The 115343-nt window shown below is 46.3% G+C and carries 106 protein-coding genes, 2 pseudogenes and 1 other annotated feature (2 of these 109 only partly in view); of the genes and pseudogenes, 16 read left to right on the plus strand and 92 right to left on the minus strand.

Annotated elements, in window-relative coordinates; genetic code table 11:
- The 5 genes in view from ACFORK_RS23605 to ACFORK_RS23625 are tightly spaced (at most 27 nt apart) and all read right to left on the minus strand, a layout consistent with a single transcriptional unit that may run on beyond the window.
- Nucleotides 1–1144, minus strand: partial view of an ABC transporter permease gene (locus ACFORK_RS23605; protein ID WP_379203675.1) — the 5' portion only. It extends 5 nt beyond the left edge of the window; 1144 of the gene's 1149 nt are visible here — the first part of the coding sequence; the start codon lies at nt 1142–1144; the stop codon falls past the left edge of the window.
- Nucleotides 1137–1907 carry an ABC transporter ATP-binding protein gene (locus tag ACFORK_RS23610; RefSeq protein WP_379203677.1) on the minus strand — a complete coding sequence of 257 codons (771 nt, stop codon included), beginning with the start codon at nt 1905–1907 and terminating at the stop codon, nt 1137–1139. The genes ACFORK_RS23605 and ACFORK_RS23610 overlap by 8 nt, the downstream gene beginning before the upstream one ends.
- A 9-nt stretch (nt 1908–1916) precedes the next feature.
- The gene (locus ACFORK_RS23615; protein WP_379203679.1) at nt 1917–2720 is read right to left on the minus strand and encodes an efflux RND transporter periplasmic adaptor subunit; all 804 of its coding nucleotides are present in this window, start codon (nt 2718–2720) and stop codon (nt 1917–1919) included.
- On the minus strand, nt 2704–5478 hold the full coding sequence (locus ACFORK_RS23620; protein WP_379203681.1) for a PEP/pyruvate-binding domain-containing protein: 2775 nt from the start codon (nt 5476–5478) through the stop codon (nt 2704–2706). The genes ACFORK_RS23615 and ACFORK_RS23620 overlap by 17 nt, the downstream gene beginning before the upstream one ends.
- A 27-nt stretch (nt 5479–5505) precedes the next feature.
- Nucleotides 5506–6048 (minus strand): TetR/AcrR family transcriptional regulator, encoded by a 543-nt coding sequence (locus ACFORK_RS23625; RefSeq protein WP_379203683.1) that lies wholly within the window; start codon nt 6046–6048, stop codon nt 5506–5508.
- Nucleotides 6049–6292: 244 nt separating this feature from the next.
- Here ACFORK_RS23625 and ACFORK_RS23630 point away from each other — a divergent pair, with 244 nt between their 5' ends.
- The gene (locus ACFORK_RS23630) at nt 6293–7291 is read left to right on the plus strand and encodes a beta-ketoacyl-ACP synthase III (protein WP_379203685.1); all 999 of its coding nucleotides are present in this window, start codon (nt 6293–6295) and stop codon (nt 7289–7291) included.
- Nucleotides 7292–7533: 242 nt separating this feature from the next.
- On the opposite strand, the gene ACFORK_RS23635 is transcribed toward ACFORK_RS23630, so the two are convergent.
- The 9 genes from ACFORK_RS23635 to ACFORK_RS23675 form a co-directional block, all read right to left on the minus strand.
- The gene (locus ACFORK_RS23635; protein ID WP_379203687.1) at nt 7534–8040 is read right to left on the minus strand and encodes a hypothetical protein; all 507 of its coding nucleotides are present in this window, start codon (nt 8038–8040) and stop codon (nt 7534–7536) included.
- 134 nt (nt 8041–8174) lie between these two features.
- On the minus strand, nt 8175–9038 hold the full coding sequence (locus ACFORK_RS23640) for an ergot alkaloid biosynthesis protein (protein WP_379203689.1): 864 nt from the start codon (nt 9036–9038) through the stop codon (nt 8175–8177).
- Between the two features lie 55 nt (nt 9039–9093).
- A complete protein-coding gene (locus ACFORK_RS23645; RefSeq protein ID WP_379203690.1) occupies nt 9094–9492 on the minus strand; it encodes a nuclear transport factor 2 family protein in 399 nt (132 codons plus the stop codon).
- A 130-nt stretch (nt 9493–9622) separates the two neighbouring features.
- Nucleotides 9623–10204: a TetR/AcrR family transcriptional regulator gene (locus ACFORK_RS23650; RefSeq protein ID WP_379203692.1), complete on the minus strand. Its 582-nt coding sequence runs from the start codon at nt 10202–10204 to the stop codon at nt 9623–9625.
- A gap of 123 nt (nt 10205–10327) precedes the next feature.
- Entirely contained in the window at nt 10328–11359 is a 1032-nt protein-coding gene (locus ACFORK_RS23655; protein ID WP_379203693.1) for an NAD(P)/FAD-dependent oxidoreductase, read from the minus strand.
- The gene (locus ACFORK_RS23660; RefSeq protein ID WP_379203696.1) at nt 11359–12336 is read right to left on the minus strand and encodes an ABC transporter substrate-binding protein; all 978 of its coding nucleotides are present in this window, start codon (nt 12334–12336) and stop codon (nt 11359–11361) included. Before ACFORK_RS23660 ends, ACFORK_RS23655 begins: the two co-directional genes overlap by 1 nt.
- A 114-nt stretch (nt 12337–12450) precedes the next feature.
- Nucleotides 12451–14082: a helix-turn-helix domain-containing protein gene (locus tag ACFORK_RS23665; RefSeq protein ID WP_379203698.1), complete on the minus strand. Its 1632-nt coding sequence runs from the start codon at nt 14080–14082 to the stop codon at nt 12451–12453.
- Nucleotides 14083–14280: 198 nt separating this feature from the next.
- The gene (locus ACFORK_RS23670) at nt 14281–14694 is read right to left on the minus strand and encodes a VOC family protein (protein ID WP_379203700.1); all 414 of its coding nucleotides are present in this window, start codon (nt 14692–14694) and stop codon (nt 14281–14283) included.
- Between the two features lie 97 nt (nt 14695–14791).
- Complete coding sequence (locus ACFORK_RS23675) at nt 14792–15721, minus strand: ketopantoate reductase family protein (protein WP_379203971.1); 930 nt, start codon at nt 15719–15721, stop codon at nt 14792–14794.
- A gap of 423 nt (nt 15722–16144) precedes the next feature.
- Between ACFORK_RS23675 and ACFORK_RS23680 the strand changes: the two genes are divergently transcribed.
- On the plus strand, nt 16145–17389 hold the full coding sequence (locus ACFORK_RS23680) for an MDR family MFS transporter (protein WP_379203702.1): 1245 nt from the start codon (nt 16145–16147) through the stop codon (nt 17387–17389).
- A gap of 286 nt (nt 17390–17675) precedes the next feature.
- On the opposite strand, the gene ACFORK_RS23685 is transcribed toward ACFORK_RS23680, so the two are convergent.
- Both ACFORK_RS23685 and ACFORK_RS23690 read right to left on the minus strand, forming a co-directional pair.
- Entirely contained in the window at nt 17676–17846 is a 171-nt protein-coding gene (locus ACFORK_RS23685) for a hypothetical protein (RefSeq protein WP_379203704.1), read from the minus strand.
- 63 nt (nt 17847–17909) lie between these two features.
- Nucleotides 17910–19736, minus strand: a complete 1827-nt coding sequence (locus ACFORK_RS23690) for an ABC transporter substrate-binding protein (protein ID WP_379203706.1) — start codon at nt 19734–19736, stop codon at nt 17910–17912.
- A 136-nt stretch (nt 19737–19872) separates the two neighbouring features.
- Between ACFORK_RS23690 and ACFORK_RS23695 the strand changes: the two genes are divergently transcribed.
- The gene (locus tag ACFORK_RS23695; RefSeq protein WP_379203708.1) at nt 19873–21117 is read left to right on the plus strand and encodes an MDR family MFS transporter; all 1245 of its coding nucleotides are present in this window, start codon (nt 19873–19875) and stop codon (nt 21115–21117) included.
- 158 nt (nt 21118–21275) lie between these two features.
- Here ACFORK_RS23695 and ACFORK_RS23700 read toward each other — a convergent pair whose 3' ends face one another.
- Entirely contained in the window at nt 21276–22235 is a 960-nt protein-coding gene (locus tag ACFORK_RS23700; RefSeq protein WP_379203710.1) for a helix-turn-helix transcriptional regulator, read from the minus strand.
- Nucleotides 22236–22329: 94 nt separating this feature from the next.
- Here ACFORK_RS23700 and ACFORK_RS23705 point away from each other — a divergent pair, with 94 nt between their 5' ends.
- Complete coding sequence (locus ACFORK_RS23705) at nt 22330–23286, plus strand: Gfo/Idh/MocA family protein (RefSeq protein ID WP_379203712.1); 957 nt, start codon at nt 22330–22332, stop codon at nt 23284–23286.
- An 831-nt stretch (nt 23287–24117) separates the two neighbouring features.
- Here ACFORK_RS23705 and ACFORK_RS23710 read toward each other — a convergent pair.
- Entirely contained in the window at nt 24118–24663 is a 546-nt protein-coding gene (locus tag ACFORK_RS23710) for a GNAT family N-acetyltransferase (RefSeq protein WP_379203714.1), read from the minus strand.
- A 129-nt stretch (nt 24664–24792) separates the two neighbouring features.
- Between ACFORK_RS23710 and xerS the strand changes: the two genes are divergently transcribed.
- Nucleotides 24793–25875, plus strand: coding sequence for a tyrosine recombinase XerS (gene xerS, locus ACFORK_RS23715; RefSeq protein ID WP_379203716.1), 1083 nt, complete (start codon nt 24793–24795; stop codon nt 25873–25875).
- A gap of 144 nt (nt 25876–26019) precedes the next feature.
- Here the strand turns inward: xerS and ACFORK_RS23720 are convergent, their stop codons facing one another.
- The 12 genes from ACFORK_RS23720 to ACFORK_RS23775 form a co-directional block, all read right to left on the minus strand.
- The gene (locus ACFORK_RS23720; protein WP_379203718.1) at nt 26020–26178 is read right to left on the minus strand and encodes a hypothetical protein; all 159 of its coding nucleotides are present in this window, start codon (nt 26176–26178) and stop codon (nt 26020–26022) included.
- A gap of 90 nt (nt 26179–26268) precedes the next feature.
- Nucleotides 26269–26499, minus strand: coding sequence for a hypothetical protein (locus ACFORK_RS23725; protein WP_379203720.1), 231 nt, complete (start codon nt 26497–26499; stop codon nt 26269–26271).
- Nucleotides 26500–26589: 90 nt separating this feature from the next.
- Nucleotides 26590–27021, minus strand: a complete 432-nt coding sequence (locus tag ACFORK_RS23730; RefSeq protein ID WP_379203722.1) for an NUDIX hydrolase — start codon at nt 27019–27021, stop codon at nt 26590–26592.
- A 196-nt stretch (nt 27022–27217) separates the two neighbouring features.
- Nucleotides 27218–27961 (minus strand): DUF4247 domain-containing protein, encoded by a 744-nt coding sequence (locus ACFORK_RS23735; protein WP_379203724.1) that lies wholly within the window; start codon nt 27959–27961, stop codon nt 27218–27220.
- Nucleotides 27962–27973: 12 nt separating this feature from the next.
- Nucleotides 27974–28480: a DUF4178 domain-containing protein gene (locus ACFORK_RS23740; RefSeq protein ID WP_379203726.1), complete on the minus strand. Its 507-nt coding sequence runs from the start codon at nt 28478–28480 to the stop codon at nt 27974–27976.
- A 16-nt stretch (nt 28481–28496) separates the two neighbouring features.
- Nucleotides 28497–28901 (minus strand): DUF350 domain-containing protein, encoded by a 405-nt coding sequence (locus ACFORK_RS23745; protein ID WP_379203728.1) that lies wholly within the window; start codon nt 28899–28901, stop codon nt 28497–28499.
- A 126-nt stretch (nt 28902–29027) separates the two neighbouring features.
- Nucleotides 29028–29696: a PspA/IM30 family protein gene (locus ACFORK_RS23750; protein ID WP_379203730.1), complete on the minus strand. Its 669-nt coding sequence runs from the start codon at nt 29694–29696 to the stop codon at nt 29028–29030.
- 69 nt (nt 29697–29765) lie between these two features.
- Nucleotides 29766–30104: a prenylated flavin chaperone LpdD gene (gene lpdD, locus ACFORK_RS23755; protein ID WP_379203732.1), complete on the minus strand. Its 339-nt coding sequence runs from the start codon at nt 30102–30104 to the stop codon at nt 29766–29768.
- Nucleotides 30105–30276: 172 nt separating this feature from the next.
- Nucleotides 30277–30906, minus strand: coding sequence for a hypothetical protein (locus ACFORK_RS23760; protein WP_379203734.1), 630 nt, complete (start codon nt 30904–30906; stop codon nt 30277–30279).
- A gap of 90 nt (nt 30907–30996) precedes the next feature.
- Nucleotides 30997–31929: a dihydroorotate dehydrogenase gene (locus ACFORK_RS23765; protein WP_379203736.1), complete on the minus strand. Its 933-nt coding sequence runs from the start codon at nt 31927–31929 to the stop codon at nt 30997–30999.
- Nucleotides 31922–32626 (minus strand): dihydroorotate dehydrogenase electron transfer subunit, encoded by a 705-nt coding sequence (locus ACFORK_RS23770; RefSeq protein WP_379203738.1) that lies wholly within the window; start codon nt 32624–32626, stop codon nt 31922–31924. Before ACFORK_RS23770 ends, ACFORK_RS23765 begins: the two co-directional genes overlap by 8 nt.
- A gap of 338 nt (nt 32627–32964) precedes the next feature.
- Entirely contained in the window at nt 32965–33999 is a 1035-nt protein-coding gene (locus ACFORK_RS23775; RefSeq protein WP_379203739.1) for an NADH:flavin oxidoreductase/NADH oxidase, read from the minus strand.
- 192 nt (nt 34000–34191) lie between these two features.
- On the opposite strand from ACFORK_RS23775, the gene ACFORK_RS23780 reads away from it, so the two are divergent.
- On the plus strand, nt 34192–35079 hold the full coding sequence (locus ACFORK_RS23780; RefSeq protein WP_379203740.1) for a polysaccharide deacetylase family protein: 888 nt from the start codon (nt 34192–34194) through the stop codon (nt 35077–35079).
- 67 nt (nt 35080–35146) lie between these two features.
- On the opposite strand, the gene ACFORK_RS23785 is transcribed toward ACFORK_RS23780, so the two are convergent.
- Nucleotides 35147–35809, minus strand: coding sequence for a 3D domain-containing protein (locus ACFORK_RS23785; RefSeq protein WP_379203742.1), 663 nt, complete (start codon nt 35807–35809; stop codon nt 35147–35149).
- A 444-nt stretch (nt 35810–36253) separates the two neighbouring features.
- Between ACFORK_RS23785 and ppk1 the strand changes: the two genes are divergently transcribed.
- Nucleotides 36254–38371, plus strand: a complete 2118-nt coding sequence (gene ppk1 / locus ACFORK_RS23790) for a polyphosphate kinase 1 (protein WP_379203973.1) — start codon at nt 36254–36256, stop codon at nt 38369–38371.
- On the opposite strand, the gene ACFORK_RS23795 is transcribed toward ppk1, so the two are convergent.
- From ACFORK_RS23795 to ACFORK_RS23810, 4 genes are all read right to left on the minus strand, one after another.
- The gene (locus ACFORK_RS23795; RefSeq protein WP_379203744.1) at nt 38319–39848 is read right to left on the minus strand and encodes a Ppx/GppA phosphatase family protein; all 1530 of its coding nucleotides are present in this window, start codon (nt 39846–39848) and stop codon (nt 38319–38321) included. The genes ppk1 and ACFORK_RS23795 overlap by 53 nt on opposite strands.
- Nucleotides 39849–39967: 119 nt before the next feature.
- Nucleotides 39968–40690, minus strand: a complete 723-nt coding sequence (locus tag ACFORK_RS23800; RefSeq protein ID WP_379203746.1) for an amino acid ABC transporter ATP-binding protein — start codon at nt 40688–40690, stop codon at nt 39968–39970.
- Nucleotides 40677–41336 (minus strand): amino acid ABC transporter permease, encoded by a 660-nt coding sequence (locus tag ACFORK_RS23805; RefSeq protein ID WP_066361493.1) that lies wholly within the window; start codon nt 41334–41336, stop codon nt 40677–40679. The genes ACFORK_RS23800 and ACFORK_RS23805 overlap by 14 nt, the downstream gene beginning before the upstream one ends.
- Nucleotides 41337–41440: 104 nt before the next feature.
- The gene (locus ACFORK_RS23810; RefSeq protein ID WP_379203748.1) at nt 41441–42256 is read right to left on the minus strand and encodes a transporter substrate-binding domain-containing protein; all 816 of its coding nucleotides are present in this window, start codon (nt 42254–42256) and stop codon (nt 41441–41443) included.
- A gap of 301 nt (nt 42257–42557) precedes the next feature.
- Between ACFORK_RS23810 and ACFORK_RS23815 the strand changes: the two genes are divergently transcribed.
- On the plus strand, nt 42558–44306 hold the full coding sequence (locus ACFORK_RS23815) for an alpha-glycosidase (protein WP_379203750.1): 1749 nt from the start codon (nt 42558–42560) through the stop codon (nt 44304–44306).
- Nucleotides 44307–44359: 53 nt separating this feature from the next.
- On the opposite strand, the gene ilvD is transcribed toward ACFORK_RS23815, so the two are convergent.
- From ilvD to glgB, 4 genes and pseudogenes are all read right to left on the minus strand, one after another.
- Nucleotides 44360–46054, minus strand: a complete 1695-nt coding sequence (gene ilvD, locus ACFORK_RS23820; RefSeq protein ID WP_379203752.1) for a dihydroxy-acid dehydratase — start codon at nt 46052–46054, stop codon at nt 44360–44362.
- Between the two features lie 29 nt (nt 46055–46083).
- Nucleotides 46084–46170 (minus strand): annotated as a pseudogene (locus ACFORK_RS23825) (GntR family transcriptional regulator); the annotation flags it as partial.
- Nucleotides 46171–46323: 153 nt separating this feature from the next.
- Nucleotides 46324–47748, minus strand: a complete 1425-nt coding sequence (glgA, locus tag ACFORK_RS23830; RefSeq protein WP_379203754.1) for a glycogen synthase GlgA — start codon at nt 47746–47748, stop codon at nt 46324–46326.
- A gap of 37 nt (nt 47749–47785) precedes the next feature.
- Complete coding sequence (glgB, locus tag ACFORK_RS23835) at nt 47786–49726, minus strand: 1,4-alpha-glucan branching protein GlgB (protein ID WP_379203756.1); 1941 nt, start codon at nt 49724–49726, stop codon at nt 47786–47788.
- Between the two features lie 216 nt (nt 49727–49942).
- Here glgB and ACFORK_RS23840 point away from each other — a divergent pair, with 216 nt between their 5' ends.
- Nucleotides 49943–51169, plus strand: a complete 1227-nt coding sequence (locus tag ACFORK_RS23840; RefSeq protein WP_379203758.1) for a glucose-1-phosphate adenylyltransferase — start codon at nt 49943–49945, stop codon at nt 51167–51169.
- A 652-nt stretch (nt 51170–51821) separates the two neighbouring features.
- Here the strand turns inward: ACFORK_RS23840 and ACFORK_RS23845 are convergent.
- The 6 genes from ACFORK_RS23845 to ACFORK_RS23870 form a co-directional block, all read right to left on the minus strand.
- The gene (locus tag ACFORK_RS23845; RefSeq protein ID WP_379203760.1) at nt 51822–52910 is read right to left on the minus strand and encodes a GNAT family N-acetyltransferase; all 1089 of its coding nucleotides are present in this window, start codon (nt 52908–52910) and stop codon (nt 51822–51824) included.
- A gap of 48 nt (nt 52911–52958) precedes the next feature.
- A complete protein-coding gene (locus tag ACFORK_RS23850; RefSeq protein WP_379203762.1) occupies nt 52959–54365 on the minus strand; it encodes a sensor histidine kinase in 1407 nt (468 codons plus the stop codon).
- Complete coding sequence (locus ACFORK_RS23855; protein ID WP_379203764.1) at nt 54362–55060, minus strand: response regulator transcription factor; 699 nt, start codon at nt 55058–55060, stop codon at nt 54362–54364. The genes ACFORK_RS23850 and ACFORK_RS23855 overlap by 4 nt, the downstream gene beginning before the upstream one ends.
- Nucleotides 55053–56345: a hypothetical protein gene (locus ACFORK_RS23860; protein WP_379203766.1), complete on the minus strand. Its 1293-nt coding sequence runs from the start codon at nt 56343–56345 to the stop codon at nt 55053–55055. The genes ACFORK_RS23855 and ACFORK_RS23860 overlap by 8 nt, the downstream gene beginning before the upstream one ends.
- Before the next feature lie 15 nt (nt 56346–56360).
- Nucleotides 56361–57086: a phosphonate ABC transporter ATP-binding protein gene (locus tag ACFORK_RS23865; protein ID WP_379203769.1), complete on the minus strand. Its 726-nt coding sequence runs from the start codon at nt 57084–57086 to the stop codon at nt 56361–56363.
- A gap of 87 nt (nt 57087–57173) precedes the next feature.
- Nucleotides 57174–58352, minus strand: a complete 1179-nt coding sequence (locus ACFORK_RS23870; RefSeq protein ID WP_379203771.1) for an MFS transporter — start codon at nt 58350–58352, stop codon at nt 57174–57176.
- Nucleotides 58353–58508: 156 nt separating this feature from the next.
- On the opposite strand from ACFORK_RS23870, the gene ACFORK_RS23875 reads away from it, so the two are divergent.
- The 3 genes from ACFORK_RS23875 (at nt 58509) to ACFORK_RS23885 (ending at nt 61146) form a co-directional block, all read left to right on the plus strand.
- On the plus strand, nt 58509–59426 hold the full coding sequence (locus tag ACFORK_RS23875) for an ArsR/SmtB family transcription factor (protein ID WP_379203773.1): 918 nt from the start codon (nt 58509–58511) through the stop codon (nt 59424–59426).
- A gap of 59 nt (nt 59427–59485) precedes the next feature.
- Nucleotides 59486–60241: an HAD family hydrolase gene (locus ACFORK_RS23880; RefSeq protein ID WP_379203775.1), complete on the plus strand. Its 756-nt coding sequence runs from the start codon at nt 59486–59488 to the stop codon at nt 60239–60241.
- A gap of 188 nt (nt 60242–60429) precedes the next feature.
- Nucleotides 60430–61146 (plus strand): DsbA family protein, encoded by a 717-nt coding sequence (locus ACFORK_RS23885; RefSeq protein ID WP_379203777.1) that lies wholly within the window; start codon nt 60430–60432, stop codon nt 61144–61146.
- A 257-nt stretch (nt 61147–61403) separates the two neighbouring features.
- Here ACFORK_RS23885 and ACFORK_RS23890 read toward each other — a convergent pair whose 3' ends face one another.
- Nucleotides 61404–62039: an RNA ligase family protein gene (locus ACFORK_RS23890; RefSeq protein ID WP_379203779.1), complete on the minus strand. Its 636-nt coding sequence runs from the start codon at nt 62037–62039 to the stop codon at nt 61404–61406.
- Nucleotides 62040–62053: 14 nt separating this feature from the next.
- Nucleotides 62054–63013: an AAA family ATPase gene (locus ACFORK_RS23895; protein ID WP_379203781.1), complete on the minus strand. Its 960-nt coding sequence runs from the start codon at nt 63011–63013 to the stop codon at nt 62054–62056.
- 208 nt (nt 63014–63221) lie between these two features.
- Here ACFORK_RS23895 and ACFORK_RS23900 point away from each other — a divergent pair, with 208 nt between their 5' ends.
- Nucleotides 63222–63725, plus strand: coding sequence for a DUF3231 family protein (locus ACFORK_RS23900; protein ID WP_379203783.1), 504 nt, complete (start codon nt 63222–63224; stop codon nt 63723–63725).
- A gap of 462 nt (nt 63726–64187) precedes the next feature.
- Here the strand turns inward: ACFORK_RS23900 and ACFORK_RS23905 are convergent, their stop codons facing one another.
- The 28 genes and pseudogenes from ACFORK_RS23905 to ACFORK_RS24040 form a co-directional block, all read right to left on the minus strand.
- On the minus strand, nt 64188–65276 hold the full coding sequence (locus tag ACFORK_RS23905) for an ankyrin repeat domain-containing protein (protein ID WP_379203785.1): 1089 nt from the start codon (nt 65274–65276) through the stop codon (nt 64188–64190).
- A 24-nt stretch (nt 65277–65300) separates the two neighbouring features.
- On the minus strand, nt 65301–66038 hold the full coding sequence (locus tag ACFORK_RS23910) for a hypothetical protein (RefSeq protein WP_379203787.1): 738 nt from the start codon (nt 66036–66038) through the stop codon (nt 65301–65303).
- Between the two features lie 19 nt (nt 66039–66057).
- Nucleotides 66058–66321: a hypothetical protein gene (locus ACFORK_RS23915; protein ID WP_379203789.1), complete on the minus strand. Its 264-nt coding sequence runs from the start codon at nt 66319–66321 to the stop codon at nt 66058–66060.
- Between the two features lie 300 nt (nt 66322–66621).
- Nucleotides 66622–67830, minus strand: a complete 1209-nt coding sequence (locus ACFORK_RS23920) for a hypothetical protein (protein ID WP_379203791.1) — start codon at nt 67828–67830, stop codon at nt 66622–66624.
- A gap of 16 nt (nt 67831–67846) precedes the next feature.
- Nucleotides 67847–68872, minus strand: coding sequence for a hypothetical protein (locus ACFORK_RS23925; RefSeq protein WP_379203793.1), 1026 nt, complete (start codon nt 68870–68872; stop codon nt 67847–67849).
- A gap of 38 nt (nt 68873–68910) precedes the next feature.
- Entirely contained in the window at nt 68911–69525 is a 615-nt protein-coding gene (locus tag ACFORK_RS23930) for a hypothetical protein (RefSeq protein WP_379203795.1), read from the minus strand.
- Nucleotides 69526–69589: 64 nt separating this feature from the next.
- Nucleotides 69590–69925, minus strand: coding sequence for an SMI1/KNR4 family protein (locus tag ACFORK_RS23935; protein WP_379203797.1), 336 nt, complete (start codon nt 69923–69925; stop codon nt 69590–69592).
- Nucleotides 69926–70056: 131 nt separating this feature from the next.
- A complete protein-coding gene (locus ACFORK_RS23940; protein ID WP_379203800.1) occupies nt 70057–70269 on the minus strand; it encodes a hypothetical protein in 213 nt (70 codons plus the stop codon).
- A 52-nt stretch (nt 70270–70321) separates the two neighbouring features.
- Nucleotides 70322–70888, minus strand: a complete 567-nt coding sequence (locus tag ACFORK_RS23945; RefSeq protein WP_379203802.1) for a hypothetical protein — start codon at nt 70886–70888, stop codon at nt 70322–70324.
- Nucleotides 70889–70969: 81 nt separating this feature from the next.
- Nucleotides 70970–71536, minus strand: coding sequence for a hypothetical protein (locus ACFORK_RS23950; protein WP_379203804.1), 567 nt, complete (start codon nt 71534–71536; stop codon nt 70970–70972).
- Between the two features lie 258 nt (nt 71537–71794).
- A pseudogene (locus ACFORK_RS23955) lies at nt 71795–72505 on the minus strand (HAD family hydrolase); the annotation flags it as partial.
- Between the two features lie 612 nt (nt 72506–73117).
- Nucleotides 73118–73522, minus strand: a complete 405-nt coding sequence (locus tag ACFORK_RS23960) for a VOC family protein (protein WP_379203806.1) — start codon at nt 73520–73522, stop codon at nt 73118–73120.
- Between the two features lie 110 nt (nt 73523–73632).
- Nucleotides 73633–74580, minus strand: a complete 948-nt coding sequence (locus ACFORK_RS23965; RefSeq protein WP_379203808.1) for a helix-turn-helix transcriptional regulator — start codon at nt 74578–74580, stop codon at nt 73633–73635.
- A gap of 162 nt (nt 74581–74742) precedes the next feature.
- Complete coding sequence (locus ACFORK_RS23970) at nt 74743–75708, minus strand: MBL fold metallo-hydrolase (RefSeq protein ID WP_379203810.1); 966 nt, start codon at nt 75706–75708, stop codon at nt 74743–74745.
- Between the two features lie 126 nt (nt 75709–75834).
- On the minus strand, nt 75835–76830 hold the full coding sequence (locus ACFORK_RS23975; RefSeq protein WP_379203812.1) for a sensor histidine kinase: 996 nt from the start codon (nt 76828–76830) through the stop codon (nt 75835–75837).
- Nucleotides 76827–77498: a response regulator transcription factor gene (locus ACFORK_RS23980; protein WP_379203975.1), complete on the minus strand. Its 672-nt coding sequence runs from the start codon at nt 77496–77498 to the stop codon at nt 76827–76829. Before ACFORK_RS23980 ends, ACFORK_RS23975 begins: the two co-directional genes overlap by 4 nt.
- 25 nt (nt 77499–77523) lie before the next feature.
- Entirely contained in the window at nt 77524–78510 is a 987-nt protein-coding gene (locus ACFORK_RS23985; RefSeq protein WP_379203814.1) for an alpha/beta fold hydrolase, read from the minus strand.
- A gap of 456 nt (nt 78511–78966) precedes the next feature.
- On the minus strand, nt 78967–79992 hold the full coding sequence (locus ACFORK_RS23990) for a polysaccharide pyruvyl transferase family protein (RefSeq protein WP_379203816.1): 1026 nt from the start codon (nt 79990–79992) through the stop codon (nt 78967–78969).
- A gap of 383 nt (nt 79993–80375) precedes the next feature.
- Nucleotides 80376–81545 (minus strand): glycosyltransferase family 8 protein, encoded by a 1170-nt coding sequence (locus ACFORK_RS23995; RefSeq protein ID WP_379203818.1) that lies wholly within the window; start codon nt 81543–81545, stop codon nt 80376–80378.
- Nucleotides 81546–81665: 120 nt separating this feature from the next.
- A complete protein-coding gene (locus ACFORK_RS24000; protein WP_379203820.1) occupies nt 81666–82703 on the minus strand; it encodes a sugar phosphate nucleotidyltransferase in 1038 nt (345 codons plus the stop codon).
- 368 nt (nt 82704–83071) lie between these two features.
- Nucleotides 83072–83491 carry a hypothetical protein gene (locus tag ACFORK_RS24005; RefSeq protein WP_379203822.1) on the minus strand — a complete coding sequence of 140 codons (420 nt, stop codon included), beginning with the start codon at nt 83489–83491 and terminating at the stop codon, nt 83072–83074.
- 37 nt (nt 83492–83528) lie between these two features.
- The gene (locus ACFORK_RS24010; RefSeq protein WP_379203824.1) at nt 83529–83876 is read right to left on the minus strand and encodes a DUF4260 domain-containing protein; all 348 of its coding nucleotides are present in this window, start codon (nt 83874–83876) and stop codon (nt 83529–83531) included.
- A 4-nt stretch (nt 83877–83880) separates the two neighbouring features.
- A complete protein-coding gene (locus tag ACFORK_RS24015; protein WP_379203826.1) occupies nt 83881–84501 on the minus strand; it encodes a TetR/AcrR family transcriptional regulator in 621 nt (206 codons plus the stop codon).
- Nucleotides 84502–84699: 198 nt separating this feature from the next.
- A complete protein-coding gene (locus ACFORK_RS24020) occupies nt 84700–86982 on the minus strand; it encodes a type IA DNA topoisomerase (RefSeq protein WP_379203828.1) in 2283 nt (760 codons plus the stop codon).
- An 86-nt stretch (nt 86983–87068) separates the two neighbouring features.
- Nucleotides 87069–87851, minus strand: coding sequence for a glutamate racemase (gene murI, locus ACFORK_RS24025; protein ID WP_379203830.1), 783 nt, complete (start codon nt 87849–87851; stop codon nt 87069–87071).
- 225 nt (nt 87852–88076) lie between these two features.
- Nucleotides 88077–89159, minus strand: a complete 1083-nt coding sequence (locus tag ACFORK_RS24030) for a Gfo/Idh/MocA family protein (RefSeq protein ID WP_379203832.1) — start codon at nt 89157–89159, stop codon at nt 88077–88079.
- 2 nt (nt 89160–89161) lie between these two features.
- Entirely contained in the window at nt 89162–90094 is a 933-nt protein-coding gene (locus ACFORK_RS24035; RefSeq protein ID WP_379203834.1) for a helix-turn-helix domain-containing protein, read from the minus strand.
- A gap of 22 nt (nt 90095–90116) precedes the next feature.
- Nucleotides 90117–91121, minus strand: a complete 1005-nt coding sequence (locus ACFORK_RS24040; RefSeq protein WP_379203837.1) for a Gfo/Idh/MocA family protein — start codon at nt 91119–91121, stop codon at nt 90117–90119.
- Nucleotides 91122–91328: 207 nt separating this feature from the next.
- Between ACFORK_RS24040 and ACFORK_RS24045 the strand changes: the two genes are divergently transcribed.
- The gene (locus tag ACFORK_RS24045) at nt 91329–93047 is read left to right on the plus strand and encodes an alpha-keto acid decarboxylase family protein (RefSeq protein ID WP_379203839.1); all 1719 of its coding nucleotides are present in this window, start codon (nt 91329–91331) and stop codon (nt 93045–93047) included.
- Between the two features lie 149 nt (nt 93048–93196).
- Here ACFORK_RS24045 and ACFORK_RS24050 read toward each other — a convergent pair whose 3' ends face one another.
- From ACFORK_RS24050 to ACFORK_RS24090, 9 genes are all read right to left on the minus strand, one after another.
- Nucleotides 93197–93784, minus strand: a complete 588-nt coding sequence (locus ACFORK_RS24050; RefSeq protein WP_379203841.1) for a GNAT family N-acetyltransferase — start codon at nt 93782–93784, stop codon at nt 93197–93199.
- 162 nt (nt 93785–93946) lie between these two features.
- Nucleotides 93947–96124, minus strand: coding sequence for a serine hydrolase domain-containing protein (locus tag ACFORK_RS24055; protein WP_379203844.1), 2178 nt, complete (start codon nt 96122–96124; stop codon nt 93947–93949).
- Between the two features lie 21 nt (nt 96125–96145).
- A complete protein-coding gene (locus ACFORK_RS24060) occupies nt 96146–97222 on the minus strand; it encodes a DUF5808 domain-containing protein (RefSeq protein WP_379203846.1) in 1077 nt (358 codons plus the stop codon).
- The gene (locus ACFORK_RS24065) at nt 97219–97620 is read right to left on the minus strand and encodes a GntR family transcriptional regulator (protein ID WP_379203848.1); all 402 of its coding nucleotides are present in this window, start codon (nt 97618–97620) and stop codon (nt 97219–97221) included. Before ACFORK_RS24065 ends, ACFORK_RS24060 begins: the two co-directional genes overlap by 4 nt.
- A gap of 562 nt (nt 97621–98182) precedes the next feature.
- Nucleotides 98183–98704, minus strand: coding sequence for a hypothetical protein (locus ACFORK_RS24070; RefSeq protein ID WP_379203850.1), 522 nt, complete (start codon nt 98702–98704; stop codon nt 98183–98185).
- Nucleotides 98705–98783: 79 nt separating this feature from the next.
- Nucleotides 98784–99335 (minus strand): hypothetical protein, encoded by a 552-nt coding sequence (locus tag ACFORK_RS24075; protein WP_379203852.1) that lies wholly within the window; start codon nt 99333–99335, stop codon nt 98784–98786.
- A gap of 131 nt (nt 99336–99466) precedes the next feature.
- Nucleotides 99467–101644 (minus strand): serine hydrolase domain-containing protein, encoded by a 2178-nt coding sequence (locus ACFORK_RS24080; RefSeq protein WP_379203854.1) that lies wholly within the window; start codon nt 101642–101644, stop codon nt 99467–99469.
- A 512-nt stretch (nt 101645–102156) separates the two neighbouring features.
- Nucleotides 102157–102681: a hypothetical protein gene (locus tag ACFORK_RS24085; protein WP_379203856.1), complete on the minus strand. Its 525-nt coding sequence runs from the start codon at nt 102679–102681 to the stop codon at nt 102157–102159.
- A gap of 82 nt (nt 102682–102763) precedes the next feature.
- On the minus strand, nt 102764–103246 hold the full coding sequence (locus ACFORK_RS24090) for a DUF5412 family protein (RefSeq protein WP_379203858.1): 483 nt from the start codon (nt 103244–103246) through the stop codon (nt 102764–102766).
- 92 nt (nt 103247–103338) lie between these two features.
- Here ACFORK_RS24090 and ACFORK_RS24095 point away from each other — a divergent pair, with 92 nt between their 5' ends.
- The gene (locus tag ACFORK_RS24095; protein ID WP_379203860.1) at nt 103339–104397 is read left to right on the plus strand and encodes a hypothetical protein; all 1059 of its coding nucleotides are present in this window, start codon (nt 103339–103341) and stop codon (nt 104395–104397) included.
- Between the two features lie 414 nt (nt 104398–104811).
- Here ACFORK_RS24095 and ACFORK_RS24105 read toward each other — a convergent pair whose 3' ends face one another.
- The 6 genes from ACFORK_RS24105 to ACFORK_RS24130 form a co-directional block, all read right to left on the minus strand.
- Nucleotides 104812–105618 (minus strand): class I SAM-dependent methyltransferase, encoded by an 807-nt coding sequence (locus tag ACFORK_RS24105; RefSeq protein ID WP_379203862.1) that lies wholly within the window; start codon nt 105616–105618, stop codon nt 104812–104814.
- A gap of 57 nt (nt 105619–105675) precedes the next feature.
- Nucleotides 105676–105902 (minus strand) — a binding site (T-box leader).
- A 96-nt stretch (nt 105903–105998) separates the two neighbouring features.
- A complete protein-coding gene (locus ACFORK_RS24110) occupies nt 105999–107714 on the minus strand; it encodes a proline--tRNA ligase (protein WP_379203864.1) in 1716 nt (571 codons plus the stop codon).
- A 531-nt stretch (nt 107715–108245) separates the two neighbouring features.
- Nucleotides 108246–109733, minus strand: coding sequence for a glutamate synthase subunit beta (locus tag ACFORK_RS24115; protein ID WP_379203866.1), 1488 nt, complete (start codon nt 109731–109733; stop codon nt 108246–108248).
- Nucleotides 109734–109956: 223 nt separating this feature from the next.
- Nucleotides 109957–110454 (minus strand): dihydrofolate reductase, encoded by a 498-nt coding sequence (locus ACFORK_RS24120; RefSeq protein ID WP_379203868.1) that lies wholly within the window; start codon nt 110452–110454, stop codon nt 109957–109959.
- Nucleotides 110455–110478: 24 nt separating this feature from the next.
- Nucleotides 110479–111273 (minus strand): thymidylate synthase, encoded by a 795-nt coding sequence (thyA, locus tag ACFORK_RS24125; protein ID WP_379203870.1) that lies wholly within the window; start codon nt 111271–111273, stop codon nt 110479–110481.
- Nucleotides 111274–111769: 496 nt separating this feature from the next.
- A complete protein-coding gene (locus ACFORK_RS24130; protein ID WP_379203873.1) occupies nt 111770–112744 on the minus strand; it encodes a S66 family peptidase in 975 nt (324 codons plus the stop codon).
- A 221-nt stretch (nt 112745–112965) separates the two neighbouring features.
- Here ACFORK_RS24130 and ACFORK_RS24135 point away from each other — a divergent pair, with 221 nt between their 5' ends.
- Complete coding sequence (locus ACFORK_RS24135; protein WP_379203875.1) at nt 112966–113265, plus strand: pentapeptide repeat-containing protein; 300 nt, start codon at nt 112966–112968, stop codon at nt 113263–113265.
- Between the two features lie 75 nt (nt 113266–113340).
- Here the strand turns inward: ACFORK_RS24135 and lpdA are convergent, their stop codons facing one another.
- Complete coding sequence (gene lpdA, locus ACFORK_RS24140; protein ID WP_379203877.1) at nt 113341–114753, minus strand: dihydrolipoyl dehydrogenase; 1413 nt, start codon at nt 114751–114753, stop codon at nt 113341–113343.
- Nucleotides 114754–114757: 4 nt separating this feature from the next.
- Nucleotides 114758–115343 carry the 3' portion of a dihydrolipoamide acetyltransferase family protein gene (locus ACFORK_RS24145; RefSeq protein WP_379203879.1) on the minus strand. Its footprint extends 725 nt past the window's final position, so only the last 586 of its 1311 coding nucleotides appear in the window; the start codon falls outside the window, past its right edge; the stop codon is at nt 114758–114760.

A 115343-nucleotide genomic window follows, 5' to 3' on the forward strand; every position in this document is an offset into this window, starting at 1 on the left:
CCAATGTTTTTTTAAATCTCATGCAAGCTATAGATAGCATTGCCAAAGTGAAAATACATAAGACGGTTACCTGCGTAATTAAAAACTCAATCCCGACTCCCTTTACCATTACGCCTCGGGTTATTTCAATAAAGTAAGTCAGAGGGATTAAATAGCTTAATGCATCAATAACTATGGGCATCGCTTCCCTTGGAAAAATAAAACCAGATAACAAGACACTAGGCAGCAATATTAATGAGGTGTAGTTCATTGCCTGCACTTGAGTTTTAGCGATTGTTGAAATAAGAATGCCTATAGATAATGTACATAGCACAAAAAGAAAACCCAACCCTAGAAATAGTGGCAAACTACCAGCAATGTGTACTCCAAACAGTAAGACACAAATGATTAGGGAAAATAAAAACCCAATATAACCGATTACAATATAAGGTATTAATTTACCAAAAATCAGCTCGCTCGCTTTTACAGGAGTTACTAATAATTGCTCGATTGTCCCCTTCTCCCGTTCTCGGACAAGTGTGAATGCCGACAGCATAATGGTGATATTCTGTACAATCAGAGCGATTAATCCTGGAATACTGAATACGGAGTTTTCCATCGTAGGATTATATTTAATATCAGTAGCTAATACTAGTGAAGTAGATCCAGAGCTTTCTCCAATACCAAGAAGGTTCATACGTTTCCCGGTTAGGTCTGTGATGTACTTTTTCCAGACAAGAGATGCACTATTTAAAGAAGTACCAGCGACTGTTGGATCTGTTCCATCAACCAGGAATTTCACCTTGGCAGCCTCTCCTAACTGTAACGCCCTCTGAAAATTAGGAGGAATCACTATTCCAGACCGTACTTTACCAGCATCAAGTAAATCAGACAACTCAGACATTGAAGCCACATCTTTAGCGACAGTAAATGATCCTGAATTAGAGAAGAGACTAACCAACTCACGACTCTCTTGTGTTTTACTCTGATCAAAAATAGCTAGAGCAATATGATCGACATTATTTTGTACCGAGTAACCGAACAACACAATCCAAACAATGGGGATGACAATAGGAACCTTTATACTGACTGGATCTCTTATAATCTGAAAAAACTCTTTCTTCACAATGGACCACAATCTTTGGAAGCTGAAGCGATTACGCATTATAGCCTCCTACCCCTGGAGAACTTTCCCTCTTGTTCATTCTGTCCACATAGCGAACAAATACATCCTCTATTCCCTTAACACGTTCCTGTTCTAACAGATGTACGGGAGACACAACATCACCAATAATTTTCCCGTTATAGATGAAACCTATTAAATCACAGCGTTCTGCTTCATCCATATAATGAGTAGTGATCAAAAATGAAGTCCCCTGATCCGCGAGTTCCCGAATGATTCCCCAGAACTCTCTACGGGAGATAGGGTCAACACCGGCAGTTGGTTCATCCAGTATCATTAGCTGTGGACGATGAATCATTGCACACCCTAGTGCCAGGCGCTGCTTCCATCCTCCTGAAAGATGTCCTGCAATCTGCTTTTCTCTTCCTTCAAGTTTGGCCATGCTTAGCAGTTCTCTTTTCCGAGCTTCACGGGCAGACTTGTTCAGTCCATAGATCCCGGCATAAAAATCCAGGTTCTTCTCCACACTTAGATCTTCGTACAAACTAAACTTCTGTGACATATACCCTAAATTCTGACGAACAAAATCAATATTGGTTTTTACATCTTTTCCGAGAACACGTAAGTTTCCAGCAGTAGGGAGCAGAACACCACACAGCATACGAATTGTAGTTGACTTCCCAGATCCATTGGGACCCAGAAAGCCAAAGATTTTGTTCTTTGGAACTGAAAAGCTAATGTTATCCACCGCAGCGTAATTCCCGAAATGTTTGCTTAAACCTTCCACTTCAATGGCGTATTCCATAACTTCCTCCTATTCCAAAGGAATAACTGCATCCACAGTCATTCCAGGTTTCAAATCTAGTTCCTTATCGATCTGCACTATGAATTTGAAAGATGAATTATCGTTGTTAATTGAATTTTTGGCATTTTCAGATGAAAAGTCAGCTTCTCCCGCTATGAATGTAATAGTCCCTTGTAGTTTATCGTCACTTCGTCCTGTAATTTCTAGATCCACTTTTTGATTCAGTTGAATGCGATCCAGATATGACTGTGGAATATAGAAGCTTACTTTTCTTTCCTCGGGATTTGTTAAGGTAGCAACTGCTGTTCCAACACTAATTATATCTCCGATTTGAACGAATCTATTTGTATATACGCCTGTTACGGTTGCAATAATCTTATGTTTCCTAAGCAATAGATTAGCTTGTTCTAATTGAGCACTTGCAGCATCGACGTCTGCGGTTAGTTGTGCAATAACACTTTCGGACCCCACACTTTCATTTTGGGCTTCTTTTAATTTCTCTTTTTTGCCTCGAACAATGGCTTCCTGTTGTTTTACTATTAACTGCTGCATAGAAGAATCGAGCACCAACAACGCTTCTCCCTTTTGTATCGAGTCACCTTCTTTTTTTAACACCTCGGTAACTGTTCCACTAACTTCACTTCTAACCGTATAATTATCCCCCTCGACATTACCACTTAATCTAAGTTTGGTTTCAGTAGAGCAGCCGGATATTAGCAATGTACAGAAAATGAGGGTTGCTGTAATAATACTTTTTGCTAACAGAGCATTCGGTCCAGAAGTATTTATCATTTTCCTATCTCCCATCATCATTATCTCTACCTCCAGCATCATTATCGGATAGCACTTCTATTTTTCCGCTCATCCCGTCCATTCTTATCGTCTGCCCTGTTTGCAATCGACTAGTTGCATTTATCGCTCCTACAATTGCTGGGATACCATATTCACGTGCAACAACAGAACCATGGGTCATCATCCCACCGACCTCCATTATTAATCCCCCTGCAATAAGGAATAGCGGTGTCCACGCGGGATCTGTTGCAGGACATACCAGTATATCCCCAGGTGTTAGGCGAACTTCTTTAGGGTCGTGCATCACACACACCCTTCCCTCCACTATACCGGGTGAGACGGGATTGCCGGATAACGTCTGTGATACCGCTCCACTTCCAAGTTGCTCATCGTAAAAAGCGGTCCCATCACTAAGCAATACACGCGGAATCCGTTTCCGCCGGGTCTCTTGCAGAAATTTTTCTTTTCGATCCTCAATCACTTTTCTCCAGTTATTTATAGCTTCGAATTGCCCATCTTCACTTACGACCAATTGCTCCACTTCATCAATATGCAAATAAAAAATATCTTCTGCGGCTGCAAGCAGATCTTTCTGGGTCAGTTCTGTTCCAATATGCATTAAATTAATGCGCATCTTATCCAAAAAACAAATAATTGCAAACTTCGGTGTTTCACGCAATCCCCCTAATAAGCGCAGTCGCCTCGCAGATATCAGGGCCAATCGTCTTTTCAGACTGCCGCGTAAACCTTTTTTGAATGATGACTCTAATTCACGCTCTGCTTCTGCGGCTCTAGTCACACCCATTTGATAGAGTTCAACAGGAGAAGACTGCCCATCTTTGATCTCTAAATAACTTTTTAATACATGAAATATATGCGTTGGGTCCTCTGACCATCTTTTTCGTCCAATATCAATTTCTGCAATTCCCCGCATCCCATATTTCTGGAAAAAATCCACCAGGAGCCCCTGTACTTTAAGCGGCAGTCGATTCTTCAAGTACTGATTGGAAAGCTCTGAATCAGTCAAGAGACGGATACATTCGTAACTTTCTTGATCCTCCTTCACAGCTAATGCAATCTTCCATAATTGAAAATCCATTTCAGAAGTAATGTTATGGGGAAGACTTCGCGTAAGATCCAATGAAAGTTGCAATCCTTGGGGTAGAGTCGAAGTAAGTTTAAGTAGCACTTGCATTGGAAGATGGCCGGACAAAGTCCCTGGCAGCAGGTATCGAAATAAAAGCTTAGGTAGAACTGCTGAATACTGTTTGATTTGCCGTAATAGTACGATTGACGTATCTTGATTTTGTCTGGCAATATTGGCTAATGCTAAATCAATAGATTTTTGCAATTTATCAGGAGCTCTTTGGGGAAACATTAAATTCCTAGCTGTTCCTGCCCACATTTGCCCTAGTTTCCACAGAAAAGATGGCTTCTTTAGAAGCTTTATTGCTTGCGAGGAAGAATTGAACCGCGGGTCTCCTTCTCCAGTAATCCTATTTAAAATATGATGAATTGTCGGATCTAAGGAAGACATAATCGTTAAGATAACTGTATGCCCCAAAGTGTCACGTACTAGTGGAGTAATATTTACATAGAAACGTTCTGCTGCTGTATAAAAAGCACGCTGTTTAAAAGTAAGCTCTTTAAATCCTAAATATCTTGATATATCTCCGATGATGCCTGATAAAATACTTTGCCCCATTGGAGTAAAGGGCGTCATGACCCCTTGCCAAGAAGCAAAAGAGAACCAAATCTGGAGCGACTTCTCCTCCTCTTTCGAGTATTGCTTATGGTAGGTTTGTGGTATTGGGAACAAAGAAGTTATTGAACGAGACTGAACGATATAAAAGTTACCTCGATCATCTAGAGCCCACTCTACATCTTGAGGATGCTCGAAGTACTCTTGAATCCGCTCCCCCAGCGACACTAATTCCATGATTTCAGAATCGTTAAGCGCTGGCTCAGATGAACCCGCTACTTTTTCGACCTCTTCAGTGCCTCCTTCTGGTTTACCACGAATTATTAATCCTTTCTTGCCCAAATACGTTGATATAATTTCTCTAGAGGACACGTCTATTACAAAATGATCCGGGTCTACTTGTCCTGAAACTAAAGACTCTCCCAAGCCCCATGTAGCATCGATCACAATTTCAGTTCTTTTTCCCGTCAATGGATTTGCAGTAAAGAACACTCCTGAAGCTTTGCTTGGAATCATTTGTTGTACAACTACTGCTAAAGCCTGGTCCTCATGGACAACAGCATTGCGGTTGCGATAGTCTATCGCTCTTGCTGTCCATAAACTGCTCCAACATTGAACAATATTCGAAAGCAGAGAATCGATCCCGGTCACATGTAAAAAGGTATCTTGTTGGCCGGCAAAGGACATATGCGGAAGGTCTTCAGATGTCGCAGAAGATCGCACTGCAACCGGACACGAATCTCCACTATCCGTTTGGTGATTTAGCTGCTGATAAGCCTGCTCGACTTCTTTAATGATTTCAACAGGTATCTTTCCTGCATCAAAAAAGGCTCTGATCTCCGCTTCCGAAGACTGTGTGTTGAAAAAAAGCTCATCTTCATTTTCAGTTAATGTATCTACGATTTTCTGAGCCAACTCATTACTCTTCACAAAATGCCAATAGGCATCCGTTGTAATGCAAAAGCCTGGGGGAACCTGAAAATCCCCTTTAATCAAATGTCCAAGGTTGGCAGCTTTTCCGCCGACCAGACTTAACGTCTCTTCATCAATCACATTTAAAAATTTAATATATTTCAAAAAATGCTCACCGCTTTCCGCGCTAAATCACTTAATAATTCCATTGAAAAAAATGTCAAGTATTCCTGCTGTACTATACGTTTGTTTCTCGCCAAGGCCGACTAATTGAATGGAAGCATATGTACCTTGTATAAGATTTAGCAGAACTATCGCAGCCTCTTGTGAGTTTATTGGTCTAAATGTACCCTCTTCTATTCCCTGATCAATAGCTTGAGATAGAAGTGATAGGTAGCGTTCATAGATTGGAAGTAACTCCAGCTTGCTTTTATTCCAAAGTTCTGGTAATTCCTTTCGTACCAACTGTATTACTGAAGAAGACTCATACAAGAAGGCAATAGTTATTTCAGCACTGGCTGTTAGTCTCGCTCTAGGTTCGGTTATTTCGCTTATTGATTGTGCAACATTATGAAATTGAGAGATAGTTAGTGTCAGCAACTGTTGCACAATAGCTTCTTTATCAGGAAAGTAGTGATAAATTGTCGCTTTTGCCAATCCGGAATGTTCAGCAATCTCCCTAATCGAAGTCCCTTTATAGCCCTTTGTTTTAAAAAGCATATTTGAAACTTCCAATATTCTAGCAAAAGAATTATCTATGAGTTCTCACTCCTTAGTTAGGCTTGTAGCCGACCGTCCGATCGGTCGGGACGATTTATAGTTATTTTATTTCCATTTTATGCTATTGTCAATAACCAAAAAAAGTAATTTAATGTTTTTTTAATATATATTTACAATTAATTTATTCTGTGTTAAATTTAATCCAATTTACACCATGTATTTACATATTATTCTATTAATTATTATGAGGAGGTAAAAAATGAACAGTAGAAAAATCAAAATCATGGGGACAGGCAAATATTTACCTAAAAGAAAAGTACTTTCAGAAGAGATCGATCGTAAATTAGGTTTGCCTGAAGGTTGGACAGAGCAAAAGTCAGGCGTAGCCTATCGTCATTATGTAGAAACCGAATCCACATCGGAAATGGGTGCAAATGCCGCCAGAGAAGCGATTAAGGATGCCGGTTTGGCACTGGAGGATATCGACTGCATCGTATCAGCAAGCGGTACTTATGAACAACCTATCCCTTGCACAGCTGCACTCATCAAAATTAAACTCGACATGGGAAATTCCAATATTCCCTGCTTCGACATTAATTCAACATGCTTAAGCTTCGTAACTGCACTGGACGTAGTTTCATTTCTAGTACATGAGAGGAAATATAAAAATGTGCTGATTGTATCCAGTGAAATTGCATCGCCAGGATTAAACTGGAAACAAAAAGAAAGCTGCATTCTCTTTGGCGATGGAGCAGCAGCAGCTATCATAAGTCGAAGCGAAGAGCATGAATCTTCTGAACTCTTAACCTCATTAACTGAAACCTATGTAGAGGGCGCCTCTTATACCGAGATTCGCGGTGGAGGAACCCGTATTCCTTCAACAGAATATAATGGAGATAATTTGGATGATTATTTATTTAATATGAATGGTCGAGCCGTCTTTAAACTTTCCTCCAAAGTCATTCATAATTTCATGAAGCGGCTTTTCGATCAGACGTCTATCAGCAAGCAAGACATACATATGGTTATACCACACCAAGCTAGTGGTTTGGCCATGAGGATCATGAGACAGAAACTAAATTATAAAGAAGAGAAATTTATGAATATCATTTCCACACACGGCAATGTAATTGCAGCCTCCATCCCTATGGCCCTGCATGAGTGCATCAAACAAAAACGAGTCCAAAGAGGAGAAAGATTATTGCTGATGGGTACTTCTGCTGGCCTTTCTCTTGGGGCCGTGGTTTTGGTCTATTAGTCGTTCATTTAGCCGAAATTCCCCTCATTTTTGCACCTACACTTGCCCTTCTTCTTAATATTTAATCGATTTAAACTAAAACAGCGTATAATTTGTGTTATACGCTGTTTTTTTAGGGTGTTTTTTACCCTCTATTAGACTGGCCAGCCTGATGATTTCCTGAGACATTTTGCAAAAAAAGTCCCTGTTCTTCTAAAGAGAACGGGACGATGACCTGCAACTGAATCTGGCCAAGAACCTACTTAGTCAATGGTTATGATCCTCCATATTCCATCTTTGCCTTTCTCAAAATAGAACGTATATTGTACGTCGGGTGAAAACCCTTCTTCTATTTTAAGACGTTCGCCTACAACGGGTATCAAAACCCGATTGTTTTCATCCATAGCTTTATATATCCCAGTAAATCTTACCGGATAATTCAACAAATAATCATGAGCTGTTCCAATGTTTGGAGCAAGCGCAGCGTGAAATTGATCCACATCATTTGAAACAAGAGCAGATATTGCTGTTTTGAGTGTTGTTAGCATGTCATCCTGAATCAGAGGGTCTTTAATTTCATTCCATTTGATCTCATCCAGGGAATGCACCGCAGAGGCTGATGGAGTTACTTGTGGTTTTGCGGTTTCTGAAACTGTCGGTCTTGTTGTTTCGGTGGATGTACCTATCGCTTCCCGCTTATCACAACCAGCAAGCATGCTCATACTTCCGCAGAGGATCAGTAAAGCGATGATATAAGCAGATTTAATCATTTTTTGAATAACACATCCCTTCTCTTACAATAAACGAATATTATATAGGGAAAAGTTGCACTTAATATGCAATTATTGGTTTTCCCCTCAGATTTCCAAGGTTAACAATACAGTAAAAAAAGAAAGCCGCAGAATTAGCGACTTTCTTTTTTCCAAACGTTGGCATGTGCTTTGGCAAACTCCTTAAATGACATAGGTGCTCGGCCAGTTACCTTTAATACTGTATCGGTGATAATATCTTCCGACCCTTCCTCACGAATTCTGTGGTCAAGTTCAGTCATGAACTCCGCATACTCCTCTCCTAGCCCTAACGCTAACCATCCACGGGTGAGTTCATGATCTGCGATAGATGTATGTTTTATTAGTCTTCCCGTTACATAGCTTATGATTTGACTGACCTCATCATGTGAGAGTGAATCCGGTCCGGTAATGATGTGCTCTGTATTATGGGCATGATCATCCACAAGTGCTCTTACCGCAACTTCGGCGATGTCTTCCGCAGTAACAAATCCAATCTTCCCTTGGCCTGCAGCGCTGATAATCCGATCTTCACGGGATATGGTCGCTGGGTGCTGACCTTCAGTAAAATTTTGCATGAAGTAGGATGGTCTGAGTACTGTCCACTCCGGGGCTTGCTTCTTCAGCAATCGATGAACTGGGCCAAAGACTGGACCGTTCTCTGAGACGGATGCGCTGCTAAGCAGCACAAAACGTTTTACACCCTTTTCCAATGCCAGCTCGATAAATGGTTTCATGACTTTAATAGGTTCAGGATCGCCTACTGGCGCCACCAGATAAACGCGTTCAATCTCCTTTAATGCCGGGAGAAATGTGGAATTATCGTACCAGTCGAAGTGGACTTCACTTGTAGAATCTGTAATTGCCTGAGCGTTCCGAAGAGTAGTTATATAGGAATATCCTCGTTGTTCTAGCCTCTCTGCGATTCTCGTTCCTGTCTTCCCTCTTCCGCCTGTAATGAGTATTTTGGGATGATTCATCTTAAAGTACATCTCCTTGTTATTTGTTAGTCCAAGCATCTAAACATTCATAGTTTCAAAATAAAAGCGTCGGATTCCAGTAATCCTTAAAATGCGTTATCTTCCCGTCCCTTGTGTGTATAACTGAAATATACTTCTGGTAGTACGATTTTTCAGTTCCTAGGACCTCTCCTTGGCACGTATACTCGGCAACAATTCGATCGTCAGAGACGATTAGTTCAGGTTTTGAAAAAGAGTGTATATTCAGCAGCTTGAACAGCTCATTAACGTAATTGCGAATCTCTTCAATACCGGCAAGCCTTTGTGTATAGCCCTCCGGAGCGTAAGGAAACTCGAAGATAGCATCTTCGCTAAAAAGGCTAAACCAGCTCTCAAAATCCCGTGCTACTAAATGGTTTTGAAATGCCTGTACAATTTCCGTTGCCTGCATCTCATTTGAATTTCTGTGTGTCATCTATGTTCCTCCTGTTTTTTCATGACCATTCAGTCCAGAATGATCAAAAAAATAACGTGATTAATAATTTTCCAGACTATTCAGTCTGGAATTGATAAAAATAATAATGAAGCAATCTATGGCTCCATTATTATTCTAATACAGATAAGCTGATCTTAACGTAATCATCCATTACAGCGGGATCATTCGTCATTTTTGCCAGCTGGGTTAGGGAATGTCTTGCATAATTTAAGTAACGTGCCAAGGCCCGTAGATCCCGGTCGCTTGCTATTTCTCCATTCCTTTGGCCGCGAAGCAGGGTCTCGTAGAAGACTTCCTCCAGCGTATTCAAATCTTGGGATAGAAAGTCTTGGATTTCCTGATCATGCGGCATCTGATCAATGGCTGAAAAGATGATAAAACATTCCTTTTGCCGGTCCGGATCTTTTAAAACCGCCGCTACTTCATGAAATACATTGGTTATGCCCTGCTTTGCCGATTCGGAGGTCGTTAAATACCGTATTGCCGCGTTGCTCTTCTCCGTAACATAATGCTTCAAAGCAAGGATAAACAAGTCCCTTTTCGTACCGTAGGTATCATATAAGCTTTGCCTGGCAATTCCCAGTCCTTTTAACAGCAGAGGTAGGGAAGTTCCTTCGTATCCGTAATGTCCAAAGACCTCCATAGCTTTATGCAGCACTTCTGTCGTATCGAATTCTTTGTTTCTGCCCATTTCATCCTCCTTTGATCCTTATCTTATCCATTCTAGATCAATCAGTCAAGAAAAACCGGAAGCAAATATAAAAAACCACAGCAAGCCATGAGAATTCTCTCATAATCTTGCTGTGCATTCTTCTTATTGGTTTTGCAAAATCTCTTTGTTCTTATCAAAAAAACGAGCATTATGAGACGAGACACCGGCCATATCGGTAGCCGTAGGCTCCAGATACATCTTTGCGCTATTCACAGCCAGAACGGCGTCATTAAATGCGCCGGCAATTAACCGGACTTTGCTGCCATAGGTGATAAAATCACCGGCACCGAAGATCCCTGGGAGACTGGTACGCATACGCGGGTCGACGGAAACGCCGTAGTCTTCTTTTTCCAATCCCCATGTCAAGAGTTGTCCAAAGTCACGGTCAAAACCATGACTCACGATCACTTCATCGACTTCAATCTGCTCAATGTCACCGGTCTCGGAATGCTCCAACGCAACTTGCCTAATCCGGTCCCCCTCCCCGTATAAGCGAGAGATGCTGTACGGTGTCATCACCTTAGCCGAAGCTCTCATCTCGGCAACCGGAAGTTCGTGTGCTGTAAACTGATCCCGTCTATGGACAACGGTAACCTGCTTGGTCCATTTGGCAATCTCATTCGCCCAATCTACCGCAGAGTCGCCGCCGCCGGAGATGAGCACCCGTTTATTCTTAAATCTCGAAAGATCTGTAACCAGATAGTGCAGATTCGTCAGTTCATAACGGTTCGCACCTTCCACATCCAGCTTCTGCACTTGAGTCATGCCGCGGCCTGCACAGAGTAGAATGGTACGTGTATAATGACGTTCCCCTGTTTTCGCTGTTAATACGAAGACTTGGTCCTCGCGACGTTCCATATGGGCAATTTCCTGACCAAAGATAATCGTTGGATCAAAGGTTCTCGCCTGTCTCTCCAATGAATCAATCAACTGTTCACACAGAATTGGATCAACACCACCAACATCCCATACCAGCTTCTCCGGGTAGGTCCGCATGAATCCCCCTAATTCGTGCTTGGCTTCGATGATTTTGGTGCGCATTGCTCTCATCCCACTATAGAAAGCTGCATACATCCCTGCGGGACCGCCGCCGATAATCGTAATGTCATAGATATCTTGCTCTTGTATACTCATTAAGGCACCAACTTTTCTACAATATAGTCAATAAGCATGCCAGTTCCGATTGGACCCTTGGCTTGAATATAATCGTTGGTACGTAATGGGAATACATGATTATTTTTAACAGCGCTCAGGCCTTTCCACAGCGGGTTGTCTTCTAATTCTCCTAAGGATTGTGTGCTATCAAAGTCCACCATACTTCTTGTTTCCAAGAAAACATAATCCGGTTTGATAGCTGGTAAAATTTCTAAGGAAAACTGTGTAAACCATACGTCCGAATCCTTAGTAACTTCAGGGCTGGTCAGCCCAAGCGTCTGATAAAAGAATCTACTAACATCGTCATCCGCTTTTGGACCCAAGTAGCGGTATCGGGTAGGTTCTACTCGAAGTACAAGTACGGTTTTGTCACCAATCGCTTGCTGAATTTTATCTTTAGCCTCGCTCGCCTTCTGATCTAGGGCAGTTAACACCTTGTCTGCTTCAGTTTCTTTATGGAAAAGCACGGACAGCTCTTTCATCGCGTCATGTACGCCAACACCAGCCTTTAGAGCGACTGTCGGTGCTATTTTGGATAACTCATCATATACCTTGGCTTCCACGCCTTCACCTGCGGTAACAATCATATCCGGCGATAAGCTCAGCAATTGCTCGAAATTGTATTCATATTGTGCTTGCGATATTGTTTTAACCCCATGCTTCTCCAAATAAGGGGTTCTGTAATCAGGTTCAATCTCTGGAACTACCACTGCATACTGCGGGGGAATCCCCATCTCAATTAAATCCTCTGCATAGCTTGAACTCGTGACAAGAATGTTTTTCGGGTCGGTCGGAATCGTTACATCACCAAAAATATCACTTACAACCCTTGTTTCACTATGACTTGCAGGTGCTTCTTCAGACACCTCTTCCTTCTTACTGGATTCATTGGAACACGCAGCTAAAACAACAACCAAAAGCGCTGTTCCAAGAAACTTAGACAATCGTCCTGCCATTATGTACTCGCCCCTTTTTTATTGATAATAATTATCATTATCAAAGATTATCAAATAAAAAGCCATCCTTCCATAGCGAATGGTGCGAATTCAAATGGATTATTGTGCTACACTCTATTCATGCCCCATTAAGCTGCTAACCACTTGATCAATGATAATGGACTGGCCAATGACTCCACACCCATCCACCCACAGGCTTGTATCAATGTAGAATACGCGATTGTTTTTTACCGCTCTCAAATCCTTCCACTGCTTACTTTCCCTTAGTTTCTCCATATTTTCTTCCGCATTAAAATACTCCATCCTGCGTTTCTCTACGAATAAATATGCCGGATCGGCTGCAGACAATTGATCCATTGTACAAGGGTTAAACCATGCCTCCCCTGCCTTTAGAGACTCGGGAAGCGCTAGCTCCAATCTCTGATACAGTAGCTGTGATACTCCGCTGGAGGTGCCGCCCAAATATCGATATCCGAACGGTTCTACTCGCAAGACCATTACTGTGGCCCCTGATTCAATGATTGATCTTAATTGTTGTCGTGCTGCATTCACTTCATTGTTCATTTGAACCTGGAGCGTGTTCGCTTCTTCTTGTTTATGAAACCAAGCACCAAATTGTTGGAGCAGGATCTCTACATCATTAGTCAGACCCGTTATGATTGGAGCGACCCCGCGCAATTTCTTCTTGATATCTTCGGTTATGAAATGCCCCATAATAATCTCAGGCCGCTCTTGTTGAATAAATTCAATATTAGTCTCATACTGGGGAACTTCCAGCAGTTTAATCCCATGACTTTCAAACAGCTCCCGTTGATGCTGAGGCAGTAATAAAGGTGTTACCATTACAGCTTGGGGAATGATCCCCAATGAGACGAGCAACTCGGCGCATAGTGCAGAGATCGATAATACCTGCCGCTCCCCTAAATGCTGCACATAATTTCTTGGTGACATGCCTGCAAATTGTTTGAAACGACGGCTGAAATAATGCACATCTTCAAACCCTACTTTTTTGGCAATTTCTTGAGAACTGGCTGAAGTAAGTAGTAACTCTTCCTGGGCACGATGGATTCTGTAATTTGCCAGGTAGTCTAGAGGAGGCTTGCCACACATTTCACCGAATTTGCGAGAATAATGCCACTGACTGACACCCGCAATCTGTGCCAGCTCTTCACGAGTGATCGTCTCATGATAATGCTCCTGCATATAAGCAATTGAACGCATTATGCCTTCTTCTGTCGTAGGCTGATCACTCGCTGGTTTATGATATAAATTTTTCAATAATCCATATAAAAGAAACTGATGCTCAACAAGCTGCTCGGAAATCCCCATAGACTGTAATGTATTTAAAGAATCACTTATGCTCGTTAAAAAACCGCCAGTCAGTTGCACAACCTGGTATGTACTACCTAGCGGTACTTTCCAATCTGTTTTCACTACCGTTCCTTCTGCTTTGAGAATGGAGTACGTATGAAATTGGATATGCCAACCTGCTAAATCCAGATTTCCACCTTCTAATACCTCAACGAAAGAGTTCTCTTCGATGGCAATTAATTGACCAAACGTTACATGAACAATCTGTCCGTTAATATTCCAAATCGCTTGGCCATCTGTGATCACGATTAATGTATGGGAGGTACAATAATTGACTTCGCCAGCAGTCATCCATTTATCGGATAGCAATGTGGTCGTCTCCCATTGAGCGATCCATGGTCTTACATACGGTTCCTGCTGTTCTGTCCAGCTCAAGATGTCTTAGCCTCCTTTTATCCTCTATAGCTCCATAACGCGCCCAATTGTCCACATTACAGTGCAGAGACTTTCATTCTACACGAAATTGCTATGAGACAGAAGTGAGAGCTGGACGCAAAAAACACCCCCAAATGCTATTCATTGGAGGTGTTCACTATTTCAATGATTCAGAGAAGCTCAACAAACCTCTTGCTCTTACTGCGGATGCGGAAGACTTAATTGCCAAGATACCCCGAAACGGTCAGCGGTCCAACCAAATTTTTGACTGAATGGGTATGCGCCTAATGGCATGAGGATTTGTCCTTGCTCCGACAGCTCTGCAAAGATCCGGTCAATCTCTTCTTCGGATTCGCAGGTGACGAACAGGGATATCGCAGGTGTGAACGTAAAGGCATGCTTGACATGGCTATCGATACACATATAGACTTGACCGTTCAACGAAAAAGTAGCCTGGACCACACTTCCTTCAGGACCGGCCTCATTGGGTCCATATCGCTTGATACTGATGATTTCAGAATTTTCAAACAAAGAAATATAGAAATTCATCGCTTCTTCGGCCTGTCCTTCGAACATTAAGAACGTGGCAATTTTCTGTGAAGCTTGTCCCATATATAATCAACTCCTGTATTTTAAATTATATGCGCCTCATTTTAACTTAGTTAGAAAGGAATCGCTACAACGCTCAGCTCCATTACCATCCTTATTCCTACTCCGCTGGAGGAAAAACAACTCTCTCATATACCTTTAACCGGGCATATACCGTTTGCAGGATAGGGTAATCGCCTTTATCCGAAGCGGCTAACGCAAGTAGAAAACCATGCAGATGATCGGCTTCGATCGGCAGCTGCTTCTGCATGTCCCGTTGCATAGATGACATCATTGATGGCTGTAAGGACACCATGGTTTGCAAGGTGGTAGCCTCCAGATCTGAATCCACCGGCATTCCGGCACGACGGGCAAGGGTGACAATTTCCTTGAGCAACCGAGAGTATATCTCCATGGCTTCAGGCGTGTGAAGTATCGGCCCAACCGGAGACTCCATGAAAGTAGTAATGCCGCTAAAGCTTGCGATAAATACATATTTCTGCCAAATTACACGCTGAATATCCTCTGAAAGAACGACCGTGAACCCCGCCTGATCCAGGTGGCTGAACAATTGTTGTGACCGCTCAGATCCCCCGCCTGACAATTCTCCAAATACAATACGATGAAACGGACTGGTCTGAATAATTGTTCCTTCATCATCTAGCGTAGATTCAATATAACACAGTCCGCCAAGCACTTTCTCCGGGCCAAAATGGTTGGCTAACGTGCCAAAATGGTCGTAGCCGTTAAGGAGCGGAAGAATTAATGTATGCTCTCCCACATAAGGGGCGATATCTGTCAGCAGTCCCGGCAGATGGTAGGCTTTAACCGACAGGAGGATACAATCAAATGGCTCCGCTTGGTCACCATATGTAATCGTGCGGATAGGGGTATGGAAATCTCCATGCACACTTTTAACCTTCAGCCCGTGATCCGCCAATTGACGCTGTTTGGACGGGCGAACTAGAAAAGTAACGTCTTCTCCTTTTTGAACAAGACGACCACCGAAGTAACCGCCAACTGCACCTGCACCTACAACCAGAAAACGCATATTTGCCATAAATGTTCAAATCCTCTCTATAACCTTATTGGGATAAATAAAAAGACCTCTTAGCAAATCTGCTAAAAGGATCCGACAGGCAAAAAAAGAGTCAAGTTTTGACCGTTCTTTTGTCTCGGTCCTTGCGGATCAGAGCAAAATCCAACGAGTTCACCTCCATGGCTTACGTGTAAAGCTATTCAATTCATGCAATCACGAAGGAGCACCATTCGACCCGGTCGATACAGCCTCCTTCGTGAGTATAACAGAACAGGTATACCTTGCCTATCTTTTTCACGATACGTCAGTTTCTTGAAACTAAAAGGTGAAGAGAACGGATGATTTCTTACACTTTTACTTCCCCCTTTTTCAGATAGAATTATACCTAAGATAAAGATAAAAAATAGAAAATCAGAACGGATTAGGAGTATTTCAATGAAACAACACTTGAAGCACATTCACCCGCTTGCCTGGACGATTATTATTGGTACTCTATTTGGACGTCTGGTGACCTCCATGAGTATTCCATTTCTCTCGATTTACCTAACTCAAGTCCTTGGCGCCACCCCAACCCAGACAGGGGTCACGGTTGCTGTCAGTTCATTGGCAGGCGTTCTAGTTAGCTTCTATGGTGGTTATATCTCCGATATCATCGGCCGTAAGCTTGTCATGCTGATCTCCGTATTCGGATGGGCGGCTGTGTTCTTCGGCTTCTCTGAGGCACGATATTTATGGGTCTTTTTCCTTGTGAATACACTCAATGGATTATGCCGGGCCGTGTTCGAGCCTACTTCACGAGCGCTATTGTCAGATATTACGCCTGCGGATCATAAGCTGCTGGTCTTTAACCTGAGATATGCCGCCATCAACCTTGGGGTTGTCTTCGGGCCCATTATTGGTTTGCAGTTAGGTGCTGCTGAGTCGACCTTCCCATTCCTGATCGCGGGATTCGTCTATATTGTCTATGGTTTGGTATTGTTCCTGCAATTTTACGTTCACCGTGCGAGCATGCCAGCCCGCTCTCATGCCACAGCTCCGCGTCTTCGGGAGGCGCTATCAACCACAGGCCGGGACCGCGTTTTTCTGCCAGTGTTGATTGGAACCACCTTCTGTATACTGGGCTATGGCCATTTTGATTCTACCTTGGCGCAATATTTGGCAATGAATACGCATTTTGCAAACGGGAGACAGCTCTTCACCTACATGTTATCCCTTAATGCAATCACTGTGTTAATTGTGCAATATCCCATTGTCCGAACTGCACGGAAATTTCAACCACTGATGCCTTTGATTCTGGGAAATGCCTGTATTGTCGCGAGCTTGCTTCTTTTTGGCATCAATAGCAGTGTCTTTCTCTTGATGTTCAGTGTCGTGCTATTTACGGTAGGAGAAGTATTGCTGTTCACGATGATGGATATGCTGATCGACAGGATTGCCAAACCTGAATTTAAAGGGACTTACTTCGGCACGATCGGCTTTAACAACATGGGGAATGTATTAGCTCCCGTGCTGGGTGGCATTATGCTGGATCGATTCGGTGCGCTTAACGGCCCCGCCGTCTTTGTCCCACTCGCTCTGATCAGCGCGCTAGCTTTCCCCTTCCTGTTCACAGCTCATAAAAGATTGACTGCCCGTGAAAAAGCTGCTGATAAAGCGGGAGAGGCCATGAATATAGCTTAATTGTATATTCAATAAAACGGACAAGACCCGGTAAAGAGATGAGTTCTCTTCGCCGGGTCTTTATTTTAGCGCATGTGTGTGCGAGAACGGAAAGCAAACTATAATTCTAAGAGCGATTATTACCAGTGGATCAATTGGCGAAGTTAATGCTTGTACGACTCAATGGAAGAGTAAAGTTAACATAATATTATTTCCGTAAACTTGGGTGTGTACTTCCTGAACATTGTAGCGATGCGCTCGCTGACAAACTTTCTCATATCTAAAGGGTCGACGATTTCAGCATAGCTCATGAGCTTAAGTGCTGTGTTACAAGCCGGCCCATAATCGTACATTGACTGTAAAGCAGCTGCTGTTCTCCCTCTTCTACCACGCTTGTGATCTCCAGATTCCCGAGCGCTTGAACATACTGTAGCTCTACATTGAGCCTAACTATATAGTACTCTGCTACTTTCCGCACCTGCGATGAGCCCCCCGCTGCTGTGTTTCTTGAGAGGGTCTTTAAAATCAGGTTTAAGAGGCTTTATACACTCATCCGGCGATTACTATGCGGAGTTGGAACAACACCCTGGAACGGAGATTTGATCCATAATTTCGAGAGATCCAGAAAACCAAAGGTGCTGGTGTGTAATCCATATAAACTTTGATCGAACAGCGCTCTCTTATTAAGATGGCATCCGTAAAGCACCCAGGCATTGTCACGCAAAATACTCTCTGCTTGATTCAGCAGCCTGGCCCTATCAGCTTCGTTCTGCTGCGCAAAATCCTCCAAGCTTCGGTCGATAACATCACACTGGCTCTTGAGCAGGAGGATACGCAAGTAATTGGACTCATTTTTAAAGTAGGTAATCATTCCCCACTGCCAATCCTCTTCCAGGATTTCTTCACCCAATATCAGATCCGCATGCTGCAAAACCTCTTGGGCGTTATGTTTCTTAAGCGGGTGAAACTTAAGCGTTATTCCCACCTCGGCACAACGCCGCTGCAGCCACTGCGCTTCTTCAACTTCTTCTTTTTTAGACATAAAAGCAGCAGTAATTGCTTCACCGCCATATCCGCAAGCTTGCAGCAGCTCTTTAATCTGCTCTGTTGAATCTGCTGTATTCTCCCAGTTCCTCTCTTTGCTATTCCAAGGCAACAAGCTGTCTGCCGGGGTCAATCGACTGCCTCCAAGCTCCTTGATCATAGCTGTCCGGTTATAAATCAGACGCAGGGCCTGCCGAAACTTAAGCTTGTGATGTATGCCTTCCTTATGGAAATTGAACAGAATATAGCGGCAGCCGAGCGCCGGATAATCAATTCGGTTATTGTTATCATTACGAGCATCATGTGCCTTCAGCAGCTGATCTGGCAACTCATATTGTCGTTCTGGCGCAACGTCATGGAGCACAAACCAGATTTCTACCCGGTCGAGCAACGCACGCAAACCGTAGTATTGGTCAAATGCCTCCAGCACAAGAACATTCTCATTCAGTTCCTTGACCCGGTAGGGTCCGGTACCGACAAACTCTGTGCTGAACTCCACGTCATAGGGCACAATGCTCATATGAATATTGCTGAACAAATGCAAGATAAACAAATTCGGCCGATTCAGATGAAAATGGACACAATGTTCGCCTTTCGTCTCGGCACTAATAATATCGCGAAAAAACCAAAGTGTCGGGCTATGCAAATTTCGCAAACGGTCTAGCGATCCAATCACATCTTTGGCGGTCATGACCCTTCCATGATGAAAACGGACCCCTTTACGAAGATAAAACACCCAATGGGTGTGATCCTCGCTGCTCTCCCACATATGAGCCAAACCCGGCAAAAAGCAATCGTTAACAGTGTCATAGATCACGAGTGTGCTACAAATTTGGCTGAGCAAATAGCATTCAAACGCAGAGTAGACAAAGGCAGGGTCCAGCTTATCCAAAGCTCGATTGCGAACCATCCGCAGCACATCCTGTCCCGAAGTAGACTCAGGCTCACTTTGAAAGCCAAGGTGTTTGTTAAGCTCATCCAGCAGACGTATCTTGAGCGGTTCATTTCCGGTGGCATTACCTAGCACCAAGGTCGCTTCTTTTATTTTCCCCTTACCTAGCAATTCCTGAAAGCTATTCTCCAGTATCTCCTCTTTACTCTGCAGGAAGGTAAGCTGGGACATATTCCCTCTCCCTCTACCCGGCTGCCACTGAATTAATCCCTTCTCTTCGAGCTTGCGCAGGATGAATTTCACATTACGGGAGGTGCAGCAGAGGATCTCGCTAAGTTCTTCAATACTTACAGGAAGCGGTTCATGTAGCCGAAAAGCAGGATTTAAAGATTCTGCCATACACAAATAATGCGATGTAGTCTGGTTATACATAAGGCCCCCCCTTTTTTCAAAAAGGTGAAAAGATGAAGGAATATATTACACTTTTACTTCCCCCTTTAATCATTACAATTATAATTAAACATTTATGAAAGATACAGAAAATTTACAGCGAATTAGGAGAACAGCTATGAAACAGCATTTGCAGCAGATTCATCCCTTGGCCTGGACCATCATTGTAGGTACAATGTTCGGTCGTTTAGTCACTTCCATGAGTATTCCCTTTCTGTCTATTTATCTAGTCCAAGTGCTCGGAGCCTCTCCAACGCAGACTGGCATTACGGTTGCCGTCAGCTCGCTTGCAGGGATTCTGATCAGCTTCTACGGCGGCTACATTTCTGATAAAATCGGCCGGAAGGTCATCATGCTGATTTCCGTCTTTAGCTGGGCCGGCGTCTTTTTTGGCTTCGCGGCAGCTAAAGAATTATGGGTCTTCTTTCTCGTTAATATGCTTAACGGAATCTGTCGCGCAGTCTTTGAACCCAGCTCTCGCGCACTGTTATCAGACGTTACTCCGGCTAAACACAAACTACTTGTTTTTAATCTGAGATACGCTGCGATCAATCTGGGGGTTGTATTCGGACCGATTATCGGGCTGCAGCTCGGCTCGGTACAATCCAAGTTTCCTTTTATCATTGCCGGGATCGTCTATATTATCTATGGACTGGTCATCTTCCTTCAGTTCACTTTGCATCGCTCCGCTCTGCCCGTTCACACCGATGTCACGACACCACGTCTCCGGGAAGCCTTAACCACTACAGGGAAGGATGGCGTGTTCGTGCCGGTACTCATTGGTACGATCTTTTGTATCATGGCTTATGGACTTTTTGATTCCACGCTAGCGCAATATCTAACCATGAACACGCACTTTTCTAATGGCAAGCAGTTGTTCTCATATATGCTATCGCTGAACGCAGTGACCGTATTGGTTATGCAATATCCTGTTGTGCGGATCGCCCGCAGATTCTCACCCCTAGTCCCGTTGATCTTAGGGAATGCTCTTCTTGCGTGCAGTATGATGCTCTTCGGCTTAGCTGGAGGCATTGGCTTAATGAGCTTTAGTGTTGTGTTATATACAATCGGTGAAGTACTGCTCGCCTCGATGATGGATATGCTGATCGACCGGATCGCTAAACCTGAATTGAAAGGCACCTACTTTGGCGTTATCGGGTTTAACAACTTGGGGAACGTAATAGCCCCGATTATAGGTGGTCTTCTGTTGGATGAGTTCGGCATGCAGAACGGACCTGCCGTCTTTCTCCCGCTGGGATTAATCATAGCTCTCGGTATCCCCTTCCTGCTCATCGCCAAGAAAAAGCTTGCTGCCAGAGAGCGAGAGACTGTGCAAGCGAGGGAGCGCATGGATATAGCTTAATTACATCTTCAATAAAACTGACAAGACCCGGTGAAGAGATTAGATCTCTTGGCCGGGTTTTTATTTTAGCGCATATAGGAGATTTTAAAGTGAAATGTAATTCAAAGAACGATTAATGCTTGCGGGATAATTGGTTAACATAATATTATTTCCGTAAACTAACTTATGTACTTCCGGGACATTGTGAAGATTCGTTCTTTGACAAACTCCCTAAGAACTACAGGCTCGACGATTTCAGCATAGCCCATAAGCTTCATTGCTGTGTTACAAGCCGACTCATAGTCGTACATATTCACGGTAAGCAGCTGTTGTTCCCCCTTTTCTACCACGTTTATGATCTCCAGATTCCCGAGCGCTTGAACATACTGTAGATCTACTTTGAGTATAACTTCATACTGCTCCGCTACCTTCCGCGCCTGCTTGAAATTCTGCTGCTGCGAGTGCCAATGTTCTTCCAGCGAAAAGTCTCCTGGAATCGTGTATGGATCTTCCAAAAGCTTAACCGCCACAACACGCTCGCATTTGAAGGTACGTATTTCCCTTGCCTTTAGACAATAGGCGACCAAGTACCAGTCACCGAGCTTAACCACTAGCCCATATGGATGCACAAGACGAATACTCTCGCTACCATCTATTTTGCGGTACTGAATCTCTATAGCTCTTGTCCGCCAGACGGCCAATCTCAAGGCTTCCAGACAAGGAATGATTGCACGCGCTATCCACCATGGCGTATCGTCGAAATAAAACCGTTGTTTAGCCTTTGTGACATCCTCCTGGTAAGCGGGTGGCAGTGTCTTTTCCAATTTCAAAAGAGCACTCTTCAGCTTCAATCCCGATTCACTCCCCGCTGCTGTGTGGATACCCATTCCCGTCAAATATAAATGGACTACATCCTCCCCGTGCAGCTGCTTGAGCTGAAGCGTATAGCCTTCCATTAGCGAAATACCGCCATTAGGACCTGGCGTAGATAGAATTGGAATACCTGACTCCGCCAGTACATCCACATCTCGATAGATCGAGCGCACGGACGTCTCTAGCGCAGCGGCTAGTTCACTGGCCTTCATTTTGCCCCGAGACTCCATCAATAACAACATTGCGATCAACCTGTGCAGTCTCAATTGAGATTCTCCTCAGCCATATTTAATTCTTGCCAATCTGTTGTCAACAATTGAAGTATATCATAGAGACTATACAAGGAAGGAAGTAATAACAATGAAAATTGGAATTTTGGGCACCGGATTCGGAGCATATCACACTCAGTTATGGCAAAAGTCAGGACTCGCGGAAAGCATCATTGTATTTGGAAGAAACGAAGGTAAACTACAGCATTTGCAAAGTGAATACAAGGTGGATGTCACAACCCGCATCGATGACATTCTGCAAGATCCAGAGGTTTCGCTGATCGATATTTGCCTCCCCACTACACTTCACCGTGAATACACGATTCAGGCTCTGAAGCATGGAAAGCATGTCTTCTGCGAAACACCGCTGTGTCTGACAGAGGAGGATCTACTGGCGATGCAGCAGGCCGAACAGACCTACGGACGTCGTGTATTTGTGAACCAGTTTATTAAATTTGATCCCCCTTACACCTATCTGCATAACGTAATCTCGGGGCAAAAATATGGCAAGCTCCTCTCTCTTACCCTTAAAAGAGAAACACCTCCCTTGTGGGGGGATCTCGGACTGAAACTCATCGCGACGAATCTGATGATCCATGAGTTGGATTTTATTAGTGGAATCCGGGGTCCGCACAATCCGGCTATGGTTTGGGGGACAAACGCTGAGAAGCAAGGTCAGGCTTTGGTACGAGTAACCTTACAGCACCCTGAAGGATTGACTGAGGTGATGGCGTCTTCACAAATGCCGGAGAAGTATCCTTTTATGGTTGGATATGAGGCTTATTTTGAACACGGTAAGCTTGTATATAATGAGAACGATTATGGCACAGGCCCTGCCGAGTGCACGTTGTTGGAATATACATCACAAGGCCGGCAGCAAATTCACCTTGAAGGAGCCGATCCGTATGAGAAAAGCATTGAACATGTGGCCCATGCCCTTCAGCATGGAACAGATTCTTGTCTCTCGATTGCTCACGCCGCTGTGTCGCTTGAAACGGCCTTTACAATCAGGCAGACACTTATGAAACATGAAAACTTAGAGTTCTAAGTAAAGTGAGAGGGGTGAGGGTTACCTTTTTCCATGGTTTTGTTGATAGATATGATTAGCGTGTGTATTTGCGTTGTATGAGATAGATGTAGAGGGTTGTTTTGGTTTTCTATTGTGAATTTTTCATATGTTGAAATTACAGAATTTTGGGTTTCTTTTTGCTAATTGCTTTGATTCGGTGGTTGGTTCATTTTGTTGCTTTGTTCATTTTGTTGTTTATTTTTTTGATAGTTGGTTAGTTGCCCATTTGCTCATTTGCCAGATCACTGCCCTTAATTGTTCATGTTACTGACAAAAGCAAACTATAAGTTTACCTAATTATTATTATGTTAACTATATTTTCGTCTCCTTCTCTTTCCACCAAAAAAGCATCGTTTACCCCAAGAGGTAATCGATGCTTTTAAAGGGCTGCTCATGTAGATACACAAGTTTAGGGCATCAGAATACCCAAGCTTTCACTTGATCGCCTGTGCTGCTAAAGCTGCTGTGCCACCGTTTTCCTTCGTGTAGCGTTTCTTTTTCCAAAGTTCTCCAAAGTCTACTCAGTGTTTAAATAGCGGCATTTTTGTACCTTATATTGATGATTTTAGCGTGAAAAAGGGAATTAAGAGCATTATTGCACCTTATTTCCCTACATATCCCTAAAAAGGCGACATCCCCAAAGAATTAACATACAAAAGTGCCCTTAATCGATGTTCCCCCTTCGTTGCCGCCGAATTAAGGTACAAAAATGCACTTATTTGCGTATCCACGCGGATGGAAGCAAACCGGTGCTGAGCCAGAGTGTCCTTCCCCTGCCGTTCCAAAGATAGAACAGAGGTTTTCGAGGCACTATTTTATAGTATTGATATTTAATGTGCTGAAATATTGGCTGGGATTACCTTCTCTCGGATTAAACCGCTCCTGAAAAGCCCCATTAGTATAACTGCCGATCACCCGGTGCCAAAAATTGCGGGCTGGAATGTTGGCACGGACCTGTGACACCTTCCAGTCACCCGGGAACATGTCGAAAAGCTTGTGCGCAGCCCAGGTGCCAACACCGGTGCGGCGGTATTTTTTCATTACAAAAAATTCGGTCATATAGAACTGCCCTTCCGTGCTACGCAGCAGCCTGTCCACCAACGCAAAGCCAGCTGTCGCACCGTTCACCGTCATCAGGTAGGCAAATTTGTTATTCCCGCTGTTCCAATAGGCTTCGAGCCCCGGATATGTCGGAAAAAGCCCGTCGCGATTCACATCAATCTCCAGATACTGCGTGAAATCATACAGGTAGAGCTGCATCAGATTGCTGATCACTTGTTTACGTTCCTTGGGAACCAGCTCAATTCCAAGTTCCATGAGGTTCACCCCTGCAAGTCGCTTTTTATAACTCATCATATAACTTTGTCTCTTCAGGAGCAAGGCGCGTCCACCTGCAAGCATCCTACATTTGGGGTCAAGCCTCACAAAACATGATAAGATAAGGAGACAGTACCTGATGGAATACATACAAGAAGGTGATTATTGATGAGCATTCAAAAGACCAACGATCGCAAGCATCTGGACCTGAAGCTGCCGCTCATGCCCTGGTTTGTGCAGCAGTTTATCGATTATAAACGGCCTGACCTTTCTCCCTCCACGCTGCTGGAGTATATCCGGGATTATGAGTCATTTTTCAATTGGCTGCGTGCGGAGGGTCTGTCCGTTGCAGAGAGTAACGCCGGAATAACGCTGCTGGAGCTGGAGACGCTGCATATGGACAGCATTATCGGCTATCGGCTGCATCTCACAACCCGTGCGGAGAGTACGAACAGTAAAGTCACCGTCTCCCGCAAGCTGTCCTCTCTTCGCTCCCTGTTTCATTATCTGAGCCAAATTGCGGAAGATGAGGATTTCTACCCCCTGCTCAAGCGCAATATTATGGCCAAGGTGGAGATCAAACGCATTCACAAGCCAAAGGATACAGCCGCCAAATTGAAGGGTAAAATTCTAGAGGAAGAAGAGTTACTAGAGTTCGTAGGCTACATTTATGAGGGATATGGGCGCGATGTCGAGGGCAACAAACAGGCCTATTATTCTTTTCAAATCAATCGGGAACGGGATGCTTGCATCGCCAGTCTGATTCTCAACTCCGGTCTGCGTGTATCAGAGGTCGTTAATCTCAACGTGGACGATCTGGATCTGAACAATAAAATGCTGTATGTATACCGCAAGGGGCACAATGATGAAACCTTTAAAACCCCAGTCTATTTCCGGGAACAAGCCAAGGATGATCTCACACAGTATCTGAGTCTGCGAAGTTCACGCTACAAAACTCCCAAGAAAGAAAAAGCACTCTTCATCGCTCTCCCCAACGGCAGTCAGGAGGGCAAACGAATGACCAAGCGGGCTATGCAGGAGATGATCATCAAATACGCTAAGCGGTTCGGCAAGCCTTATTTGACAGTTCACAAGCTGCGCCATTCTTTTGCAACCGACTATTATTTGCAGAATGATATCTATAAGACCAAGGAACAGCTTGGACACGCCTCTACGGAGACGACAGAGGTCTATGCCCATCTGACTGATAAAACGATGTCTGAAGCGATTGAGCGGCGTCTGGAATCCTAGCTTGACTACATCGGCGGCTCTGCCCTGTCTGCATTCTGGGTTGGGGCCGCTGCTTTTGCGACGAGGTGTTAAAGACGGATCGATATATGAGTGTGTGGATATTTTCGTGTTTACTATTGTGAATTTTTCATATATTGTAATTTGCTAAACAGAGAGTAAAAGAGGAACTTTATCTTTTGCTTTTGCTGTTGTTGGTGGTTGTGAGCTGCTTGTTGTTGTTATTGGTGTTGGTGTTGGTGTTGGTGTTGGTGTTGGTGTTGGTGTTGTTCTTGGTTCGTTGTTCTTGGTTGACCGTTCATTCATTTCTCTATTAAAAAGAAAACGGATACCCTCTTCCGAAGAAGATTTGTATCCGCTCTTATAAAAATTTATTTTTAATCGTTAAACTATATGTTACAGATTTCTAGTGTATTTCGTAGCCCGTTTGAGACGTTCTATCTCCTGATCGGATAGCTTCTCCTTGCCAAGCAAATGATTATATACTTGTTTTGTCGTAAACTCAGGCGTGGCATTGGCTTTCTTGTCTGTGAGGTCTGAATCCCAGATCGAACCGATAGTCGCACCTTTTAGCATTGTTTTACCAATATCTTTTAAAGAGGTGATCGTCTGTTTCTCATCCTTCATCGTGATTCCCTCCTGTGAAATTATTGCCTTGCTACTTTAGTATTACGACTGTTATGTAAAAAAGGTACATCAAAACGCTGGTAAAATCAACTAATTCCACCCGTAACTAGAGAACCAGCGGTCTTCCTTACGGTCTTTCAGCGCTTGTCCGATAAAAGGGATGAGGTTGTCAGGAAGGTCATCCATGGGGAACCAGCACATATGATCGCATTTATTCGGCTCGGCATTGCGGATCTCTCCCGTCCAGCGCTCTGTGATGAAGAAAAAATCAACCCGCTCGTTAGCAGCTTTGATGTGCATAACACCAGTCATCTCCAGATCATCCGGTTGAATCACAACACCGCATTCTTCTCTAACTTCCCGAATAGCTGCCATCTTCACTTCTTCGCCTCCGTCCAGCTTTCCTCCCGGGGGCCCATACTTGCCATCCTCATGTCCGGTGTTACAACGGCGCATCAAGAGTATTTGCTGATCCTTAATCAGGAACATATGAGCTACACTTACCAGTTGGAAATGACTCATCCGTTAATCCTCCAATGTGTACAGTAAAGTGGGAAAAATAGAACATATGTTCTCTAATCCAGAATACCACACTTTTTGATTGGTTAACATTCATTTTTCAAGACGATATCTTGTCTTCTAACATCCTTTTTCAACCTCGTCTCATAAAAAAAGCAGAGCCGCTCTTACTGACGCGTCTCTGCTTGAAGCTTGGGTGTCACCTACCCCTTCGGCCGATTTTACCGGTACCAAAGCGGGTTTTGGGCTTGCTAATTTTGGGCTTCGGCGCATTGAAAAAGTCGGACCCGCTCTTCTTACGGGTAATGCTGCCTTTGCTTGTACCGCTATCACTCTTGCTGCTTCCTCCGCCCACACTGCCCGGATCGGTGACACTCTTGCTGCTACCCCTACGGGTGATTTGTCCCTTCCGTTCTACGGTGACCGGTGGCGCAATTTTTTTATCCTGTTCGGTCGGCTTGTGATACGTTCCTTGCTTGGGTTTATATTCATCCTTGCTTCCATAACCCCGGTAAGAGCCATATCCGCCCCCCGAACCGAACAAATCGCCGATTAGCCTGGCCGCAAGATAAGTCTCCAGAAAGCTTGAGTTATAGTTGCTACGCACATACTCTTCTGAATCGACTTCGACCAGCGTATCCTCCGGCTTTTTCGGGTCTTGTTGCAAATGGTACCACTGTTTGCCGTAGACCAAGAACATATGTTCCGAATTAGCAGATGAGATCTGATCCGGCTTCTTCTGTGACGCCAGTTCATCCGCTACTTCCTCTACCGATTGGCCACTTGCCCTGTAGACATAGGAGGTGGAATGGCCTTCCTTGTTCACGGATTCCAGCGGATAGTTCTCCTTGAGGTCGGGAGCACTGCCGCATGCGGCAAGCAGGGAAGCCAGTAGCCCCAGTACCATAACTAAGGATAACAAGCGTGCTAACTGTCTTTTCATGGGCACCCTCTCCTATGAAGCCCGGATTACCCTTACATCGCCCGGGATCACTTTCTCACCTTCATACAGCATAAACCGTCCGTTCTGCCATTCTATGCGTAGCAGACGGAAGTCATCGGACTGGTACTGCCACACATGCTGCTCTCCCCCATTCATGAATGGGGTCTGCCCCGCCACCGCTACATGACCTTCGTATTCTTCCTCCAGGAAGAACTCATGGTCATCCAATTCCAGCGTCGTTGGCACTTCTGCAGGATTATCCAGCCGTCCGTCAATCGGTTTATACAACCCATATTGTAGCTGCTCCCGCTCCTCAATATGCAGATAGGCGATTTCACTGCCATCGCGCAGTGTCAGCACAACTGCATTCCGCCCTCGGTTATGGGTCCTCCCAGTGACCTGATACGTAACCAGCGAGACTTCGCAGATATCCCCGGGTGCAAGACTAAGCATGCTCTTGGGTACTGCCGGAGGCTCCGGCTTGGAGAATAAATTGCCTATGCGTTTCCAGATACTCAACCTCCATCATTCCTTCCTACAAAAAAGCTGAAATAATTAAAGCCCCGACGATATGCAGCGAACCCGAAAGCAAACCATAGCCAATCTTCCCCTGCTGCGTCCCATGATCCAGATCCAGCTTGCCCCAAACGGCAAACAACAGGCGCACAGTCCGCTCAAGCAGCAACAACAGCGCAAAGGAAACCACCGATACAAGCAGCGCTTCTCCGAGCCGGTTTGAGGTAGAAATGGAGGTCGATAATATGTATGCCTGGGTCAGCAACTTCAGTACGAGCCGTGTCGTGACAGCCATATTGCCCGCTTTCAGTTCCTCAATATCGTTATAACGGGTAAAAAGTGAATCCACGTACATCAGCACGAACAGCAAAATAACACTACATACCGTCCATACCACCATGGATACCAGTATATGGAGATCCATTGACTTCAGCCCCCGCTTCATCAATTTTTATACCCTGTACTTGCATAGATAAAAGCGAAGGAGAAACGATCGCGCTGTCTCCCCTTCGCCTATTGATATTAAGCCGTTACTCCGGCTTTACCGTTCTTACTTCTTGTCGTATTGCTTAAGTAGTGCAGCCAGTTCGTCTTCCACAGCCTGGTCCTTGTGAAGCTTCTCGAATTCGTCATCCAGCGATTTGCTGCCGGAGCTCATTTCGTTGCTGGCTTCCGCCTGTGCTTCCGCTTGAAGCATCTTCTCTTCCATCCGTTTGAGGCCTGCGGAGGCCGAGTCGGTATTGAATCCGCTCATCGCTTTGTTGATTTCAGTTTGTGCTTTAGCAGCGTTATAACGCGCTACCAGCGTCTCACGCTTGTTCTTCATTTGGACAAGCTGCTTGCGCATCTCTTCCAGCTTGCCGCGCAGGTTGTCTGCGGAGGCTTTATTCTGATCAAAGCTAGCTTTGTACTCCACCAGTTTGGCTTCTGCTGCTTTCTTCTCTTCAAGTGCACGGCGGGCAAGATCAACGTTCCCGGCTTGAGCAGCGGCGTGAGCCTGTTGGTTACGCTTGTCGACGAGTGCTTCTTGCTCTTCGTAAAGCTGTTTGAATTTCTTCTCAATGGCGATTTGAGCAGCTACTGCTTTCTCAGCATCCTCCAAATCTTCGGTCATGTCGCGGATGTATTGATCCGTCATCTTGATCGGGTCTTCAGCCTTATCGATAATCGCATTAATATTGGACATTGTGAGATCGCGCAATCTTTTAAAAATAGACATTATTCATTCCTCCAAAAGAAAGTTTAAAAAACTGTTTGTTATCTCTTACGCAAAGATGCCGCCGCCGTTTCAACTTTGTTGCAATAAATATTGTTCAACTTTGGCATTAACAATTTCCACAACCTGCTGAATACCTTCCTTGGTCAGATCATCATAATGAATGCCCATGACTACCGTCACTGATCTTTGCAGTGCGGTTGCTATCCTATGAGCAATTCCCTCACTCAAAGTGTGTTCTTTGTGATGAGGAACAGCCGAGGTCAGCACTTCAACTTGATCTCCGATCAGAAAAGCTGTACTGGCTGCACCGATATGACTTACACCACCGGTAATTAGCAGCAGCAGATCACGGCCAACCTCCAGCGCGGTCAGTTCAATATCGCCCGGATGAATGTTCTCGTCAGCCAATTTCATAGCCTCCTCTTATAATAACCGAATCATCAAGAAATAACTTCCTTCCCACCTGCTACAGCGGCAAGGTGAAACCTTTGTTACGTACTTTACTATATCATGGAATCGTCTGTCTCTGGTAGAACACAAGCAGCCTTACTAATAAATCATGCTTCGTTAAGAAGGATTGTTACCAGTCCGTCAATATTTTTTCAACGATTTCAAAATTTTCCTGAAGGCTTACACTTCCGTCCACTTCAATAACATGCCGATGCAGTTCTGCAGCTTCTCTGTATACATATCGTGCGAATGAAGCATCCCTATCCATCCAGTTGTCAAAAGCCATTACGGGATTGTCCGTCTGTCTCAAAACGTCGTGAATCCACGGCCGTTGGCTATAGTGCTCTCTTTGAAAAGACTCAGAAGGCACAATCCATAACGCTCGATGATGACTATGACTCCTCAAGTAGGGATCGACAAGGCACGGTAATAGCTGGTTACCTTCCACAATAATAGGCCGATCTGCACGCTTTGCAGCAAGGTCTTCGATTACAAAAAGGAAGTCCTCCATAAAGAACTGGATGTAATGTCTGAGCTTTTCCTGAGGATCAGTGTGACAGAAGGCTTCATTGAAATCCATCACCGCGCTCTTATGCATGGCCGGATGATGTTGTGGGGATATCAGTTTCAGATGGACTTCGGAATGGAAATCGCAGGCATAAAGATCCAGCCCATATTTCTCCGCATACTTTGCAGCGATCGTGCTTTTCCCGGAGCAGGCGGAGCCGCCGATCCAATAAATAGTCTGGTTCAGATTCATGTTCATATCCCCACCGCTTTCTTTATCCGGCTCAAACAGGACTGAATTTGGAGAACAGCCCCCGCAGAAAACGGGGGCTGCACCTATATTTTATATAATTCCGCGAATTTCGTCCAAAGAACTGATCTTTTCTTCTTCCATAAACTTCCGCAATTCGTCTACCAATGTGCTGCCGGCCCGCAGGTTCATGAAATTGTAAGTACCCACCTGAACCACCGTTGCACCAGCCATAATAAATTCAATTATATCGGTGGCTGAGGTGATTCCGCCCATGCCCATGACCGGAATGTTCACGCTCTTGGCCACTTGATGCACCATCCGCAGGGCGATAGGCTTAATAGCCGGACCGGATAATCCGGCGTACAGGTTGTTAAACACACTGCTACGCTTACGGACATCAATTTTCATCCCGGAAATCGTATTGATGAGCGAGATTGCGTCCGCTCCTTCCGCCTCGCACATTTGTGCCATCACGGCGATATCTTCCGCCTGGGGCGACAGCTTCACCGCGAGCGGAAGCTGTGTGGCCCGCCGCACGGCTCTGACCACTTCTTGCGCGGCCGGTGTTTTGATGCCAAAAGCGATCCCGCCCTCCTTAACGTTCGGACAAGAGATGTTCAGCTCGATCATGTCTACAGCCGTTGTTCCTGCGCGCTGACGGGCATCTGCGTCCTGCTGGATCAGTTCCGCACCGCGCACATAATCCTCAAGCGTCCCCCCACCCAGATTGACGATACGGACCGTATCAAGGTTCTCCCAATAAGGACATTCCTTGGCGAGGAATGCTTCAACTCCGGGATTCTCCAGTCCAACACTGTTGAGCATACCGGAAGCTGTCTCGTATACGCGAATCCCAGGGTTACCCGCCTTGGGATTCAGTGTCAGGCCTTTGCCGGAGATTCCTCCGAGTGCGGATACATCATATAGCTTGCCATATTCATGTCCAAAGCCAAAGGTGCCGGAGGCCATAACAAGCGGATTCTTGAAATGTACATTGCCAATCTTAGCGCTCAGATTAATCATGGAAAATCACCTCTTCCGCCAGAAAAACAGGCCCATCGGCGCAGGGTTTGCGCTGTCCGTCACGACAGGACACGCTGCAGACCAGGCAGGCGCCAATGCCACAGGCCATCCGGTTCTCCAGCGACAGATACACCCGGGTACTGCTTCCAGCTTCGACAGCAGCCTGGCCTTTCTGCTGAGCTGCTTTGAGCATGGGATGTGGTCCACATACGAAGATATGGTCATACGCAGTAAAATCAACACTGTCGAGAATCCGTCCGCCCACATCCACCGTCAAGGATGCGGCACGGGAAGAAAAGGCATCCGTGCGGAAGGCTTCCCTGCTGAAGCCCAAGTAAACGTCACTGTCTGGCAGCTTCTCAGCGCAATAAAAAAGCGGGGCAATGCCAATCCCCCCGCCTACGAGTGCTACTTTCCCGGACACATGCGGAAATCCGTTGCCAAACGGCCCTTCCAGATTTACCGTGTCACCTGGATTCAATCCAGCCATAATTTCTGTACCTTCGCCAACCACATGATACAGAAATTCAACCCCATTATCGTTCACCTGATGTATGCTAAGCGGTCTGGACAGCAGCGGATAGGCTCCCCATGCCCGCAGCATGTAGAATTGACCCATTTGTCCGCCGTGATTACCCTCCACCCTAAGATGGAATACTCCATCTGCCAGCCGTTCGTTACTTATAACTGTCGCCACGTTATCAAGCTCCTTCAAATTTAATCTTATTAAAGATTGCCTTAGAAGGAGCTTGAAATCTGTGACAATATTCACACTAGATAAGAAGAACTTATGATTCGAACGCTAGGCTCGGTCGTCACTACGGTGGAATGTTTGGACTTCCGGCCGCTGTTGTTCCCAGATTTCTTATTTATAACCGCTTCTAGCGGTTGAAATCTGGGAACAGCATGTGCTTCCGATGCGAGCTTTCCTGCGGAAAGCTTTCAGGCGGTCGCTATCGCTCCTACAGTTCCAAACTTCCCCCTTCGTTCCTTCTCGCTTACTGTTACTTTCTATTGTTCTTCTTATATAATAATCTATTTTCTGTTCCAGAGCCCGCGCTCATAAGCTTTAGGCACCTGATTTACGCCTTCCAGCGCTTCCTGTGCATGCAGCGCCCAATAAGGATCACTCAGCATGCCACGACCAACCGCGGCCAGATCCGCCCGTTCTTCTGTTACCACAGCCTGTGCATCCGCATAGGATTCCAAGCGTCCTACCGCAATAACAGGTACTTGCAGTCCGGTCCGTATGTACTCGGCCAGATCGACCTGATATGCTGAACCCGCATTTGGCCCGCCGTTCGAGCCGATTGGACCTTCCCCGCCAGTCGAGATATGAAACAGATCTACCCCGGCATCGCGATAGCGGGTGCAGAATTCTAGCGCATACTCACGGTCATATCCCCCGTCTACATATTCCTTGGCGGAAACCCTCATGATGATAGGCATGTCCGCAGGGAGCACTTCTTTAACTGCTCTGACTACCTGCTCACCAAACAAGCTAAGATCCTTGCCATATTCATCTTCTCTGACATTCGTCAGCGGGGAATGGAACTGATGGATCAGGTATCCGTGCGCACCATGAATCTCCACGCTGTCAAATCCCGCTTCCACCGCTCTACGCGCAGCTTCGCGATAAGCTGTCACCAGTTCGGCAATCTCTTCGCGCGTTAAAGCCTTGGGAGTCTTGGAACGACTGTCAAAAGGTATCGCAGACGGTGCAACCGGCGGTTCTGCATCCAATGCCTTGCGTCCGGCATGCCCAAGTTGAATCGCAATTTTGGCGCCCTGAGCATGCACAGCATCTGTGAGCTTGCGATAAGCTTCAACCTGCTCGTCATTCCAAATACCGGTGTCTTTGTTCGTGATTCGGCCATCCGGGTGAACGCCCGTCATTTCTACAATAATAAAGCCTGTACCGCCCACGGCACGGCTGACATAATGCACAAAATGCCAGTCATTAGGGATACCATCCTGCTTGTCCACGGAATATTGGCACATTGGAGGCATCACAATCCGATTTTTCAGTGATAGTCCTTTCAATTCATAAGGGGTGAATAAATTCGGCATACTTGTCTCCATCCTTCCATGATCCCTATCTATTCGGGCATTTCCATGTCCCGTTCCATAAGTATACACGCATTGCCTGCTGGAAGAAATATAGGACACGGAGACACTGGGAACAGCATAAATTCCGGCATTTTAGGGGATAACAAAGGAAGATAATGGCCGTGATCATGACGAAAAAGGAGGTGCTTTCGGATGAATTACTTGTCCAAGGGCTGGAGACTGACCCTCATGACAGCGGCGACCTGTGCCCTGCTACTTTCTCCCCCTGCACCATTAAAAGCTTCAGCGATTGCTAATCAAACCCCAGTGCAGTGGTTTAGCTCCAATGATCCCGAGGCCTCTTCTTCCATTGGAAATCCCGTCGGCCCAGCAGCTGAAACAACCTCTTCCAAAGAAGCGGCCCGGCCGCGAAAGGATTCCAAAGGGCTTACACTGAGCCAGCTGCTGCACAAGTATCCTGAGACGATCAAGACCAGCGGCCCGCGGCGGAAGATCATCGCCCTTACCTTCGATGATGTACCCGATCCGCGCTTTACGCCGCAATTGCTAGATGTCCTCCGCAAATACAAAGTGAAGGCCACCTTTTTTGTTGTAGGAAGCCGGGCAGAGAAACATCCAGGACTCGTTGCCCGCATGATCAGGGAAGGACATGTCATCGGCAACCACTCTTATAATCATCCGCAGTTCGTGAAGCTACGACTGAATGATTTTCGGTCACAGATCGTCCGTACGGAAAATATTTTGCAGGCTATCGCAGGCTATAAGCCTCGGCTCATTCGCCCCCCTTATGGAGATATCAATGAGCAGCAGCTTAAATGGGCGAAATCTCACGGCTATAAGCTGGTTAACTGGAATGTGGATTCGCTGGACTGGAAAGGACTCTCCAAGCAGCAGGTCAAGAACAACATTCTTTCTCATGCCGGCAAGGGAGCGATCGTGCTTCAACATGGCGGAGGGGGACATGGGAGCAACTTGAGGGGAAGCATACAGGCTCTACCTGAGGTGATTACGAGCTTGCGACAACGGGGCTACACTTTTGTAACGGTTCCCCAGCTGTTGCAAATCTCGAAAAGCAAATAACAAAAATGGAGGACGCCGCGCTTAGCGGTCATCCTCCGTTTGTGTTTCATGCTATGTTTTAAATCAACTATTGAATCACGTATAATTGTACATACTGATATCCAAAATCAGCTACAAAGCTTGGGCTTCCCGGGATAAAAATATCAATCCGATTGCCCTTGATGGCACTCCCCATATCAGTAGCCGTAGCAACAAAAGCGGACTTTGGTAATCCAGGGTGGGAATAACCCGTCACCAAAACTTTGGTCCCGATTGGAATGACGGAAGGATCGACAGCAATCGTTCCAAGCTTCAGCGGATTGCCAAGGTAGTCGACCGCGCCCCATTTCCCGTTCTCGCTGCTCGCTGACGAGTAAGCCGAAGCTTTAACTTGCAGTGTCCGGTCATAGTTGAATACTTTGCCCCATGCTGAAACCGTATTGGTCTCTGGTTGCACGTTAAGATTAGGAGTAATAATTTCAGCTTTGGCAGATTCGCTTTGAGCTACCAGCTTAGGCGTCTGGCCAGGAATGTTCAGTTTCAAGCCTTCATAAATGTTGGTTGCAGACACCTGCGGATTAGCTTTCATTAGGGCGTCTACACTAACTCCGTATTGTTTGGACAACGTATAGAAAGTGTTCCCTTCCTTGGCGGTGTGGATGCCGTCAGCATGGACAGGAACGGCTTGCAGCGCAGCGCTGATTCCTACAAGAGCAGCAAAGGTTTTAATCATTTTGAAATTGATCTTCATTTCTTCCTCCTTGGTTTACAATGCACGGCGGCCGGTAACGGCGCACTGCGCAAGTCTTTACCCTGAGCTATGTATGAATTACTAAGGGCATCAAGATGCAGCTCTTTGTAAACTAACAGAATCGAATATATCACAATTTTGTAACCAGCGCCAAAGCAATTGTTACCATTTTGAAAGAACTGTTCTTTTTAACGAAAAAATGAGAGTTTATTTGGAAAACAATGTAGTTTACATATTCTTTATTATGTTAACTTTAATTCCACTATCCGACCTGCATCGGCAAACTTTCAGCAAATTAACCCAAAGATTTTACACAGATTTAACAAATCTATCTTCTTCAAAGGGTAAAATGGTAAAATATACGATAAAGCCAAAATTGCGGCTGCACCGCTACAAAAGCGGTAACGAAAGAAAAAAGAATGACGTGGAGGGGCCATGAGTAAAATGATCGAAGAAGAGAAAAAGAATATCTTTAGCAGCAGTCCTGCCACTGCCTATCTCAACCGGGACCTCAGTTGGGTCGAATTTAACCGCCGGGTGCTGCAAGAGGCCCAAGATGTGGACAACCCCTTGATGGAACGGGCCAAATTTCTGGCTATTGTATCCAGCAATCTGGATGAATTTATCAGCGTGCGTGTAGCGGGCATCCAGGATCAGATCCGTGCAGGATATACGAAAAAAGACTTCACCGGTTATACTCCATCCGGCTTGTACAAACGTCTCTTCAAACGGGTCTCCAAAATCATTGCTGACCAGTACCGTACATTCCGTGACATTTCCAGAAATCTGCACAAGGAAGGCATTGTATTCGTAGATTACAGTGATCTGACACATGCCCAGGAACAATCCATAGAGCAGTATTATCGCGATATCATATATCCTGTACTTACGCCGATGGCAGTGGATCAGAGCCGTCCATTTCCGCTGGTACATAGCCAATTCATCTATCTGGCGGTGGTTCTCTCCCGTAAAAATGCTCTGGAGGAAGAGCCGTATTTTGCAATCCTGCAAATTCCGTCCAATCTGCCAAGATGTATCCCTCTGCCCCATCGCTCTAATAGCAAGAAGCGGCAGTTCGTATTCATAGAGGATGTCATCAGACATCATATCCAGACCCTGTTCAGCGGTTATGAGCCGGTCTCGGTCAGCGAGTTCCGTCTAACGCGCAATTCGGACCTTACGATTGACGAGGAAGGCGCTGAGGACCTGCTGGAGGAAATTGAAAAGGAGCTGCGCAAACGCAGACGCGGCGTACCCGCCCGTCTGGAAGTGCAAAAAGGCATTCACCCCTATGCGCTAGAGCAGCTACAGGCTGAATTCGAAATCGAGGATTTCGTGTTCGAGATTGACGGTCCACTGGATCTCGGATTCTTGCGCCAGTTTGCAGGCAGCCTTAAGGGCTTCAGTTATCTGAACTACCCTCCGGTCGAGCCACTATATCCGGTGGAGTTTGAAGAGAACGAGGACTTCTTCGAAGTGCTGCAAGAGCGCGATGTACTGGTATATCATCCGTATGAATCTTTTGATGCGATGACAGATTTTATTATTCAGGCCTCTGAAGACGAGCAGGTCATGGCCATCAAAATGACACTGTACCGGGTCAGCGGCAATTCCCCACTCATAGCTGCTCTGGCGCATGCCGCCGAGTCGGGCAAGCAGGTCACTGTCGTCGTTGAGCTGAAGGCCCGCTTTGACGAGGAGCGCAACATTGCCTGGGCGCGCAAGCTAGAGCAATCAGGGTGCCATGTCGTCTACGGCCTGGTTGGGCTCAAGACCCATGCCAAGATCACGCTGATCGTGCGCCAAGAAGGCACAGAGCTGAGCCGGTATGTGCATGTCGGCACCGGGAACTATAATGACAGCACCGCCAAGGCTTACACGGACCTGAGTTTGTTCACTGCGAATGCCGACATTGGTCTGGATGCTTCCGAGCTGTTTAATCAAATGACCGGCTACTCTGCCAATCATGACTGGAATTCGTTCATCGTCGCGCCAACCAACATGAGCCTGTCCTTGCAGAAGCTGATGCAGCGTGAGGCTGAGCATGCGGCAGCTGGACGTCCGGCCCGCATTATCGCCAAGATGAACTCCCTGTCCAACCAGCAGGTTATCGACGATCTCTACATTGCAGCCCAGGCCGGCGTATCCATTGATCTCATTGTACGCGGGGTCTGCTGCTTACGGCCGGGGATTGAAGGATTAAGCGAACGGATTACAGTGCGCAGCATCGTGGACCGCTTCCTGGAGCATTCACGCATTTATTATTTTGAGAACGGCGGCAAGCCAGAGGTCTATCTTTCCAGTGCAGACTGGATGACACGAAATCTAACCCGGCGAATCGAACTGATGTGCCCCGTGCATGACAGCAACATTCGGGCGCAGATTATCAAGATTCTCGAGCTGACACTTAGTGATAACACCAAATCAAGTTTCCTCCAGCCTAATGGATATTATGAACGTGCAGACGACAAAAAGGCCCCTTTCCGGAGCCAGTTTGCTGCTATGGATGTTACACGTTGGAAGGGAAGTCGAGCTTTACCTTCAAACCCCAAACGTTCCTGAATGCTTTCAGAGCGTTCTCAATATCTTCTAGACCGATCAGAATGTCTGAGTTGCCCTGAAGGCTCATATGGAGGGTATTGCCTTGCATATGGCCTTCCAGGCCCCTGACAACACCAATCTCGGTGCTGTCCAGTGCAATACTCAGCTGAACAAGCGTTCCAAGCTTGTGAATCCACTCTTCGTCGGAAGCCAGTAAAATGTCCTTGTGTTCAGTGGACAATTTCTGCTTCCGGCTTTTTGTGCTATACGAAGATATCAGGGCGCAGAGGATGAGCTGCCGATGCGTGAGACCGCGGATGGGCGAGTTCATTAGCCAATATCTTGTATGCCGCTTGGACTGATAATAGTTAATATTCGATCCCGTTCGGTGCAGCATAATGGAGACGTAGACCAGCATCTCGATTTCCCGGGTATCGCCTTCGATCTTCAGAATGGACAACAGGTTGCTAGCCAGTTTGTATATATGATCCAGATGAGCCTTGGAGGTGCGAATATCAAAGCGGATGATCGTATCGAGACTAAATTCCAAAGCACTGTCTCGCACCGGCTGCTCCGGCTTCAGCAGATCATGCAGCATGCCTTCCCGCAAGCCTTCTCCGCTGATAACAGCCTGCACAGCACCGACATACTTATATACGGTGTGGAAAATAATCAAGCCGGAGACAATGATATCGGCGCGGCTTTTGGACAAGCCATCCAGATCTTTACGTTTCTCAAGCGGCAATGCCGGTAGCGTAGCCACAAATTGCTCAATCGTCTCGGATGAGATCGTATATCCGTGCGAATTCGGCAGCGAGTAATCATTTTTCTTCTGATCCAGCTTGCCCAGTGACCGTAGTGTACCGCCCAGTCCGAACAGAGGTAGTCCTTCCCCTTCAGTCAGCCAGTCATGCTCCACAAGACGCCCCAGCACGTAAGCCTGAAGCTTATGAACCTGCTCCGCAGTCCAGTTGCCGCCGTGGCCGAACATAATATTCGTATTCACAGCTCCGAACGGGAAAGAAATGCTGTGCTGATACCGCCGGCCTCTAAACAGCGTGATCTCTGTACTGCCGCCCCCGATATCGATCACAAACCCATCGTCAACATTAAACGCATTAATCACCCCAAGGAATCCAAAATAGGCCTCCTGGTGACCACTGATAATTTCAATCGGAATGTCTGAAGCTTCTGATAGGAAGGATATAATTTCCGCTGAATTGGCAGCATTACGAATGGCAGCTGTCGCACCTGCCCGGATCCTCTCCACACCAAATCCGTCGCAGATCTCCTTGAACTGGCGCAGTACCGGCACAACGGTCTCCATATCCTTCCGATCCAACCGTCCGTCTCTTGTGATCTTCTCACTCAGACGGGCAGAGTATTTGCATTCCTTTATGATCTTATAGCCTCCCGCCGGCGTCGTGTCATAGATTACCAGACGAATGGAGTTGGAGCCAATATCAATAATGCCGATCCGGCAGAGGTCATCTTTCATATGTATGTACTCCTTTTCAGGTTCATTAACCACTTATTATACATGGTTTGGGCGCATAAATGAACTTTAAAACAAAACGGCCGCCGGTAATTCACCGGGGCCGTTTTATATGTCATGCATTACAGCACTTTGCTCAGGAAATCCTGAGTCCGCGCATGCTTGGGATTACCGAAAACTTCCGCAGGGGTGCCCTGCTCAACAATGTAGCCCCCATCCATAAACAGAATGCGGTCTCCGACTTCACGGGCAAAGCCCATCTCATGCGTCACGATCACCATGGTCATGCCATCTTCAGCCAACTTCTTCATGACCTCAAGCACCTCTCCGACCATTTCGGGGTCAAGCGCTGAGGTTGGCTCATCAAACAGCATCACATGCGGTTGCATGGCCAAGGCACGAGCAATCGCGATCCGCTGCTTCTGTCCTCCGGACAACTGATTCGGATAGGCATCCTTTTTATCCTCCAAGCCTACGGTACGAAGGAGATTCAACGCAATTTTCTCAGCTTCCTGCTGCGACTGCTTCTTCACCTTGATCGGTGCCAGAGTAATGTTCTGAAGCACAGTCATATGCGGGAACAGATTAAATTGCTGGAACACCATACCCATCTTCTCACGAGTAAGGTTGATATCATGATTGCGAGAGGTAATGGACTCACCCTCGAAGGTGATTTGACCGCCGGTTGGCTGCTCAAGCAGGTTCAGACAGCGCAAAAAGGTACTTTTGCCAGAACCGCTGGGGCCGATCACCACGACAACCTCCCCTTTATGAATATCCAGATCAATGCCTTTCAGGATTTCCAATTTTCCGTAATGCTTCTCCAGATTCTTAACGGCGATCATCGGTGTTCAGCCTCCTTTCGAGTCTGCCAAGCAGTTTGGACATAGTAAAGGTCAACACAAAGTACATTACAGCAACAACAATTAACGGTGTAAACCCGTCATAGGTAATCGTAGTTACCGCACGGGATTGGAACATAAGATCTGCCACACCGATAAAAGAAACGATCGAGGATTCCTTGATAATCGTAATAAATTCGTTGCCGATGGCTGGCAGTACGCTTTTCAAAGCCTGTGGCAGCACGATATGGCGCATCGTCATTGCCTGTCTCATACCGAGTGAACGAGCAGCCTCCACTTGCCCCCGATCTACCCCTTGAATCCCCGCCCGGAAAATCTCGGCCAGATATGCGGAGCTGTTAATGGAAAGTGTAATCGCACCCGATTGTACTGCGCTAAACTCGATACCAAAGCTGGCCAGACCATAGTGAATCAGGAAGAGCTGCACCAGCATCGGTGTACCCCGTAGGAACTCTACCCATGCCGTGGCAATAAATCTAAGTACAACCAATTTGGACATGCGAAGCAGCGCAATGGCAATCCCCAGTACAAAACCGAAGAATACGCCGAGCACAGCCAGCAGCAGGGTGTACTGTAGACCAGACAGGAAAAAGTTCCGGTAATCATAAGCTAGATTAAAAATGTTCATTATACCTGCACAACCTCCAATCTCCAAAAAAATAGAAAACAGCGGAACAAGCACCGCTATTTTCTGTAAGTACAGCTGTTCATTCCAAGTTGATAACAGATTAATTACTTCTCAGCCAGTTCGCTTGCTTCTGTTACGTATTGATCAATCTTACCTTCGGAATTCAGTCGGCTCAGTGTCTTGTTGACTTGATCCAGAAGCTCCGTGTTGCCTTTCTTGATCCCTACCACATAGCCGTCATCTTCAGCTTCTGGTTTGGCATCTGTGATCACGATTCCTTTGACGTTCTTGACAAAGGATTTCGCAACAGGACCTTCAATAATTGCAGCATCTACGCGGTTGGATTGCAGCTGCAACACGATCTCGGAGATTTTGCCAAGGGAAGTCAATTGTGCACCTTCAATACCTTTAGCAAGCTCTTCCTGGATCGACCCAGTCTGAACACCGATCTTCGTTCCTTTAAGCGAGTCCATCGTGGAGAACTTGTCCTTGTCCGCTTCGCGAACAACTACGGATTGCTCGGCTTTGTAGTAGATATCGGACAGATCCACAGCTTTCTTACGCTCTTCCGTTGGACTAAGACCGGAGATGACCATATCGATTCTTCCGCTCGACAATTCATTCAGCAAGGAATCGAAGGGCAAATCTTTGATGACAAGCTCTGCGCCCATGTCGGCGGCAATGTCTTGAGCAATGTTGATGTCAAAACCAACGATGCTGTCTTTCCCGTTAATTACCTTGTGGAATTCATAAGGAGGGAAATCCGCGCTGGTACCCAGTGTCAGTGTTTTTTTGGCAGCAGATCCAGTGTTGGCTTCGCCGCTGGCTGCGGAATCATTTCCATTCTTATTTTGACCGCAGGCCGTCAATAGTCCTACTGCAAGCAGCAAAGTTAGTGAGAGTGTACCCCATTTTTTCATTTCTATATCTCCCTTTTCTGTATTTAGCGCACGCTGTTTAATTAGACCGATTTATTATAAATCAGTTCGTATGAATATGCAAAGACATTTTTGCTACAAATGCATATTATTATGTGTAATTTTCAGCAAATTAAAATCATTTTGCACAGTATTGACATAAAAAGTATATACTTAACTTGAATCCAGGACGCCCATCAAGAAGTTGATTCATTTCACATTTTCAAAGGGTATTAACATGCAAACACACTGATGCCAAGCGCATAAGCCTTGCTCCGAACTTATTCATTTAGGAGGTGCTGTCATGCTTTTGGAAGCTTTGTACCATGTTCCCCGCGACAAGTGGGCCTACGCTTACGATACTGAAACAATACACTTGCGTGTCCGCACCAAACGGAATGATGTAGATTATGTAACAGCCCTGACCGGCGACAAATATGACTGGAAACACACTTATTATGAGGTCCGGATGGAAAAAGCCGCTTCCGACGACATGTTCGACTATTGGGAGGCGGCCGTCAGGCCCAAATACAAGCGGTTATGTTACACGATACGGATCAGTTCTGGCTCCGAAGTGATTTATTTGCTCGACAACGGCATCGTTCGCCACGAATATCCCACCCCTCCGAATCATTATTATGAATTCTCCTACATTCACAAGATCGATGTGTTCAAGGTACCCGAATGGGCCAAGGATGCGGTCTTCTATCAAATAATGACGGAGCGGTTCGCAAACGGCAATCCTTCGATCAGTCCTGAGGGTACGGAGGAATGGGGTGGCCGACCGAAGCTGGACAATTTTTTTGGCGGAGATCTACAAGGGGTGCTGGAGCATCTGGACGATCTTCAAGACCTTGGCATTAATGCTATCTATTTTACCCCGCTATTCCTCTCTCCCTCCAACCATAAATATGACATTGTGGATTATAAAAAAGTCGACCCCCATTTTGGAGATAATGCTACTCTGAAGCGTGTGGTACAAGAATGCCATTCACGCGGTATACGCGTCATGTTAGATGCGGTCTTCAATCATTGCAGCGATCAGTTCCCTCCCTTTCAGGATGTACTACAAAAAGGCGAATACTCACTGTACAGGCACTGGTTTCATATTAATTCTTTTCCAGCCGAGATTGTCGATGGGATTCCCACCTATGACACCTTCGGTTTTTTTGGCAATATGCCCAAATTCAACACGGCTAATCCCGAGGTCAGATCCTATCTGCTTGAGGTTGCCGAATACTGGATTAAGGAGATCCAAGTCGATGGCTGGCGGCTGGATGTTGCCAATGAGGTGGACCATCATTTCTGGCGGGACTTTCGTAAAGTCGTGAAGAACGCCAACCCCGAAGCCTATATTGTCGGAGAGGTGTGGAGCGATTCACTGACCTGGCTGCTCGGCGATCAATTTGATTCGGTCATGAACTATCCCTTCTCGGGAACGGTGCTGGAGTTCTTTGGCGGCGGCATGAATGGGGTGACGTTCGGCCATCGAATCGGTGGACTGCTGATGCGCTATCCACAGCAGACGAACGAGGTCGTCTTTAATCTTCTTGGTAGTCATGATACCCCTCGCCTGCTGACCTGTGTAGGTGAAGATAAACGCCGCCTGAAGCTCGCTGTAGTCTTCTTGTTCACATTCATGGGCACGCCCTGTATTTTTTATGGGGATGAGATTGGCCTTAGCGGTTACGAAGATCCGGACTGCCGAAAATGCATGGAGTGGGACCCCGCAAAGCAGGACCGGGAATTATATGATTTCTACCGGACGATGATTGCCCTCCGTAAGGAACATAAGGCGCTGCGCGAAGGGCGGTTCCGCCTGCTGCATGCAAGTAGGGACGATGCCTGTATCGTCTACGAACGGGCTGATAATAAGCTGCACTTCACGATCTGGATGAACAATATGCCGGAGCAGCGCACGTTGAGTCATCCCATGGAGACAGACGACTGGCAGGACGCCCTGACAGGAGAATCGGTCTTTCCGCAGAACGGGATCATGAATATTCGGCTGGAGCCATACGGCTACCGGATACTGTCTCGTAATTTAGATTGAAAAAACAGGCTGTCCTTTGTGCCATTATTTATGGCAGGGACAGCCCGCTTCTATTATTCCTCCGGCAGATCTGTTACAGCACCTTTCGCCGCTGAAGAGACCAGACGAGCATATTTGGCGAGTGCGCCTCTTGTGACTTTAAGCGCTGGCTTCTTCCATGCCGCCCTCCTGCGCTCCAATTCTTCCGGTGTAACCTCGAATGAGATCTCCTGAACCTCGCTGTCGATCGTTACCAGATCATTAGTCTGCAGCAGTGCGATTGGTCCACCAACTTGTGCTTCCGGGGCTACATGGCCCACGACAAAGCCGTGGGAACCACCGGAAAATCTACCGTCAGTGATCAACGCCACATCGCCGCCAAACCCTTTTCCAACAATCAAAGCGGTTACCGAGAGCATCTCCGGCATACCGGGTCCGCCTTTGGGACCACAATAACGGATAACGACAACATCGCCTTCGCGTATTTCATTGTTCAAAATGGCATCCGTAGCCTCAGATTCACTGTCATACACTTTTGCCGGGCCAGTGAAGCGAAGCTTCTTCATCCCGGACATCTTGGCGATCGCGCCTTCTGGTGCCAAGTTGCCCCGGAGCACGACCAGCGGTCCGTCAGGCTTGAGCGGCTGGTCGAAGGGGCGGATTATATCCTGATCTTCCGGAAGCGGCGCAGCCTCAGCCAAATTCTCTGCCAGCGTCTTGCCAGTGACAGTCAGACAATCCCCATGCAGCAATCCTCTATCCAGCAGCACTTTCATGACGCCGGACACGCCGCCGATATCATTCAAATCCTGCATCACATATTTGCCGCTCGGCTTAAGATTAGCAATATGCGGAACGTTGACGCGGATACGCTCAAAATCATCATAGGTCAAATCAACCTCTACCGAATGAGCAATCGCAATAAGATGCAGGAAAGCATTCGTGGAACCACCAAGGGCCATGACTAGTGTTATGGCGTTCTCAAAAGCTTTTTTCGTCATGATATCCCGCGGGTAGATCTCCTTCTCCAGCAGATGCAGCACCTGTTTGCCAGCCTTGGCACATTCCGTTGCTTTATCCGGGGAAATCGCAGGTGTCGAGGAAGATCCCGGCAGGCTCATGCCCAATGCTTCGGCAGCGGAAGCCATGGTATTAGCGGTGTACATGCCGCCACAGGCTCCTGGACCCGGACAGACGCTACATTCAATCTTGTGCAGCTCCTTATCGGTCATTCGGCCGTCATGATACTGTCCGACCGCTTCGAAGGCCGTGACGATGTCCACCTTCTTGCCATCAAGCGTACCCGGTTGTATCGTTCCACCGTATACGTAGACTGCGGGCAGATTCAGCCGACCAATCGCCATTAGACAGGCAGGCGTGTTCTTGTCACAGCCACCCACGGCGACGAGTGCATCCAGGCGTTCCGCGCCCATAACAATCTCGATGGAATCGGCTATGGCTTCCCGGCTAGGCAGAGAGAAAGACATGCCCTCATGCCCCATTGCAATTCCATCTGCAACCGTTATGGTGTTGAAGATCAGCGGTGCACCGCCGTTATCCTTCACTCCTTTTTTAGCCTGAACCGCCAGTTGGTCAATATGCATGTTACACGGGGTGACTTCGCTCCAGGTGCTGGCGATGCCGATCATCGGTTTCTTGAAATCCTCATCTGTAAAACCTACCGCCCGCAGCATCGCCCGGTTCGGCACACGATTGACACCTTCGCTGATGACTTTGCTGCGTATTCTCAGATCTTTGCTTTTTGTCATGTTCTCACCCTTTTTCGTTAAATTAATTCATCTCCTGCTTCCACAATGAGATTGTGAAACTGTTCATCCAGCTCCATGGCCTGATACGGCTGGCCGTTCTTAATAGCTTTTCCAAACTGCGTATTTAATTCCTTTAAATCTTCAATACACTTTCAGAATGTGAAAAGCCTCCCGAATTGGTGAAAAACCGCTCCTAGAGATCACTTGATCTTAAGAAACGGTTTATTGGAGTTTAAAATCTATGTTCTACCAGGAAAATTACTTGGAGGCTATCCTGTAATCCTCTTATAGATATCAATATACTGCTGTGCAGATACGTTCCAGCTGTAATCGCCAGCGAACGCGTTCTTTGTGACTCTTTTCCAATGCTCAGGTTGGTTATAGGTAGAGATCCCCCGGCGCAAGGTGTGCATCATATCATGCGCATTGTAATCCTTGAAAGTGAACCCGTTACCTTCCCCTGTCACTTCGTTATAGGAATGCACGGTATCATTCAGTCCACCCGTCTCCCGCACCACCGGAATGCTGCCATAGCGGAGGGCAATCAGCTGGCTTATGCCGCATGGTTCGAACTTGGAGGGCATCAGGAACAGATCGCTAGCAGCATATATTTTGCGGGAAAGACCCTCGCTGAACGTAATCTGTGAAGACAACTTGTCAGGATACCGCCAGGCCGCTTCGCGGAACCAGCGCTCATAGGCCTCATCCCCCGTCCCCAGTACGACAAATTGCAAATCATCAGTATAGAGTAGCTCATCCAGCACCCGTGTCACGAGATCCAGGCCTTTGGAATCCACGAGGCGCGTAACCATGGCAACCATCGGAACTTGCGGATTCACGGGTAGTCCTAACTCCTGCTGTAGCCCTACCTTATTCTCCGTCTTCTTAGCCAGATTGGAGCGGTAACGGGTAAAGAGATTAGGGTCCGACGCTGGGTTGTAGCTCTTGGTGTCAATTCCGTTCACAATACCGCTCAAATGGCCTGCTCGTTCATTCAATAACCCGTCCAGGCCATAACCATAATAAGGTGTGCGGATTTCTTCGGCATAGGTCGGACTCACGGTAGTAATATGGTCACTATATACAAGGCCGCCCTTCATATAGTTCACGTTGCCGTAGTACTCCACACCGAGGAAATAATTGTCGTCCAGGCCAAGCAGCTCTCCGAGCACCTCATACGGAAACACTCCCTGGTACAGCAGGTTGTGGATCGTGAACACCGTGCGGATCTCACTGTAAAAAGGGTTGTGGCGATAATGCCCCTGCAATAGCAGCGGAATCACCCCGGCATGCCAGTCATGGCAATGCAGCACATCTGGCTGAAAGTCGATGGCCGGCAGGCATTCCAGCACTGCCCGGTTAAAAAAGGCAAAACGCTCCCCATCGTCCATATATCCGTAAATGGCATCCCGTCCGAAATAGTACTCATTGTCGATAAAATACACCGTGATCCCGTCATGCACGAGTCTTTCAATGCCGCAATATTGGCTGCGCCAACCGACCGGAACGTTAACTACGGTAACGGGTTGTAGCTGTGAAGTGAATTTTTCAGGAATTCCGCGATACTTTGGCATAATGACTCTGACATCTACCCCTGCACCCTTCAGTGCTTTGGGCAGAGCACCAATAACATCGGCCAGACCGCCCGTTTTGATAAACGGATGCGCTTCGGCTGCGGCAAATAAAACCTTCATGTTTATTTCCCCCTTCGGCTTCTGTATTTGTTCACGGTCACTCGGACGTTTCGATCTTCTTAGTTGCACGAGGTGCCTTCTTCAGTACCACAAAGCTCAGCGGCGGAAGAACCAGTTCAATACTGTTGGTCTGATTGTGCCACTTCAGCTTGCTGCTCTTCAAGGGTGCATTAAGGATACCGGAGCCGCCATAAGACGGAGAATCCGAACTGAATACTTCCTCGTATACTCCCGCACGCGGTACTCCAATACGGTACATGCTGCGTTCCACCGGCTGAAAATTAATGATAATGAGGAGCGTGTCGACAGGACGTTTGCCCCGGCGAATGTAAGAAATGACACTCTGACCATTGTCATCGGCATCGATCCACTGGTATCCCTCTATGGTATGGTCCTGCTCCCATAATGCTTTTTCACTCCGATACAGCTTGTTCAGAGCTGCGGTGTAGGCCAACATCTGGCGATGACGCTCATAATCGAGCAACAACCAATCAAGCTGCTCCTGATCCTTCCATTCGATGAATTGTCCGAATTCACCACCCATAAATAACAGCTTTTTGCCAGGATGAGTAATTTGGTAACCGAGCAGCTGCCGAAGACCGGCAAATTTCTGCTCATAAGACCCAGGCATCTTGTCCAGCAGCGATTTCTTACCATGCACGACCTCATCATGTGATAGGGGCAAGGTGTAGTTCTCAGAATACGCATAACAGATCGGGAAGGTAAGCAAATTATGATGGTAGGGCCGTGCCCCGAAGTCATGTTCTATGTATCCAAGGGTGTCATTCATCCAACCCATGTTCCACTTGTAATTGAAGCCAAGTCCTCCCTCATGAGCAGGTGCAGTCACACCCGGCCAGGCACTGGATTCTTCGGCCATCATTAAGGCATGGGGGTAATGCTGGAAAATTGCTTTGTTCAGGCGCTGTAGAAAGGATATAGCTTCCAGATTCTCCAGCCCTCCATTAGCATTGGGGCGATATTGATGGTGCTGTTTCTCGAAATCAAGACGCAGCATGCTGGTTACCGCATCCACTCGCATCCCATCTATATGGTATAGGTCAAACCAGAACAGCGCATTGGAGATCAGGAACGAAGAAATTTCAGGCTTGCTGAAGTCAAAGGAAAGTGTTCCCCAGCCCGGCTTTTCGGCCAACAGCGGGTCGGTATACTCATATAGTGGAGAACCGTCAAAACGTCTCAGACCATGGGCATCCTTGGCGAAGTGGGCAGGCACCCAATCCAGAATCACACCGATGTCTGCTTGATGGAGATGGTCGATCAGGTACATTAGCTCATGTGGCTCGCCATATCGACTTGTGGCTGCAAAATAGCCTGTCCCCTGATAGCCCCAGGACAAGTCATACGGATGCTCTGCCAGCGGCATAAATTCCACATGGGTATAGCTCATTTCCACCAGATACGGTATCAATTGATCAACAAGTTCTTTGTAAGTGTAGAATTGCCCGTCTTCTTTCTGTCGCCATGTGCCTAGATGCATTTCATAAATATTGAGGGGTTTGTTGTACGGAGTCTTGTTCTTGCGCCGCCAGGATGCATCACCCCAGCGATAGCCCCCGAGATCAGTCACAACCGAAGCCGTTGCCGGACGAACTTCGGCCTTGAACGCATAAGGGTCGGCTTTGAGGAAGCTTGTACCATCAGCGGCAATAATTCTATATTTGTATAACATTCCCAGCTTCATCCCCGGGAAAAACCGACTCCAAAATCCCGAATCGGGTATCTTATATAACGTGTCCATGTCCTGCGTTCCGTCCCAGCCATTGTGATCGCCGGCCAGACCTACATATGTCGCATGAGGAGCCCACACGGTAAAGCGCACACCGGAAGTCCCTTCCCAAGCGGCAATGTGCGCACCCAGGATGTTATAGCTGTGATAGTGCGTGCCCTCATGAAACAAATAAATATCGATATCATCCGTTGACGGGAGGGTTTCTGTTCTTGGTGTCTCAGCCAATTCATCACCACCTTTATAAATAGGATGCACCTATAACATTACCCGAAAATTATCCATTTGAAAATGATTTGATTTGAAAAGAAATTTTTTATGGATAAAGAAAATAATTCATGTAATTTTTACAGTTTCACAGCAATATACTTCACCTATGTCGTTTCAAGACGGGATCGGCAGTGTATATTACAAGCATTGACAAAAATATGGGAGGGATAACAAATGAGTAAAAAAGAATGTATCGCCATGTTATTGGCCGGTGGGGAAGGACGGAGATTGGCACCCCTGACGTCCAGTATGGCTAAACCGGCTGTCCCTTTCGGCGGACAGTATAGAATCATTGATTTTCCCCTCAGCAATTGTGTCAATTCCAATATTGACACTGTAGGCGTACTTACGCAATATGAAGCAGAGTCACTGCACAGTCATATTGGGGAAGGTGAGCCTTGGGGGCTCCATACAAAGAATGGCAAAGGTGTGACTTTACTCCCTTCCGGCACTGAAGGCAGAGACCTTTATTCAGGAACAGCCGATGCTATTTATAAGAACATTGATTTTATTGACAATCAGAACCCGGAGAATGTGCTGATTCTCTCCGCTGATCATATTTACCACATGGATTATCAGAAAATGCTGGAATACCATTTAGGCAAAGAGGCCAAAGCCACCATCTCTGTGATGGAGGTGCCTTGGGAGGAAGCCAGCCGCTTTGGTGTAATGAACGTGAACGAAGCGCTGAAGATTTCTGAATTCGTCGAAAAACCCAAAGTGCCACAAAGCAATCTTGCTTCGATGGGCATTTACCTCTTCCGCTGGGACTATCTGAAAGAGCATTTGCTACGTGATGCGGCCAATACTGACTCCAGCCATGACTTCGGCAAGGATGTCATCCCAAGCATGCTTGATACCAATGATGACCTGTTCGCTTATCGCTTTCAAGGATACTGGAGAGATGTAGGTACTGTGGACAGTCTCTGGGAAGCGCATATGGACCTCTTGACAGCAGACAATGGTTGGAATCTTGAAAATGAAGTGTGGCCGATGTACAGTCGAGCCCGCCGCGCCAAGATCTCCGTTCACAAGCCACGTAGCCAAATGTCAGCGGCCGACTGCCTAGTGAACGACTACTGCACACAGGAAGGCAGTCTGCAACGCTCAGTCGTCTTCGGAGGCGTTGAGATCGGCAAAACATCGGTCATCAAGCAAAGTGTAGTCATGCCTGGTGCCCGCATTGGACGTGGAGTGCATATTGAGAACGCGATTATCGGCGAAGGTGCTGTCATCAAGGACGGGGCCATCATCAAAGGTAGTACAGATAACATCGTTGTCGTCGGACCACATGAGATCGTCGCTGCGAAGCCGGTGATTCGTACCCAGCCCTCACGCCTGCTCCAGGATGTCTATGAGAAGACCGGCCGTCTTCGGACCGCTGAAGGGCTTCCTTCCTAAGTCCGGCATACCAGATCAACACTTTTACCAGATCATTACTTTTGATCAGATCAACATTTTGTGTTCGTTGTCTGGTTCAAGGCTGTAGAATTGCATTAAACGGTAGCTCAAAATAGTATATTTTCCTATAACAACTATAAAACGCGCTTCCTCTTCATTAAAGAGCTGCGCGTTTTTTGATGTGCTTTGTGATCTAACCCTCCACTCTAATGAGCGTTTAGCCAACTTTTTATAACCAACCACTATTTCACAACATCCAAGTCAGCGACAATAGACAATTGCTCCCGTACGCCGAGCCCACGTTCGAGCCTAAGAAGTTGGATAACAGGAAAATATACCGTTAATGCTCTCCTTTCACCTTATCTGTCACAAATAACGGGAATTTCTCCAGTTAAAAACCTCCATTATCCGTAAATGGGTAGTCACGAGGTAACTTAACAGGATAATTTCCAGTTTTCTTCAGAAAAGAAGAGAATTCAATAAAAACAACAGGAGTTATTCCCGTTATTCCCATGCCCTATCGAGTGAAGTTGAATTATTCGACGGATTTGTCACCTGGCCAGCTGCTCTGTACCCCGACAATATTAAAAAAGCCGCCTTCAGCACGGACACTCCGCGCCAAAAGCAGCTTTGCATGCAAGATATACTAAATTTAACGTGAACGCTCCTGCCACTCCCGGTTAAGAAGGCTCATTTCCAGGCAATCTGCATACCGTCCAGCGATCAAGGCTGCTTCGCGCTGTGTCCCTTCATGGACAAAGCCTGCCGCTTCATAAGACTTGCGAGCCCCGGTATTAAAGTCAAATACACCTAGCGAAAGCCGATGCAGCCCAAGTCCTACAAAGCCAATCCGCAGGGTCTCCTCCAGCATACGCGTCCCAATTCCCCGACCCCTGAACTGCGGATCAACCACTAGTCGGCTAATCCGAGCATTGCTGTCCTCCCGATTAATCTGGCTCAGACTGACGTGTCCAACCACTGTTCCGGTAGCCCTGTGCACAGCACTATAAATCAGTAGCGACGATTGTGCCGGATGATTGGTATCCTTCATATATTTGTGCAGCTGTTCGTTGTCCAGAGGATACGTCAGTGAAGGTCCTGCCCATTGCTTCAGAAAATCCGGCGATTGACTCCAGCTCTGCAGCAGCGGGAAGTCAGCCTCCGAGAAATAGCGAAGCAGAATATCGTCCCGGTCTTCACTGTTCTCATGGTACTGATACAGATTCACAAGACGTCCGCCCCCCGCATCATTCGTGCCCTGATAACGGAAACCCAGGCTCTGATAATAACGATTCAGCTTGACATTGTGTGATACCGTATCCAGTCTAAGTCCCTTACGGTCCAGCTTCAGCGCTTGTTTGGCGGCGAACATAATCATTTGCTGTCCAAGACCGCTACCCCGATAACTCCCAGCCACGGTAAGACGGTGCAGGTAAGCAAAGCCATCATCATTTTTGTTCCCCCAATATTGGGGATCGCTGAATTGGAGCGTGAACAGCCCTACAGGAGCCTCCCCATCCAGTGCCAAATACACTTCTCTCGCGTCAAAATAACCCGCGATCTCCTCAGCCGTGAATTGATCCGGGGACCACTGGCGGATGCCGATATCGATCATCCATTGGGCGGCCGCCCTCAGCATCTGCAGAATATCCTCCGTCCTGTCCACACCCACGCGTTCGATGCGAATTGGATTTTGCGAGACCTTGTTCTCCCCATTCTCTCCTGTAGCTGGTATCGCCATGTCCAATTTCCCCTATCCTGATATTTATCTAATCTCGATCGAATTGTATTAGACTAATGCTTGCTCTGTAGCCAGCGGCAGAATAACGGTGACCTGCGTCCCTTTGCCCAGTTCACTATGCATTTCAATCCGGCCGTTATGCAGCTCGACAATCTGCTGGGTGATGGCAAGCCCGAGTCCAGTTCCACCATTGAGTGCATCCACCTGGAAAAAGCGGTCTCTAACCTTGGCCAAATGGGCTTCGCTGATCCCGATTCCGCTGTCGCGCACAATAATGGCGATTTCCTGATTAGACAGATGCTGCACAGTCAACACAATGCTGGAATCCTCATGGGAGAACTTCACGGCATTATCCACAAGATTCAGGAATACCTGCTTCAGTCGGTTACCGTCACCCTTTACAAATACAGCTTCGTCGCATTCTAGAACCAGATGGATTCTCTTCTTCTCTGCCTTCGCCCAGATATTCAGGATGGTCTCCTGCAGCAGCACCTTCATATCGACAATGCCAATAGACAGCTTCATTTCATTCTGCTGCAGCTTGGAGAAGTCAAGAATCTCCTCCACCAGCCCAATCAATCGATCGCTTTCCTTGGAGATGATGCTCATGCCAAGCTTCGTCTCCTCCGGATCATAGCCACCGGACACCAGCGTCTCACTCCAGCCCTTGATACTGGTGAGCGGTGTGCGTAGTTCATGAGAGATTGACGAGATAAAGTCATCCTTGATCTGATTGCTACGCACAATCTCCTGGGACATATAATTGAGCGTGGAGGCCAGTTCCGCAATTTCGTACCTGTAGTTACCCTTAATCCTGGTATTGAATTTGCCTTTCGCCATTTGAGCGGATACAGCTGTAATGTTATTAAGCGGCTTAACGATGGAGTTGGCAAGTCCGAAGCTGAATACCGCAACAATAGCCAGTACGGCTGCGCCGATCCCTACAGTGAGTAGGGTAAGGTTCAGCAGTCCGCTGTTAACCGACTCCACCGAAGTGAGGTATCTCAGGATGTAGGCATCACGACCATGAATTTGCAGCATTTTGGAAACTGCCATAACACTCTCGTTGGTTCCTGGCTGTCTGCCGACCCAGCGGCCAATACTCCCTCCTGCTGCTTCTGGGACATCGCTGGTGGTGATTGTCCGGTCTGGCTGAAAGCCTGTAGAACTGGTAACAATATCACCGTTAAGTGTCAGCACCTCAAGCTCTGTGTTATTCAACGGGAAGCTGTCCAGCAGATCCTTCAGGCGAATCGTAGTATCCGTGTCATTAACCCGATACTTCTGAAAGTAGATCTCCGCCATGCTGATTTGATTAGCAATCTTATTATAAATGCTATCATAGTAATAGGTCCGAATAGCCAACAGGAAAATCACTTCCACCAGGAGAAGCGCCAAGAAGACTACAAGAATGTAATGCAGTACGATCTGTCTGCGCATCCCCTTCTTAATCATTGTCCTTGGCCTCTCCATTTGTAGCCGTGGCCCCACACCGTTTGCAGATATTCAGGCTCAGACGGATTATTCTCGATCTTTTGACGCAGACGGCGGATGTTCACGTCCACGATTTTGGGATCTCCCATATATTCCTTGCCCCACACATGATCGAGCAGCAGATCACGGCTAAGTGGGGTGTTTTCTTTTTCCAGGAAGAATTGCACCAGCGAGAACTCGGTTGGAGTCAATTCAACGAGCTCCCCACTACGCTTGAATTGCTTGGAGATCAAATCCAACGTAAAATGCCCGGATTGGAACGAGACTTTGGCCGAGGGCTCTCGGTGAACGTTAACCCGGCGCAGCAGCGATTGAATGCGGGCAATCAGCTCCGTGGGACTGAACGGTTTGCTGACATGATCGTCAGCGCCTACGGACAATGCGTAGACCTTATCCTGCTCTTGAACTTTGGCTGTGAGGAAAATAATGCCTAGCCGCTCGTTGCTCTCCCGTACGCGTCGACACACTTCAAAACCATCAATGCCGGGAACCATTACATCCAGGAGCGCAATATCAATATCAGGAATCGTAGTCAGCTTGTGCAGCGCTTCGTTGCCGTCCGCCGCCTCCAATACCTCGAACCCATTACGTTTCAAATTGATGACAATAAAACTGCGGATGGACTCTTCGTCCTCCAGTATGAGCACTTTACTCATCTATTCCCTTCCTTTCGATCGGGGTGGTAATTTTGTTGCTACTTCCCCCGTTGGTCTTCTGATCCAGCTTGCCGCGGTAACCTATGAATGTATTTCCGTCGCGGGCCCAAAGCTCCCAGTTGCTGCTCTTCAATTGCTCCCATTCCTGAGGAGAGAAGAACGATACTTCGGCAACCGTCTCACCGGTATCCGCCAGAATAAACTTCAGGTATTTATCCAAGACAGACTTCGTATCCACCGTGACGTTTCCATGCCATTCCGGCGGAAAATTGATGTAGAAACGGTCGGCGGGATCACGATACTGCTGCATGGCAAATGTCAGGCCGTCCTTGCCGTCCCATTTATAATAGGAATTGAAATACGGTATCGTGTTGGGTTCAAAATACTCCCAGCCCTTAGGTTTCTCCAGCAAACCGATTTCAATAATACCATCGCCATCGATGTCCTCGCTAACAATTTTTCGGTCTTTCAGGGTCCGATCATCCCCAGGCACAACTACCCGAAGCTTGTTGTTCTCCATGACTACCACAGAGGTGTAGGCGGAATTGGACTCCACGGCTGCATCCAGTACGATACCTTCTTTGTTCTCCGCTACTTTACCTGCGACAATATTGTAATAATTATTAAAATACGGATCGATGTTATCCAGCTTATCTAGAATTTTGAAGCCTCCATCGGCGTATTGATAAGTCGTAATAGTTGCATATTCATTGCGCTTGAAAGAAACCACGGTAATGTCCTGGATACCGTCGCGATTCAAATCATCTATAATATATTTGGTATAAGGAACCTGCAGCACTTCTTCCAGCGTACCGTTAGAATAACTATAGACTACCATTCCCTTGTCTTCACCACGAGAATATCCGGCAATGATATCCAGCTTCCCGTCGTTCGTAACATCCTTCAGATCCAGGGATTCAAGCACTGTACCATCACCGTCAAAGACCAGCTTCTTGACCCAGGCATCTCCCTGCTTTTCCAGAAGCATGCCATGAATCTGCACAGCCTCTCCCGGTGTCTCGTAGAAAACGATCGTCTCCATGATCCCGTCCTTGTTCAAATCCTCTGTACGGATCGAACTGTCATCGTCATTCTTTGGCCGGATCAGCGAAGAACCCGAAGGTATCATCGATGTAATCGCAGTCATCAATGATGCCTTGTCCGCCGACAACCGCGGCGTTTTCATCTGAGCTACCGGGTCGTTGATGAACGTACACCCCGAGAGCAACGACACCGCCAGTGACGCAGCGGCCAACCGGCTTATGATTCTTCTATTCAATATCATCACTCTTTTCCTTGATTAAAGGCTGAGACGCTCCTGTGAGGTCAAACGGCGGCCGTTAACGTCATGCTTAATACGACCATCCTTCAATACCCACATTCGCGAGGCATAACGCTCCGCCAGCTCAATAGGCAGAACCGCGATGACCGTTAGGCCACTTTCCTTGCATAGCTTGCGAAGGTTCTCCATGACCCGCTCTGCGGACTTCGGATCAAGCCCTGTCACGGGCTCATCTGCCAAGATGACCTTGGCGCCATGCACCAGGGCACGGGCAATTGCCACACGCTGCCGCTCGCCACCACTTAATTGGCTTGCTTTAAGCTTCGCTTTGTCCAGCAGACCCAAGGCCTCCAATTCATCCATGGCTCCCATATAATCATCCGAGCGGACCATTCCTGTTACCATACGCCACATTGGGGTTTGGGCGGATTGGCCGATCAGCACGTTCTTCAGTGCAGTCCGATTGGGATTGAGCTCGGCATTCTGTTCAAGATAGGCCCATTCACGGCGGATTTTCCGTTTGCCGGAGAAACCGCTCTTCAATATATCTTTTCCATCTACGCGAAAATTTCCTCGATCCCATTTTTCCCGTAACGCCAAACATCGCAACAGTGTAGATTTACCGCTGCCGCTCCCCCCGAGCACCGCAACAAATTCCCCTTCTTCCAACTGAAAACCGATGTCTTGCAGTACCGGAAGCTTAGTCTCCCCGACTGCTTTGGCTAAATGTTCAACTGTGATCATAGTTCAGCTCTCCTGTCCTCATCTCTATACTATAGTGTATTGGAAAGTGAGATTAAATTCCATGCGAGCACCTGTTCCTATTTTACTTCAAATTTGTGATCGTGGCGAGAACAATAATCCCAGCAGCCCAAACAAGATATAGAGCAAGCCCATGAGCCCGAATACACCGCCGCCCGAGCCGACTTCCAGCAGCAGCCCGCCCAAAGCCGGACCAAGAATACTGCCAGCACTAAAGTGAAAAGATGCCACAACATTAGCCGCCGGTAGCAAGTTACGCGGCAGAATATCTGCTGCATAGGCTAAGCCAAGTGAGAAGAACGAGCCGACAAAACCGCCGGCACAGGCAAGCAGCACTAGTGACAGCATGAAATGGTCCCCGACCAGCGGCAGTAGAGCGAAGCCCAGACCGCCACCGATACCGGCAAGCATGAGAATTTTTTTGCGGCCGAATCGGTCGCTCCACATCCCGAGCGGAAGCTGAAGAACAAGCCCCCCGATACCGGCAAAAGGCAGCAGAGCAGCAATCTGGTCCGCACTGTAACCAATACGCAAGCCATAAATTGGAAAGTTGCTGTTCAGGCTGGCCTCCATATACCCGTATAACAGCGCAGGAATCAAGGCATACCAAGCGAGACTGTAACTTCGCCCAAAGCGGCGCGCCTGCCCCTCCCTGCTCTCAGAGGTTTCCGGACGGGATTCCGGGAGCTTGATCAATGTCAGTAGTAGAGTCATCAGGAACAGCACAGCTAATACCAGAAAAGGCGTGGCCTGCCCGAAACGCAACAGACTGATCCCCACAGGACCAAGACTGAAGCCAAGGCCGTAAGACATACCGTAAATAGAAAGATTACGGCCCCGGTTCTGTGCTGGGGTCATCAGTAGCACCCAGAGCTGGGCAGCATAATTGATGGCCGAGTCCCCGATGCCGACAAGGAGTCGAAGCACGAACCATGCTTTAATGCCCGGAAGTAGCGGGAACAGCAGCAGGCTCACCAGTACGAGCGTGAGGCCAGCGGCAATGAGCTTCTTAAAACCGACGGCCCCCAGCACTCGTTCGGCGATCAGCGTCATACCGAACGAGCCGATGTACAGCGCCGCCGCGTTCAGACCGTTCAGGGACGAAGAAACACCTTTTTGCTCCAAAAGAATGGATAACACCGGAAGCAGCAGCCCTTGGCTGAGTCCGGCGGCAATAATAACTGTGATGAGAATCAGGTAATTCACGTTGCTGTTACGTCGTATAGCGATAGAATGCGGGTCTGACACAGGTGAAATCCTCCTACAAAACAAATAAAAGCAAACAAAAACAAAAGTTATCCGAACTGCACTCAAAAGACAAACACCGAACATTATAGTGGACAAGCCTCTTCAAAACAAGAGATAATATATAGAAGTGACGGATTTCCTGGGGGTGCGAGCTTCATGAACTATGAATTGAAAATTGATGTCTCACCGGTCTATGAGCTGATTGACAGCTTTATGTTATATGTTACGCGAAAATGGATTTCCAATCTGGACATCGGTCCTGACTGGGTCAATGATGTGGAAAACCGCTTTCCGCCGCACCAGGCTGCGGAGATTATGCAAGCTGCTGAATGGCCATTCAACGATTACGATGTCTTGTATGCCTGGGCTTACAGCCTTGGGCCAGCCGATAAGGTGCTTAACTTTCTGGATGATCTGGAATCCACTCCGCTCGAGGATTGCTTCCGGCAGGTGGCTCCGCTTATCACGGGCTTAACCCTGGAAGAATGTCAGCGTATCAAGGACAGCTACATCCCACTGCTGCGGCTGTGGTACAGTCAATATTTCCGCCATGTGGAGCATAAAATCCTGCCGCTGCTCATCGAAGACGCCTCCGAGAAAAAAATGCTCCAGAGCAAAATGGACCCCATCGCCCTGATTGAATATGCTTCTGGCGGCGTCGTTATTGAGGAACTACCGAATTTGCAGACCATTGTTCTGCTCCCTACCGTGCACAATCGACCGATCAACACCTATTGCTTCTATAACACTATGGTCATTATTCAATATCCGGTCGACGTGCCCCTAGACAATGAGGACGAGCCGCCTACTGTGCTGCTTCGCATGACCCGAGCTTTAGCTAATCCCACAAGGCTCAGATTGCTGCGGCATGTAGCACATGAGCCAAAGACACTCTGGGAGATACAGTCCGACTTGAACCAGTCGCGGGAGATGCTTATGCATCATCTGATGATTCTGCGGGTAGCTGGTCTACTACGCATCCATCTGCGCGGCGAGCATAATGAACGCTTCAGCATCCGTCCGGACGGAGCCTCCGAGCTGCAGATGTTCCTGGAATCCTATATACGTTTATAATAGAATGGACGAAAGACCAAAGACTGAAATAGACAGATACAGAACAAGGAGTGAGTGGCGTGAAATATTTGACTCAACAAGTCATCTTCGATTTGGACGATACCCTCGTCCACTGCAACAAATACTTCGATCTCATTCTGGGACAATATTTTGAGCTGATGGCAGAATGGTTCCAGGATTATGGACTTCCTACCAGCGATGTGCGAAGCAAGCAAGCTGAAATTGATGTGGAAACGGTGAGTTCAAGCGGACTGGCCAGTGATAACTTCCCTAAATCTTTGATTGGGACCTATCGTTTCTTCTGTACCAAATTCGGACGCAAAGCCGATGCTTTTGAAGAACAGCAGCTGATGAAGCTGGGCATGAGTGTTTATGATCAAGAGATTGAAGCCTACCCCGGCATGGTCGAGACGCTGGATACCTTGAAACAGGAAGGTCATGATCTATACCTCTACACAGGTGGAGACGATACCATACAGCAACGCAAGATTGAACAGATGAAGCTGGACGTTTATTTTGATGACCGTATCTTTATCCGCAAGCATAAAAATGTCGAGGCATTAGAGAACATCCTGTCCAGTGGTGCCTTTGACCGCAAAGTGACCTGGATGATCGGGAACTCTCTGCGTACAGATGTACTGCCGGCCGTAACGGCCGGGATCAACAGTATTTATCTTAAACAACAGAACGAATGGCTCTACAACATGATTGAGCTTCAGCGCGAAATGCAACAGGCCGTCAAGACCATTTCTTCGATTTACGAGGTCCCTCCGGTCATCCGTTCCGCCGCGCAGAAGGTTCAAATCCACGTATAAAATATTTTCCATAAAAATGGGCTGTTCCAAAGCTATGTATAGGCTGCTTGGAATAGCCTTTTTTTAGTTTGCGCTCCCTCTATCCTGGAGATGAACACGACATAGTGTTAGAAATGCCATAGGCTGCCATTAGCGGATTTGATTATACTGTACCAGTGAATGATCAAGTGTGCAGGAGGAAGTCAGAAATGAATAAACAAGTAAATTTAAAACATACCAACAACAAATTGCTACCCATGCTCTTGACGGTGATCGGTGTTGTTCTGGTTGCAGCAATTACCTTCTTCTTCACCAGTAAGAGCGGCACTTCCGAGCTCGATAGCTTGCCTAATTACACTGAGGTTAAAGGCAAGATTGTGGTTGACGGTTTAAAATATGAGAAGCAGCCCCATCTGGGCAGCAGCACGGCCAAAGTCAAAGTGATAGAATTTGCGGATTTCAAATGCCCTGCTTGCAAAAAATGGACCGAGCAGTATCTTGACACTTTCATCAAGGACTATGTAGATACCGGTAAGGCGGAGTTTTTCTTCATGAACTTTGCTTTTATTGACCGAGACTCCTATCTGGCCGCGAGCGCAGGTGAGGCTATCTATAGTCAGAGCAACGAGAAGTTCTGGGAATACGTTCACAAGCTGTACGCCAATCAAGGCGATGAGAGCAAGATTTGGGCCACCGAGAAGTTCATCCTGAAGTTCGTCAAGGATAACATCGACGGCATTGATTACGCTCGGTTCGAGCAGGATGTCAAGAATCATACCTACATGTTCGATGTAAAAGAGGACTTCAAAATTGCCGGCGCCTACGGAGTTAACGGCACGCCCAAGTTCATGGTGAATGGGGTGCTACTGCCCGATTCTTCTTATGAGGGTCTTACTAAGGCGATTGATAATGCTTTGAAGGAATAGGAAGGTAATGGAGCTGTCCCACAAGAGTCATTCTGACGGTGGACGCTCCTTTTTCATATTCAATTGGAATTTTATAGAAATGAAGATTAAATGAGGTGGAGTATATGTATATACAGCTATTAATTAGAGTTAAAATCGGAGAACTTTCGGTATGAACCAGGAACTGCATCTACTGTTTAATAAGATCTTACGTTACTGATTACATGATCAACACCCCTTTTCTAAAATGTAAATGATATCTTCTTCGTTACGTCTGATTAACGAGGTAGCAATAGATTGGGCTCAACTGGCTTGCTGAGCCAGTGGTCATCGGTCTGGACATGATTTTTACGAACGAATTTGGCGACACTATATTTAAAATCCTCATACGCAAAAGCGTCAGCCAGCCGCACGACATACCCTTCCTGCTCTCCCCCGCAATTCGATTGCTTGGTATAACAAGCCTTTGCTGCTTCCTCGTTCCAAATCCCTCTATACAGTACCGGGACAGTTACCAGCCCTAGACGCTCCGCCCATACTTCAGTTTCCTCCCAAGCCAAACATTGGTTACTGTGATCCCACACAGAAAAGAGCATAAAATAGGAAGGCAGCGCCGAATAGTACAACGAATGCTTGGCATAGATATTTTCCCCGCATAATCGATAGTCCTCGGGAATCAGATACTTGATACCACCATGCAGCGTCTTAACAACATGCCGTGACGGATGATCCTTGCTATCTAGCGAACGGGCGTGAATGAAGTCACTATACATCGTGGTGTTCTCCCCATCCATTTTCTCCGTAATGACCACTTCTCGGCCCTTGAAATGCTCGGTGTTCCGCAGAATCTTGTCATCATCGGTGTACCCTCTCGACCAGGGCAGGTGCATCGTCTTCGGATATTTTACTTTCATGATTGTTCACCTCTTTACTTGCCAAAGCTATCAGCTTCAGCGAAAAAATACAACTCGGCCAGCAGCTCGCCGCCCAGCAGATGATAAATATTCGAAGCTCCTGCGTCGCCGCCGTGCAGAATCTCCATATGGAAGCTGACCAAATAGACGACATGTAGGACAAAATCGTCATCGTAACCCAGCGCTTTCAGCAGATGACAAGCAATGATCGCGGAGACATGTTCATGACCGAAGTAAGAGTAATACTCCCGGGTCTGCTTCCACACCTTACAGAGCGGTTTGCCTGTATCATGAAACAGCGCTGCCAGCTGCATTGCCAGCAAATGTTCTCCCTCATAGCATTCGTTGATATATTCCAGCACACTATAGGTATGCTCAGACAACGTCTTGGAATGGTAAGGGTTTCCCTGATCAAATCCCACCATCAATGCAAAATAAGGGGATGCAGACAGATAGCGAAACAGCTCGTCATGTCCCGGGCCGGCTGCTAGCAGTTGTTCCAGTTCCTCACGCACGATCCCGGAATCAGCTTCAGCATGTACAATATGCAAGGCAGAGAAGCCTTCGCCTGGCACCGGAAACGCAAAGTTCTTGGCGTATTTAATAAGGATTCCCTCATTCAGACGACGCTTCCGCAGCTTGTTCCGCGCAAGGGCCAGTTCGTAAGGAGCATCGCAGACGTGGCATTCTACAGGGAACTCGCTGAATCGCTTCAGGAACTTCAGTCTACGTCCCCGGTCAATATTCGTAGCATCAAAAACAACATTTCGGCCGCTAGCCAGCATCTGCTCTATCTCTGCAAAAGCCGTATCAAACACCAGATAGTTGTTCTTCTGCTTGGATTCGCTACCGAACAGCCGCTCTCGGATCTCATCCGTAGCTACTAGCACAGCCCGTTCGCTGCGGCAGAGCTGCTTCGCATACGTGCTCTTACCACTGCCGGGAATTCCGGTCAGCATATGAATGGTACTCATCGTTATCACCTCCTTTCAAGTGAAAAGCTGCGGCGACAGGATCGGCGCATCCTTGAAATTATACCACACTTATCCGTTACCGATGAAACGGCTGGAACTCAGATAAAGACATATGCTACTAGAGACTAAATCAATAATCAGGAATATTTTCCTTGTATATATCCCATACTAGTTCCAGAACATGCCGAACATAGAGAAGGGGATTGTAATGAACGGAATTTTGGGTGGCGCTTCCAAGGATGAGCCGATGCATTACGGGGAGATTTTCAGCATATGGATAAATTCAACGGCAGCGAAAGGGCTTATCTCGCTCTACCGGTTGTTTCAGAATCATGCTGGAGATGATGATCTTAAAAGCGTACTGGGTGATCTAATCAATCAGGCTGAATTAGAAAGCAGCGAATGCGATGAATTGCTGAAGGAGGTCGGCATCACACCCGCCCCTTCGCTTCCAGACAGACCGGAGGTTAAACTGGAAGACATTCCTGCAGGGGCCCGGTATAGCGATATGGAGATTGCAGCCAAGATTGGCGCGGATAACGCTGCCGGACTAGTGGGATGCAGTACGATTATGGGCCAGTCTATCCGTGAAGATATCGGTGCGTTGTTCGCTAAATATCATGCCACCAAAGCAGCGATCGGCATCAAGATCCTACATATGAATAAGAAAAAAGGCTGGCTGCTTGCACCTCCCCTTCATATACACAAATAATATTAAGTTGAATAGAAATACTCAGAAAAAAATAGCGACCTGCCCCGGTCATGCCGGGAGCAAGTCGCTTTTTCAATGATTTTTCTGCTTAACGTCTCTTCTCGACAAGCTGCAGATTATAACTAAGGCTCTCCAGCGTAACCGCAATTAGGCCGTTCATATAGTCGTCATGCGGATGGTTTAAGACAATCAGCTGCGGCATATGCTCGTCAGGAATGACCCCTCTGCAATGCTGGTAAATACCCTCGATATGCTCATCCCGATAGAATATATTATGTAAAAAATAATTCTGATTCTATCAGATGGGTTATTACGCAGTATGAGTATGTGCTGGATAAATGGGCAGCTTTGAAGTTCTTCTAACGCTCAAGCAAAGATACTATTTTAGATAGAATTTGGGGCCAAATGCCCGAGTAAAAGAATACTGTCTGTTCTCTGGGTTAAATGTTCATTTGATTTTCATTAGTCATCGGACAACTCTCCCTCAAGAAACTTTATGAGGTGCAATTCAGGGTGCGCGAGGAACTCTGTAAAGGTGCATAAATCAGCATAGACCTGGTGTTCCATGTCATAACAGCCTACTAAACCTCCTTTCTTTGGATTCCAGAGCAGCTGCAGACCAGAGTAATTGTCAATGTCGGCGGAAAGACGCAGCAGCTTTTGCCTTCCTACTTTCATCTGAATCGTATCGGTCAATGTAAAAAAGTCGATATACCCGATGTCGTATTCATTTTGCTCAAGCTCAAGACGCAGGTTATCTTCTGTAAGAAAGCTGAGCAGTTCATCTGTTAATTTATACTTTTTAAGCTCATGCTTCTTGTTCGCCACATTATGAAAGTTGACCGGTTCCAGCGATTTCAGATAATCCGCCAAAACGGCATGCTTATTGGTGACCGCAATCGTATACGGCCGCTCACCATCTTTTTCAGCCAAAGTAACATCCGCGCCGTGTTCGATCAGAAATTTGACCATGTCCATAGCCCCCATTCGCGCCGCCACGGTTAACGGAGTTGCTTCATAAGGATAGACCATATCCGGTTTATTATAATTGACGTCTACTCCCTGATCTAGTAAATATGTGAGTGTCTTATAGTCATGGTCTGTCACCGCTTGACGCAATACAGCACCACCATGCAGCTTGATATCTAATCCCAGCTCATGAATAAGGGGAATGTTCTTTTTATTGCCATAATAGGCCTGTGAATATGCACCTGCCCCTGTTCGGTTGAGCTTGTCCATCTTGGCTCCCTGCGTAACAAGGTAACGAACGGCATCCTCCTTGCAATAGCGAACGGCTCGCAAAAAAGATGGATTATGATGGACATTCAGGTTGGCGCCATGCTCTACCAGCAGCTTCACAACCTCCTTTTGCTGCGATATCAGTGCCAGATCTAATGGACTAACGGTGATATGTTTGCTAAGTACGATGCTCTCTTCAATATTCCAACCTGATGCGAGTGCAGCCTGTAAAGCCGGAATATTTCCTTCGTATATATGCATCGCCCTTTCTGGCAATTCCTCGAATCTCCCGATATCTTTCAGGACGATCATTCACACCACTCCTGCTTCATAATCTTATGTAATCGTTTCGCACCCTATCGACAAGAGCCATTGCTTCATAACAGCAAACGTCTGTTGAGCATCCTGTTCATAGAAGATGGCCACTTCTTGTTGATAAGCATAATTCAATCGTACATAGCCACCCAGTTGCCGATAGAACAGGAAGCAGGCATAAGGAGTCTCAATGGACATATCCGGCGGAAAATCCGCTTGACACACCCTAGCTAGTTCGGGCAGTGAAGGCTGGTTCTGTCCTGGTGGCAATCGCAAAAAAAGATGACTCCGAGTGGCCGTCCACGGTTCATAATAGACTTCTTCCTCTAGGCTCCGTCCATAAACCTGACGGTATATGTCGTCCAGTACCAAGGCATACGTCTTCTCGTCCTCCTGCTCCCGTGCCTGCAGCAAAATGGCCTTTATGTGCTCCGCATGCCGAGGCAGCCAGAGCAGCCCAGCCGTCTCGGGATGTACCGCCAGAAAGTCACCGTCCACCGTCGTACCTATAGCGATGCACTCGCCGATCTGTTGTTCACGAATGGGGCTGTCGTCGTCAAACTCCCACAACCCATACTCGGCAAAAGCTTGTAGCACCTCCGAATCAGGCAGTTGGACATTCATCCATCCTCTGTAAGTCCCTTCGCCGAATCGCCGTAAAAACAGGAGGTAGCCTTGGGGATAAATAGCGGCATCTTCCTTCGCGAGCACTTGGTTTTGGGCCTCAGACAGCGGATTTTGCTGAGATACTATGTACATGAATTCTCCTCCAGTTTCCTTATTTCGCCTCTAATTGAGCCAAAATCACCCGGGCACGACCAAGCTCAAAATTCAGTACTTCCGTATCCAAGTTCATAGAAGCAGCTTCTTCAAGGGCCAGCTTTAGCCATTCGGCGGCAGGTTCGAGCCTCCCCGTCTCTGACAATAAGTCACCGTAGCAGATCACCGCCCGTATGAAAACGGCGTTGTCACCAGCGATCTTCGCTGTTTCTATTGCTTTTTTCAAACAATGCTCGCCCTGCTCCATTTTCGCTGCATCCAAGTATCTCAGGGCCTTGTTAAACTCATGGTAAGCCTCCAGTGTATGCACCCTCTTTGTTACGACATACCCCAAGCAGATCGAATCTTACTTATCACTCACTTCCCACTTCAGCAGATGTATTTAACAATAATTGGTGAAGCATAGATTCAATAAGCTCAAGGCTAACGATGCCTCAGTATGTTCGATCGATTCCGCTACAGCTCCTTTCCGCCGTTCCTCATAAACGGTGACCACAGGTCAACACTCCTTTGCCAATTAGTGATTCACTGTTTCAAATACCCATTCATGAATACTTTCAAATCAGTAATCGCGGGCTGCGTCAAACCAGCCTTGCGCCATCTCTTCCGTTATAGGCTGACCAATCAGATGATTGGACTGGCTGAGTTGCCATACTGCTTCGCCAAGGTCTTCTCTTTCGGTAGTTTCGATACCTTTGAGGGTATTGAAGCGCATGGTGAAAGCCGTAATAGCCGCCTCAGCATCGGCAAAGCTGCGGGCCTGGGCCAAGGTTGCCTGTGCAATGTTGTATGCTTCATTAGCCAGCTTGGCCTGACGTTTAGGCCAGGACGAGAACGGCCGACCGAACTCGGTCATCCACCATTCAGGCTTTCGCAATTGGCTCACTGAAGCATGACCGGTCCACGGGCGGGTTTTAGCGCGTGCTTTCATTTGCTGCCTTAGGCGCTTGCCTACAGTCTCTTCCACATTGTAGGCGATAAATCTGTCAAGCAACGGCCACGTGTCCAAGGAGGGTAAGTCCGCCAGATCAGGCATGAAGCGCAGCTCCAGATTCGTTAACCCGGTATGACGAGCCAACGAGTCCATGTCGCAGAAGTTCCCCCACAAACTCAGTGAGTCAAGATTTGGGAACCGCTCTAGACAGCCCAGCGAGATGGGCTGTCCCAGCGGCGCGTTGTGCAGCATAAGGCTCGTCACCTGGTGCAATTCACCGAGTTCCGGCAGTATAAAAGGAGGATCATTCTTGCGTCGGCCGGTATGCGGCGCGAGTGTCAGTGAAGTCGGCAGATTGCCAGTAGCCAAGAAGCGTGATAGATCGCCAGACACGTTGAGGCGGAAGGGTCTCTGCGGAAGCCTCAGGGTCAGGCGCTCGCCGGACTGGCCCAGCTCGATATGTAAGCCATGCAAAATGGACTGGCTGGCGTCTACCACCGTATCAGCAGACAGGACCGGAGACCAGGTCATCTCTTCAATGGGACGTTGCTGTGCCCAATCCAAGAAGCCCGCATCACTGCCTGTATAGTGCAGAAACCGCGGCCAGGGCGAGCCTGCAGGTGTAGCAAAGGCATCGAATACGGTCCAATCGATGAGCGCGTCTGGTGCGACGTGAAGATCTGCTTTTTTCCCCAATTGCGGTGGTCCAATAGACAGGCTGCCCACACCGGGCTGAATGACAAGAGTGTGACTGCGAGGACCTGTCAGGTCGATTGGATAACGACCAACTTCTCTAACGGAGCCAGCAGAGGGACGCACCTGGTTATCATTTGACATTTATGTAATCCCCCTATCAAGTTATGCTCCATTTTTGAAAACCCAGCTTTAATAAGGATTCTTCTATTTCTTGATCAACTTTGCTTTTGGAGGTCGCGAATTCAAATTCGGTTAAAGCACTTGGAAGCTCTTGATGGATAAAGGAATCATAATCGAGGGCTGTTTTAAAAATGCGGAGCTTGTGCAGCGTAGGCAGGTGCTTCATTTTCAACAAAGAAGTCAAGCCTTTACAATTTGATATAGTTAGCTCCTCCAGCGCTTCCATCTCCCGGTCAAATCTGATTTCTTGCAGTTGAATTTGATCCTCAATTACGAGCCTTGTTAATGCTTTGAATTTAGTAATATTGCTCAGGTCATGGAATCCACGGACTCTAACGATCTCCATGTCGTCGATCTCATTCTCTTCGATTTCCTGAATATGCTCCCGGCCTCCAAGAAGAATGCGCAAATGCTTCAACTTCTTTAATTGGTTAATAAAATGCAAGGGTGATTTGCTAATCGAATGCAGCGCGAGGGAATTCAAGTGTTCCAGATGGCCTACCGCATCCAGGTTTTTCACCTTACCCCCAACATGCAATTGTTCTAGATGAGAGAACTCTTTTAAATATAGCAGATTAAGGTTCTTTTTCTCCGAAATAATCGTTAATTCTCTTAACGACCGTAGAGAGTCTATTCCCAGAATATCCGAGTTCTCCAGCTCATATATGCCCATGTGCAAACTGTACAAGTGTTCCAGCGTAGCCAACGTATCGGTATTATGTGCCTGAGTGAGACTATTAAGATGCAGCATCTTGACATGGGGAATCCGCAAAAGCGTGTCACCATCAAATGAAAGAGAATAATGCCCGTAGAAACGCACTCCGAAATTCTCATCCAAAGTCGCGCAAAGCTCATCGACTTCCTCCAAGATAGAGCCATAAAAATCCGGGTGGGAGAACTGGACAATCACTTGGTTACCACCTAGCAAATCCTGCTTGATCTGCACCGGGTCTAGTACAACAGGATCATTGATCAGAATCCTTCTTTTCCATTTCTTGCGCATTCGTAACCTCCTTTTTGGCATGAAGCAGAAGTCTATGATTACCTGTGATTCATAACAAGTTTATATTTTTTGAAAATCCAAGAGTTCATTATGTCATTTACCGCATTTTTGCTTATGCGAACCGGCGGTTTTTGCTCTTTCAAACCATCCGCCGTATGCGCCAAAAAACGAAGCGGCGTTGTGATTATTTTAATATTGTCTGCTACTTCGTTAAAAAACGTATACGTTAATGGCTGATGTTCCCGAATATCCTCGTATATATAATACTTCCCTTTTTCGTCCTCCAACTCCATTTGAAAACCTTTCGGTAAGGACAACATGATGTATGGCAGTTCATCTTCTGCCCACTGCTCGCGATATGGAAATCTGAGACTCTCATTTCTGGCAAAAAAACCAGAACTTTCATTACCAGCAGTAAAAGAAATAGAATATACAAAGAACGGGTAGTAATCGGGCTTTGCTTGCGTTATGAAATACTGGTAGAACTTTTTATAAGCCTCATACACTTGTGCGTGGTCATGTTTTGTCCGGGCATAATTAGTATGACTAAATTGTACTTGCTGCTGCTCGAAAAGTTTTAAAACATCTTTAAATTCCTCTGGTGTTATAAAAAATTTAAGTTTATAGAATCCGCTGTGTTTTAATCCACTCAATTACTTCACCACCCTTTTAGGGAGTCAAAAATGCTTGTTGCACGTAAATGAAGACCTGACGCGATCACCATTCATAAAAATTTTCCTCAATCAGCTCCGCGAATGAATTCGCTAACAACTTGATCTCCCCGTTATCGTGATGACCAATAAAAACCTCACCTGCCGGATTGATGAAAATTGGATCACCCGATCCATCCATGGAAATGACAAAACTGGTTCGTAAAACTTCTTCAAAAGGAGGTTCCTTGAATTGCTCCCGGAATCCCAGCGTCAAATCGACAACCGTTTCATTTCCGAGACTAGAGCCATTAGAGAAGGCATATATCGCAAGACCCGCATATGCTCCCCCAAACATGCTGATAAATTGTAAGTACTCCTCATGAAAGGTTACTTTCAGCACCTGCTGGGCCTTGCTAATTTTCTCTTGACTGCCGGAATGCCTACTAGTGTTCTATTATCTTCCTTATGTAGAAAAATCCTTAATCTCTCCATTAACGAATCTTTCATAGCTTGATCTCCTTTAATGCCCCCTTATTCTGCTGCTTCCGCCAACCATGCTTGCATAGCCGAAGAATCCGCCCGGTTCAAACGCAGGGTGATTTCAGTGTTAATCTCATCCGGCGGCATGACTTTCACCAGGACGCAAACAGACTCTCGCGGCGCAATCGTTGATCCCGGCGTGCCGCCGGCGATCTCTGCTGCCAGCTTCTCTATTTCTTGCATCGGGGTTTGATCATCGCCCACTTTTCATTTTAAATATCGGATTCGTCACTATGGATCTCTATCCATATGCCTTCTACAATTGATACGGCGGGGCTTTCTCAGCTGCGATGTTGTCCGGATGAGCTTCAGTTGGCTCATAGTCATGCATACGGAGAAGGATATACTCCACTTCTTCTAATAGCATTTGCAATTGCCGGCTGACCTCATAAAGTCCCACATCCTGCGCTAGTAGCGTCCTTGCTCTATTGATCTTTCCATCCAACCAATTGTTTTCTAACATCCAATTTTTTACCCGGATCGATAATTGATCTTGTGTTTCCTTATCTGCGTGCTTTTTATATTTCGCAATAGACTCCAGCAGATACTCATAGAGAAAGATACCTAAAGCTTCGCGTTGTTCACTTTTAGACATCCGTTGATACTGCTCATAGACGATGCTGATGTCTAAATATAAAGCGTGATCCCTGCTATCAAAACGTCTAAATATTTTTCGGCCGTAACTTTCAGGTAAAATACGCAATACAAAATGAATATCATACGGAAACTCCCAAGTCTCTGCTAATTCCTCCAAAGGCAACAGTTCATCTCTCAATTGACCGACGCATGTTCCATGTGTATCTAATAAGAAATCCAGCTTCATCAATGCCTCCTTGGGACAAACTTCAAGCCACTGTATCATCTCCGTCTAATGCAAGGAGCCATGCCGATACACTATGTATTTTTAAAATTCATATTTTTCAAATTGCTCTCTGAGCGTTTCTTCGTACGGTATCCACTCCGAATCGCTCCACAAAGTCAATCCTGCGAGCTCCGACAGCTTATTAACGGCTTGTTCAGGGCTAGTAATACTGATGAGATCGGTCAGAGTCTCATTGTCGATACCCAGCACTTCTCTAAGGTAGTCATCATTAAGACGTTCTTCTTTGAGCTGCTCGTATTCTTCTCTTGTCCACTGTTCACAAAAGGTTCTCTCGGCTTGAATCTCTCCATCGGCAAAAATCGACAACTCGAATATTTCCTCATTTATGTACCCGCCGGTCATGATTGGCTCCCTGATAAGCTGGGACAGCGTTTTGCCAACCTCCTTCACCGTACCCCATACAAAATAATCATGGAGAACGCTGACCCAGTTCTCGTTGCTTTTGCTAACATACATGACAATTTTGGGCTCCTGAGCTTCTTTTCCACCTAATACTCCGGTATGCCCGTGGCTTAGCTCTCTTAGTGCATCGATCGTCTTCTCAAGGTTATTCGACTTAATATGTAAATTAGCAAATGATCTTCCCACAAAATGACCTCCTTCAGTTCTTTTAACTAAGGTGAATTCACATTGATATATGCTATACTTTTCACCTGAATTTTTCGTCATCGTTTTGGATACGGTTCACCATAATATACTTAAACATAAAGGACAGTTATTAACACAAAATTTCACATAAACAAATAAAAAGAAACCACTCCTGACGTATGGAATGGTTTTCTGTAGTACATTTGCTGTTATTGACTATAATCGGAGTCTAAATCCCGTTTCAATCTAAAACTCCACTCAGCGTTTAGTGACACCATCACGACTAGGGTCTAAACCATTCAAATTATGCAAAATCGTCTTTAATTCAATTAAGTCATCGATTACGAAGTCAGCCTGGGCAAGTTCATTTTCTTGTGCAAAATCAAAATTACATCCGATTGCAACTAAACCATTATCTTTAGCCGCATTTATATCTGATAGGCGGTCACCTACTACTGCCCCATTGGTAATACCATATTTTTCAATAACAATCCGAACTAAGTCTGATTTATTCAGCGATTCGATTTGTTGGATACTAAATGCTTCAGTCACCCAATGATCCAAATTAAAATAACTGATGATGGCTTTTAAGTATTCCGTCAAACCATTACTCGCTATATAAATTGAACAATTATTCTCTTTTAAATAACTGAACACTTCTTTTACATTAGGATATAAAGCGCCTTTCCCACTTTTAATATTTTCAATTAATCTTTCCAAAAAAAAAGCATCCGTTTGCTCTCTTTCTTCAATGGAATGATCAGGTAGCAAGGCTTCCCATACTTTTGGTAAAGGTACACCCATTATTTCACGGTATTTATCAATAGGCGTTGCTGTAGCCCATTTATTTAGCGACCGTAAACGGTTAAAAGCATCATTAAGAGATATTTCTAAAATCTTATCTGTTTGAAATAGTGTTCCATCCATATCAAAGATAAATGATTGCGACATTGGTTCCTCTCCCTTTTCCAAAAAGACTGTTCCCTCAAATGTTCAATATACAAATTACTTTTTCATTTCCCAAGGAAACCTCACTCTTACTATAGCATATGTCGGAATTTAATAGTGTCGTAACGCTCCAAAATGAACTCATAGTCGGTCGATGGAAATGCCTTATCTGAGAACGGCTCTTTTACTTGATGACCCAGTGCAATCGTATCTCCTGAATCAAACTATCATCTGACCAGTCGTAGATTCCTTCCGGATATAGCTCGAATCCGTATCCAGCGACTTTACGTTTACCTATCGGATAAATTAAGGCCACATGAATCAAGAGAGGTGATGATAAAATGACTTCCTGAACTTTGTACTGCTTATTAACGTACTTCCTTTTTTCTAAAGAAAAGAAAATAGTCACGAGGGATTATTCCCTACGTGACTATAAGAGGTTATTTTTTGACTAAACGTTTTTTTAATGCTGTCGTAAGAAAGACAGAATTGATCCGATAGTTGATTTACATCCACACAGGCTGAAAAATTATTACGGATTTCGTCGTTTGTTTGGTTCAGATATGCTTTGCCCCCTTAAATATTAAAAAGTTTTGAGGGGGGCAAAGTCTATACTACAAAAATCTCTGGTTCTTAACGCCTACCGCTGAACCGTTTGATCGCTTCCTCGGTCACCGGCTCGAAGAGGTTAACGAGGTTGCAGTCAGGATCGCGGAAAAGCATAGAACGGTTTCCCCACGGCATCGTGGTCGGTTCCTGTACCCATTCTTCAACAATTGGCTTTAAGCGCACGTATTCGGCTTCAACATTGTCAACGCGGAACTCGATAATGACAGTGCGATTGTTAGCCGCCACTACCGAACCAGCGCCGAATAGCCCCGCCGTCTGGGAGTGGCCGATTGCCAGGGTGCATGATGGCACAACGAGTTCGGCAAAAACGGGCGCGGGGCGCTCCGCCGAAACACCCAAGACTTTCTCATAAAACTCGACGAGACGATCCACGTCGTCGGTAATGATGCGTACAGAAGCAAAATTCACAAGATATCATCCTTCCTAGTAATAAATGAAACAATACCGTAACAGATCGCGGACCAGAACCAGCGACTTTACGTACCCAATTATAAAACAGCGCTACTGACAACGTTATGTCAGTAGCGCTGTAACATTTTTGTAGCTTCCTCAGTAATCCTATTTCGGAATGATTCAGGTTCCAACACGATCACACCCGCTCCCCAGCCAAGCACCCATTGCAGCAGTTCATCCAGTTGACGAACACGTAAGACCACATGCAATCCATCTTGATGCTCTTCCATATCTTCTATGTAATGATAGTTCGATTCCTTCACCTTATCTGCGATGTCATGGTTAAATCGAAGGCGAACTCGCAAGTGGCGATCATCCGGAGGGGTATACTCCTTTAAGTTAAAATGCGCCGGTAGATCGAAGCATTCTTCCAGATCGATAAGCTCGGTCATGCGGGACAAACGGAAATGGCGGATGTCTTCGCGCAGATCGCAACGGGCCACGAGCATCCAAGCTCCTTCAACGAATACCAGACCATAAGGAGCGACGGTACGCTCACTATGGTGATTCCCCTTGGAATCCCCAATCCCTTTCGAATAATGAAAGCTGATCTTTCGTTCCTCTAATATCGCCAGGCGGATCTTTCCGAAATATTCCCTTTCTTTTGACAGCGTGACCCGTTTACCAGGAGTGAGCAAGCGCAGCGCTTTGCGCACACGAGAGGTCTCATTGCGAACGCTCTCCGATAAAGTGGCCTCGATTTTCCTCCGAGCGGCTTGAGCCCTGACACGATACTCATCATCAAATCGTTGCTCGATAAAATCCGTTCCGATAAGCAAGGTCACGGCTTCTTCTACCGTGAAACTGATCGGCGGCAGGAAATAACCTGTCATCAAAGAATATCCTGTGCCTGGGGCACCTATAATCGGCACGCCCGCTTCACTAAGCGCCTGAATGTCACGATAGATAGTCCGCACGCTGGTTTCGAATAGGTCCGCCAAATCTTCTCCCCGTACCACTTCTCTGCTTTGCAGCTCCAGAACGATGGCTAGTAAACGGTCTGTTTTGTTCATCGGCTGCCCTCCTTGAAACTTAATGCTGTCACAAAAACTTGCCGCTACTAGTAGGAAGGTTCTCCGGGCTGTCTGAAGCGGCAAGTTTTAAAGAAACGATCATTCATAAGATCTGCTCTTTATTTCTTAACTCAAAAACAGTTCTGCCCTAAATACTCTTCGTTAATCCTCTAATTTAGTGATCATCGCATGCACTTTACTCAAATTCGTTTTAAAATATGTAGTAAAATACCAGTCATGATACTCTTTCGGTACTTCAATCTCATCAATGCTTTTATTACTTTGAACGGCTTTTGTCACTATTTCCATCATATCGGTTATGTACCCCTTCACCTCGTGAAGTTCGTGTAAAGAGCATACTTCGCCATGTCCTGGTACGATAATTTCAACATCAAGCAGTTCAACCTGCTCCAAAATATTCAGCCATTCCTGAGGATTGGCATGCGTTAAAACCGGGTGATGTTTTGAAAGCACCAGATCCCCGATCACGACTATTTTATCTTCAGGGATGTACACGATTGCATCACATTGCGTGTGACCTCCGCCAAATGTGATGAGTTGAATGCTACGATTACTGCCATGTATGGTCATCTGTTGATCAAAAGTTATCGTCGGCAGCGAATGTACCAGATCGGGGAGCATCTTCATAAACTCACGGTCACTAGCATTTTCCCATGCCATTTCCTTTTTTAACTTTTCATCCGTCTCTTGTTGTATTTGCACTTCATGTTCGTCGATAGCCTGATACATTTCATCCATATTTTCCTTATATTTCGTTAACCTATCTCTGGAAAAAGAATCCATAATCTCACGAGTCGTTGATGTCGAAATAATTTGAGCCGTAGGGATGAACACTTGATTTCCAGAGGTATGGTCACTATGCCAATGCGTATTTATTACATAGGATACAGGGTTTCCCGTAAGATACTCTGCGGCTGCTTTCAAATCCTCAGCAGCTTGTATGGTCGAGAAGGTGTCCACGACAACAGTTATATCACCCAGATCAATGATTGCTGCATTTCCCAAAGAACCGGTACCTGGAATCGCAATCGCTGCAATTGCACTATCTGCGATGTGATTCAACCGAAAATGCTCGGAGCCTCTAAATGTTTCTATCCTATTTTTCATGTTCGCCTCTCCCTCCAATATCGGAATATATCATATGTCAGATCAATACGATAGACAATGGTTTTTTTCAAAAAATTAGGATATAGAAGCTAGATATAAGAATGATGAATAGCAAACGATATGTTTTTAAAAAGCTTCCGCCGTGAACCGGTACAGTGTTCCGCTCCCGTCGGATTGCAACGTGTAAGCTATGTGCAGGACCTGGGACAGGTCCTCAATGATCTTCAGACCAAGACCGGAATGGCTGCCATGTACATCAAATCCTGTTCCGTTATCGCGGATCGTCACCATATTGTCTTTAATCGTTACCTTGACTATACTCGCGTTTGAATGTCTGAGCGCATTCTGAAAAATATTATCGAAAAGCCGCTGCAGCCACAGGACGTTGCTTGTCCAGTTCAGCTCCCGGTTCAAGCATGCATACTGCAGATTCATACTCTGAACGCTGTAGAGATAAGCCCACTTTTTCACCATTGTCTCAAGTAATTCATGCAAATTCACCCGGTCCTTCAAGATATACGAGCTTTCCGGCGCGCTGGCGGAGTGAAATCTGAATTCAGTCGTCAATTCCGAGATGTACTGAATCTGCCGGGACATTGACCACGTTAAGTTGGCATGCTCTGGATTCTCGATTTCCAGATCAAACAGCTGCAGACGCATCGCGGTTAGTGGAGTGTTAATATCATGTCGCAGCTTGTTCATCATCTCCTTGTTAAGTTCTTCCTGCTCGCGGAGCTGAAGCTCCCGATAAGTCGTACGTTCAATTAACAGATTCACCGACCGGATCAAGTCTCCAATTTCATCCCTGTTGTAAACGCTCAGCGTATCCGGAATCTTCTCGTCGCTCGCGAGCTCCCGCACCGTCTGATTGAGCAAATTAATTCGTTTCAGCAGGGAGTGAATGGACCTTGAGAACAAGAGAGCAATTAGCAGCAGTGAGCACAAGAAGAGGCCGAGCATCACTGGGTAAGCAAAAGAAGCGTAAAAAGGTATCCCCCCATTAGCTGTCTTAAACACCGCATCGTACACTAGCGAAACAAGCACGCCTACCACCAGCATTATAACCGGCACCGTGACGAGCGCGGATACCAGCAGCAGCCGGAATTTAGTCTTTAACGTCATGATTTAAAATAGGTATTCAGTCGATACCCTTCTCCGTATATAGTCTCAATAATCTCGCCCAGTTCATCCTGAATTTTCGCCCTTACTTTCTTTATATGCACCGGGATCAGATTCGGATTGCGGTCTTCCAATTGCCATGCGTATTCGAGAAAATGCTCTTTGGACAGGATGCGACCCCGGTTCTCGTACAGATAGAAGAACAGCTTACGCTCCGTCGCAGTAAAGAGCACCTCTTGGTGGAGGCTGCCGTTGAACACCCTTTTCCGCTCCACGTCGATATGCAGATGCAATATCTGAACAAAGGTACCGTAAGTGCAGTCCAGCATTTTCCGTATCCGGAGCAATAGTTCCCTAGGATCGAACGGTTTGACCATATACTCGTCTCCGATCTCCAGTCCTTGAAGCTTGCTGTCCATATCACCCCGGGCAGATAGGAAAATAACGGGGATAGGAAGTCCCTGATTCTTGAGCATGCGGGTCAACAGATACCCGTCCCCATCTGGCAGCATCACATCCATAATGACCAGATCTATGTGTTTAATAATCTCTAGCATGTCTTTGCCGTCTGTTTTCCAGTGCACCTTATACCCTTCGCGCTGTAATATTTTCTCTAGCAATGAGCCGATTATGTGGTCGTCTTCTATAATGAGCAGGTTGTATTCCTTCATCATGCAGCCTTTCTGCTTGTCTGATTTACAGTCTGTCCATGAAATTCTCCGCAAGCTGGAAGATTTCATCTGGTGCGTACAAATAGAGAGAGTGCTTACCTTTTACCCGAACTACCTCCGCAACATCCAACTGTCCGGCGATTACTTGATAGTGCTCTTCCTTTTGGAGAGTATATTTCGAATCCTGATTCTCTTCCGTATAGGCGGATAGAAACAGGATCGGTGTTCCCTTAGGAAAAAGTAACTTCAGTGATCGTCCAGCATTGGTCGCTGCGTTTAGGAGTTCCCGCATCATATCTTCATTGAAAGCCTGCTTATAAGAAATCGCTTTGAATTTCCGCTTCTCCCCTTCGGTCAGAAAGGTCTGCCGGATGATCTCGGGATCATAGGTCATATAAGGCGACAAACGCTGAAAACCCAGGCGCGTCAACACATTCATGCCTCGCATGAACAGCTTGTCCAGCCTTCCCCACGGGTGCTCCACGTATTCTTCGGGAAGACCAATATCCAGGGCAATGATTGCTTTAATCTCATGCGGATATTTCTGCGCCCAATAGATCGCTTCCAGTCCTGACAAAGAGTGCGGCACCAGAATATAGGGCGGTTTGTTGCCGCTTCCATGCAGCGCTTCCCTTGATTGTTCGAGGATCGTATCCAGATCTCTATCGTCACCAGCGATCTCGCTATACCCGTACCCTGCTCTTTCAATGACCGCGATTTTGTGGTCTGCCGAGAATTTGCTGTAAAGCCCTTTAAGCTCATACATTGGCGAGGCAGTACCAGAACCGGCCATGAACACATAGGTGTCCTCGCCACTGCCCTCATTATATACATTAAGCTCATGGTTGTTTACCCTTACTCTTTGCCCTTCGCCTGCAAACAGTCCCGACTCCTCGCGCAGCTGATACTGGTGGTTCAAATAAATGGCCAAGGTCCCTACAATAAGCAGGCCGATAGCAGCTAATGTCAGTTGCTTCAGCATTTTCTTTACGGTCTTCCATCTTGTTCTCATTATCGTACTCCCCCTCATAGAGTACAGCATAGAGAATCATTCTAAAGATCTGATAAACATTTTTGTAACATAAGCAAATTAGTAGGAAGTCCGACTTAAATACAGAAGCCGCTTTTCCAAAGCAAAGCCCCCAGAAGCCTGTTTGCGCATCGTTTCTATCGGAGCGTGCCCCATCCTACTCCTAAAGTCGATATAATGCCAATACAGACTCTTGCAAGATCTCCCAAGAAAACTTGCCACTACTTATGATAAGGTTCATCGCGCTGTCTGTAACGGCAAGTTTTTAGGCCATCCCTTGTAGGGATGGCCCTTCTAGTACATCTAATGAACATCAAACACCTGAACTCAATAACTCACCGAATTCCTTACCAGGGGATACCCTTCCTTCATGTTTGACAACACTCATCCGCATTTGTAAAATGCCCTCGCCTAGCGCACACATGCTTTGGTTTATTTTTAAAATTCCAAAGCATCTTTAAGAAATTGAAGTGAATTATGACGAAAAGCACTTGTTTTTGATTCGTCTATATGATGAAAAGTAACATCATCAATATTTGGAATATTTGATGTATCATAAACATAGCAAGAAGATAAGCCAAACGTATCCAGCAGAGCTATCAGTCTTGAATCCATTGATATGGGGTCTTGTGGATTATCAGATACAGGGAAAACCAAAAATGGAACCTTATATAAAATGGCAAAGACAGCCCCATGAAAAGCACTAGTAATAAAATACTTAGCGTGTTTTATGTATCCTACAAATTCCTTCGGACCAAACGTAGCTGCTCCAGCAGTTGCAAGAGATATAATCTCGTATCCGTACTTTTTTGAAAGTGCTTCAGCATATTCCTGAACCCCTGTATCTCGTAAATCATAAGTCAGAATATAGGCTTTTTCTGGCGGAGTAGCAGATATATCATCCCATTCGGATTCATCAAGAAGCATTACAGGATCCAATACATGAGTAACCTCTCCATTCTTCATCGTTTTCACAAAAGGGATTGCACTTTTTTCACGAACAGAAACAAAGTCTAAAGAATTAACGTGTGGAGCAAGGATATTTTTTCGATCGGGCCCTATTTCTGCTCCTCCCATGCTTGGTGCGTATGCAATTTTCGTTTTTGATGCTGGAACAAAAGAAAGTGCCATACAGGGTAAAATGTCATCGGAAATAACCCATGGTAAACCCCATATTTGGTCGCTACCACAAACAAAAATATCGTAATCATCAACACATTCTGCAATATCAGATACTGTATATAAACGTTCGCTGTGGGGAATGCTTTCGGAAAAAATCCTAAAATGTTCAGCACTTTTAGCACTTTCACACGCTTGTAAGTAGTATTCATTTTGCCACTTGAATGTAACTTGCTCACAATGAAATCCTAACTTAGCTATAGCTTTTTGCAGTGCATAAGCTCCAAGCTGGCCACCGTAATTATAGTTTTTGTAGTAAACAGTAACAATTCCAACTCTTTTCATAATAATCTCCATTCAGACAAAGTCGATGTGAATCGGTCCTTGGCAATGTTCGGCACCCCGATAAAGTTTCGTCACGCTTGGTTTTAGACTCTTTAAGCTACCGTTCCAGTTCCCGAAACAAGGAAATCTTTGGGCGAGTAATGGTACCTCCATTTTACCAATTTTCGTCTTGGTACGTTTTTGTTTTCTTATGAATATCCGCAAAAAAAACTTGCCCTTATTTATGATACGGTTCCCCGCGCCGGCTGAAGCAGCAAGTTTTGCAGAGGAACGAATTAGCGGGCCATTGACTCAGCTTCTTAGCAATAGTGTATTAAAGACTTGTATAACACCTAACCTTAACGATCCACCCGGATCATCGGGCGGATCGCTCTCACAGACCCTTATGAGGTACGCTTCAAAGGGTATGTGCTTTTTTTCCGAGGTAGCTTTTTCATCACATGTTTGCTCTTTTTTCTGACCAGCGGCAGTTTCTTCTTTCTCAATTGCAATGCTTTTTTCTTCTTTACATGTAGACGCTTGATCAGTTTTATCCGCTTTATAGAACGATATTTGGCGCGGATCTTTTTTTTCTTTCTCAGTCTACTTATTATCCGTAACCGTAACGATCTGCGGCGTTTCCGTCTGTGCCGCTTTACGGGAATATTCTCCGGGGCCGGAGCTGCAACTTCAGGGACCGGGTTTTCCGGAAGCTGTATTTCTACAGGTTGAATTTCTGGAGCGGGCGGCTCAGGCGGGATGTTGGCCTGCTCTGGCTCAGAAACTGGCGCTGGTGTAAATTCTCTGCCCCAGGGAGTCATGGCAAGGAATTTATTGTATAGCGGTGCTGCGGGTGAGTCTGTCTCCCACCATTTGCTGTCTCCGGCGAAATGAACAATTTTATTATCTACATCGAGTTCGCTATGAGCGAACGTATTAAAGCGCTGATCCATTTGCAAATAGTTAGAGCTATAAACGGCATTCAGAACATCCTGATCCGGCATGGTCATCATTGGAAAATTACGCAAGAAATCGAGCATTTCTCCATACCAATTCTGTTTATTGCGGATATTGTTCAGTTGAAACAGAATAACCCCTGAGTTAAAATACAGCTCCGCACTTAGCCCAAGTGAGGTAAAGTACTCAAGCAAGTTTTCGCCCTGGTCCAGCACTGCGCCCAAATAGTGTTCTCCCAGGTCGATGCTCCACAATTCGTTAATATCCATATTGACCAAAATGTCGCAGTCCAGATAAATAACCCTGTCAGCCTGAATAAAATTCGGAAGCAACAAACGGTACATACTGGCCATAGTCCAATATTCAATTTTATGAACGCCGGCTGCAACTTCAAGCATATCCCCAGGAACTGTAACATGATAAAAAAAGATGTTGTGATGAAATACATCCACCAACTGGGTGAGCTTTAACTTGTTCTCTTCACTTAAGGAATCGTCATGCACAATGTGCACATTGATCGTTTGCTGGGTATTGAAAAAAATCGATGCAAGAACAACACCCGCATGCGCCGTATAGCTCCCGTCTTTATCGTTGATCGTCAAAACCAGCTCAATCATTCTCGAGGACCACCTACCCTTAAAAGTATACTTCTGCATAGTCGTCTAATGCATTTGACTACTTTAAGTGTATGTTTACCCCAGTAACTGGATTGGACCAATCCCCAGTAAGCAGCCGATTTATTTTGAAACGTTCGGCAAGTCAGGATTGTATCTTGTAACCGTTGCGCGATCTCCCAGGATATGACGGGCCGGCTGCTCCTGAATTTCTTGTTCAGCTAGATGAACATGTGATCCAAAAACACTTCCCTCCGCATGAACATGGGACAATTGCACCTGATCCGTCAAAATGCTATTGGTCAGAATACAATCTTCGACGACGCTATCCGGACCAATATACACATGAGGTCCAATTACACTGTTCGTTACGCGGGCGGTCGGATCAACCCTAACCGGAGGGATCCACTGAACGAAGTTAATGCCGGAAGGCACCACAAAGTTCTTGGGATCTTGATCCATCTTGTAGCGGTTCGCTTCAAGCCAGCGCTCATGGGTCCCGATATCAAAAAATGGTGCGGTCGTTACGCTGTACGCAACATGCCCGCCTTCCGAAACCAACATTTGAATCGCATCCGTTAGCTCGTATTCCCCCCGTGGAGAAGGTGTAAGTCTCTCAATTGCCGGCCAGATGGCTGCAGTCAAAGCATACACACCGACAATAGCCAAATTGGATTTGGGATAGCGAGGTTTCTCTTCCAGACTGACAATTTGCCCATCTTTGATCACGGCCACACCAAATTGACGGGGGTCCTCGACCCGCTGAAGCAGTATTGAAGCCGCAGATTTATCTGCGTCCAGTGATCGAATCAATGGCTCTAAATCACCCTCATACAAATTATCGCCAAGCATCAATAAAAAAGGGGAATCCGCCACAAAAGACTGCGCGCTTTTGACTGCATCAGCCAGTCCCTTAGCTTCTTTTTGCAGTAGAAAGGTTAAAGTGGCGTTCCACTGCTCCCCATCCCCGATCATTTCCCGGATCACTCCTTGCGAATGGTTCACTACGATTCCAATATCGGTAATTCCGGCCGCAACAAGTTCGTTAATGATTGAGACGAGAATATACTCCCCGTTAACAGGTAGCATGCACTTTGGTTTGGTATAAGTCGAAGGCTGCAGTCTCGTCCCCCGGCCGGCGCACAAGATTAGTCCTTTCATAAACGTCCCCCCTACTCATTAACTTTGCAAACTGCGAGACTGATGCAAATGAGCTCTATATATTTTATGCATAAGCTATGAGAGAGCTTGGGTATATATTAAGCAGCAATAACCTATTAAATTATGATCCGGAAGGCATATGTTCGTCATCCGCTTTTTCTGATCATTCGACTAAAATACAAATGACCCTTAGGAGGGTCACTTTTTTTCTAACATCATGTATTCCTCTTAATCTCCCCATAAATAAATGCATATCTACTACTTAAGTTTGCGTACAAGAAAATCGGTTCGTCTACTTTATGAGCTAACAGTCATTATTTAAAAAACTAACAATTGAGTGGTTTCTTTTCGTAAAACTTCTTTTATATTTATCCCACAACACTTTTTATCCATTGGGCATAAAAGTTGGATTGTTCTTCAACTGTAACAAACTCTAAATCAGTATCGCAATCAAATATGTCTACTACATCTTCGATTTTCGCCTGTTGTCCAATGAATAATTTGTATGCTTTTCTTCCATATCCCATTGTTAGTTGCATCCTTGAAGGATAAACACTTTTAGCAGAACCATTGCACGCAATTTGAAGGTTCTCTTGCTCTAATTCTTTTCTTATCGATACAAATGCTGAAAAACAGTCTACTTCTTCACTAATAAAACTTCTTTCACCAATTACAACTTTTAGAAGTACCATATCTGCATCTTTAGGTGATTCCTCGTAAACATACAAGTCCCCAGATATTGGATTGTCCCCATCAAGCAATGTAACTGCCCTTTTTTCTATATCCACTATGCCTCACGTCTTTCAAGGAGATAAATTCAATGCGTTATAATCTTTGAATATGTGTGTCTTTAAAATCCGTTTCGTATTTCAATCCAAAGCCCATCATTCGATCCATGCCGATATGAACCATCCAGATGAAGCCGATCATCATTAGAAAATCGACCGAGAAAACCAGTCCAAGCAGCAACAACAACAAGGGTGTAACGAACGTATGGGCAAAATTATACGTATACACTCCTGTCTTATTGCTGACCACATATCCGATCATGGACAGGTCGGGTAGCATTAATAGCAACAGGAAGGCGGCCCAGTTATATCCGTTGGAAAAGTACAAATAGATGCCTAAGACCAGAACGACCAGTCCTTCGATTCTAATCAATGTCTTAGTCATGGTTTTATTCTCCTTTCTCCTTGGCTGCGGATCGAATTCCGTCAAGCATCCATCCGATTCCCCGCGACACCTGCTCGTGGGAGAGCGGCTCAGGAGACAGCGGTACAGGAGCTTGAAGCATCAATCCGTCGAAAACGGCCTGGATCAGTGACGCAAAAGTCTCCTTTTCGCTCTGGTTCAGCTGCAGCTCCATGCGATCGATGATCTCTATAATGCCCGCCTTCATTTCCTTGTATAGTTCCAGCAGCTCTTTGGCGAGCTTTTCGTTGTTCACGCTCTCCGTCCAAAGGCTGATCAGTAATGTGAACCACTCCGGGTTTTCTTTTCGAAATTCAACCACATGGTGCAACCCCTGCTGAAGAATCTCCGCTGGAGATACCTGCAGATCCAACTTTGCAAAGGCCGCCTTCATTCCTTGATTGATCATCCACTCCCTGACCACTTCAACCAGCAGTGTTTCTTTGGTGCTGAAATGGTAACTGATCAGTCCTTGTGCCACACCAGCCTTGGCCGCTATATCCTTCATAGTCGCTTTCGTGTAGCCCACCTGCCCGAATAACGTGAATGCCGCTTGCATGATGGCACTTCTTCGTTCGTCCTGGTTGGACGGTTGTGTTTTAGTCATTACACGCTCACTCCAATACTGTTTGATCGAACAGTCAGTTCTTATGCATCTATCTTAAAACTGTTTGCTCGAACAGTCAATATATTTTGTGTATCCCATGAAAAAATCCCCCTCAAATCATTCTGAGGAGGATTATCTCAAGCTTTATAGGTCGCCACAGGTGTGAAATTCCGCATGCCAGATATGTTTTACATAGTGCTATTCCACAACCAACTGCCCCGTGGCACTGTTGGCCAACACCAGCTTGCCCTCCAATGGAGAGCCATCTTCGGCGGTAAGCTTCAGCTTACCCGTCTTACCTTTTTCGATCAAGGCTTTGACTTGGGTATCACTCAGGCTGCGTCCATAGCATTCTTTCCAGATCACGAACTTGCAGCCTTCTTTGTAATGAGAGCAGCCATATCCTTTGCGTCCCATAAAAATCATACCGCCGCAGCCCGGGCTTGGGCATTGGCCGATGATTTTCGGCCCGGTGTCACCGGACGTCTGGGCAGGAGTCGCTTTTGTCCGGCTACCGCTTGCTCCACCCTCGCCTTCCGTCTTGCGCTTGCGCGGCGCCGCAGCCGCTTTGCTCTCAGTCTTCCGAGCGGTTCCGCTCCGGCTTTTGCCACTTGCAGCGGGTGTCTCTCCTTCAAAAGAAGTCTTGTCGGCTCGAGATTGCACCTTAACCTTCGTCACGATCATCGTGGCGAATTTCTTGACATTCTCCATAAACTGATCATCCGACGCTGTACCGCGCGAGATTTCATTCAGCCGCCGTTCCCATTGTCCGGTCATCTCTGGCGAGGTCAGCAGCTCAATACCGGCACCACGGATCAGTTCGATCGCAGTCCGGCCTTTTTGCGTAATGACAATTTTCTTTCCTTGCATCTCCACGTATCCGACATTCTTCAGACGCTCAATCGTAGCCGCTCGTGTCGCCGGTGTCCCCAGACCCGAATCCTTCATGACATCACGCAGTTCTTCATCCTCAATCTGCTTCCCGGCACTCTCCATCGCTTTAAGCAAGGTTCCCTCCGTGTAGTGCTTGGGCGGCTGCGTATCCTTCTCTTTCACGATGGCATCACTGCAGGTCAATGGACTGGAGGGAACGACCGAGAACGGCTCATTCACTTCAATCTCTTCCTCTTCTTCCTCATCCTTGCCCTTACCTTTGGCTGTCTTCGGCTTGTCCTTCTTCTGGTCAGCATAAATCACCTTCCAGCCCAGGCTCAGCAGTTCTTTTACCGTGGTCTTGAACTTCTCGTTCTCTACCTCTGTAATGACTGTATGTACCTTATATTCCGCCGCCGGGTAGAACTGTGACAGGAAACGGCGCACAATAAGATCGTACAGCTTCTGCTCATCCGCGCTAAGTCCCGATGCTTTGCGATTGGTAGGCAGGATGGCATGGTGGTCCTCGACCTTCGTCGGATTACAGATGAACTTGTTGCCTTTGTGCACCAGATTCCGGTTGGCTCCCTTCACCCATTCGTCATAGGCTGTGCCTTGCAGTGCAGACAAGGTCTTGTGCATCTCGGGAATGTTCTGTTCGGTCACATAGTTGGAGTTCGTCCGCGGATACGAGATCACTTTATGCTTTTCATAGAGCGCCTGTGCGACATCCAGCGTTTTTTTGGCCGAAAAAGCATACTTTCCGTTCGCTTCCCGCTGCAGCAGCGTCAAATCATACAGCTTGTTCGGGTACTCCTTGGTCTCTTTGACCTCATAGGAAGCAATACGTCCTGGCTTGCCCTTCACCTTAGCGGCTAGTGCCTCAGCCTTCGCCCCGTCGGTCATGCGCTCGCCCTGCCACATGCCTTTATACGTCATCTCACCCTGTGTAAAATGCCCTTCCACTTCAAAAAACTTCAGCGACGAGAACGCCTCAATCGTCTTCTGTCGGTCATAAATAAGCGCCAGCACCGGGGTCTGCACTCTCCCCACCGACAACAAAACATTGTGCTTCGTCGTAAATGCGCGGGAGCCGTTCATTCCGATCAGCCAGTCGGCTTCACTGCGAGCTTTGGCTGCTTTGGTGAGATTCTCGTATTCCGCTCCATCCTTCAGCTCCTGAAAGCCCTTGCGGATCGTCTCCGGCGTCAAATCAGATATCCATAGCCGCTTGACCGGCTGCTTAAGCTTGAGGTGCCTTTGAATCAGCGAAAAGATATGCTGCCCTTCCCGCCCGGCATCGCAAGAGTTAACCAGCAGATTGCTCCGCTTCGCCAGTTCCGAAATCACTTTGAGCTGATCCAGCGTTCTTGCGTTTGGCACCAGCTTGAATTCATCAGGAATAATCGGCAGATCATTAATATTCCATTTCTTGTATTTATCATCGTAGGCATCGGGTTCAGCCAGTCCGATCAAATGACCGATCGCCCAGGTAATAATGTACTGCTCCCCTTCTAAATAGGAACGGTGATTTTTGGCCTTCGGTTCTATTGCGGCGGCGATATTCCGCCCCATATCCGGTTTTTCCGCAATAATAAGTGTCTTCAAAAATATTCGCTCCTTACGTCTCTCGTTTCCTCCACAATACGTCCAGTAGTCTATTATAACACTATGTCCCTCTACTTTTCAGCGATTCAGCTCTGAATCTGGTCCAATCTTTTTAAAAAATTGCTGTATTTCTCCAGCTCAGACGTTGCCTCCACCCTGACTCCTGATTGATACAACTCCAGATTACCGCTGCCCTGATGCAGATCACCACCTTCTGCCAGCTTTCTTTTAAGATGATTAACTGTTCCTCTGTTTCCATCAATAATATGAATTTCTTCCGGAAGTAGCTTCCTAAACATATCCTTGTAGAAAGAGAAATGGGTGCAGCCCAAAACCACCGTCTCATAGTGACTCCAATCATAACCTTGCAGTTGTTCTCTAAGATAAGGCAGAACTGCTTCTTCACTAAATTCCGACTCCTCCGCAAATTGAACGAGACCCGGGAGGGCCAGCAAATCAACGATATGTTCGTTATCCAGCTTGGTTATCAAATTTTGCAGCTTCTCTTCCTTTAGCGTAAGAGCCGTGGCGGTTACCAGCACACGTGTATTTCCCCGTCTGTTGTGTTCAACCGCTGGCTTGACCGCTGGCTCCATGCCGATGATCGGAATATCATATTGCGCTCTTAGCTCATCGATCGAGACGCTTGTAGCTGTATTGCAGGCAAGCACAACTGCATTGACCTGCTGTTCAACAATGAACTTTACAGCATTCGAAACATAGGTTCTCACATCTTCTTTCGGTTTCGGACCGTAGGGAACATGCAATGTATCGGCGTAATATATGTAATCCTCCATGGGAAGCTGCTTTAAGGCCTCATGCAATACCGTAATGCCGCCCACCCCGGAATCAAAAATTCCAATTCGCATTTCTAACCCTCCAATAATTAACGATATTAAATAAATTCCTTTCCATTCTCCAAGATGAATTGCTTATATAGTATGAAACATGCCGATTCACAGTGCAAGTCAGCTTTCGAGGTCAGGACTTTCGTCCTGCATGTTTATCAAGCCTCTTTTTTTGCCCCAAAAGCAAAAGAACAGCACATCTCCAACCTACGGGAGACGTACTGTTCTGTGTTTATCCGATGTTTTCTAGTCCAAGTATACCGCTTGGCCTGTGCGTGCAGATTCGTAGAGGGCTTCCAGAATCCGTGACACTACATAAGCCTGTTCCGGCGTAACTACCGGATCTTTGTCCTCTTCGATCGCTTCAATCCATTTTCTCATCTCAAGGTCTGGCGCACTTTCTGCACGACCTTCATAGAAGGCTACTCCGCCAGTGCCCAAATCGATGTCATTCGTGTATAAGCGGCCGTATTTCTCGCCGTTGATGCGCAGACCGTTCTTCATGTCCGCCCCGGCTTCGGTTCCGCTCAGACTACATTTGGCCTCATCTACTTCGAGGGAGTTCAGCGCCCAGCTGGATTCCAGCATAATAGTCGCTCCATTCTCCATCACGATCATGCCAAAAGCCGAATCCTCCACTTTGAATTTGCTTGGGTCCCAAGGACCCCAGGCATTGGCTGCATTTTCTCGCTTGGATAGCTCATGATACTTGGTGCCAAGCACTACCTTCGGTTTATAATTGTCCATCATCCAAAGGGTCAGATCCAGTGCGTGAGTTCCGATATCAATCAGCGGTCCGCCGCCTTGCTTCTCCTCATCCAGGAAAACACCCCAGGTCGGAACAGCTCTCCGGCGGATCGCATGAGCCTTAGCCATGTAGATATGGCCCAACTCGCCTTCTTCGCAAAGTTTTTTCAAATACAAGCTGTCTTCTCTGAAACGGTTATTATAACCGATGGTCAGTTTCTTGCCAGTCCGCTTGGCCGCTTCCACCATCGCTTTGGCTTCCTCGGAGGTCTTGGCCATTGGCTTCTCGCACATCACATGCTTGCCAGCTTCAAGACCAGCAATGGAGATTTCAGCATGAGAGATATTTGGTGTAAGCACATGCACAATGTCAATCGAAGCGTCCTGCAATAGCTCCTGATAATCCGTGTAGACCTTGGCATCGATAGCTCCGTATTTTGCTGCCGCTTCTTCAGCCCGTTCCCCTACGATATCACAAAAAGCTACCAGCTCAACGTTCTCAAGCTTGCTTAAACTTGGCAAATGCTTTCCGTTAGCAATCCCGCCGCAGCCAATAATTCCAACCTTGTATATTTTGCTCATATTCATTCTCCCTCACTGGTAATTTGCTGTTTCATGTTCCGGTACACTGCAGGTGTCAACCCCATCCGTTTGCGAAAAACGGCATGCAGGTAGTTCGCATTCGTAAAGCCCGCGGCCTGCGCAATCTGCTCTATTGGGTACGTACTCTCTTCCAGCCTACGACATACCACCTGCAGCCGGATGTCCTCCAGAACTTTGCTGAACGGCCGCTTCGGATTCGCCTGATTGAAAATCCGCTGCAACTGCCTGCTGCTGATATTCAGCTTCTCGGCTACGTTGTCCAATGTGACAGCCGCAGAATGGTTCGCTTCCATGTATTGGACAGCATACTCATAACGGTATGTCGACATGTCCCTCACAGGCGCTTCACTGCGAATCTCGCCCGTATCATACGCTCTCGCTGCTTTGATCAGAATGCTGATGACCAGATGCCTAATCGAAGTATAGTAGCCGATGAGCTTCCCGTCGCAGGCAGTATAGGCTTCCAAAAAACACCTCATCGCCTGATGATAATCATATGCCGGTATCAAAGGCAGCGCTCGGAGCTTCGCGACGAACTCCTCTGCTTCCGCAGCCTCCCATGGGTCAACATCCTCCCTCGGCTTCTCTACAATGTCCACATGCAGGCATAGCTCTTCCATGGACTCTTCAGAATCAGCCTCCTGGTAATGCACGACCCCCGGTCCAGTCATATATAACATCCCTTCGGACAACGGGTACATTTGATCGCCGAGAATGACCTTGCCTTTTCCCCTCGGGATAAAATGAAATTCGAATTCGGCATGAACATGGAAATCAATGACCTTGCCTGGTGGAAAAGAGGTCAGGTGAAACCGCAGCACCCGAAGCTCATAATTTCCCCACGGAATACTGAGATCCAGCCGTTCCAGCAGTTCATGCTTCTCGAACATGATCTCGAAAGGAAATCTGTTCATTGTAAGCTTCCTCCCAAAGGCCTTAGGAATCGAGTTCTTCCAGCTTAATCTTACGTCCCTCCTGGACTGAACGGTTCGCCGCTTCCATCAGGCTTGTAAGCTCGGTTGCGATTGCCAGGTTCTCTTCAGCCAGCGTATCCCCCTGAATATGGGCAACCCACTGATGGAAAGCACTCTCCCCGTTATCCGGCAATTCCTGCTCTCTCCATACAGGCGATTCCGGTGAACCGACATTTGTCTTAAGCAGAAGTTTAGCTTCCGGGGTTCCGAACAACAGGGTACCTTCAATGCCATGCACTTCAATGGTAAACGGCGAGTGACTATTCACGAATCCGGCTTCCACCACACCAATTGCACCTGATTCAGTATGCAGGGTAGCCACCGCGTTATCTTCCACTTCTTTACCGGTCACATAGCCAAAGTTAGCGCTTACACCGGTTATTTTCTCTCCCAGGAACAACCGGGTCAGATACATTGGGTGACAGCCCAAATCGATCAATGCACCGCCCTGACATTGCTCTAAATTATAGAAATGAGACGGCAGCCAGTTCGCCGTGGCCCCATTATGAGACAAACGAACTCTGACATATGTGATTTTACCCAGCAGCTTCTGATCGAGAACCTCTTGTATTTTCAATGTATATGCGTCGTTTAGACGCGGCAGCGAGACTGTCAGCTTAACCTTATTGTCGTTAACAGCGGCAAGGATCTGATTGGCTTCCTTTTGCGTGGAGGCGATCACTTTTTCCGTGAAAATATGTTTGCCCGCCTTGGCCGCAGCGATCATAACCTCTTCATGACGATTTGTCGGAGCATCTACAATTACGGCATCAATGTCTTCTTGTGCCAACATTTCATCCAGGGATTCAAAAAAAGGAACATTCAGCTTCGCAGCAGCCTCTGCCCCGCGCTCAGCATCTTCATCCCACACCGCAGCGATAACGGTATCTTCATGCTCTTGGGCTTGTTTGACATAGTCCCAGGCATGAACATGCCAAAAACTGATTTTGCCAATTCTAATGGTCATTTCGCTTGGCCTCCAAGTATATATTATTCTGACATCCACCTATAAGGTATCACATCCTTTGGGCATTTTTAATAGGAATATGCGACACCTACTATATAAAATTACGACACAATTACGAAAATATGATTCTACTCATAAATAGTGAATAACCAGCACTGTTAAGGGAAACTTATACAAAAAATTGAATGGACAGGAAGTGAGCAAGAGATGGGAATCAAAGTAGCGGCTGGTAATTCTAATTCAATAACTGGGACCACTCCAAAGACACTGGGCCAGTATTTGTTCGATTGCTTGAAGCTGGAGGGTATTACCGAAATTTTCGGCGTTGCCGGAGACTATAATTTCACACTATTGGACGCGCTGGAGCAATATAACGGCATCAGGTTTATTAGTGGACGGAATGAATTGAATTCAGGTTATGCAGCGGATGGATACGCAAGAATCAAAGGTCTATCTGCTCTTATCACGACTTTTGGAGTCGGCGAACTCAGTGCCTGCAACGCGATAGCGGGCGCTAACAGCGAGCATATACCGCTGATTCACATCGTAGGTGCACCTCCCGAAAAGGATCAACAAGCACACAAGCTGATGCATCACAGCCTCATGAATGGGGATTTCGACGTCTTCCACAAAGTGTATGATCACATTACAGCTTATACCACAGTGCTGACGCCGGAAAATGCCGAGCTAGAAATTCCTACCGCCATTCGCATTGCCAAAGAAAAGAAAAAGCCGGTATACCTCGTTGTGGCTAATGATTTAGTGACCAAACCGATTATTGCCCGCCAAGAGCCGGTACCGCCGCGTCCAGCATCCAATCTGAAAACTCTTCAGGCAGCAACTGAACATGTCCGCCAGCTACTGGAGCGGGCCCACCGACCGGTCATTCTCGTTGATGTCAAAACAATGCGGTTTGGTCTAGAGATAGCGGTTCGTCGCTTGGCCGACGCCATGCACGTACCTGTTGCGACAATGATGTTCGGCAAAGGGGCATTCGACGAAACCCATCCTAATTATATTGGGATGTACCAAGGTTCTTTCGGAAGTTCTGAAGTTCAAACCACGGTAGAAAATGCAGACTGTATCATTGCGATAGGCATGGTATTGGCAGACAATAACACTGCAAATTTCACCGCGAAGCTGAACCCACTGGTGACCGTCGATATTCAACCGGCGATGGTCAAGGTCGGAGAAGCAGAATATCCGAATGTGTACGCTGCTGACATGCTGCTTGCGTTACAAAAGGCTGGATACAAAGGCCAAGGTTTAGCTGGAAAACCGACATTCCCGTACGACCAAATCACGGGCAGTGCCGATGATCCACTAACAGCGGCCAATTATTATCCGCGCTTTCAGCAGATGCTGCAAGAGGGGGATATTGTGATTGCGGAGACCGGTACATTTTACAACGGAATGGCACAAGTTAGACTGCCGCGCAATGTGACGTATATTGCTCAGGGAGGCTGGGAGTCCATTGGTTATGCCACCCCCTCGGCATACGGTGCCTGTATCGCTGCCCCGGACCGACGGGTGTTGTTATTTACAGGTGATGGCTCCTTGCAGTTGACCGCCCAGGAGATCAGCTCCATGCTTTTTTATGAATGCAAACCTATTATCTTTATTTTGAATAACGATGGTTATACGATCGAAAAATATTTAAATGTCAAAACAGAGGATCAGCAATATAACAAAATTCCGCGCTGGTCATACACCAAGCTGGCCGAAGCTTTTGGAGGCGATGCCCTTACCGTGACTGTTCGGACCTATGGAGAGCTTGACCAGGCGATAATCCAAGCTGAGAAGGAACAGGCCGGAAGACTTTGTATCATTGAAATGATCTCCGCCGATCACATGGACGCTCCCGAGAATATGCGCCAGATGCGCAACTATATGGAGATGCAGGAGAAGCAGCAAAGCCAGAATTAGGATTAGCGGGATCCACGGTAGCCTTTTCTTACTTCGTAAACATGATTAGTTAATTTCAAAATAAGACCGGATAAGCTGCTGAAGCCAGCTTATCCGGTCTCTTCTATACAGCTATTGTGGTTATATCAGGATATAAACATAGAGCCACTTCAAGTAAGGTGGTTAATCTCTTTATGCTTCTCGATATATTCATCTTTAGTTAATCCAAACAAAATAAAATCTAAATATTGACCATTTATATAAACCACTTGCCGACGTACACCTTCTTGAACGCAACCAAGCTTCTGCATCATTTTCGCAGATGCTTCATTCCCTTCAAGAACGTAGTCATTAAATTTATTAAGTCTTCTTTCCAGAAAAGCATATTTCAGAAGGATTTTCATAGCTCTTGTACCATAACCCTTACCACGATACTCTTTATCTATTACTATACCTATACTGAATGTTCCGTTTCTTTCGTCAATGCTATTTAGATTGATCCCACCTACATTTTCACCGTTCAAATTTTCAATTGTAAACATGATTCGCCCATTAGTGGAGGAAAATCCAGCGTTGTCTTCTACAAACTTCTTTGCTTCTGAAATTGTAGGCGGTAATTCAATAGTACATTCTAGAAAACGTCTAGCAGGGGTATCGAATCCACTTAGATACGAACTCTCCCAATCATCAGCCTGTATTGAACGCAATCTAACTTCATCATCTTGCCAATAATAATTTATGTAATCTATATTTCGCATAAACACACCTCCAGGTAATATAAGATCTCTATAAGTTTAACTTAAGAAATTTAAATATTTGGGGTGCTTTTTTATTATAAGTAAACTCTCCCTGATGCCTGTTAGCTGAATAAAGGCAGCCGACCATTTAGATCGACTGCCTTCTTAATACCTATTGCGATGCTACTGCGCCGAAATCTCGAACTTCGCGCCGGCATCTCCGGCGAAAACAATCGTTCCTCCCGCCGGCAGTTCCACCTTATCCTTGCTTCCGATGACACTGAAGTAGGTGCATGCTCCCTTCGCATTATAAACGGCAAAGGAGGCGTTCGCGGACATGTTCACCTTAATGCTTTTTCCCCCGTCTTTGTCACTTATCGTATACCACCTGGCGTATCCGCTGGGCGGAATCGTAACGATTGATTTCTTAGCGACGTAGATAGGCTTCACGGCGTTTTCGTTCACCAAGATGCTTCCACCAATATTAAGGTGCTCAACGCCATTCTCTGTAAAAAACGTATAACCTGAGAGGTCACGCCCGCTCATTCCCGGAATTTGCAATTCGGAGACGGCCGTATTCGGGCCTGTAATTCGCTTATCGAGCACATACCCCGGCAATTGCTTCGACACATTCAATTGGATGATTCCTGTACCCAGATAACCAATCGACGTGTACTTCTCATTCAGCAGATAATATTTCTTGCCGTCACGCTGACTCCATGCTGCTTTTGTCTCTGCTGGTAGATTTGAGGGGAGGAGCTTCTCGGCATTGTACACTGATATAGACATCTGCCCAAGGCCTGGCAACGAAACGTATTGACGAATCCATAAGTAGACGCGGCCGTTCTCCTCGTTCACGAAGCTGATCTTCGCATTCCCGTCTGCACTCCGAAACGTGCCGTCCGCTGAGAACTCGAAGATTTGGGCCGGATTACCGGGTGACTGCTCCGAAGTGATAGACATGACGCCGCCTTTGGTGATATCTACCTTTATCGTTACATTGGTCGCGCCATAAATTCCCGAATACTGCAGCACGGATTCCGGCATATTCCCCTTGACCGGCGCACCGAATGATTTCTCAGGCTTGAATTCGGCTATTGTCCCTTTTTCCTTCAACGCCTGAAGCAGGATTTCGTTCGCCATAAGCCGGTCGAACGTAGCGTTCCCTCCAGAAGTGATAACCGCTGCCGCCAAGTTCTGTTCGGGAAGCACGACGAGCGAAGAGTGATAGAGAATTGTGTCCCCGCCTTTGGTCAGCCCCTTCATCCCGTATTCGCTGAATGGATACAGATTGACGCTGTCCCAACCGAGACCGTAAGCGTAATCGAATGAGGCGGCCGTATCGTCAGGCCACAAAGGCGTCTCGTATTCGTTTTGCGCCATGGCCGCAGCCGATTTTCCTGACAAAACTTCTTCCGCTTTACCTGTAAAAATTTGAGAGAATCTAGCCAAGTCTTCCGCTGTGGAGTAGATGCCTCCCGCTCCGATCACATTGGCTGTCTCGTTCGGAAGTTGTCCTGGGTAGGTGGGATAAAAGAGTCCCGCCATCCTCGCTGTGCTTGGAGAATCAAGTGGCGTCTTCGTATTAGCCATACCTAGAGGTTGTGTAATAAATTTATGAATATATGAGGTAAAGTCCATGCCGCTGACTCGTTCGACCAGAATCTCGGCTAACGTAAATCCGTCATTGCAATAAACCGAATAAGCGCCCGGGGCAGCCTTTAAAGTCTGACCTGCTAATTGCTCCAGCAGTGTGTCGTGGGCGTAAGTATCGTTATCTTCGAATAAAAAAGCATTCGTTAGCGACGATCCATTCAGACCGGAAGAATGATTCAGCAGCATGCGCGGCGTAATCTGCTTGTAGCGTTCATCCTTCATTCTAAACTCGGGGATATACTGAACGACCGGCGTATCCAAATCGATTTTCCCTTGGTCGACCAACTGCATGAGGGAAACCGCAGTAAACATTTTACTCGTTGAGCCGATCCCGTACATCGTGTCTTTCGTGAGCGGCTTTTGTCCCTTCTCGTCATTCTTGCCGGATTGGCCGGATACGACGATGTTGCCATGATCGATAATCGCGTACTGCACGCTATTCGTGCCGTAAGCATTCGTGAGGAGATCTGCCTTCTCCTTTGCAGTTTTCCTGGTTGCTTCGTAGGTGAGCACAGCCTTGTTCGAAGGCGAATCTTTTACTGCCGTTTTCGCAGTTAAAGATACAGCGCCTGACTCGATCACCTCAGATGTATTCGGTGCCACTGCAATGTTGTGCATGTCTGCCAGTGCAGTGTTTTCGCCCCAGGAGGTTAGTAGCAAACACGCGGATAGCACAGCTGCCATGATCCATCGGTTTTTTCTCATTTGAACGCTCCTTCCCAATGTTTATTTGTTTAAAATAGGAAACATAAGGATATATTCAATTACCGGCACAGCCAGGATCGCAGCGACTATGATCTTACTGAGCGGATTGGCCATATTGATCGTCCAGCCGAAACCGTGAATGTTCGGAACGATCAACGCCGGATCTTCTGGGTTCACATAAATGCTGCCGAGCCACTTCCAGTGCCTCTCCTCCATCGACGGAACGTCCCTTACCTGATCAATACCTTTGATTCGCAGGTAAAGCATAACGCCGATCAGTGCCAAGAAGAGTACTGTACAAAGCAGCATACCGGAGAGGAAAAGCAAGTTCTCCTTCCAGCCATACAACGTTATGGCTTGCTCCACCCCTACGAATATAACCATCAGGAGCGAAGCAGTCCAAGTCAGAATGGAATGGATTTTCTTGTGCTTCAACTGTTTTTCCAAAGAACCCTTCCGGTCCTGGGGATCCAGCGATGTCCTGGCTCGCTTGATCACCAGATTATAACAAACGAAAAAGGTGATATTCAGCGCTTGCACGATGTTCAACGCGAACACGGTCCATACGGATTTGTAAAAGTCATGCCTTCCGAGATGCAACCACCCCGGAATCGTATCCCACCTCGCAATAGCAAAGAAAATGCATAACGCCATCACGGCGACATTTGCTGAATACCACCAAGAATTCAGCACCGCTCCATGCGTCCGGCCAATCCCGAGGCTCGCTGCGCGCTTCGTCTGCACGACAACCTCCCAGCCTCTTGCTGCCTTCAAGCGCTCTGCGGACCTTCGGCTGATCCACGTAGCGAAGAAAGACGCAAATATTAAAAGCAAGAGGGCTGTCGTCCAAATTAGGAGACTCCGCACCGGTTGATGACGCACCCATAAAAAGCAAGCGCCTCCGATGACAACCGCAAAACCGCTGGTAAGCAAAGCGTAATTCCGACGAATGACTCGGACGGCCGCGTCCTGCAAGGCCTCAACCGGCAAGACAATGCCGAACAGCAGGGTCCGCAAGCCGATAAAGGCCTGTAAGCTGAGCATCAGCGTAAGCATAAAATAACTGCCGGACATTATGATCATGGCTTCTTGTTTCAACGTTGTTCCCCTCCACGATTTGTAATCATATCCCGGTACACCGATTTGCTCTCCTCTGCGAATGCCTCTTCCGACATGCCCCGCACCGCGGCGGCGGCTGCAAGAGACCGCAGCTGCCGCCTGAGCTTCTCTTCGAAATCCTCCGTCACGCCAGGCATCCCGTCGGGCTGAATGATAACGCCCTTCTTTCGGTGTACTTGGAGTAAGCCCTCTTGCTTGAGCAAATTGTAGGCTTTATTGACGGTGTGGAGATTGATTCCTAAGTCCTCCGCCAAGCTCCGGATCGACGGAAGCGGATCCCCCGGCTGCAAAGCACCAGAAGCGATCCCCTCGATGATTTGGTCAACCAGCTGTGTGTAGATGGGGGTTTCCGATTGCAGATCGAGCTCTATAAACAAAAATATCCCTCCTTATGACAGTTGCTGTGTGTCTTCAAGATGCAAGTGGGGTCGATAATGCTATACAAATGCAAGTCGACCGCAAGTACGTTTGCCTTATGTAATAGAATGAGGGAGTCGAAGTAGTTCTATATCGCATCACCTCCGCATCTGTTATATTACATATATAACACACATGGAAATGATATACAAGATTCCGTTGTAAATTCTTCCATCTTATTTCGTATAATTTTTAATATTCTTAAAGCTTTGAACATAGTGTCACTTGGGTTTGCGTAGGCAATAATACTAAACAATCCTGCGCTTAGTCTAATAAAAAAGGCAGCTGATTTTTATGATCAGCTACCTTGGCAAACTTCTCCTTGTTTGATTCAACTGTCGTTCTCCTTTTGCTCAATGCTTTACTTCGTTTTCGGATGAATCAAATTGTTCTTAAGCGAGGACTGCATGGATTTTATTTGTTATTTCGTTAATGTTGCGGGAAGAAAGTAAAATAACTATAGCCCAATAATTATCGTTGGTAGCATTATGCTTATTGAGCTTTCTTGTTCCGTTAGTTCAATCATTTAACTTCAATAACAAAACCTGCTGATGTACTGCCTTTTGAAAATTTACCATCTTCTGTTGTCCAGACCGCTGAAATCCCATAGTAATAAGTCCCTTGTTCTTTTGGGGCATTAAAAGAGTCATTATTCAAAGGGATTTGTATTGTTGTATTATCGATAAATTGCTCAATATACAACCCATTAGGTGCTGGTTTATAAGCAAAAGAAACTTTAATATCTCTATCAGGTGTTATAGCAGTAGGAGCAACCCCTCTTAACATTGTAATTCCGCCTTCATAATCCGCGCATACACTGCCCCAACAATAACTACTCTGAATAACTGGAATTTGAGTTTGATCTGAAATAACACTTGGTAGAGGTGGGGATTTTTTTATAATTCTAATACCAACGCTCCTAGCGTATCCTTCAAGTCTTGTATTTGCTACAAGGTTTCCTACAAAAGGCGTTAAATAAATGAACACAACCAGTAAAGCTAAAGATCCCGTAACAAGTATAATAAATGCTTTTTTTCGACGCATCCCAAGCCCCTTTAACATAAATATAGGCGTGATTTTACCGTATTGGTTACATCACCTGATTATATTTTGATTCAGATTTTTAATTGATTATTATATTGTTTTCATCATAATAAATTAATTCGGCAGGAAATGTTTTTTTAAAATCACTTGATAGCTTCTCATACTTTACAAACATTTCCTCTTTAGAAACATCCGTTGTAAAACTAACTTCTTCATATACTAATTTAGTAACTATATGATTAATTTTTAAACCAGGATTTTTCCCGATTAAAATTCCATACTCACCTTCATTTGTCCTTATATTTACGTACGATACTTCATTAGTCCCGTATCCTGCTAGTTCAATCTTGTATTTTCCATTCAACCCTTTAATTAAGTGCGAGTATCCTATATCATCATTTTCCAAACGAAATAATGCGATATATGAATTTGAATGATTTACTCGTACAACCTTTATAAGGTTAGCACTAATATGTTCCGTTTTCCCTCTGTTTAACCACTCATTCAAATTAGATTGAATAGATACATTTGCATCTTTAATATAATATTGATTAAAATAATACAATGAATACCCAATACAAAGGACTATTAGCAATAAAGAAAAACAAATCACCTTTTTGACTCTATACATTTAATCACTCCAAAATGTTGAGTTTCAAATTCCTGATATTTCCACCTCCAATTCGTCCAACTTTTCTTGAAGAATCTTCTTTCTTATACGCAGGACTATATCTCCCAAGTTATGAAACTCCTATTGCGACGTTACTGCGCGGAAATCTCGAACTTCGTACCGGCATCCCCGGCAAAAACAATCGATCCTCCCACAGGCAGTTCGACCTGTTCCTTGCCTCCGATGACACTGAAGTAAATGCATGTTCCCTTCGCATCATAAACAGCGAAGGAGGCGTTCGAGGACATGTTCACCTGGGCGGTCTTGCCCCCGTCTTCCTCTTTTATCGTATACCACTTGGCATATCCATCGGGTGGAATCGTAACGGTTGACTTCTTAGCAAAGTTAAAAGGCTTCACGGCATCCTCGTTCACTAAGATGAATCCACCAAGATTCAAGTACTCAACGCCATCTTGTGTAAAGAACGCAAGACTTGAGAGATCACGCCCGTTCAATCCCGGGATTTGCAGTTCGGAGACAGCTGAATTCTGGCCGGTTATTCGCTTATCGAGCACATATCCCGGCAATTGTTTTGACATGTTCAATGGGATGGGCGGCGACACCAAATAATAGATCGATGTATACTTCACATTCAGCAAATAATACTTCTTGCCGTCACGCTGCATCCATGTTTTTTTTGTCTTTTCCGGAAGATTTTGAGGCTGAAGCTTCTCAGCATTGTACATGGATATTGCCCCCTGCCCTAGACCCGGTAACGAAATGTATCGACGAAGCCATTGGTAGGTGCGGCCGTTCTCCTCTGTCACGAAGCTAATCATCCCTTTCCCATCTGCACTGAGGAACGTACCGTCTGACGAATACTCGTAGATTTCAGCTGGATGATCAGGCGATTGCTCCGAAGTGATGGACATGACGCCACTTTTGTTAATATCGATGTTTAACGTCCCAGTATACATACCATAGATTCCCGAATACTCCAGCATGGCCTCTGGCATATCAGCCTTTACCGGAGCGCCGTACGATTTCTCAGGCTTGAATTCGGCAAATATCCCTTTCTCCTTAAGCGCTTGTAACAGGATTCCGTTCGCCAGAAGCTGGTTGCTCGTACTGCTTCCGCCGGAAGAGACGACAGCTGCTGCTATGTCCTGCTCGGGAAGCACGACGAGCGAGGAATGAATGAGAGGCGTGTCCCCGCCTTTGGTCAGTGCCTTTATTCCGTATTCGCTGAAGGGATACAGATTGACACTGTCCCAGCCAAGACCGTATGCGATTGAGTTATCCGCATTGTCAGGCCACAAAGGTGTCTTATACTCTTCTTGCGTCATGGCCGCAGCCGATTTGCCCGACAAGACTTCCTCTGCTCGCCCTGTGAAAATTTGCGAGAATCGAACTAAATCTTCTGCCGTGGAATTGATGCCTCCCGTTCCAATCACGTTAACCGACTGGTTGGGAAGTTGCCCTATGTAAGTAGGATAATAGAGCCCCGCCATCTGCGCTTTGTCCTGAGAATCGAGCGGCGTATTCGTATTGATCATACCTAGAGGTTCCGTAATATATCGATGGATATAAGAGGTGAAGTTCATACCGCTGACACGCTCGACCAGAATCTCGGCCAGTGTAAACCCGTCATTGCAGTAAACCGAGTAAGCACCCGGGTCTGCTTTCAAGGTCTGCCCGGCCAGTTGCTTCAGCAGTGTGTCGTGGGCATAAGTATCGTTATCTTCGAATAAAACGGCGTCTATAAACGATGATCCGTTCAGACCGGAAGAATGATTAAGCAGCATGCGCGGCGTAATCTGTTTGTAGCGTTCATCTGTCATCGTAAACTCGGGGATGTACTGGACGACAGGCGTATCCAAATCGATTTTCCCTTGGTCGACCAACTGCATGACGGCAACCGTGGTAAACATTTTACTCGTCGAGCCGATCCCGTATATTGTGTCTTTCGTGAGCGGCTTCTGTCCCTGCTCATCATTCTTGCCAGTTTGGCCGGATACGACGATGTTGCCATGATCGATAATAGCGTACTGCACGCTGTTCGTATCGTAATTTTTCGTCAGGAGATCCGCCTTCTCCTTTGCAACCTTCCGGGTAATTTCGTATGTAAGCCAAGCTTCATTCGAAGGTGAGTCCATTGCCGCCGTCGGCACGGTTGTTGGGACAGCGATCGGCTCGGTTACCTCAGACGTATTCAGTGCCTCTGCTACGTTCTGCATCTCAGCCACTGGTGTGTTGTCGTCGCAGGCGGTTAACAGCATAAGCAGACACAAGAATAGCATAGCTACGATTTTCCATCGGCTTTTCATCATTTGAATTCTCCTTCCCTAATTTCGATCACCGGAACGGTTATGATAATGACGCAGCCATATGAACAGCAACACCGACGGTTTCTTGGCCTTCGATAGCACTTCAAGGAAAGAGGCGCATTAGCAGCACATCAGCATTAGTGCAAGCGATCATTAAGTATGTGCGATGTTGACATGTAGAAGCAATTTCATTTCGCATCACCCCCATATTTGTTATATTACATGTATAACACTAATGGGAATGATATACAAGATAATATTGTAAATTCCTCCATATTGTTTCGTCTGATTTTAATATTCTTAAAGCTTTGAACTACAGTGTAAAATGAGTTTGCGCAGATAATAGCACTAAACGAACCTGTTCTTAGCCTAATAAAAACGGCAGCTGATTTATGGTCAGCTGCCGTGGCATCCTTATTCAATTTTCCTGCGTATAAGCACAACAAAGGAAAACGATTATTTAAATCGATCGCTTCTCCTAATGCTCTTTTAGTTCTCATATCCCGTAAGTTCAATCATTTAACTTCAATAACAAAAACTGCTGAAGTATCACCTTTCGAAGATTTACCATCATCTGTTTTCCAGAGCGCTCGAATCCAATAGTAATAAGTACCTTGTTCTTTGGGAGCATTAAAAGAGCCCTTATTTAAAGGGATTTGTATTGTTTTATCATCGATAAATTGCTGAACATCCAACTCATTAGGTGCTGGTTTATAAGCAAAAGAAACTTTAATATCCCCTTCAGATGTTATAGCAGTAGGAGTAACCCCCTTTAACATTGTACTTCCCCCTACATAATCCACACATCCTAAATTGCCCCAACAATAACTTCTCTGAATAACTGGAATTTGAGTTTGCCCCGAAGTAACACTGGGTAGCGGTGGGGATTTTTTTATAATTTTAACCCCAACGCTCCTAGCATATCCTTCAAGCCTTGTTTTTGCTACAAGGTTTCCTGCAAAAGGAGTTACATAGACGAACACTACCAGTAAAACTAAAAGTCCCATAGCAAGTATTATAAATGCCTTTTTCCGATACATCCCAAGCCCCCTATAGGCGTGATTTTACCGTATTAGTACTTCATCTAACTTAAGTATGAATTAAACTCCTCTACTCGTCAGTTCAAAAACCAAGCAATTTAAAAATAAGACCCACCTTAATGCCCTCCGCTTGGTAGCAGTTTTCGAAGTTCCCTTTAAGCAATAGACTTCGGCAAGCAGCTCCTGATTCTTCATAGATATCTGTATTTACATTCAAATCAATATTTCTATAGTCATTATATTTAGGACTTTCATTCTTTATAGAAAGGATGTCAGAGGATTTCCAAGATAGCGAAAAATCATCTTTATGGTTACTTGAATATACCTTTTTCTTCTTACCAGTCTGAGTTTGTTCAACCTCGATAATATACATTACCCCACCTGCTGCACCGCCATACTCTAAATAATACGCGTTAGCTTTATATTGACCGTCTGGTGATTCTATGGGATCTAGAAATTGTGTTGCGTTATCAAGGCTTTTGAAATTATAAAAGTACCTATTATAGCCAATTAACAGTAATATACCAAAAATCAATAGTAAAATAATAACATATCTTTTTTTCACACCAAACCTCCAGTGTTGACCGGTCTAATATCACTCAAATATAATATCTGTAATATTCCATATTAATCCAAATGCACACAGGGGGAGAATGAATGACAATTGGTTCTGCACGTTCATTGTTTGATGAGTACTGTCATTTCAAGGAAATCAACCCGCTCGATATGGACGAGACACTATTGATGACTGCCCGGGAACAAGTATTGTCTGACATCGCTTTGAACGGATACACAAAGGAAGCAGTCCGACTAATGCACCGAATCTTGAGCTTCTTAGGTGATGGAGGGTTAAAGGAACGTGAAGATCACTTAAGAGTTTACATGCGTGAACCTCTGGAGCGAGACGAACGGTTTTGGGCTCACTGGGAACTAGTTGATACATTGGCACTATTAAAAAAATGTCAGGAGACAGTAGACGAACAACTCATGTTTCTACATTGGACAAAGGCGAACTGTGAACAAAAAGAATGGCCAGCTGTTATGTTCGATGGTACACAAGCACATTGCTGGGCGTGCGTGAACAGAATGACCGAATGGTTTGACATTTATTACAATATCATCAATTCAATAGAGCCAACTGAAGAGAACCGTAAAAATCGAGCGTCCTATATTAGGACAGCCGGCGAACATTTAGCATTCCACAATAAAATGGATGAAGCAATGAAAGAGTCAGAACGTCTGATGAAAGTCGTGGATGAGTCTGCACAATGGCCAGAGCGGGTTATTTTTTGGCTGGGCGCCACCACAATAAAGCTGGAGGTTTTCCGAAAAAAACAAGATTGGGAAAGCTACGATCAACAGGTACAGCATATTATGGCTCTACTTGAAACGGACTCGCTTGATATCGACAAGAAGAAGTTTATCGCTAATGATCTCGGAGCCTGTCTTTTATGGGCTGGTCGATATCAGCAAGCACAGCCTTTATTCGAATTTATCATAAAACACGGCTCCGGCGGGATCACGCATTATTTTTTGGCAATATGTATCTGGTCATCGAAAAAAGATCGTATGCAAACTCTGCATCATTTGGCCATGGCTGAAAATGAAATCGTCGACAACCTGAACATGAGAGGCCGCTATATTGAAATGTTTAAGGAACAACCAGAATTTTCAGATGTCTGGGATGATCAGGAGTTTATGTCCGTTTTGAAATGATAAAACTCGCATATAGACCTCTTGTGCGACTAAACTAAATATGTCTTTGAAGCTCAACACTACATTCAGATGTTGTTGCAGTGACGTACTCCATATAATTCACAGAGCCGTTAAAGTTCAAATAAGCTTCATAACGCATGCGGATTGCAGGTAAAGTAATCAAATCCAGAACACTTTCCTTGGGAACCCACCTGCACTCGCTCGTTTCATCAGAAGTAGCTAACTCTCCGCCCACAGCTTTGCACACAAAATCAAACATAACCTTCGTCGGAACATCAGTCACACCGTCATACCATTTATGAATCGCCGTGTTGGAAACAACACTAATTAAATGGCTGACAGTGGTGTCTATTCCACTTTCCTCTTTGATTTCACGACCTCCTGATATGTTGAGTTTGTATAATTATTTACATATTACTTTCTTCTCCCTATATATAGCAAATGAGATGAAATTCCCAATACGGATGGATCTTTAGCAATGGAAATGAGAAAATTAACCATTCTATCATATTCACCTTGGTCTACCCAATACTGCTTTTGTTCATTTGAGAGCATTGCAGCGATGCTTGAAGAACCAATTAAATCTATCGTATCGAATCCATTCTTCTCCATAAAAGGTTTTACTTCATCAATGTTAAAATAAAACGCTCCTGTAAATCGACCTTTATCGTTATGATTGAACACCCCGGTCTCGTAGAACTCATTTATTGTATCCAAGTTATCATTGGGCTTCCAAAATTGTGGATATTGTAAAGATGTAATTGTCATTCTCATCCGACTTTGGATAGCGACAAAAACGATGCCGTTCCGCTTTGTTACACGATGTAACTCCCTAATTGCTGATATTCGTTCCTCTTCCTTTTGTAAATGGTATAGAGGACCAAGCATCAAAGAAGCATCATAGGTCTCGTCTGGTATCCCCTCTAAATGTGTTGCATTTAATACATGAAAACCGTTAAACTGTTCTGTCAATCCTAATTCGGATACCTTCTGTTTCGCTATTTCAACTAACTTAGGTGTTAGGTCAGATAGAGTTACGTTATATCCAAGCTTCGCTAGCTCTATTGAGTATTTACCTGGTCCTGCGCCATTATCTAATACAGTTCCGGATGAAGCTAAATACTGTTTTATAAAATGCAGATTAATAATAAACTCAAGCGGCTCTCGATCCAACCTCCCCCACTCATCAAATTGGGAGTAATAATCAATAATATTATCCATTGACCAAACACCTCTCATTAACTGTTTTTTGCAGAAAAACAAAAAACCTATCGCCTACAAAGAGGCGACAGGCTTAACCTTCGCGGTACCACTCTTCTTGATCGTTGTTATAAGTAAAAAGACAACGAATCTTAAAACCCGATTACGGAGATTAACCGTTAAGATCTACAAATGTTCGACCTTACCGCTCATGGGTGAGTTGGGGGAACCATTGACTGTCTTGCACCCACCGACAGCTCTCTGGGCAATAGTTAATCCTTAATACTCCCAATCATTGCGTTTAATCATATTCTAATTGAACTTAGTATACAGTTTACAAATATTTACTGTAAATAGGAAATTAATTTTAACTATTCTTCCCTTTCAATCTCGCCAAAAGCTTAATTCACCGCTGTACCACTATTTGTGATACGGTGAATAACATCATCAAGACCCATGCTTTCCTTCGTCAGCACCTTGCGCTCAATAAGCTCGACCTGACCTTCGGCAGCTCCCTTACCGATCACAACGGTGAATGGAAGGCCAATCAGCTCGGCATCCTTGAATTTCACGCCTGGACGCTCATCCCGATCATCGAGCAGCACTTCAATACCATGTTCACTCAGCGCCGTATAGAGATTCTCCGCAGCTGTGCGCTGGGCTTCATCCTTCACCGACATCAGCAAAATGTGTACCTGGAATGGCGCCAACGCCGCAGGCCAGCTTATCCCATGATCATCATGGTTCTGCTCCACTACGGCGGCGAGCAGCCGGGAAATACCGATGCCGTAACAGCCCATGATCATATCCGTATTTTTACCAGAAGGATCTAGATAGCGTGCACCCAGCTTCTCACTGTATTTGGTTCCTAGCTTGAAGACATGTCCGATTTCAATCCCATGATGGAATTTTAGCTCTCCTGAGCCGCAGCGTGGGCAGCTGTCTCCTTCCGCCACATTTCGGAAATCACCTACCTGACCCAGACTAAAATCCCGACCAGGCACTACATAACGAAGATGGTAATCTACTTCGCCAGCGCCGGCTACTCCATGTGCCATAGCTGCTACCTCTGCATCGACGAGCAGCGGAATCAGCAGCTCGACAGGACCAATAAAGCCACTCTCCGTCCCTGCCGCCGCTTCGACACTCTCGTAGCTCACGAGCGCAATCTCCTCAGCTCCCACCGCTTTTTTCACCTTGATCTCGTTGACTTCATGATCGCCCCTGACCAGAACGGCAAATACTTTGCCTCCGCCGGAGTAGATCAGGGTCTTGATGATCTCCTGAGGCTGCAGCCCCGCTGCTGCAAGCTGTTCGATGGTGCGTAGGCCTGGCGTATGGAATTTCTCTACGGCTGGCAGGTCTGCCTCCACTTTCGCCAATTGCTCGCTTGTCTTTGCAGATTCGGCCTGCTCCAGATTGGCTGCATAATTACATGCCGTACAGGCAGCAACGGTATCTTCGCCGATATCTGCAAGTGCCATGAATTCATGGCTGCCGCCTTCACCGCCAATCGCCCCCGAATCCGCCTCCACCGCACGGAAGATCAGTCCGCAACGTTCAAAGATCCGATGGTACGCGTTAAACATCGTCTGATAAGATTGGTCCAAGCTCTCCCATCCGTTATCGAAGGAGTAAGCATCCTTCATCAAGAACTCTCTGCCCCGCAGCAGTCCCGAGCGGGGACGTCGTTCATCACGGAACTTGGTCTGGATCTGATACAGCGTAACCGGCAGCTTCCGGTAAGAGCTGATCTCATTACGTACCAATGTAGTGATAACTTCCTCATGTGTTGGACCGAGCACGAATTCCCGGTCATGGCGATCCTGCAGAGTGATCAACTCCTTGCCATATACCCCGAACCGGCCTGATTCCTGCCACAGTTCAGCAGGCTGCATCGCTGGCAGCAGCACTTCCTGGGCTCCGGCCTTGTCCATCTCTTCTCTCACAATGTTCTCCAACTTGTGCAGAACACGCCGGCCAAGCGGCAGATAGCTATAAATCCCGGCAGCCAGCTGCCGGATATAACCGGCCCGCTGCAGCAGGCCATGACTAGCTGTTTCCGCTTCCGCCGGAGCCTCTCGTAAAGTATTAAGTAACAGATTGCTTTGGCGCATTTTCATCGTCCTCCTGATTTCCTTATAAAAAAAGCTGTTCATTGTCTGACACCTGCCATAACCTTCGCCAGAAAAAACAAAAAGACGCATTCGTCAGGGACGAATGCGTCGTGATACCACCCTGTTTCAACTGCCGCAAACAAACGTGGCAGTCCTCCATCGGATAACGGCCGAGTCCGGCAGCGTTTGTACTTTCTCACGCGCTGCTGCTTCCAAGGCAGGATGCACTCCGCTCGTTATGAGGAACCTTTCACCCGGTGGGTTCCCTCTCTGTTCCAACGATGATGGGACTGCAGATCCTTGGTCCATGCATTTTTCGATATGGTTACAAGCTGAATAAAGTTCAACTTACATAGATTGTAATTAATTTATACGATGACATGGAATTCGTCAAGAAGAGGATTTTATTTTTAAACGAAAGCATCCAGTATCTAAAGCCGCTGTGTAACACAAAAGAGACCGTTCCCCAGTTCTGAGAACTGAGAAGACGGTCTCTTCGTATAAGTAAATTACTTTTTTATAATAGTATTCTTAGACAAGTACAGTGGAGCCCATCAGGAATTTATCAACTTCACGGGCAGCTGCGCGCCCTTCGTTGATCGCCCATACCACCAGGCTTTGTCCACGACGCATGTCACCTGCAGCAAATACTTTCTCCACGTTAGTGTTGAACTTGCCATAACGTGCCTTCACGTTCGTGCGACGGTCCGTTTCCAGGTTCAACGCTTGAACCAGATCCTGTTCAGGTCCGTCGAATCCGATAGCAATCAGTGCCAATTGTGCAGGCAGTACAGTTTCTGTACCCGGGATCGGCTGATAGATTTTGCGTCCAGTCTCATCAACCGTCCGATGAATTTTCACCGTGTGTACTTCCTTCAGGTTGCCTTCCTCATCTCCGACGAATTTGGTCGTCATGATTGAGAACTCACGCGGATCATCACCGAATACTGCTTTAGCTTCCTGTTGTGCATAATCAAGGGTATACACATTCGGGAACTGCGGCCAAGGGTTAGCAATCGGATCACGCTCCAGTGGAGCCTTCTCATGCGTACCAAACTGGGTGATGCTGTTACAGCCATGACGAAGTGATGTAGCAACACAGTCGGAACCGGTATCCCCGCCGCCCAGAACGATGACGTCCTTGCCAGCTGCGGATACGAAGTTGCCATCTTCCAGGTTGGAATTCAGGTAGCTCTTGATCGTTCCATTCAGATAATCCATTGCGTACATAACGCCTTTCAGGTCACTGCCTTCTACGTTGAACTGACGTGCCTTGGTCGCTCCGCCGCAAAGTACAACTGCATCGAACTCGTCCACCAGCTGTTGTGCCGGGATATCCTTGCCGATCTCAGTGTTCACCACAAAGTTCACACCTTCTGCAGCAAGCAGATCCACACGACGCTGCACTACGCGTTTATCCAGTTTCATGGTTGGAATACCGTAGGTCAGAAGTCCGCCGATACGATCATTGCGTTCGTATACCGTAACGGTATGCCCCGCTTTGTTCAACTGTGCAGCAGCAGCCAGACCTGCCGGACCAGAACCAACAATTGCAACTTTCTTGCCAGTACGTTTCTCCGGAGGTGTCGGTACCACCCAGCCCTCTTCAAAACCCTTGTCGATAATTGCTAGCTCGATGGTCTTAATCGTTACCGGTTGGCCGATCAGGCCGACCGTACATGAGCCCTCACATGGAGCAGGACAGATGCTACCAGTGAATTCAGGAAAATTATTCGTCTTGTGCAGGCGCTCCAGCGCTTCTTGCCACAACCCGCGATAAACCAGATTATTCCATTCCGGAATCAGGTTGTGTACAGGGCAACCTGAGGTTCCGCCAGCCATATCAATACCGGTATGACAATAAGGGGTTCCGCAATCCATGCAGCGTGCACCCTGTGTCCGAAGCTCGTCCTCGGATAAATGGTGGTGGAACTCTTCCCAATCTTTTACCCGCTGCTCAGGATCACGATCACCTGGGAGCTGGCGTTTATACTCCATAAAACCTGTAGGTGTAGACATGTTTACGTTTCCCCCATCCGTTCTCTTCGTGTTGATATCTATAGTATATTGTAGCATACCTGTGGCTTAATGATGTCGTGAACAGTGCAACTTTAGTCCTGTGCATTCTATCGTTTAGCAATTTCTAATTTTAATTATATTAGCATTCCAGACTTTTGCACTGTAATGGATTAATCTGCTGATTATTTGTACTATTTCACATGTTGTGTTAGAGAAAACGCTTTTACGCCAGCTCCGTACGTTCATAGACTACAAAACGGTAATCATACGGATTCTTCTCATCTTTGATCCCAGGTGTACTGGAGACTTCCTTCCATTCATCCCAATTCACATCTGGAAAGAAGGTATCCCCGGCAAAATCATGCTCTATGCGGGTCACGATCAGCTTGTCTGCATAAGGCAGCACGATCCGGTAAATCTCAGCTCCGCCGATGACCATCAACTCATCCGTACGCTTCGCAGCTTCAAGCGCCTCCTCCAGCGAATGCACCACCTCTGCCCCTTCAGCAGTGAAGCTGTGATCTCTGGTCAGCACAATACTCGTTCTGCCTTTCAGCGGCTTACCGCCCAGCGAATCCCACGTTTTGCGGCCCATCAGCATCGTTTTCCCCATCGTCTCGCTCTTGAAGAAGGCAAAATCCCGTGGCAAATGCCAAGGCATGCTGTTATCCTTGCCGATCACACCCTTAACGTCCATAGCCCAGATCATGCTGATGCTCATTTCCATCTCTCCTTTGCTTCGATGTTAGATCGCTACCGGTGCCTTGATTCCCGGATGATGCTGATACCCTTCGAACTCGAAGTCCTCAAAGACATAATCGAAAATACTGTCCGGTTTTCTGTTAATTTTCAGCGTTGGCAACGGATACGGATCTCTTTGCAGCTGAGTTGCAACCTGCTCCAAGTGATTTGTATAAATATGCACATCCGCACCCGACCAAATGAACTCACCAACCTCCAGACCAGTCTGCTGGGCGACCATGTGGGTCAGTAACGCATAGCTGGCAATATTAAATGGTAGACCCAGGAACGTGTCCACCGAACGCATGGTGAGCATGCAGGACAGTTTGCCGTTCGCAACATAAAATTGAAACACAAAGTGGCAAGGCGGCAGCTTCATATTCTCGATCTCGCCTACGTTCCAGGCGCTGACGATATGCCGGCGCGAATCCGGGTTGTTCTTAATAGCCTCGATAACGCTCGTAATCTGGTCAATATGGCGTCCATCCGCGCTCTCCCAGGCTCTCCACTGCGAACCATAGACAGGCCCCAGATCGCCGTTCTCGTCCGCCCATTCGTCCCAGATCGATACTCCGTTCTCTTTGAGGTAGGAGATGTTAGTCTCGCCTTTCAAGAACCACAGCAGCTCATGTACGACCGATTTCAAGTGAATGCGTTTCGTCGTTACGAGCGGGAAACCTTTACTAAGATCAAACCGCAGCTGCCGTCCAAAAACAGACCGAGTACCAGTCCCTGTCCGGTCACTTTTTTCCACCCCGTTGTCCAAAACATCCTGAAGTAATTCCAAATAATTGCGCAAAGCTTAACGCCCCTTTTCCTTGATAACTTACATATAAGGTTCTCTCATTAACCATTATCTAACCTTGAATATGTCTATCGAGAAACGTAAAGCCACTCCCAAAGGAGCAGCTCATCATTTCGTCCGTTCTATTAGTTTACCACGACCTGATCCTGCTTGTAACTTGCCAAACTGTAGAAAACGAGAAAAACAGAACTGTCTCGCTCCCTTTATTGCAGGATTTTGAGAAAAGCACTAAAGATAACAGAACTATCCACTTACCCTTGTAACAATAGGTGTAAATCGCCCTTGTAGCTCCATATACTCATCATTAAGTCCTCGCATATCGTTCGTGTTGATTATTCACCCGTTCAGAGCTGTCTGTAAGCCTCTTTTTGCCCAACCTAAGTTAGGGGCCCCCTGTCTCATTAACGTCCGTGAAAAGTGTGCTGGGAAGGGCTCATGAACGACCCCGGAGTGATTAAATTAATTCTATGTAGATGAACTTGAACCAATTTCATTCAGCAATACATAGTTCAAGCTTCTGTACGCCAGCCTGCAGGCTTGCCCGACCACCTACCGGAAAAGTAATCATAGGAGAAGTATGTCCGAAATCTACATCGGCTACAACGGGAAGATGTCTCAGCTCCTGTTTACTTTTGATTATTCTGGTTAGTAGCGCTCTTGTCATACCTGAACCCTTTTGAAATCTGCCAATGGCTATGCCTCTTACCTGCTCAAAACCGGGTTGATGGATAAGGGATTGCAAATCCCGATCAAAGGTCACTGGCTGTGACTCATAATCATCCTCCAGGAAGAGGATAGCGTTCTTGAGACTCGGCATATATTCGGTTCCTTGCAGGAGATTCAAGGTACAGAGATTGCCACCGATAATTGTACCCTCTGCTTGGCCTTCATTGATGACATACGGCCCTTCATTTTTGATAAATTCGCGCTTCTCTTGATCCAAATACCATTCATCGTCGCTCCAAACCTCCGCATGCTCCACAGCTACTTTCTGATCCAGCAACATCATCCTTTGGAAATACTCAACGGTGTATTGGTTGCCTTGCTGCATAGCAAACGTGGAAAAGTGTGGCCCTGAATAGGTAATCAGCCCAGTTTTGGCATAGATCGCATTACTTAATGCCGTAATATCAGAGTAACCGCACAGGCGCTTAGGATGAGCCCCAATCAAGGAATAGTCCAGGTACCGAAGCAGTTGATTAGCGTTAAACCCACCGATGGTTGTCAAAATGCCTTTGACATTCGGGTCCAGGAAGGCCTCATGAAGGTCGGCAACCCGTGATTCAATGGATGAAGATACAAACTCATCCGCTTCTAGTGCGTGTTTGGAGAATGAAACAGTGAAGCCCAGCCGTTCAAGCTGCTGTTTGGCCTCTTCCCTTTGTTCTGGTGCGATTAGAGATAAGCTTCTCGAAGGTGAAATAATGCGAATTTCATCGCCTGGCTGCAGTTTTTCTGGTCTCATAGATATCTCCTCTTCTCTTGCGACATATAGTTGCCTCCTACTGACATTCAATCATAATTAATTCCTCTATTATAACACCGCCTATTTACTAGTAAATGGAAAGACTCTTTTCTCAAAGCAACAAAGATAAAAGAGTTGGATAATAAAGGAATATGCACAATATGTGTCGAAGTTACGAACGCCATTTAATTTATTAGCAAAGGAGATATGAGAATGGGGAAATGACTTTTAATGATGTGAATATGTCAGGTTTAAGGCTTCAGGATGCTAATTTTAGCCACGCTGTTATTGACCACGTTCATCTTTTTGGAACAGAGTTTCATAATGTTGTTCTTCCTATGGAGGGGGACGGAAATTATAATCCCGATGGGCAGTATAAATCAGTAAGTTTTCATAACTGCAACCTTTCTAATGGGCAATTACGAAATTGTGATTTAACAAATGTTGAGATCACCGATTGTGATATTACAGGATTAAAAATAAACGGTATTTTAATTTCAGACTTAATCACGAACAAATAAATGACAAAAAAAAGCGAGGACGCATATTGCGTCCTCGCTCTCTTCAACAGCCTGACATGCAGGCCGATTATAATACTATTTCAAGATGTGAATCGGATGACCTTCAACCAGTTCAGCCGCTTCCATGACGATTTCGCCAAGGGTTGGGTGAGCATGGATAGTCAATGCGATATCTTCAAGCGTAGCACCCATTTCAATTGCCAGACCCAGCTCAGCAATCAAGTTGGAAGCTTCGATACCGACGATTTGCGCGCCGAGTACAAGGTTGTTCTCGCTGTTAGCTACAATCTTGATGAAGCCGTCTGCACCGTTCAGGGAAACTGCACGGCCATTGCCCGCGAACGGGAACTTACCGCTCTTCACTTTGTAGCCTTTATCCTTAGCTTCTTTCTCAGTCAAGCCAACGCTGGAGCACTCAGGATCTGTGAAGACCACAGCCGGAATGACTTTGTAGTCAACCACGGATGTGTGTCCTGCGATCGCTTCAGCAGCCACTTTACCTTCGTAGGAAGCTTTGTGAGCCAGAGCCAGACCAGGAACAATGTCGCCGATCGCGAAGATGTGCGGAATGTTGGTACGGCCTTGGTGGTCAACTTTGATCAGACCGCGCTCGTCAAGCTCAACGCCGATCAGGTCAAGACCCAGCTCGCCATCTGTGTTTGGACGACGGCCAACAGTTACCAGCAGGTACTCTGCAGTAACTTCTTTGGACTCACCGTTCACGGAGTACTTCACGGTTACATCCTTGTCCGTTTGCTCTGCACTTTCAGCCTTAGCGTTAGTCACGATCTCGATACCAGTCTTCGCCATGTTCTTGGCAACCAGACGAGTCATGTCTTTGTCGAAGCCAGGCAGTACAGTGTCCATACCTTCGATGATGGTTACTTTAGTACCGAACTTGGAGTACATTTGACCCAGCTCAGCACCGATGTAGCCACCGCCGATAACGATCAGGCTCTTCGGAATTTCCGGAAGCTCAAGCGCTTCAGTGGAAGACAGAATACGACCGCCGAACGGGAATGGTTTCAGTTCGATTGGACGGGAACCTGTAGCAATGATGCAGTTCTTGAAACGGTAACGCGGAGATTCGTGATCGTTGAATACCCGTGCTTCAGTTTCGCTGATGAACATGCATTCACCGTTGAAGATTTCGATTTTGTTGCCTTTCAAGAGGCCAGTTACGCCAGTAGTCATTTGCTTAACTACTTTGTTCTTGAACTCTTGTGTTTTAGCAAAATCTACTTTTACGTTCTCAGCTGTTACACCGTAAACGTCAGCGTGTTGTGCAGATTCATAAGAGTGAGCTGCTGCGATCAGTGCTTTGGACGGAATACAACCACGGTTCAAACACACGCCGCCGAGTTCCGATTTGTCTACGATAAGCACTTTTTGACCAAGCTGAGCTGCACGAATGGCTGCTACATATCCGCCGGGACCTGCACCAATGACTAATGTATCAATATCGAGTGAAGCGTCTCCCACTACCATATTATTACACCTCCATAACTAGCATATCAGGATTTGCAAGCAAGGTCTTAATGTAGTTCATGAAATTCTGTGCTGTTGCGCCATCGATGATACGGTGGTCAAAGCTCAGGGACAATGCCATTACAGGAGCAGCTACGATTTCACCGTTCTTAACAACTGGTTTCTCAGTGATACGGCCTGTACCCAGGATCGCAACTTCAGGGAAGTTGATGATTGGAGTAAAGAACATACCGCCAGCGGAACCAATGTTGGAGATCGAGATGGAGCTGCCTTTCATTTCGTTCGGAGTCAGCTTGCCTTCACGACCACGCAGTGCAAGGTCACTAATGGCGCTAGCAATCATCCAGATGCTCTTACGATCAGCATCTTTGATAACTGGAACGATCAGACCGTTATCAGTATCTGTTGCGATACCAACGTTGTAGTATTTCTTGTAGACAATTTCGTTGTTCTCTTCGTCAATCGAAGCGTTAAGCGCAGGGAATTGACGGGAAGCTGCAACGAGTGCCTTCACGATGAACGGAAGGTAAGTTACCTTCACGCCTTTTTTCTCTGCTACTGGTTTCATGCGGGCACGGAATGCTACCAGT

The organism is Paenibacillus sp. GCM10012306 (genome assembly GCF_042649265.1).
Classification (GTDB): domain Bacteria; phylum Bacillota; class Bacilli; order Paenibacillales; family Paenibacillaceae; genus Paenibacillus_AQ.

What these genes read in the sequence shown, in the direction of transcription:
- ACFORK_RS23610 (WP_379203677.1), bottom strand. Translation starts at nt 1,907, where the DNA reads ATGGAATACGCCATTGAAGTGGAAGGTTTAAGCAAACATTTCGGGAAT.
- ACFORK_RS23615 (WP_379203679.1), bottom strand. Translation starts at nt 2,720, where the DNA reads ATGATGATGGGAGATAGGAAAATGATAAATACTTCTGGACCGAATGCT.
- ACFORK_RS23630 (WP_379203685.1), top strand. Translation starts at nt 6,293, where the DNA reads ATGAACAGTAGAAAAATCAAAATCATGGGGACAGGCAAATATTTACCT.
- ACFORK_RS23635 (WP_379203687.1), bottom strand. Translation starts at nt 8,040, where the DNA reads ATGATTAAATCTGCTTATATCATCGCTTTACTGATCCTCTGCGGAAGT.
- ACFORK_RS23640 (WP_379203689.1), bottom strand. Translation starts at nt 9,038, where the DNA reads ATGAATCATCCCAAAATACTCATTACAGGCGGAAGAGGGAAGACAGGA.
- ACFORK_RS23645 (WP_379203690.1), bottom strand. Translation starts at nt 9,492, where the DNA reads ATGACACACAGAAATTCAAATGAGATGCAGGCAACGGAAATTGTACAG.
- ACFORK_RS23650 (WP_379203692.1), bottom strand. Translation starts at nt 10,204, where the DNA reads ATGGGCAGAAACAAAGAATTCGATACGACAGAAGTGCTGCATAAAGCT.
- ACFORK_RS23655 (WP_379203693.1), bottom strand. Translation starts at nt 11,359, where the DNA reads ATGAGTATACAAGAGCAAGATATCTATGACATTACGATTATCGGCGGC.
- ACFORK_RS23660 (WP_379203696.1), bottom strand. Translation starts at nt 12,336, where the DNA reads ATGGCAGGACGATTGTCTAAGTTTCTTGGAACAGCGCTTTTGGTTGTT.
- ACFORK_RS23670 (WP_379203700.1), bottom strand. Translation starts at nt 14,694, where the DNA reads ATGGGACAAGCTTCACAGAAAATTGCCACGTTCTTAATGTTCGAAGGA.
- ACFORK_RS23675 (WP_379203971.1), bottom strand. Translation starts at nt 15,721, where the DNA reads ATGCGTTTTCTGGTTGTAGGTGCAGGTGCAGTTGGCGGTTACTTCGGT.
- ACFORK_RS23680 (WP_379203702.1), top strand. Translation starts at nt 16,145, where the DNA reads ATGAAACAACACTTGAAGCACATTCACCCGCTTGCCTGGACGATTATT.
- ACFORK_RS23690 (WP_379203706.1), bottom strand. Translation starts at nt 19,736, where the DNA reads ATGTATAACCAGACTACATCGCATTATTTGTGTATGGCAGAATCTTTA.
- ACFORK_RS23695 (WP_379203708.1), top strand. Translation starts at nt 19,873, where the DNA reads ATGAAACAGCATTTGCAGCAGATTCATCCCTTGGCCTGGACCATCATT.
- ACFORK_RS23705 (WP_379203712.1), top strand. Translation starts at nt 22,330, where the DNA reads ATGAAAATTGGAATTTTGGGCACCGGATTCGGAGCATATCACACTCAG.
- ACFORK_RS23710 (WP_379203714.1), bottom strand. Translation starts at nt 24,663, where the DNA reads ATGATGAGTTATAAAAAGCGACTTGCAGGGGTGAACCTCATGGAACTT.
- xerS (WP_379203716.1), top strand. Translation starts at nt 24,793, where the DNA reads ATGAGCATTCAAAAGACCAACGATCGCAAGCATCTGGACCTGAAGCTG.
- ACFORK_RS23720 (WP_379203718.1), bottom strand. Translation starts at nt 26,178, where the DNA reads ATGAATGAACGGTCAACCAAGAACAACGAACCAAGAACAACACCAACA.
- ACFORK_RS23725 (WP_379203720.1), bottom strand. Translation starts at nt 26,499, where the DNA reads ATGAAGGATGAGAAACAGACGATCACCTCTTTAAAAGATATTGGTAAA.
- ACFORK_RS23730 (WP_379203722.1), bottom strand. Translation starts at nt 27,021, where the DNA reads ATGAGTCATTTCCAACTGGTAAGTGTAGCTCATATGTTCCTGATTAAG.
- ACFORK_RS23735 (WP_379203724.1), bottom strand. Translation starts at nt 27,961, where the DNA reads ATGAAAAGACAGTTAGCACGCTTGTTATCCTTAGTTATGGTACTGGGG.
- ACFORK_RS23745 (WP_379203728.1), bottom strand. Translation starts at nt 28,901, where the DNA reads ATGGATCTCCATATACTGGTATCCATGGTGGTATGGACGGTATGTAGT.
- ACFORK_RS23750 (WP_379203730.1), bottom strand. Translation starts at nt 29,696, where the DNA reads ATGTCTATTTTTAAAAGATTGCGCGATCTCACAATGTCCAATATTAAT.
- ACFORK_RS23760 (WP_379203734.1), bottom strand. Translation starts at nt 30,906, where the DNA reads ATGAATCTGAACCAGACTATTTATTGGATCGGCGGCTCCGCCTGCTCC.
- ACFORK_RS23765 (WP_379203736.1), bottom strand. Translation starts at nt 31,929, where the DNA reads ATGATTAATCTGAGCGCTAAGATTGGCAATGTACATTTCAAGAATCCG.
- ACFORK_RS23775 (WP_379203739.1), bottom strand. Translation starts at nt 33,999, where the DNA reads ATGCCGAATTTATTCACCCCTTATGAATTGAAAGGACTATCACTGAAA.
- ACFORK_RS23780 (WP_379203740.1), top strand. Translation starts at nt 34,192, where the DNA reads ATGAATTACTTGTCCAAGGGCTGGAGACTGACCCTCATGACAGCGGCG.
- ACFORK_RS23785 (WP_379203742.1), bottom strand. Translation starts at nt 35,809, where the DNA reads ATGAAGATCAATTTCAAAATGATTAAAACCTTTGCTGCTCTTGTAGGA.
- ppk1 (WP_379203973.1), top strand. Translation starts at nt 36,254, where the DNA reads ATGATCGAAGAAGAGAAAAAGAATATCTTTAGCAGCAGTCCTGCCACT.
- ACFORK_RS23795 (WP_379203744.1), bottom strand. Translation starts at nt 39,848, where the DNA reads ATGAAAGATGACCTCTGCCGGATCGGCATTATTGATATTGGCTCCAAC.
- ACFORK_RS23800 (WP_379203746.1), bottom strand. Translation starts at nt 40,690, where the DNA reads ATGATCGCCGTTAAGAATCTGGAGAAGCATTACGGAAAATTGGAAATC.
- ACFORK_RS23805 (WP_066361493.1), bottom strand. Translation starts at nt 41,336, where the DNA reads ATGAACATTTTTAATCTAGCTTATGATTACCGGAACTTTTTCCTGTCT.
- ACFORK_RS23810 (WP_379203748.1), bottom strand. Translation starts at nt 42,256, where the DNA reads ATGAAAAAATGGGGTACACTCTCACTAACTTTGCTGCTTGCAGTAGGA.
- ACFORK_RS23815 (WP_379203750.1), top strand. Translation starts at nt 42,558, where the DNA reads ATGCTTTTGGAAGCTTTGTACCATGTTCCCCGCGACAAGTGGGCCTAC.
- ilvD (WP_379203752.1), bottom strand. Translation starts at nt 46,054, where the DNA reads ATGACAAAAAGCAAAGATCTGAGAATACGCAGCAAAGTCATCAGCGAA.
- glgA (WP_379203754.1), bottom strand. Translation starts at nt 47,748, where the DNA reads ATGAAGGTTTTATTTGCCGCAGCCGAAGCGCATCCGTTTATCAAAACG.
- ACFORK_RS23840 (WP_379203758.1), top strand. Translation starts at nt 49,943, where the DNA reads ATGAGTAAAAAAGAATGTATCGCCATGTTATTGGCCGGTGGGGAAGGA.
- ACFORK_RS23845 (WP_379203760.1), bottom strand. Translation starts at nt 52,910, where the DNA reads ATGGCGATACCAGCTACAGGAGAGAATGGGGAGAACAAGGTCTCGCAA.
- ACFORK_RS23850 (WP_379203762.1), bottom strand. Translation starts at nt 54,365, where the DNA reads ATGATTAAGAAGGGGATGCGCAGACAGATCGTACTGCATTACATTCTT.
- ACFORK_RS23855 (WP_379203764.1), bottom strand. Translation starts at nt 55,060, where the DNA reads ATGAGTAAAGTGCTCATACTGGAGGACGAAGAGTCCATCCGCAGTTTT.
- ACFORK_RS23860 (WP_379203766.1), bottom strand. Translation starts at nt 56,345, where the DNA reads ATGATATTGAATAGAAGAATCATAAGCCGGTTGGCCGCTGCGTCACTG.
- ACFORK_RS23865 (WP_379203769.1), bottom strand. Translation starts at nt 57,086, where the DNA reads ATGATCACAGTTGAACATTTAGCCAAAGCAGTCGGGGAGACTAAGCTT.
- ACFORK_RS23875 (WP_379203773.1), top strand. Translation starts at nt 58,509, where the DNA reads ATGAACTATGAATTGAAAATTGATGTCTCACCGGTCTATGAGCTGATT.
- ACFORK_RS23885 (WP_379203777.1), top strand. Translation starts at nt 60,430, where the DNA reads ATGAATAAACAAGTAAATTTAAAACATACCAACAACAAATTGCTACCC.
- ACFORK_RS23890 (WP_379203779.1), bottom strand. Translation starts at nt 62,039, where the DNA reads ATGAAAGTAAAATATCCGAAGACGATGCACCTGCCCTGGTCGAGAGGG.
- ACFORK_RS23895 (WP_379203781.1), bottom strand. Translation starts at nt 63,013, where the DNA reads ATGAGTACCATTCATATGCTGACCGGAATTCCCGGCAGTGGTAAGAGC.
- ACFORK_RS23900 (WP_379203783.1), top strand. Translation starts at nt 63,222, where the DNA reads ATGAACGGAATTTTGGGTGGCGCTTCCAAGGATGAGCCGATGCATTAC.
- ACFORK_RS23905 (WP_379203785.1), bottom strand. Translation starts at nt 65,276, where the DNA reads ATGATCGTCCTGAAAGATATCGGGAGATTCGAGGAATTGCCAGAAAGG.
- ACFORK_RS23910 (WP_379203787.1), bottom strand. Translation starts at nt 66,038, where the DNA reads ATGTACATAGTATCTCAGCAAAATCCGCTGTCTGAGGCCCAAAACCAA.
- ACFORK_RS23920 (WP_379203791.1), bottom strand. Translation starts at nt 67,830, where the DNA reads ATGTCAAATGATAACCAGGTGCGTCCCTCTGCTGGCTCCGTTAGAGAA.
- ACFORK_RS23925 (WP_379203793.1), bottom strand. Translation starts at nt 68,872, where the DNA reads ATGCGCAAGAAATGGAAAAGAAGGATTCTGATCAATGATCCTGTTGTA.
- ACFORK_RS23945 (WP_379203802.1), bottom strand. Translation starts at nt 70,888, where the DNA reads ATGAAGCTGGATTTCTTATTAGATACACATGGAACATGCGTCGGTCAA.
- ACFORK_RS23965 (WP_379203808.1), bottom strand. Translation starts at nt 74,580, where the DNA reads ATGAACAAAACAGACCGTTTACTAGCCATCGTTCTGGAGCTGCAAAGC.
- ACFORK_RS23970 (WP_379203810.1), bottom strand. Translation starts at nt 75,708, where the DNA reads ATGAAAAATAGGATAGAAACATTTAGAGGCTCCGAGCATTTTCGGTTG.
- ACFORK_RS23975 (WP_379203812.1), bottom strand. Translation starts at nt 76,830, where the DNA reads ATGACGTTAAAGACTAAATTCCGGCTGCTGCTGGTATCCGCGCTCGTC.
- ACFORK_RS23980 (WP_379203975.1), bottom strand. Translation starts at nt 77,498, where the DNA reads ATGAAGGAATACAACCTGCTCATTATAGAAGACGACCACATAATCGGC.
- ACFORK_RS23985 (WP_379203814.1), bottom strand. Translation starts at nt 78,510, where the DNA reads ATGAGAACAAGATGGAAGACCGTAAAGAAAATGCTGAAGCAACTGACA.
- ACFORK_RS23990 (WP_379203816.1), bottom strand. Translation starts at nt 79,992, where the DNA reads ATGAAAAGAGTTGGAATTGTTACTGTTTACTACAAAAACTATAATTAC.
- ACFORK_RS23995 (WP_379203818.1), bottom strand. Translation starts at nt 81,545, where the DNA reads ATGATTGAGCTGGTTTTGACGATCAACGATAAAGACGGGAGCTATACG.
- ACFORK_RS24000 (WP_379203820.1), bottom strand. Translation starts at nt 82,703, where the DNA reads ATGAAAGGACTAATCTTGTGCGCCGGCCGGGGGACGAGACTGCAGCCT.
- ACFORK_RS24010 (WP_379203824.1), bottom strand. Translation starts at nt 83,876, where the DNA reads ATGACTAAGACATTGATTAGAATCGAAGGACTGGTCGTTCTGGTCTTA.
- ACFORK_RS24015 (WP_379203826.1), bottom strand. Translation starts at nt 84,501, where the DNA reads ATGACTAAAACACAACCGTCCAACCAGGACGAACGAAGAAGTGCCATC.
- murI (WP_379203830.1), bottom strand. Translation starts at nt 87,851, where the DNA reads ATGCGAATTGGAATTTTTGATTCCGGGGTGGGCGGCATTACGGTATTG.
- ACFORK_RS24030 (WP_379203832.1), bottom strand. Translation starts at nt 89,159, where the DNA reads ATGAGCAAAATATACAAGGTTGGAATTATTGGCTGCGGCGGGATTGCT.
- ACFORK_RS24035 (WP_379203834.1), bottom strand. Translation starts at nt 90,094, where the DNA reads ATGAACAGATTTCCTTTCGAGATCATGTTCGAGAAGCATGAACTGCTG.
- ACFORK_RS24040 (WP_379203837.1), bottom strand. Translation starts at nt 91,121, where the DNA reads ATGACCATTAGAATTGGCAAAATCAGTTTTTGGCATGTTCATGCCTGG.
- ACFORK_RS24045 (WP_379203839.1), top strand. Translation starts at nt 91,329, where the DNA reads ATGGGAATCAAAGTAGCGGCTGGTAATTCTAATTCAATAACTGGGACC.
- ACFORK_RS24050 (WP_379203841.1), bottom strand. Translation starts at nt 93,784, where the DNA reads ATGCGAAATATAGATTACATAAATTATTATTGGCAAGATGATGAAGTT.
- ACFORK_RS24055 (WP_379203844.1), bottom strand. Translation starts at nt 96,124, where the DNA reads ATGAGAAAAAACCGATGGATCATGGCAGCTGTGCTATCCGCGTGTTTG.
- ACFORK_RS24070 (WP_379203850.1), bottom strand. Translation starts at nt 98,704, where the DNA reads ATGCGTCGAAAAAAAGCATTTATTATACTTGTTACGGGATCTTTAGCT.
- ACFORK_RS24075 (WP_379203852.1), bottom strand. Translation starts at nt 99,335, where the DNA reads ATGTATAGAGTCAAAAAGGTGATTTGTTTTTCTTTATTGCTAATAGTC.
- ACFORK_RS24080 (WP_379203854.1), bottom strand. Translation starts at nt 101,644, where the DNA reads ATGATGAAAAGCCGATGGAAAATCGTAGCTATGCTATTCTTGTGTCTG.
- ACFORK_RS24085 (WP_379203856.1), bottom strand. Translation starts at nt 102,681, where the DNA reads ATGTATCGGAAAAAGGCATTTATAATACTTGCTATGGGACTTTTAGTT.
- ACFORK_RS24095 (WP_379203860.1), top strand. Translation starts at nt 103,339, where the DNA reads ATGACAATTGGTTCTGCACGTTCATTGTTTGATGAGTACTGTCATTTC.
- ACFORK_RS24105 (WP_379203862.1), bottom strand. Translation starts at nt 105,618, where the DNA reads ATGGATAATATTATTGATTATTACTCCCAATTTGATGAGTGGGGGAGG.
- ACFORK_RS24110 (WP_379203864.1), bottom strand. Translation starts at nt 107,714, where the DNA reads ATGCGCCAAAGCAATCTGTTACTTAATACTTTACGAGAGGCTCCGGCG.
- ACFORK_RS24115 (WP_379203866.1), bottom strand. Translation starts at nt 109,733, where the DNA reads ATGTCTACACCTACAGGTTTTATGGAGTATAAACGCCAGCTCCCAGGT.
- ACFORK_RS24120 (WP_379203868.1), bottom strand. Translation starts at nt 110,454, where the DNA reads ATGAGCATCAGCATGATCTGGGCTATGGACGTTAAGGGTGTGATCGGC.
- ACFORK_RS24130 (WP_379203873.1), bottom strand. Translation starts at nt 112,744, where the DNA reads ATGAGACCAGAAAAACTGCAGCCAGGCGATGAAATTCGCATTATTTCA.
- ACFORK_RS24135 (WP_379203875.1), top strand. Translation starts at nt 112,966, where the DNA reads ATGACTTTTAATGATGTGAATATGTCAGGTTTAAGGCTTCAGGATGCT.
- lpdA (WP_379203877.1), bottom strand. Translation starts at nt 114,753, where the DNA reads ATGGTAGTGGGAGACGCTTCACTCGATATTGATACATTAGTCATTGGT.